The organism is Pseudoalteromonas sp. Hal040, from assembly GCF_037162425.1.
Taxonomy (GTDB): Bacteria; Pseudomonadota; Gammaproteobacteria; order Enterobacterales; family Alteromonadaceae; genus Pseudoalteromonas; species Pseudoalteromonas gelatinilytica.
The window spans coordinates 3,103,358-3,218,700 of the sequence record NZ_JARLUU010000001.1 but is presented as its reverse complement, the minus strand read 5'-3'; the positions used below and the strand labels follow the sequence as shown (position 1 = coordinate 3,218,700).

Sequence of the window (115,343 nt, the reverse complement as noted above, 5' to 3'; positions counted from 1 at the left end):
TCAGTAAAGTGGGTTCAAAAGGCTTACTTAAAAAGTCATCAGCCAATAAATCCAGCCCTTTTAAGCGACTGTGGGTGTCCGCTTTAGCAGAAAGTAATAATACCGGAATGTGGCTGGTGGCTGGGTTTGCTCGAAGGGCTGCTAACAGTTGATAACCATCCATATTCGGCATCATCACATCGCTGATAATGAGGTCAGGCAGGTCTGTCTGGCAAAGGTCGAGAGCTTGCTGACCATCAGTTGCACACATGCAGTTAAACTCAGTATTAAACAAACAAAGAAGTAGTTCAGCCATTTCCTGATTGTCTTCAACAATCAGCAGTGTTGGTTGTGAGGTATGAATTTGTATAGCGCTATTTGCTTGATTATCAGCACGTTCAATCATAGGTAATGACACAGTAAAGCAGCTACCTTCAGCAAACTTACTGCTTACGCTGATAGAGCCACCGTATTGTTCAATGAGCTGTTTTACTAAGCTTAGGCCGATACCACTACCTGGTTCAGATGATGCTATGCGGGTAAAGCGCTGAAAAACCGACTGCTGATGCTCACAGGCAATACCCACACCGGTATCCGTAATTTTAAACTGTAATGCTTGTTGCACTTCACTAAGGTGAATAGCGACTGTGCCACCTGCAGAGGTGTACTTAAGTGCATTGCTTATCAGGTTACTAAAAATCGAGTGAGCATGCTCAGGTGCAAGGTTTATCTTAAAGGCTTTAGAAGTGCTGTCAGTAAAGCTAAATTGCAGCTGTTTTTGCTCAAACAGAGGCCTAAAATCCGCGACCAAATCTGTTAAAAATGGCGTAATAGTATAAGGGCTGACAGTGTAAATTGCCGTGCTTGGGCGTTGACTCAATTGTAAAAGTTGATTGATTAGCTCAAGTAAGCGTTGGCAGTTTCGTTTGATACTCGCTAGTTGCGTTTGAGCTTTTGGATCGGCATTACTTCGCTGCAACTGACTGATTGGAGCAAGTATTAAGCTAAGTGGTGTTTTGAGTTCGTGGCTAATGTTATCTAAAAATTGATCTTTTAATTTGTTTAGCTCAATTTCGGTTTGCTTCTCTTGCTCTGCTAGTTTGCGCTTGTACAAGGCATTTAACACAAGCCAAGTCAGTGCTAAAGCAAACATGAAGTAAATACTGAAGGCTAATTTCGTTTGCCACCAAGGAGGCACAACAGTAAGCGCTAGTAGCTGTGTACTGTCACTCCATTGCCCATATTGATCTTTTGCTCTTAGCAATAACTGGTAGTGACCAGCAGGCAGCTGCGGATAGTTTATTTGCCTAAGGGATGCATCGGTATATAAAAATTGTTCATCAAAGCCTGCCAGCTTGTAGCCATATTGGTAATGTTTTGGAGTCGCGCCGTTTTTTAAGGCACTAAATTTAAAACCGATAACCCCAGCTGACTTGGCAAACGAGAATGTCTGAGTCGCACTTGCAAGCGTATTGGTTTGTTTATCAAAATGATTACTTTTAATCGCTCGGTTATTAAGTAATAACTCAGTTAACACTGGAGTAGGGGGCGTGAGCGTTAAGTTTAGTTGCTCGGGGTAAAAATGATTGTAGCCATTAATACCACCAAAAAATAATTCGCCATCGTCTGCTTGATAGCTCGCACCCAGTATAAATGATTGATGCTGAATACCGTCTTCTGGTAGAAACTGCTGCAATTGCTGCGTACTGGGGTTATAGCGAGTGAGTCCGCCATTGGTTGCTAACCAAAGCATGCCTTGTTTATCGGCAAGAATGTCAAATATATTGTCGTTAGCTAAACCTTGCTGTTCAGTAATCTGTTTCACTGTGAGGCTATGCGTGTTGACTTGATTTAAGCCTTGCATGGTGCCAACCCAAATATGATCGCCACTCAGCAACAAAGAGGTGACCATATTATGGCTAAGCCCAGCCTCGTCTGAGCCTTGCTCATCGACTAAAGTAAATTGCTCCGTATCGATATCCAGTTTATTGAGCCCAGCCCGAGTACCAATCCACAGTGCATGCTCTTCATTATCATAAGCCAAAGTAAATACTGTGTTGTTGGCAAGGCTATTTTGCGCGTCACTGTGCTTATAATGAGTCACTTTGGCAGAGGCTGGTTCAAAGCGGGTTAAGCCTTGGTTACTTCCAAGCCAAAGCGCACCTGTTTTATCGCTGGTAATTGCGTAAACACGGTCACTCGCTAGCTGGTGGCTTTGCATGGTAAAAACTGCAAATTCATCAAGACCATCTTGATACTTTATTAAGCCGCCTCCGTAGGTACCTATCCACAACTGCTGGTTAGCGTCTTCATGAAGGGCAAATATATTTTTATTTGGCAGTGCGTTTTTAAAGTGCTGGTAACCCGACGTCGTTTTGCGATTGAGTCCATCACGGGTACCAATCCACACCTCCCCATTGGCTCTTTTAATGATTGAACGAACAAAGTTATGACTTAACGAATTTGCTTGAGAGGTTTTTAATTGATGAGAGAACTGCTGTTGTTTAGGGTCATAGCGGTGCACACCATAGCCGTCAGTACCTAGCCAAATAATGCCTTGAGTGTCTTGATTAAGAGATAGAAGGTAGTCGCTACTCAAGCCGTTGGTGTCTTGCTTGTCGTGGCGGTAATGGCTGTGTTCGCCAAGTAAATCAGCCCCCGCAGGGAAAAAGTAGAGTCCTTGCCCATAGCTTGTAAGCCAGAGGTTTTGCTGTTGGTCAATAAGGCTGTCTGTTATCCAAGCACCATTAAACTGTTCGATTTGCTCACTACTTTGCGTAGCTAAATTTAATAGATAAAGACCTTGTTTAGCACCAATGATCAGCTTCTCATTATTTAGTAACTTGAGATGCCAGAGCGGTGCAGAGATCTGAGCATGCTGAGTAAATTGCTCAGTGATTGGGTCAAATGAAATAAGTCCTTTATCCGTGGCAAGCCAAATGAATTCTTTCGTAATGACAATGTCTCGCACCAGTGGCTGTGCTGATTTATAGTGAAAGTGTTTAAAGCGATTATTTGATACATCAAAACGCGTTAACTTACCGTTTTCGTGACCAAGCCACAGAACATCGTCTTTAGCTATCGCCATAGACCAAATTTTATCTTCACTTAGGCTGATGTCATGGCGTGTAGAGAACACCTCAAACTGGCCCGTTTTAGGGTTAAGTCTATTAAGCCCTTTGCTTGCAGTCGAAAACCACAACTGGTTTTTACTATCTTTAACACAGCCGGTGATCCAGTTCCCTGAAATGCTTTTATCATCGCTGTTAGCTTTGAAACGCTTAAACTCATAACCATCAAAGCGGTTTAAGCCTCCTTGTGTAGCAAACCATAAAAAACCTTGCTGGTCGGTGATACTGCACGTAATAGAATTTTGACTGAGCCCTTGCTGACTACTGAATGTACTCAGATGTAAAGAGCGAGCAGCAGTGCTTAGACTCAACAACAGAAAGAGACTATAAAAGACGAAGTAAATAGGGTTTTTTAACGACTGCACACTGATCCATGTGGGTTTTTTGTTCCTTTAATAGGGTTATAATAAACTGCTTTTTAATCAATGTTAATATTGATTTTTAAACGAACTGATGAGATTTTAACTAATGGGTATCTTTTACTCTTGTGTTAATGAATTGCGTAAGTATAATAGGCATCCACTTTGCAGGGGCGTAGTTCCAATTGGTAGAACAGCGGTCTCCAAAACCGACGGTTGGGAGTTCGAATCTCTCCGCCCCTGCCACTTTTTACACAATGTGTGTTAAGTCTGAAATTAAAAATCGGTTTAAACAAGTCAGTTTTTAAGTTTAGATTTTAATGGATTAACCCTGCCAGAGCGCAGGGTTGTTGTGTCTGTAGTTAAGGTAAAAATATTATGAGCACGAATGTAGAAACACCATCAAGTGCGATGGATTCAGTAAAGTGGATTGTAGCAATTGCGCTACTAGCAGGCGCAGTCGTTGGTAACCACATGTATGCAGACCAATCTGTATTATTACGTGCTATTGGTGTAGTGGTTGCTGTAGCAGCTGGTTTAGGCATTGCCTCACTAACTGAAAAAGGTCGTACTTTCCTTGCGTTTGCAAAAGAGTCTCGCATCGAAGTACGTAAAGTTGTGTGGCCAACTCGCCAAGAAACAACACATACGACATTAATTGTAATGGTTGCAACTGTGATTATGGCACTTATCCTTTGGGGATTAGATGGCATTTTATTCCGCGCAGTAGGCTTTTTAACTGGATTGGAGATCTAATCCCATGTCGGATGAGAAGAACGAAAAGAAACTACGTTGGTACGTAGTACAAGCTTTCTCTGGTTACGAGAAGCGTGTAGCACAAACTATTCTTGAGCACATCAAGATCGAAGGTTTGGAAGATAGTTTTGGTGAAGTATTAGTACCAACTGAAGAAGTGGTTGAGATGCGCGCTGGTCAAAAGCGTAAATCTGAGCGTAAATTCTTCCCAGGTTACGTACTAGTTCAAATGGACATGAACGATGCAAGCTGGCACTTAGTTAATAGCACTGCACGTGTTATGGGCTTCATTGGTGGTACGTCTGATCGTCCAGCGCCAATTAGCCAAAAAGAAGCTGACCGCATCTTAAATCGTCTTCAAGAGAATGCTGAAGCACCTAAGCCAGCTACATTATTTGAGCCAGGTGAAGTTGTTCGTGTTATCGATGGTCCATTTGCTGACTTCAGCGGTGTTGTTGAAGAAGTCGATTACGAGAAGAGCCGCGTGAAAGTGTCTGTTCTTATCTTCGGTCGTTCGACACCTGTTGAGCTTGAATTCGGTCAAGTTGAGCAAGACAAGTAAGTAAAAAATTAAAGCTGCCAAAATCGTTTAATATTTTGGCAATAAGCTTGAAAAAGGCCGCTGATTAACTTATAATCAGCGGCCTTTTTGTGTTAGGGCAAGTTGCTACTTGTTTTATCACTAAAAAGTGAGAACCAATTTTTAAACTGGGAAGCCGTTAGAGTACGCGTCCTCGCGCGCACAAGGCTATGACCCACCAAATGAGGTATTTATTATGGCTAAAAAAGTTGAAGCTATTATCAAGCTACAAGTTGCCGCTGGTATGGCTAACCCTAGTCCTCCAGTAGGTCCAGCACTAGGTCAACACGGTGTAAACATCATGGAATTCTGTAAAGCGTTCAACGCACGTACAGAATCTATCGAAAAAGGCGCTCCAGTTCCTGTAGTGATCTCTGTTTACGGTGACCGTTCTTTCACGTTCGAAATGAAAACTCCACCGGCTGCTTACTTACTTAAGAAAGCTGCAGGCATCAAATCAGGTTCTGGCCGTCCTAACACTGAAAAAGTGGGTACAGTTACACGTGCTCAACTTGAAGAAATCGTTGAGACAAAACGACCTGACCTTACAGCAGCTGATATGGAAGCTGCAGTTCGCACTATCGCAGGTTCTGCGCGTGCGATGGGCTTGAACGTAGAGGACTAAGATAATGGCAAAATTAACTAAACGTATGCGTACAATCCGCGAAAAAGTGGATGCGACTAAAGATTACGAAATCAACGAAGCAGTTGCTCTTTTAAAAGAGTTAGCGACAGCTAAATTCGTAGAAAGTGTTGACGTTGCTGTTAACCTTGGTATCGATGCTCGTAAATCTGACCAAAACGTTCGTGGTGCAACTGTACTACCTAACGGTACTGGTCGTGAAGTTCGTGTTGCTGTATTCACACAAGGCGCTAACGCAGATGCTGCGAAAGAAGCTGGTGCTGAATTAGTGGGCATGGAAGATCTTGCTGAACTAGTTAAGAAAGGCGAGATGAACTTTGACGTTGTTGTTGCATCTCCAGACGCTATGCGTGTTGTTGGTCAACTAGGTCAAATCTTAGGTCCACGTGGTCTAATGCCAAACCCTAAAACTGGTACTGTAACACCTAACGTTGCAGAAGCAGTTAAAAACGCGAAAGCAGGTCAAGTTCGTTACCGTAACGACAAGAACGGTATCATCCATACTACTATCGGTAAGGTTGATTTCACTGCTGAGCAACTTCAACAAAACCTTGAAGCTCTTATTGTTGCGCTTAAGAAGGCTAAACCTTCACAAGCTAAAGGTACTTTCGTGAAGAAAGTAACTATCTCTACAACAATGGGCGCAGGTGTTGCTGTTGACCAAAACTCTTTAAGCACTAACGTAGCTTAATTAAGAGTTTACATGGCGTGAAATTTGAACTATAATTTTGCGCCATTTTGTTGAGAAAGTTAATTTCAAAACAAGTAAAGAATTCGGGTTGAAGCTCATAATTTCGTAATGCCTTCGGGTAAAAACGATAAATTGGGCTTCCGTCCAAGACCGTAGGTGGTTTCGGCCTTAATAAGTTTTTTACCTACGTAGACGGTGTGAATCCCCAGATAGATTTTTCCTAATCTTCTGGCTCTCGCCGTAAAAAGCATCTCCATCATTGATGGGGAAGAGTAGAACCGGGAAGCCAATATCGGCAACCCATTAAACCAGGAGTAACACCCATGGCTTTAAATCTTCAAGGCAAAAAAGCAATTGTTGCTGAAGTCAACGAAGCAGCCACTGGTGCTCTTTCTGCAGTTGTTGCAGATTCTCGTGGTGTAACAGTTGGTGCTATCACTGCCCTTCGTAAAGAAGCTCGTGAAGCTGGTGTATGGATGAAAGTTGTTCGTAACACTCTAGCTAAACGTGCTGTTGAAGGTACAGATTTTGAGTGCCTATCTGATTCATTTGTTGGTCCAAGCTTAATCGCTTTCTCTTCAGAGCACCCAGGTGCTGCTGCGCGTATTTTTAAAGAATTCGCGAAGAAGAACGAGAAATTCGAAGTTAAGACGGCTGCATTTGAAGGTAACGTAGTAGACGCAGCTATGCTAGCAACTCTACCTACTTACGACGAAGCTGTTGCACGCTTAATGAGCGCTATGAAAGAAGCGTCTGCAGGTAAATTGTGTAAAACAATTGAAGCAGTACGTGTACAGAAAGAAGAGCAAGCTGCTTAATTTTAAGCTGTTTTTTTGTTCACTTTCGGTGTAATATTTTTTTGGACTAAAATTAGTCCGTAATAATTAGGAAATTTGTAATGTCTGTAACTAAAGACCAAATCCTTGATGCTATTGCTGAAATGTCAGTAATGGACGTTGTTGCTCTAGTTGAAGCAATGGAAGAAAAATTCGGCGTAACTGCAGCTGCTGCTGTTGTTGCTGGTCCAGCTGCTGAAGCTGCTGAAGAGAAGACTGAGTTCGACGTAATCCTTGCTGGCGCTGGCGCTAACAAGGTTGCAGCTATCAAAGCTGTACGTGGCGCAACTGGTCTTGGCCTTAAAGAAGCTAAAGCACTTGTTGAATCAGCTCCTGCACCTATCAAAGAAGGTGTATCTAAAGAAGAAGCTGAAGCACTTAAGAAAGAGCTTGAAGAAGCTGGTGCTCAAGTTGAGATCAAGTAATCTAGCTTACGCTAGGTTCGCTGCCTGAGAAATCAGGCAAGGGCTGGTGATTATTTAATCACCGGCCTTTTTGCGCTATAGAGCGATGCATTCCTGTAGCGCAAATAAAATCTAATTTTCTCTTTACTTTCAAGTTGTTATCGAAATCGGTATTGAAAGTGGCAGAGCAAAATAGAACAACAATTTAATGTTGTACATCTTGGCATAGATGCCAGTTAAGTCTGTTCTTACTAGAACAGGTCGGGTCAAAGATCAGCAAGCTGAGGAACCCCATGGCTTACTCTTATTCTGAAAAGAAACGTATCCGTAAGGATTTTGGTAAACGTCCACAAGTTTTGGATATACCTTTCTTACTGTCAACGCAGTTAGAATCGTTTAAAAAATTCTTAGTCCCTGACGCTGATGGCGATCACGGTTTGGAAGCTGCTTTCCGTTCTGTGTTTCCGATCAAAAGCTACTCGGGAAATTCTGAGCTTCAATACGTAAGTTATCGTATTGGTGAGCCAGTATTCGATGTAAAAGAATGTCAAATTCGCGGTGTGACTTATTCTGCTCCACTTCGCGTAAAATTGCGTCTTGTGGTGATGGATAAAGAAGCACCAGGCACAGTTAAAGACATTAAAGAGCAAGAAGTTTACATGGGCGAAATTCCGCTCATGACTGATACCGGTACCTTTGTAATCAATGGTACAGAGCGTGTTATCGTTTCTCAGCTACACCGTAGCCCTGGTGTATTCTTTGATAACGACCGCGGTAAAACTCACTCGTCAGGTAAAGTACTTTATAACGCGCGTGTAATTCCTTACCGTGGTTCATGGTTAGACTTCGAGTTTGATGCAAAAGATAACCTATATGTACGTATTGACCGTCGTCGTAAATTACCGGCGTCTATCATCTTACGTGCACTAGAGTTCTCTACAGAAGAAATCCTAGATATCTTCTTCGATACTACTGCGTTTGAAGTAGCTGACGGTAAAGTTCTTATGGAACTTGTACCTTCACGTTTACGTGGTGAAACTGCCGCTTTTGATATCAAGAGCGATGACGGTGAAGTCCTTGTTGAAGCGGGTCGTCGTATTACTGCGCGTCACATCAAGAACATCGAGAAAAAAGGTATTAACCAATTAGAAGTACCACATGAGTACATCATTGGTCGTGTTGTAGCTAGAAACTACGTTGACGAGTCAACGGGTGAGATCATCGCAAACGCGAATGATGAGCTATCACTTGAGCTAATGGCTGAATTGGTTAAAGCAGGTCACACTAAGATTGATACATTATATATCAACGAAGTGGACAGCGGCGCCTACATGTCAGATACATTACGTATCGACACAACAAGCAACCGTTTAGAAGCATTAGTAGAAATTTATCGCATGATGCGCCCAGGCGAGCCACCGACGAAAGACGCGGCTGAAGCCTTATTTGATAACTTGTTCTTCTCTGATGAGCGTTACGATTTATCAACAGTTGGTCGTATGAAGTTCAATAGCCGTGTAGGTTATGACTCAGATACAGGCCCAGGCACATTATCGAAAGAAGACATCGTAGCTGTTATGAAAGTGCTTATCGCTATTCGTAACGGTGTTGGCGATGTTGATGATATCGACCACTTAGGCAACCGTCGTATCCGTAGTGTTGGCGAAATGGCTGAGAACCAATTCCGCGTTGGTCTAGTACGTGTAGAACGTGCTGTACGTGAGCGTTTAAGCTTAGGTGACCTTGACGCTGTAATGCCACAAGATCTTATTAACGCTAAGCCTATTTCGGCAGCGGTTAAAGAGTTCTTCGGTTCATCTCAGTTATCACAGTTCATGGACCAAAATAACCCGCTTTCAGAAGTAACGCACAAGCGTCGTATTTCTGCATTAGGTCCGGGTGGTTTAACACGTGAACGCGCTGGCTTCGAGGTTCGAGATGTTCACGTAACTCACTATGGTCGTGTATGTCCAATCGAAACGCCTGAGGGTCCAAACATCGGTCTGATTAACTCATTGTCTACGTATGCACGTACTAACGACTATGGTTTCTTAGAAACACCTTACCGTAAAGTGGTAAATGGTGTAGTAACTGATGAAGTAGATTACCTATCAGCTATTGAAGAAGGTCAGTTCGTAATCGCACAGGCGAACACGAACCTAGACGAAAACAATGAGTTTGTTGATGAACTAATTCCATGTCGTCACAAAGGTGAATCAACCTTTATGGGCAAAATGGACCAACAATATATGGACGTATCACCACAGCAGGTGATCTCTGTAGCGGCAGCACTTATCCCGTTCTTAGAACACGATGATGCTAACCGTGCATTGATGGGTTCAAACATGCAACGTCAAGCAGTACCAACACTAATCGCGGATAAACCGCTTGTAGGTACAGGTATCGAGCTTACACTAGCAAAAGATTCTGGTGTAACTATCGTTGCTAAGCGTGGCGGTGAAGTAATGTATGCCGATGCGAGCCGCATCGTTGTTAATGTAAATGAAGAAGAGCGCATCCCAGGTGAGGCGGGCATCGATATTTACAACTTAACTAAATACACACGCTCAAACCAAAATACATGTATTAACCAAAAACCAACTTGTATGGTTGGTGAGCCGGTAACACGTGGTGACGTATTAGCAGATGGTCCTTCGACTGACCTTGGTGACTTAGCACTTGGTCAAAACCTTCGCGTGGCATTCATGCCATGGAACGGTTATAACTTCGAGGATTCAATCCTATTATCAGAGCGCGTAGTTCAAGAAGATCGTCTAACGACTATCCACATTCAAGAACTACAATGTATCGCACGTGATACTAAATTAGGTCCAGAAGAGATCACAGCAGATATCCCTAATGTGGGTGAATCTGCGCTAGGCAAGCTTGATGAATCAGGCGTTGTTTATATCGGTGCTGAAGTTAAAGGCGGCGATATCCTAGTAGGTAAAGTGACTCCGAAAGGCGAAACGCAATTAACACCTGAAGAAAAGCTACTACGTGCTATCTTCGGTGAGAAAGCGTCAGACGTTAAAGACAGCTCTTTACGTGTACCAAACTCTGTAACTGGTACTGTAATCGACGTACAAGTTTTCACCCGTGACGGTGTTGAAAAAGATAAGCGTGCGTTAGAAGTTGAAGACATGCAGCTTCGCGAAGCGAAGAAAGACTTCAACGAAGAGTTCCGTATCTTAGAAGCAGGCGTATTAGAGCGTGCTCGTAAGTTACTTGTTGACGCTGGTCTGAACGCTGACTCAGTTGCAGCATTAAATGCTGACAAGCTACTTACTCAAAGCCTTGCTGAAGAAGACAAGCAAGCTGAGCTTGAGCAACTAGCTGCTCAGTACGATGAGCTTAAAGCTGAATACGATAAGAAGTTTGAAAACAAACGTCGTAAGATCACTCAAGGTGATGACTTAGCACCAGGCGTACTTAAGATTGTTAAAGTATACCTAGCTGTTAAACGTCGTATCCAACCGGGTGATAAGATGGCGGGTCGTCACGGTAACAAAGGTGTTATCTCGACTATCGTACCAGTAGAAGATATGCCATACGATGACAAAGGTCGTACGGTAGACATCGTTCTGAACCCGCTAGGTGTACCATCACGTATGAACATCGGTCAGATCCTAGAAACTCATATGGGTCTTGCTGCACGTGGTGTGGGTGAGCGCTTAGAAGAAATGATGAAAGAGCAGCGTGAACTGCACGAAATCCGTAGCTTCGTTAAGAAAGTTTACGAATTAGGTGATTGTCGTCAGAAAGTCGATATCGACTCATTCTCTGATGATGAAGTTCGTCGCTTAGCTGAAAACTTGAAAGGTGGTTTACCGATCGCAACTCCTGCCTTTGATGGTGCTCGTGAAAGCGAAATCAAAGACTTACTAGAGCTTGGTGGTTATCCAAGAAGCGGTCAAGTTACACTTTATGATGGCCGTACTGGCGATCAGTTTGAACGTCAAGTAACTGTTGGTTACATGTACATGCTGAAACTTAACCACTTGGTTGATGACAAGATGCACGCACGTTCGACTGGTTCTTACAGCCTTGTTACTCAGCAGCCGCTGGGTGGTAAAGCTCAGTTCGGTGGCCAGCGTTTCGGTGAGATGGAGGTGTGGGCACTAGAAGCTTACGGTGCTGCATATACTCTACAAGAAATGCTAACAGTGAAATCGGATGACGTGAACGGTCGTACTAAGATGTATAAGAACATCGTAGATGGTAACCATAAGATGGAACCAGGTATGCCAGAATCGTTCAACGTATTGTTGAAAGAAATCCGCTCACTGGGTATCAACATCGAGTTGGAAGAAAATTAAGCCATTTAGGTGCGGCGTAAGCCGCACCTGTTAGGCCGAATAGAATGTAGGGGCGATTGGTTCGCCCTCAAGATTAACCTCCGACAGGAGAGCTAAGGTGAAAGACTTACTTAAGTTTCTGAAGCAACAAAATAAGACCGAAGAATTCGATGCAATTCGCATTGGTCTTGCTTCGCCAGATATGGTTCGTTCATGGTCATACGGTGAAGTAAAGAAACCTGAGACAATCAACTACCGTACTTTCAAGCCTGAGCGCGACGGCTTATTCTGTGCCCGTATCTTCGGCCCAGTGAAAGATTATGAGTGTTTATGTGGTAAATATAAGCGCCTTAAGCACCGTGGTGTTATTTGTGAAAAGTGTGGCGTTGAAGTAACGCTTACTAAAGTGCGTCGTGACCGTATGGGTCACATTGAGCTTGCTAGCCCAGTTGCGCACATTTGGTTCTTAAAATCATTACCGTCACGTATCGGCTTAATGCTAGACATGACACTTCGTGACATCGAGCGCGTACTTTACTTCGAATCATTCGTTGTAACTGAGCCTGGTATGACAACGCTTGAGCGTGGTCAGCTTTTAGGTGAAGAAGAGTACCTAGATGCACTAGAAGAGCACGGTGATGAGTTTGAAGCGAAGATGGGTGCGGAAGCAGTTTTAGACTTGCTTCGTGAACTTGATCTTGGCCAATTAATTGCTGAAATGCGTGAAGAGTTACCAACAATTAACTCTGAAACTAAGCGTAAGAAGATCACTAAACGTCTTAAATTAATGGAATCTTTCCACCAATCAGGTAACAACCCTGAGTGGATGATCATGACTGTACTTCCAGTACTTCCACCTGATCTACGTCCATTAGTACCGCTAGACGGTGGTCGTTTTGCGACTTCTGATCTGAATGACCTTTACCGTCGTGTTATTAACCGTAATAACCGTCTTAAGCGTCTATTAGATCTAGCAGCACCAGACATTATCGTACGCAACGAAAAACGTATGTTACAAGAAGCGGTAGATGCGCTACTTGATAACGGTCGTCGCGGTCGTGCGATCACAGGTTCTAACAAACGTCCTCTTAAATCGCTTGCTGATATGATCAAAGGTAAGCAAGGTCGTTTCCGTCAGAACTTACTTGGTAAACGTGTAGATTACTCAGGCCGTTCTGTAATCACAGTAGGTCCTACGCTTAAACTACACCAGTGTGGTCTTCCTAAGAAGATGGCACTTGAGCTATTTAAACCATTTATCTACGGCAAACTAGAGCGTCGCGGCATGGCTACGACTATCAAAGCTGCGAAGAAGATGGTTGAGCGTGAAGTAGCAGAAGTATGGGATGTATTAGACGAAGTAATTCGTGAACATCCAGTATTACTTAACCGTGCACCAACACTTCACCGTTTGGGTATCCAAGCGTTCGAGCCTGTGCTTATCGAGGGTAAAGCGATCCATTTACACCCATTAGTTTGTGCGGCGTACAACGCTGACTTCGATGGTGACCAAATGGCGGTACACGTACCGTTAACGCTTGAAGCACAGTTAGAAGCACGTGCTCTAATGATGTCTACTAACAACATCCTATCTCCAGCGAATGGTGAGCCAATCATCGTTCCTTCACAGGACGTTGTATTAGGTCTTTACTACATGACTCGTGATCGCATCAATGCGAAAGGCGAAGGTATTGTATTTAAAGATCCTAAAGAAGCTGAAAAAGCATACCGCGGCGGTAACGCTGAGTTACATGCACGCGTAAAAGTACGTATCAGCGAGACAATCAGCAATGAAGATGGTGAAACAGTTGAGCAAGTATCTATTGTTGAAACAACAGTAGGTCGTGCGATTCTTTCACTAATCTTACCTAAAGGCATGCCGTTTGAGTTAATCAACCAAGCCCTAGGTAAGAAACAAATTTCTGGCTTATTAAACGAGTGTTACCGTCGTCTAGGTCTTAAAGATACCGTTATCTTTGCTGACCAAGTAATGTACACCGGTTTCCACTACGCAATGAAGTCAGGTGTTTCAATCGGTATCGATGACCTAGTTATCCCACCGGTTAAAGCAGAAATCATTGAATCAGCGGAAGCTGAAGTAACTGAAATCAACCAACAATTCCAATCAGGTCTTGTAACGGCTGGTGAAAAGTACAACAAAGTTATCGATATCTGGTCACGTGTAAATGAAAACTTATCACGTGAGATGATGGCGAACTTATCAAAAGACACTGTAATCAACGCGAAAGGCGAAGAAGAAGAGCAATCTTCATTCAACTCAGTGTTTATGATGGCAGACTCAGGTGCACGTGGTAGCGCCGCTCAGATCCGTCAGTTAGCGGGTATGCGTGGTCTAATGGCACGTCCAGATGGTTCAATCATCGAGACACCAATCACGGCGAACTTCCGTGAAGGTCTAAACGTACTACAGTACTTCATCTCGACGCACGGTGCGCGTAAAGGTCTTGCCGATACAGCACTTAAAACAGCAAACTCGGGTTACTTAACGCGTCGTCTAGTAGACGTTGCACAAGACTTAGTAATCAATGAAGACGATTGTGGCACAGAAGATGGCTTAACAATGAAACCGCTTATCGAAGGTGGTGACGTTGTAGAAGCACTTCGCGAACGTGTTCTTGGTCGTGTTGTTGCTGAAGATGTATTAATCCCTGGTACAAACGAAGTACTTGTTGAGCGTAACATCATGCTTGACGAAAAACTGTGTGACCTTTTAGAAGAGCACTCAGTAGACGAAGTACGCGTTCGTTCAGTAATCACTTGTGATAATGACTTTGGTGTATGTGCTAAGTGTTACGGTCGTGACCTTGCGCGTGGCCACATCATCAACCCAGGTGAGTCAGTAGGTGTTATCGCGGCACAATCAATCGGTGAGCCGGGTACACAGCTTACGATGCGTACCTTCCACATCGGTGGTGCGGCATCTCGAGCGTCTGCTGAAAACAGTGTACAAGTTAAAACTAACGGTACATTGAAGTTACACAATGCGAAGTACGTATTAAACACAGACGGTAAGATTGTTATCACGTCTCGTTCAACAGAGATCACTATCATTGATAGCTTTGGTCGTGAGAAAGAGCGTTATAAAGTTCCTTACGGTGCGGTGTTAACTGTACAAGATAATGCAGAAGTTCAAGGTAACGATATCGTTGCAACTTGGGATCCGCATAGTCACCCAATCGTTCTTGAGCACAAGTCAAAAATCTCGTTCAGCGACATTGATGACTCAAATACCGAAGCACAAACAGACGAGTTAACTGGTTTAACACGTGTGGTTGTTAAAGACTTAGGTAAAGCGAATGCGAAAGAACCTAAACTAATCATCGAAAGCGATGAGCGTGGTCTGCAAGAAACACGTCTACCTTCATTCACAACGATTGAAGTAACAGATGGCGCAACTGCAAACCCAGGTGACGTACTTGCACGTATTCCGCAAGAAGGTTCGAAAACTCGTGATATCACGGGTGGTCTACCTCGCGTAGCTGACTTATTCGAAGCACGTAAGCCGAAAGATCCTGCAATCCTTGCAGAAATCACAGGTACTATCAGCTTCGGTAAAGAAACTAAAGGTAAGAAGCGTCTTGTAATCACTCCAGCTGAGGGTGACGCATACGAAGAGATGATCCCTAAATGGCGTCAACTTAACGTGTTCGAAGGTGAGCAAGTGTCTAAAGGTGAGGTTATCGCCGATGGTCCAGAATCACCACATGACATCTTACGCTTACGTGGTGTAACTCATGTAGCTAACTACATCGTAAACGAAGTGCAAGAGGTTTATCGCTTGCAAGGCGTTAAGATCAATGACAAGCACATTGAGACAATCATTCGTCAGATGCTACGTAAATGTATCATCCTTGACGGCGGTGACACTGAGTTCTTAGCCGGTGAACAAGTTGAAGTGGCACGCGTTAATATCGCGAACCGTGAACTTGAGAAACAAGGCAAGATCCCAGCGAAGTTTGAAATCCAATTAATGGGTATCACTAAAGCGTCACTTGCAACAGAATCTTTCATTTCTGCAGCATCGTTCCAGGAAACTACACGTGTCCTAACTGAAGCAGCTGTAAATGGTAAGAGCGATGAGCTTCGTGGTCTGAAAGAGAACGTAATCGTGGGTCGTCTGATCCCAGCTGGTACAGGCTTTGCGTATCACCAAGACCGTTTGAACCGTCGCAAGCAAGGTGAAATCGTTGAAGAGCAAACAGTAAGCGCTGAAGAGGCAACTCAAGCACTAACTGATGCACTTAACGCAGATATCTCTGGAAACCAATAATCTCAGCTTAATCAATAGATTAAGAAATCGTGAGGCAGTAATCTGCTGCCTTACGATGAGTTAAGGTTGACAGGTTAAACTTTGCTCATTAAAATTCCGCCACCCATTTGCCTGCACGTTTTGTAACGAGCATGTAAACAGGGCGGATTTTTTTATTTTTTCAGTAGTAATTTTAATTTCAGGAGCTATTTAAATGGCAACTATTAACCAGCTAGTGCGTAAGCCACGTCGTAGCAAGGTTACTAAAAGTAACTCAGCTGCACTTAAAGCGTGTCCGCAAAAGCGTGGTGTATGTACTCGTGTATATACAACTACACCTAAGAAACCAAACTCTGCATTACGTAAAGTAGCGCGTGTTCGTTTAACGAACGGTTTCGAAGTAACATCTTACATTGGTGGTGAAGGCCACAACCTACAAGAGCACAGTGTAATCCTAATCCGTGGTGGTCGTGTTAAAGACTTACCAGGTGTGCGTTTCCACACTGTACGTGGTGCACTTGACTGTGCAGGCGTTAGCGACCGTCGTCAAGCTCGTTCTAAATACGGTGCTAAACGCCCTAAGGGCTAATGGTTCTCCGTTAGTAAGGCCAAGCACTAAATTTTTAAATTAATTGTTTTGGGTGTTGACTCTAAAAGAGCAAACCTGAAGATACCGGAGATACAAAATGCCTAGAAGACGCGTAATAGGTCAACGTAAAATTCTTCCAGATCCTAAGTTCGGATCGGAACTTCTTGCTAAATTCGTTAACGTAGTAATGTTAGACGGCAAGAAATCTACTGCTGAAAAAATCGTTTATGGTGCGTTAGACGTGGCTGCTGAGAAATCAGGCAAGTCGCACCTTGAAATCTTTGAAGCTGCACTTGATAACGTTCGCCCACAGGTAGAGGTTAAATCTCGCCGTGTTGGTGGTTCAACGTACCAAGTACCAGTTGAAGTACGTCCAGTACGTCGCAACGCATTAGGTATGCGTTGGTTAGTTGACGCTGCACGTAAGCGTGGCGAAAAATCTATGGGCTTACGTTTAGCTCAAGAAATCGTTGACGCTGCTGACAACAAAGGCACTGCGGTTAAGAAACGTGAAGACGTTCACCGTATGGCTGAAGCGAATAAAGCATTCGCTCATTACCGTTGGTAATCTGCCCTTAACCTTTAAGAGGATCATATGGCACGTACAACTCCACTTGAGCGCTATCGCAATATCGGTATTTGCGCTCACGTAGATGCAGGTAAAACCACCACAACAGAACGTGTTCTGTTCTACACGGGTCTTTCTCATAAGATCGGTGAAGTTCATGATGGTGCTGCAACTATGGATTGGATGGAGCAGGAACAAGAGCGTGGTATCACAATCACTTCTGCTGCAACAACGTGTTTCTGGAAAGGGATGGACGCTCAATTTGACGACCACCGTATCAATATTATTGATACTCCAGGACACGTAGATTTCACTATCGAAGTAGAGCGTTCTTTACGCGTACTAGATGGTGCGGTAGTTGTTCTTTGTGCTTCATCTGGTGTACAGCCGCAAACTGAGACAGTTTGGCGTCAAGCGAACAAATACGAAGTTCCTCGCATGATCTTCGTAAACAAAATGGATCGCACTGGCGCTGACTTCTTAACTGTGGTTAGCCAGGTGAAATCTCGTCTTGGAGCAACTCCTGTTCCAATTCAGCTACCAATTGGTGCTGAAGACGACTTTAAAGGTGTTATTGACCTTATTAAGATGAAAGCCATTAACTGGAATGCCGAAGATCAAGGCATGACTTTCTCTTATGAGGCAATTCCGGCTGAGCTTCTGGAGCTTGCAGAAGAATGGCGTTCTCACATGGTTGAGAGCGCTGCTGAAGCATCAGAAGAGCTAATGGATAAATATCTAGAAGGTGAAGACCTGACTGAAGCTGAAATTAAAGCAGCTTTACGTCAGCGTACATTAGCAAACGAAATTGTTCCAATGACGTGTGGTAGTGCATTTAAGAATAAGGGTGTTCAAGCTGTGCTTGATGCTGTTATCGAATATATGCCTGCACCAACACAAGTGAAACAAATCCAAGGTATCGTTGAAGATGGTACTGAGGAAGAGCGTCCTGCTGATGACAACGCACCGTTTGCCGCGCTTGCTTTTAAGATTGCGACAGACCCGTTCGTTGGCACCTTGACCTTCTTCCGTGTTTACTCTGGTACTGTTAAACAGGGTGACGCGGTATACAACCCAGTTAAAAGTAAGCGTGAGCGACTTGGTCGTATCGTTCAGATGCATTCAAACTCACGTGAAGAGATCAAAGTAGTCTACGCAGGCGACATCGCGGCGGCTATTGGTCTTAAAGACGTAACAACAGGTGAGACACTGTGTGATCCGAACTCAATCATTACGCTTGAGCGTATGGAGTTCCCAGAGCCAGTTATCTCTGTTGCGGTTGAGCCTCGCACAATCGCTGACCAAGATAAGATGGGTATCGCGTTAGGTAAACTAGCGGCAGAAGATCCGTCTTTCAGAGTACAAACTGACGAAGAATCAGGCCAGACTATTATTTCTGGTATGGGTGAACTTCACCTTGATATCATTGTCGACCGTATGAAGCGTGAATTCAGTGTTGAATGTAACGTTGGTAAGCCGCAGGTAGCATACCGTGAAGCTATCCGTTCAGCTGTTGAAGTTGAAGGGAAGTTCGTACGTCAATCAGGTGGTCGTGGTCAATATGGTCACGTCTGGCTTAAACTTGAACCGATGGATATTTCGGAAAATGATGCGCCAATTTACGAGTTCGTTAACGAAGTTGTTGGTGGTGCGGTTCCGAAAGAATACATCCCTGCGGTAGATAAAGGCATCCAAGAGCAAATGGCTCAAGGTGTGCTGGCAGGCTACCCATTACTTGGCGTTAAAGCGACTCTATTTGATGGTTCATTCCATGATGTAGACTCGAATGAGATGGCATTTAAAATTGCAGGTTCAATGGCAATGAAGAAAGGTGCGCTTGAAGCAAACCCAGCTCTTCTTGAGCCAGTAATGAAGGTTGAAGTTATCACTCCTGAAGAAAACATGGGTGATGTAGTTGGTGACTTAAACCGTCGCCGCGGCATGATCGAAGGCATGGAAGAAGCATTCGGTGGTCTTAAGCAAATTAATGCGCAAGTACCACTTTCTGAAATGTTTGGTTATGCAACTGATCTGCGATCTGCAACACAAGGCCGTGCATCTTACTCTATGGAGTTTTTGAAGTATGCAGAAGCCGCTAAGAATGTTGCAGATGCAATAATTGCAGCTCGCGCTGTTATATGATTTAGCTTGTCTGGCCCAATAGTGGGTCAGGCGTTAATTTCTTTATAGGAATTTTTTAAGATGGCAAAAGAAAAGTTTGAACGCGTAAAACCGCACGTAAACGTTGGTACAATCGGCCACGTTGACCACGGTAAAACAACTCTAACAGCAGCAATCACAAACGTACTTGCGAAAGCATACGGTGGTCAAGCTAAAGACTTCGCATCAATCGATAACGCTCCAGAAGAGCGTGAGCGTGGTATCACAATCTCAACTTCACACGTTGAGTACGATACTCCAACTCGTCACTACGCACACGTAGACTGTCCAGGACACGCCGATTATGTTAAAAACATGATCACTGGTGCTGCTCAAATGGACGGCGCAATCCTAGTAGTTGCTGCGACTGACGGTCCTATGCCACAAACTCGTGAGCACATCCTACTTTCTCGTCAGGTTGGCGTACCTTACATCATCGTATTCATGAACAAATGTGACATGGTTGATGACGAAGAGCTACTTGAGCTAGTAGAAATGGAAGTTCGTGAACTTCTTTCTGAGTACGATTTCCCAGGTGACGACTTACCTCTAATCCAAGGTTCTGCTCTTAAAGCACTAGAAGGCGAAGAGCAATGGGAAGCGAAAATCATTGAACTAGCAGAAGCGCTAGATTCATACATCCCAGAGCCAGAGCGTGACATCGATAAGCCATTCATCATGCCTATCGAAGACGTATTCTCAATCCAAGGTCGTGGTACTGTAGTAACTGGCCGTGTTGAAGCTGGTATCATCAACGTGAATGACGAAGTTGAAATCGTAGGTATCAAAGAAACTACGAAGACAACTTGTACAGGTGTTGAGATGTTCCGTAAGCTTCTAGACGAAGGTCGTGCGGGTGAGAACATCGGTGCACTACTACGTGGTACTAAGCGTGAAGACGTTGAACGTGGTCAAGTACTTTGTAAGCCTGGTTCAATCAAGCCACACACTAAATTCACTTCAGAAGTATACGTACTTTCTAAAGATGAAGGTGGTCGTCACACTCCTTTCTTCAAAGGTTACCGTCCACAGTTCTACTTCCGTACAACTGACGTAACAGGTGACGTACAGTTACCAGAAGGCGTAGAAATGGTAATGCCTGGTGACAACATCAAGATGACTGTAGAGTTAATCTGCCCAATCGCGATGGACGAAGGTTTACGCTTCGCTATCCGTGAAGGTGGCCGTACAGTTGGTGCTGGTGTTGTTGCAACTATCGTTGAGTAATATCAACAGATAGAGCTTCACAGCTTATAAAAAGGTCGCTTAGGCGGCCTTTTTTAATGCCTGTAGAAAGCTGTCAGCTTTCAGACGTCAGATTAAATCGAGAGAGTCGTTTAGTGCGGAGTTTCACTCAGAAATAAAATACCGTAGGAGGCACTTTAGTGCCGAATTAGAACCATTCTTACAATTAGGCTTGAGCTAGACTCTTTTAACTTTAATCTCGCAAACTCGCAAACTCGCAAACTCGCAACTCACCCCTAGCACCTAACCCTATTATTTCCCCCTAAAACTAAATACTTACTTATATTTAAAGTCGTTTTTGTTTCATCATTTCGTCATGAAAAGTCACTTTTTTAGTAACAATGCGTTCTTAGTATTACTGCGCTAATTATCCAAGTGCAGTTTAGTTAGCACTCAAATTCTTAAAATAACGTACTAACGGAACGTAACGATGAAAATTAATAAAATTGCTACTGCAATTGGTTTAACGTTGGCATTGTCAGCGACGGCCAATGCAGGTGTGTTACCAGACAGTCAAAAACAAAATGATTGGTATAGTGCCGCTGAAGCTACATTAACAAAAAAAGAAGCGGCAGCTCAGGCTGAGCAAACGTTTAAAGCTAAAAATGTCATTCTATTTGTTGGCGATGGTATGGGTATCTCAACGCTCACTGCGTCACGTATCATGGCAGGTCAAATGGAAGGTAAGTCGGGCGAAGAAGGTTTACTAAGCTTTGAAGAATTCCCTTACTCTGCGCAAATCAAAACCTACAACGTTGATGCGCAAACACCTGACTCTGCAGGCACAATGACAGCAATTATTTCAGGCGTTAAAACCGATGTAGGTGTAATTGGTGTTAACGAAAACATCGAGCGTGGCAAGTGTGCAACCGTTGCTGGTAACGAGTTAATTACCGCTACAGAACTAGCAGAAATCAAAGGTCTAGCAACAGGTATTATCTCAACAGCGCGTATTACTCACGCAACACCAGCTGCGACCTATGCAAAATCAGCTGACCGTAACTGGGAAGACGTATCAGACATGCCAGCTGATGCTGTTCAAGCGGGTTGTGAAGACATTGCCTCACAACTTGTTCATTTCGAGAAGAACCTAGAAGCACGCTTTGTAGGTACTGACGTCGATGGTCTTGAAGTTGTGATGGGCGGTGGTCGTCGTCACTTCTTACCAAAAGACGCAACGTTCAACTCAGCTGATGCAGTCAGCGAAGTAGAAGGTGACCGTACGGATGAGCGTGACCTAACTGCGGAATGGCAAGAAATGTACCCTGATGGCAAGTACGTCATGGATCAAGCGGGTTTCGATACGCTTAATGCCGATACTAAACGTGTATTTGCACTGTTTAATGAATCACACATGCAATACGAAGCTGACCGCGCTAACGATGTAGCGGGTGAGCCGTCACTGTCTGAAATGACAGGTAAAGCAATTGATATCTTAAAGAGTAACGAAAAAGGCTTTTTCTTAACCGTTGAATCAGGCCGTATCGACCATGGTCACCATGCGGGTAATGCTTATAACGCGTTAAACGATACCGTTGAATTTGCCAAAGCAGTGCAAACAGCAGTAGAGAATACCAATCCTGAAGAAACACTTATTCTTGTTACTGCCGACCACAGCCACGTATTTACTATCGCGGGTTATCCGAAACGCGGTAATCCAATCTTAGGTCAAGTGGTTGCCATTGGTAGCGAAGAGCCAAGCCTTGCGGCAGATGGTATGCCTTACACCACCGTTGGCTATGCAAATGGCTTAGGTTTCCGTGATTTAGGCGATGAAACAGATGCAGAGGTGTCTTATAACGATGCTGCTGTTGCAGGTCGTGTTGATTTAACCGGTGTTGATACGACTGCACCTGGCTATCACCAAGAAACGACTGTGCCATTAAGTTCTGAGACTCATGCGGGCGAAGATATTTCGCTTCATGCAAAAGGTCCAGGTGCGCAACTAGCACAAGGCGTTGTGGAGCAAAACGTAATTTTCCACATCATTAACCAAGCTCTAGAACTAATTGAAGAATAATGGCGACGACGATGAAAAAACTAAATTTAATTTCTCTTGCTGTAGTAGTGGCATTAGCGGGTTGTTCGGATGACGATGACAACTCTCCAAAAACATTAACCGTAGAAAACACGTTAGCTGTAGGTTCTGAGCAGTGCGTAAACGGTGGTACAGAAACGCTAACAGGTGCAGATAGCAATGATAACGGTGAGCTAGACTCAGCAGAAGTAACGGATACAACCGTTGCATGTAATGCACCAGCAACGTCGTTAACAGCATCGCAATTAGCGCCGTTGACTGATAATGCGTGGTTCAAATCAGCACAAGTTAAAGTCGCTACTAGCGAAGAAAACATTGCAGCTGTTGTAAAAGAGTCAGGTAAAGCGAAAAACGTGATTCTGTTTGTTGGTGATGGCATGGGTATTTCGACTGTCACAGCTGCGCGTATTATGGCAGGTCAGCTAGAAGGTAAGTTGGGTGAAGAGCACCAACTTAGCTTTGAAACACTCCCATTCTCAGGGTTTGCTAAAACCTATAACGTTGATGCGCAAACACCTGATTCAGCGGGTACGATGACGGCAATGGCATCGGGTGTAAAAACGGATGCTGGCGTTATTGGTGTTGATGAAGATATCGAACGTGGTAACTGTGCAACGGTTGCAGGTAATGAACTAGTAACAGCCACTGAGCTTGCTGAGATTGCTGGTAAGTCGACAGGTATTATTTCGACAGCTCGAATCACACACGCAACGCCAGCTGCAACCTATGCCAAATCGGCTGACCGTAACTGGGAAGATGTATCTGATATGCCAGAGGCAGCAGTTACCGCTGGTTGTGAAGATATTGCATCGCAATTAGTTAACTTTGAAGCAAACCTTGAAGCTCGCTACGAAGGCCTTGATGTTGATGGTTTAGAAGTTGTGATGGGCGGCGGTCGTCGTCATTTCTTACCAAAAGATGCGGCTTATAACTCAGCTGATGCGATGAGCGCTGTAGAAGGTGACCGTACGGATGGTCGCGACCTAACAGCTGAGTGGAAAGCCAAATACCCTGCGGGTCAGTATGTAATGGACCAAGCTGGTTTTGATGCAATTAATGCAGATACGACTGAGCGTGTTTTTGGTTTATTCAATGAATCACACATGCAATACGAAGCAGACCGTGCAAACGATGTAGCGGGTGAGCCGTCACTGTCTGAAATGACTGCAAAAGCAATTGATGTACTAGATAACAACGCCAATGGTTTCTTCTTAACAGTTGAAGCAGGGCGTATTGACCACGGTCATCACGCTGGTAATGCTTACAATGCACTAAGCGATACAGTTGAGCTATCAAAAGCAGTACAAGTTGCTCTTGATAAAACTAGCATTGAAGACACGTTAATCATCGTTACAGCTGACCACAGCCACGTATTTACCATTGCAGGCTACCCAAAACGTGGTAACCCAATCTTAGGTAAAGTGGTACCTGTGGGTAGCGATGAACCATCTCTTGCCGCAGATAACATGCCATACACAACGGTTGGTTATACCAATGGTGGCGGTTTCCGCGATTTAGGTGATGAGACTGATGCAGAAGAAGGTTACAACTATGCGCCAGTAACTGGTCGTGTTGACTTAACCGATGTTGATACCACGGCACCTGGTTTCCACCAAGAAGCGCTCGTGCCATTAGGCTCTGAAACACACGCAGCAGAAGATGTGGGTGTGTATGCAGTAGGTCCAGGTGCACACTTAGTTACAGGCACTAATGAGCAAAGCCTTATTTTCCATGTTATGGATTATGCCGCTGATCTTGTTAAACAAGCCGATGCTAAATTAGCACAATAATGAGTGTTTGGGAGGCTTTGAGCCTCCCTTACTCAATCAGTTATACAGAAAACCAAGATAAAAAGAGAATCCCGTGAAAGCAGCCATCTTACTTGCCTCATTACTTAGCCCACTTGCTGTTGCAGGGCAATGCGATATGAACACCGGTTTTACGCAAGCAGACTATAAAGTCACCACAGACATAGTCGCTAATAAGCAGCATTCTGAAGACACCTTCACTCTATGGCGCACGCCTCATCAGGTGGCTAAGCAAAATCTACAGTTTATTGAGCTATGGCAGCAATTACGTAATCAACAAATTCGCCCAATTCGTTATTTCCAGCAAGCGCGGCGGTGGCATTGAATATCAACCATCGGAAGTGCAAGGTGAGCAAGATTGGAGTAGCAAATATCAGTTAGTAAGCGATAAGTTTTTAGCGTCAATGACTCACCAAAAAAGCACGGGTGAAGGCTGTGAACTAACAGAATATTACACACAGCAGCAAGGTGAAAGCAAAGTCGAGCTAAGCTGGCTTGCCAATCAAAAGTTACTTAAAGTAATTCGTATTTCAACACCCACTTATAGCCGTGAAATTGCTTTAACAACCAGCCATCACAACCAGCAAAAGGTGCAGGCAGAGTTTGCGAAATGGGATAACTACCAAACCACCGATTACGCAGATATCGGTGATAATGAAAGCGATCCATTTTTAGCTAAAATGATCAACTTAGGGTTTGTTGAGCATGGCGCGAGCGGTTTCTATGATGCGCAAGGTAATCAGCTCAAAGGTGAGCATGGGCATCATCACTAATTAGTACCAACCACAAAAAAGGCACCAAGGTGCCTTTTTTATTGTTTAATTACTTAGCTTAAACCTAAAATGCATAGTTCCAAGTTAGGTTGACGGTACGACCCGTGCCCGCAAAATAGCGTGTTGCAGCTGGGCGTGTTTGACCGTAGTAAGTGATGTAATACTTATCTAGCAGGTTATCGATACCTAGGCTAAATGCACCGTACTCAGCACTTTGATATTGCACCGATAAATCAACGGTTGTGTAGCCGTCAAACTCTTCACCAGTATTAAAGTCGCGGTCAAATACTTTGTTAGCTTGTACGCGGCTAGATAGATTCGCTGGCCACTGTTGCTGCCAGTAAAGGTTTAAACGTGTAGGTGAAATATTGCTGCCGCCTAAATCGCTTTCTACTTTATTGTCGCCATCACCATCATATTGGCCTTCTGTATCAGCGTAACTTGCACCAAATGTTGTGCTGTTAGTTAGGTAATATTGTGCATTTGCTTCAAAACCTGAGATCTCAGTACGCTCACGTTGCACGCTGTAAATACCATCAGCATCAGCTTGTAAACGTGAACCTAAGTCTGAGTCAGATTCAAAGTAGCTGGCTTTAATATTGAAGCTATCGTTGGCATATTCAAAACCCAATTCGCGGTTATCAGAAATAACCGGCTCTAGATTTAAGAAACTCTCAACAGATAAACCTGCTTGATTAATGCCACGCAGCACGCGACCAACATCAGCCATGCTAAATCCTTCGCTGTAGCTTGCATATAGACGAAGTTCATCAGTTACTTGATAGACAACACCTAAGTTCTCTAATAATTCATTAAAGCTTGGCTCACCGCCTTCTACAAAGCTGCTGTTGTATGAAGCTAGGGTGGTAAAATCATCCACTTTTAATTTGCCGTACTCGTAACGTACGCCTGCATTGAAGGTCCAATCCTCTAAGCCGTCATAACGTAGCTGAGCAAAAGGTGCAATGTTATTAAACTTGGTTTTTGGTACCCAATGGCGACCTGTTTGCGCAAGCTCTTGGTATGTTTCATCAGAAAGTAAATCAATACCTGTCGCAATATCAAACTGGCTGTTTAACAGGTTATCTTTATTGTAAGTAACGCGGCTACCAAACTTTTGTGATTTATTTTGAGACTGATCGAAAATATTCTCGCCATAGGCTGGATCTTGGAATGAAGCAAATGTGCCGCCGCCATACATAGCTGCAAAATCTTGCGTAAATAATTGAATAGCAAGGTTACCGCCAGCCACATTGCTGTGGTTATAATCTAGGGTAAAGGTTGTTACACGGTTACGTGGCGTGTCGCCTTCTACATCGCCTTTTTCAGCTGAGGTTGCAAGGCCTGTTGCTGGATCGCCATTTACAGCTACAAAGTCACCATTACCTTCAATTTTGTAGTGGTTCAGCATTGCTTGAATACTTTGCTCGTTATCAAGCTGATATTTAACTTTTAAAAATAAGTCTAGGCTGGTTGAATCTTGCGTGTCACCTTGTGTGCCATCTAAACCAACAAAGTCACCGTTACCATCGCGATACATACCCGTACTACGAGCCGATACACCACCAATAAAGCTAATATCATCTAGTTGTTGGCTGAATAAGTAGCTGGCTTTATAGCTTTGGCTGTCGCTGCCACCGTCTGTTGGAGTGCTAAACCCCGCGCTCATTTGGTGATTAAAATCGCCAGCTGATTTTGTGATGATATTAATAATACCGCCACTTGCGCCCATGCCTTGAATTGCATTTGCGCCACTGATCACTTCGATGCGTTCGATCATTGCAGGGTCAATCGTATTCCCATCACGAGAACCGTTACGAAGCGGGTTTGACTGAGGAACACCATCAATCATGTATAGCGGCTCACGGCCACGGAGTGTTTCACCTGCACTGGTCATTTTTTGACGACTTGGTGAAAAGCTCGGTAATAAATTACCTAAAATTTGCGATAGATCTTGAGTATGAGCAAGTTGCTCAGCAATGTCTTCACTAGTAATAACACTGATAGTTGCAGGTACAGTACTAACAGGTGCCGTACTACGAGTTGTAGAAACGGTAATACGTTCAATATCTTGGGCCTGATTTGCAAACGCGACGATAGGAGTAAGTAAAAAAGGAAGCGCAAATTTCATTGTCATAGTTAAATCGCTATACAATTGTTATTAAAAATTGTTCGCATTTATACGTGCATTTGTTGTGACAATCAATATAGTGCCATAACTGCAATTCTCTGTTTTAGCAGGGTTTAAACCTAAGTTATTGATTATGATTATTTAATTTTTCTAAACGTGAATTAAATAAATTTTAAAAATAATTGGCAAAAAAGCAGCTTGTTGATTACCGTTAATGAAGGAGGAACAGTCATGACAAAAATAAATACAAAACACCCTGCAGGTACTTTCTGCTGGGCCGAGTTATGCGCGAAAGACTGGCAAGCTGCAAAGCAGTTTTATACGCAACTTTTTGACTGGGGTTTTGATGACCAGCCGATAGGCGAAGATATGTATTACACCATGCTGAAAAAGCAAGGTGATGATATTGCCGCTATGTATCAACTGCCAGAAAGTATGAGCGAGATGCCAACCCATTGGTTATTGTACATTGCTGTTGATGATGTTGACCAAAGCACAGAGCTGGCAAAATCATTAGGTGCAACTGTATTGGCAGGGCCACATGATGTCATGACGGCAGGTCGCATGGTGATGCTTCAAGAACCAGGCGGTGCAACATTTGCCTTATGGCAAGCCGGTGAGCATATCGGGGCAAAACGAGTACAAGAGCTTAACCTGCCTTACTGGTTTGAGCTTGTGTCGAGAGACATGCAAACAAGTCGCGACTTTTATTGTCAGTTATTCGGATGGCAGTATGAGGTGAAACCAATGGAAGGCATGGACTACACCTTATTTACCATTGATGAGCAACCGATAGCAGGCATGCTTGAGATGACCAATGAATGGCCAGATGATATTCCACCCCACTGGATGCCGTACTTTGCAGTAGCAGATTGCGATCAGGCAGTCGCTAAAGCAACGCAGCTCAACGGTGTTATTTGTGTGTCAGCAACAGACATCCCTGATGTTGGGCGCTTTAGTGTTATTACCGATCCGCAAGGGGCCGTATTTTCTATTCTTAAATCAACCATTGATGAATTAACTTAAGCCCTTGGTTTTTGTCAATCTGTCCCAAAGTATATAGCTAAGCCTCTTCAAGATGCAGAAACTCGCACCTTGAGGTAGTTTGGGTATAGAAAAGCCTACTAAGGAGCAGATTGATGACTAAGCATGTGGTGGTTACGGGGGCCAATAAAGGTATTGGTCTTAATTTTTGTAAACAGTATTCAGCCCAAGGTTACCGTGTTACCGCAGTGGTTCGCACGCCAAGTGAGGAGCTTCAAGCACTCGATGTGAAAATTATTAGCGATATTGATGTGGCTGATGCCGATGATGTTGCAACACTTGCCAATTACTTACACGGCGACAAAATTGATATTTTGGTTAACAACGCCGGTATTTTTCATAATGAAACATTAGCTGATATGGACTTTGCTGCCATCGAAAAACAAATTAGCGTGAATAGTATCGCGCCTATTCGTATTACTCATGCATTACAGCAAAGCTTAGGTATTGATGCCAAAGTAGCGATGATCACATCACGTATGGGCTCAATTGCAGATAATGGCTCGGGTGGTTACATTGGTTATCGTATGTCAAAAGCGGCACTTAATGCCGCCAGTGTTAGTTTAGCCCATGAGCTAAAAGATAAAAAAATTGCCGTAGGGTTATTTCATCCGGGCTTCGTACAAACGCAAATGGTTAATTTTGCCGGCGACATTAGCCCTGAAACTGCTGCAGAGCGGCTCATCAAGCGGATTGACGAATTAAACCTTAGCAACACAGGTGGGTTTTGGCATTCAAACGGCGAAACGCTACCTTGGTAATTATTTATTCTGTTTTTTTATCGTCAGCTAGTTAGTAGTGATTAAGCTGCTAACGGCTGATAAGTTTCGCTAATTATTGAACTTATAGTTTGCTATACTCGTACCATTAAAAGTCATTTTGATGTAGAGAACAGCACATGGAATTAGAGCAAAATAGCGATTTAACCCTTCCTCTTTTTTATTTCGATGAAAACCTTCATAGCCGTGACATCGAGTCCCCAGATGTATTAATACATATAACCTTAAGCGAAGACTTACTCGCACAGCTTTGTCAAAATCCAGCTGTTGATAGCAGTGTTGCAATTGCCATTAATGAATATCGTCTTGAAGCGTTAAATGATGACTACCAAGTATTAATTGACGGTGAGCATGATGCGCAATTGACACTCGTTCGTGGACCTCTATTGAGCGCGATGCTTAGCTGCGACAACGACCAAACCTTTGTGTCGCCGCAAGTCGATATGATGCCAACCTTCGATTTAGGTGATGACGTTGAAGATATCGAGGAGGAAGGATGAGAAAACTCCTCACCACCGTATTTGGCCTTATTCTATTAAGTGGCTGTGCATATTTAGGTGCCGCTCATTACGATGAACTATTTGGTAAAGAACAGCCACAACAGCGCGTGGTGGCAGAATCAACACTTGAAGGTGCTGAGTTTTTAAGAGATGTAAAGCCCGTACTTGATAGTCGCTGTGTGGTTTGTCATGGCTGCTATGATGCACCATGTCAGCTTAAGTTATCTTCTGTGGAAGGTATCGACCGCGGCTTAAGTAAAGAGCGAGTTTATGACGGTACACGCTTATTAGCCCAAGAGCCAAGCCGTTTATTGTTCGATGCGACAAGTACCGCCCAGTGGCGTGATAAAGGCTTTACTCCAGTACTAAACGAGCGAGCACAAACCGAAGAAGCGAACCTTGCTGGTAGCGTGCTTTATAATGCCTTAGTACTTAAGCAAAGCAGCCCACTGCCTAAACAAGCTATTTTAGGCGATGAGTTTGATTTTTCACTCGATCGTGAACAAACATGCACCACAATGAATGAGTTTGACTCATTTGCTAAAGATAGCCCGCACAGTGGTATGCCTTATGGTTTACCGGGTATCTCGAGTGAAGAATTTCAGCATCTTGCTAAGTGGCTCCGAAAAGGCGGTTATTTAGCTCACATCGAGCCTCCTGAAAAGGGGTACTCAAACAAGTCGAACGTTGGGAAGCATTTTTAAATCAAGATGGTTTAAAGCATCAGTTGGCTGCTCGCTATATTTATGAGCACTGGTATTTAGCGCATATTTACTTCCCTGAGCATGGCGATAAACACAGCTACTTTAAGCTAGTACGCTCTTCAACGCCGCCGGGTGAAGAGATCAAACACATTAGCACCCGTCGCCCTTATGAAGACCCTAAGGTTGAGCGTGTTTACTATCGTTTAATGCATGATCGTTCGACTATTTTAGCGAAAACACATTTACCTTTAGCATTAAATGACGAAAAGCTTGCACGCTTACATTCGCAATTTATTGAAGCTGATTATCAAGTAGATAAACTGCCAAGCTATAAGCCAGAAGTGGCATCAAACCCATTTAAGGCCTTTGCGGCAATACCAGTAAACTCACGTTATCAATTTATGCTTGATGAAGCTGAGCTTATTATTATGGGCTTTATTAAAGGGCCTGTTTGTCGTGGTCAAATCGCGTTAAATGTAATTAACGACCAGTTCTGGGTGGGGTTTGCGAAGCCTGAAATGGCGGCGACACCTAAAGTCGGTGAAATGTTGTTACAACATGAAGATGCATTAGCATTACCGGCTGAAGAAGAAAGTAATGCTTTGCCGATTTCTAGCTGGGTGAAGTATTCAAAACGCCAAAACAAATATTTGTCTGCCAAAGTTGCACTGGCTAATAAGATGTTTGCTAACGGTCAGCACCTTACAACCGATTTACTTTGGCAAGGCGATGGTCATAACCAAAATGCAGCGCTGACGGTATTTCGCCATTTCGATAGCGCAACGGTAGTAAAAGGTTGGATAGGCCAGCAACCAAAGACCGCTTGGATTCTCGACTATGCGTTATTTGAACGTATTCATTACTTGCTGGTAGCGGGTTTTGATGTCTATGGCAACATTGGTCATCAGTTATTAACTCGTTTGTACATGGACTTTTTACGCTTAGAAGGTGAAGCAAACTACCTTGCATTATTACCAGAAGCTAAGCGCAAAGAAATTAAAGCCCAGTGGTATCGTAAATCGCCACCTAGCTTAACGAGCTTCTTTGAGGATGAATTGTCATTTAGTCAACCTACGGGTATTGAATACAAAACAATGGATCCGCAGTCTGAGTTGTTCAATATGCTAAAAGAGAAGCTTAAGCCAATTTTGAGCCCTCGTTACGACTATACGAAAGTACCTGAGCCGCTTGCGCGAATTAACGATCTTCCAGTTAAAGCTGTGAACTTGCTACCGCAAATTTCGTTTGTGTTAGTCAAAGATGGCGCTGATAAGCACAAGGCTTATACCCTGATCCACCATAATGCTCATTACAATATTTCGAGCTTATTGAATGAAGAAGGGCAGCGCGCTTATGACGAAGATACAGTGACGATTGTGCCTGGGTTTATAGGTGATTACCCAGAAGCAATTTGGTACTTGCACAATGATCAGCAGGTTGCAGCTTTTGCAGCTGGGCTGGCTAAAGCAACAGATGAAGCTGCTTACAGAGATCTGAAAAGTGAGTTTGCTATTCGCCGAACACATCCACAGTTTTGGCAATACAGCGATATTTTACACCGTGTAGCGAAAGAGTATCGCGGCGTCGAGTTTGGTTTATTTGACTATAACCGACTCGAAAATCGATAAATTTCTGTTAACTATCATGTTTAAAGCCCACTTCAAGTGGGCTTTCTTGTATTCTATGAACTACAATTATTTTTAAAAAATAATGAGTAAAGCATGTTGCAGCTAGTCACAGATATCCGAAAACGATATCGCTGGGGGTTATTGGCGATTGCCATATTGATCTCTGTATCAGCCATCTTGATACAGAGCCTTTTGTATATCCAAAAGGGTGATGCCAAGGTCATCAATATTGCCGGTAAGCAACGCATGCTGTCACAAAAAATTGCCTTGTATGGCAATGCACTCATTTATCATGAATCCGATCATTTCCAACAGCAACACCGAAGGCTACTGCAGCAAGCGGTTGAGCAATTTATTGCAGGGCACCAATTTCTAATTCAGCAAGATGAGCAAGGTCATTACATTCATTTAAATGAGGCGCTTGAGGCGCATTACTTCTCGCCGCCTACCGCATTAGATGAACACGTGAAGCGCTATGTGAGTAAAGCGCAGCAACTATTAAACAATTCCTATGATTTTGCCTATGTGGACCGCTCAACATTTGTTAGCAACCAGCTTGAAGCACTACTCACAAAACTAGACCAAGCGGTTAAGTTACTTGAACAAAAATCAGTTCAAAAAGTCACATTTTTGGCGGTGCTAGAGTTATTGTTTTGGTTGCTCGCCATGACGTTATTAGCAATTGAGCTATTTTTCATTTTTAAACCCATGGAGAAACTAGTCACTAAAAATATTGCTAAGTACAAAGAGCAAAAAGAGTTTGCTGAGCGTGTTAATAAAAATAAAGAGCGCTTTATTGCCCGTACCAGTCATGAATTTAGAACACCATTGCAAGGATTAACTGCATCAATCGAAGCGCTTGATATCAGCGACAGTCAGCAACTGACTAAACAGCAGGCGCTTTATTGTGTAAACAGGTTGGTGGCCATGCTAGACGAATTAATGGACTTACAGCAGCTAACCTCTGGAGAATGGCAGTTAAGTTTTACTAGCAGCAATTTGTTATCAACATTAAAGCAAGCTATCTCACCCTATGAATATGCCTGTAACGATAAAGGCATTACCTTGAGCTTGAACTTAGCTGAGTCACTCAATAAAGAGGTGAGTACTGACCATGCAAGGTTGACGCAAATCGTTGCTGAAATCATTAACAATGCCGTTAAATTTACTCCAAGCCAAGGCCGTATTGCCGTAACGGCTGCGTGCCAAGGTGAGCAGCACTTTGTAATGGAAATACAAGATAACGGGAAAGGCTTTGAAAAGCCGCCTACAGATTTACTTAGCTACGAAAATGACTCAGAGCAACATTTTCAAGGCTTAAAAACGGGGCTGCTTAGGGTTATGCACATTGTGAAAGCATTAAAAGGAGAAATCCAATTTCTCAATGCTGAGCCACAAGGCGTTAAAGTGTTAATTAATTTAGAACTAGAGAGCACGCCTAAATCAGCAATGCCAGCGCCGCTGCCGCAAGCATTACATTGTTTAATTGTGGAAGATAACCCGCTAAACGCCACCATTTTAGGGCGCATGGTTAGCCATTTAAATTACAGTTTTGATGTGGCTGAAAACGGCTTAATCGCCACAGATAAAGCCTCAGATAAGCACTACGATTTAATTTTTATGGATTTGAATATGCCCGTTATGGATGGTTTTAAAGCGATTGATATTATTCGTAATGAGCAGGGGCAACAGGTGCCAATTTTGGTGGTGACAGCCAATACATCGAATGATGATTTACAACGAGTATACGAGCTTGGAGCAAACTTGCACGTTTACAAACCGATCTCGCTGGATTCAGTGCAAAAAGCTCTCAGCATTTTATTTACTGAGAGCTCACAGGGATAACCAAAGTATTCAATTAGTTCGTTACTTTAATGTCGCCAACACCTACTTCTACTTCAATATTGTATTGACCATTACCACGGTAGCTTGAATGCGAGCTAACCACTTTACGGCTGGTATTACCGTCATTTTTTAAGCCGCGAATTTTAGTGTCGCCTACACCCGTATCAAGCTCAATACGTTTGTAGTCATTAAGCGCGCTATCAATTCTTACCGCGCCCACACCTAACTCAATATCAACCGAATTACTAGCGTCGTTAATTTCAATATCGCCAACACCTAACTCAACATCAATTGCCATCGATTTAGGCATTTTTACATGCCAGTTTTGTTGAATATCATCGTTATCTAGTTTTAAGCTAAGTGAGCTGGCACTTTGCGAGTGGCTTAATTCGATATCTGATAAGTCAACATCAGAGCTGAACCAGCTATTGTCATTTTTTGGTTCAATGCGAACTGTAACGACTACTTCGCTGCCGTCATAGCTTTCGACTTCTAAGCTGCCCACCGGAAAATCTATATCAAGTTGGCTTGCACCATTCACTGCAAAGTTATGATTTAGCTCACGTGAGTCTTTTGCCATTGCGTATGTTGTTGTAAGTGCTAAGCCTAATGCCGCTACACAAAGTAATTTTTTCATTGTCTGATTCCTGTTAATGACCTTTTATACCTTAGTCGCAGCTGTGTTTAAAAAAGGTTTAAACGATTTTTAATTTTTTCTCGAATGCGGTAACGTCAAGCTAACGGTAACTTAGAATGAGGATTCAAAGTGCAACAAGTGAAGTTGGTTAATGTTAGAGCCAGCCTAAAAGGGCAGGGTAATGATGTTTATTATTTAGATGATCTTAATATCAATGTATCGCTATTGCAGCAATGGGTTTTACTTGGTGCGAATGGCGCGGGTAAGTCAGCCGTTGCTGCTGCTATTGCAGGTTTTGCGAAAATAGAGCAAGGCCAGTATGAGAATAGCTTTGAGCGTATAGCATTGGTTTCGCCAGACAGTCAAAAGCAGCTCCTTGCGGCTGAGCTAACAAAAGATCAAGATGACATTATTGATGGCGTTACGCCTTCAAGTACGGTTTATGAGCTGATTATTGCAGGTCGAGACGAGCAACAGCTTGATAGTGATTTGCTACAGCAGTTAATAAGCCTATTTGATTTTAGTGACAAACTTAGCAAGGCATTTCGCGATTTATCGACCGGTGAAACCCGCAAATTGATGCTGATTAAAGCCATAATAGGTCGGCCAGATTTGCTTGTGCTTGATGAGCCTTTTGATGGCTTAGATGTCACGGCAATGGCAGGGCTTAATCAGCTACTCGCAGAGCTTAGCAAAACGACGACCCTTATTTTTGTGCTTAATCGCTTAACTGAGATCCCTGACTTTGTTGATCACTACGCCTACGTTAAAGAGGGTCATGTCACAGAGCAATTAGCAAAGCCTACAGCCGAGCAGCGCGATGATTTACTCAAGCTATTGCATCTCACGCATACTCAGTTACAAATACCTGAGGCAGATATTGACCATCAAGCGCCTCAGCTCACTGATTCTATGCTGGTAAGATTAAACAACGCATCGGTAAGTTATGGCGGCGAGGCTATTTTTGAAAAACTCAACTGGCAAATTAACCAAGGCGAACATTGGCAGTTAACAGGTAAAAATGGCTCAGGTAAAACCTGTTTGCTGAACCTTATCACTGGTGATAACCCGCAGTGTTACAACAACGATATCAAGGTGTTTGGCTACCAACGCGGAAGCGGTGAGAGTATTTGGCAAATTAAACAGCACATTGGTTATATCTCCAACGCGCTTCATATGGATTATCGAGTGAGTATCACCGCACTCAATACGGTTGTTTCGGGCTTTTATGACAGCATTGGTCTTTACCAAAAAGCCACTGATAAGCAACTTTCCATAGCCAAACAATGGTTAGCGTTATTAGGGTTAAGTGACAAACAAAGCAGCTCATTTAGCCAGTTATCTTTTGGTGATCAGCGTTTATTATTGATTGCTCGGGCTATGGTTAAACACCCTAACTTATTGATTCTTGATGAGCCTTGCTTAGGTCTTGATGAAGCGAATAGGCAACGCGTGTTATTGCTAATAGAAAAAATCTGCGCTGCAGGTACCAGCACCGTGGTGTATGTTAATCACCATGCGAGTGACAAAATAGCCGGTATCGACAACTATTTAGAGATGGCTGATTTCACAAAAAAAGCGCCTTAAGGCGCTTTTTAAACGTTTTAAATCATTTAGATACGGGTAACTGTAAAACCCTTGTCTGTTAATTGCTTCAGTAAGCCGTGTTGCTCAGGTAAGTGCAAAGCGCCCACTGCAATGAACAGCTTTTCTTTACCGATGCGAGTAGATAGTTGATTAACCCAGTCATTGTTACGGTCTATCAACATCACTTGCTCGCTTAGTTGACCATACTGTGTATCATCAAAGCTTTCGTTATAAAACTGTGTAAGTGTTTTCATGTCACCTGATTTCCAAGCCTTAATCAGACCAAAAAAGTAGGTGTCTACATCTGCAAGTTGGTCGAATGTTTCTTCGATCATTTTGTCATTCATAATTGCTAAGTGCTCAAACATTTCCATTTGGCGTTCAAGAGTTTCTAGCTCACCAATAGAAATTTTATGTTCTTGAGCATAAGCAAGTACTTGCTTGTCGATGCCGTATTGATCTGAAAAACCGACGTTTTGGAACTCCATTTGCATCATGGTGACCATCACCGCCCACGGTGCTAAGTTCTTAAACATCGCAATATCAATTGATTTATCGGCAAAGTACTTTTGCAGTTTTGCATAGTTTTCAGATGATAATTCTGATTGTAAGGTTTTGCCATTTTTCAGCATCATAAATGGTAATGAGCGACGCTGCATTTCCATCGGTGAAATGGCGCTGATATCCACCTCAACAATGACTTTATCTGAGTTATCGAGTGCTTTTGTTACCTTACTTGGTAAGCCTTTCATGCTGTCATCGCCAACATGCACGGTACCGAATAAATAAGAAGCAACACCGTTTTTCTCTACTTTCCATAACCCCGGCTCTGCAAGTGCATATTGGCTAAAACCAAGCAGTAGCACCATAAAAAATAGGGCATTAATACGCTGGATGAATTTCATAACTTTCCTTTTCATAACGTGGTTTTTTCAATACTAAACTAATTTTTTTAAAGAGGCGTTAAATTAAATCGGCTTTATGCAGAAAAATCACATCTAATTGCTAAAAATTAATCAATCATAGAATGGCAAATAACGAGGTATGAAATTTCAATATTTAGCAAATAGTGAAAAATAAATCCTATTAATACTAGTTTTTGGATATTTATTTCTTTAAAGTCGTTTTTTAGCCTGTTTTTTGAATTGATTTTTATGTTGACTTAACGCCCCCAGCGCGGTACTAATAGAAAAAGACAGCGGGATGGCTAGATTTCCGCTACAAATGAACAGAATTTGGTTACAGATAAATGCTTACAAACAAACTTTCTCTAATTCTAATTAACGTCGTGGTGATTATTATTACCGCGGGGGCTAGTTAGTGCTTAGAGGAAAGTGAAGCATTTAAAAAGCCCCCGCACTTAACAGTCCGGGGGCTTTTTCGTTTTAAGGTTTGAGTCGCAGCAAATACACAATGTCACTGAGGAATGAGGATTTACGATGACAGGCGCAGAGTTAACAATCGATTTATTAGCCAAACATGGCGTTAAGGATGTTTTTGGATACCCGGGCGGTGCCATCATGCCTATTTACGACGCCTTGTACGGTGCGCCAGTCAAACATTATTTGACGCGTCATGAACAAGGAGCAGGTTTTGCAGCTGTAGGGTTTGCCCGCAGTACAGGTAAGTTAGGTGTGTGTTTTGCAACATCAGGCCCTGGTGCGACCAACTTAATAACTGCTCTTGCTGATGCGATGATGGATTCAGTGCCATTACTTGCTATCACAGGGCAAGTACCTACCGCGCCGATAGGCTCCGACGCCTTTCAGGAAGTGGATGTGTTAGGTATGTCGTTATCATGTACTAAACACAGTTACATGGTTGAAAGAGCTGAAGATTTAGCCGAAATCCTACAAGAAGCCATCCACTTAGCGCAAAGCGGCCGCCCAGGTCCTGTGTTAGTTGATATCCCGAAAGACATTCAAATGGCGCAAGTGCCATTCCACCCTTGGTTAGCCGCCGAAGATCATTTACCAAAATTAGACCCAAACCAAGTTGCGATAGCCAATCAAATCTTAAGTGAGGCCCAGCGTCCTGTGGCGTATATCGGTGGTGGTGTACAAGCTGCTGATGCGCAAAACGAGCTTATGCAATTTTTAGAAAAAACACATATGCCAGCGGTATCAACGTTGAAAGCGCTAGGCAGTGTATTACCTGATTATGAATATGATTTGGGTATGCTAGGTATGCATGGCGGTAAAGCGGCTAACTTAGCTGTGCAACAATGTGATGTGCTTGTTTGTATCGGCGCACGTTTTGACGACCGTGTTACTGGCAACTTAAGTAAATTTGCTGCAAAAGCAAAAGTGATACACCTTGATATCGATGCCGCAGAAATTGGTAAACGTAAGCCTGCAAAAGCGTCTCTAGTCGCAGATTTAAAAACCTCATTACCGCAACTTGATTGCTTTGTTACACCAAATGAGTGGTTAACGCACATCGAAAGCATGATGAAAGAGCATGCGTGGCGTTATGACTATCCGGGCGAAAAAGTGTTTGCCCCTTACTTATTAAACCAGCTCAGCCAAAAAATGCCATCAACGGGTGTTGTTTGCTGTGATGTGGGTCAGCACCAAATGTGGGTGGCGCAGCACATGAAGTTTAGCCACCCAAGCAACCATTTAAGTAGTGGTGGTGCGGGTACCATGGGCTTTGGTTTACCAGCCGCTATCGGCGCCCAAGTTGCGCGCCGAACTGATTTTGTGATCACGGTGTCGGGTGATGGCTCAATCATGATGAACATTCAAGAACTGGCAACAATTCGCCGTAACAATCTGCCAGTTAAAATTCTAATCCTAGATAACCAGCGCTTGGGCATGGTACGTCAATGGCAGCAGCTATTTTTTGAAGGTCGTTATTCTGAAACAAACCTTTCAGATAATCCTGATTTTGTGCAGTTAGCAGCGGTGTTTGGCATTCCAGGTCAAACCATCACTAAAGCAGATGAAGTCGATGCTGCGGTTGATGCGTTAGTTAATAGTGAAGGTCCATACATTCTTCATGCCTGTATCGATGATAAAGAAAATGTATGGCCGCTTGTACCACCGGGTGCAGCTAATGATGAAATGATGACGGAGACAGTAAAATGAAACACACCCTAACGATTGCACTAAAGAATCAAAGTGTCGCTGTAGAGCGCTTTTTACGCGTTGCACGTCATCGCGGCTTTGACCTAACAACCATGAATTTAGAAATGGCTGATGAAACGTTTCACGTCACCATGACGGTAGACAGCGATAAGCCAATTTATCTACTAACATCACAGTTAAATAAATTGGTTGATGTGAAACACGTCAATGTTGAAAACCAATTTCAACAACAAGCAATCTAGTAAAAAATCAACAGGTAACTAGAGCAATCAGATTAATGCTTTAGTGAGAAATAAATTAGGAATGAGGAAGTCAGTGGCATGCCACTGCAACAACTGAGGTAATTATGGCTAAATTAAGAAGTGCAACAACAACAGAAGGTCGCAAACGTGCAGGGGCGCGTGCTTTGTGGCGTGCAACAGGGATGACAGATAAAGACTTTGGTAAGCCAATTATCGCTGTTGTTAACTCATATACTCAGTTTGTACCGGGTCATGTTCACCTTAACCAGCTTAGTGAGCTGATGGCTGAAACCATCACTGAAGCGGGTGGTGTACCAAAAGAATTTAATACTATTGCAATCGACGATGGTATCGCAATGGGCCACGGCGGCATGCTGTATTCACTACCATCGCGTGACTTAATTGCTGACTCAGTGGAATACATGGTTAATGCACACTGTGCCGATGCTATGATCTGTATTTCTAACTGCGACAAAATCACCCCAGGGATGATGCTAGCTGCACTGCGTTTAAATATTCCGGTTATTTTCGTATCAGGTGGTCCAATGGAAGCGGGTAAAACACGCCTTGCTGATATCGACATTAAACTTGATTTAGTGGATGCCATGGTGAAAGGCGCTGATACCACAGTAAGCGATGAAGACTCAGAAAAAGTAGAGCGCTCTGCGTGTCCTACGTGTGGTTCATGCTCAGGTATGTTCACTGCCAACTCAATGAACTGTTTATTAGAAGCGATTGGTTTAGCACTGCCGGGTAACGGTACCACACTTGCTACACATAAAGACCGTAAACAACTTTATGTTGAAGCAGGTGCGCGCATTGTTGATTTATGCCGTGAGTATTATCAAAAAGACAATGCAGCAGTGTTACCTCGTGCTATTGCTAATCGCACAGCCTTTATGAATGCAATGGTAGTTGATATTGCCATGGGTGGTTCATCAAATACGGTTTTACACTTATTAGCTGCAGCGCAAGAAGCGGGTGTTGATTTTGATATGTCGCACATTGATGAGCTTTCTCGCAAAACACCTTTCCTTTGTAAAGTGGCACCCGCAACCAATAAATATCACATTGAAGATGTGCACCGCGCTGGTGGCATGATGGCAATTATCCGTGAGTTAGGTAAGGCAGGCCTTGTTGATTTATCCGTTGATCACGTTGCAGGCCACAGTATGGCTGAAATGGTGGCTAAATGGGATGCCACCGATCCGAATAATGAAGTGGCGCAAAAATTCTATAAAGCAGGCCCAGCCGGTATCCGTACTACAAAAGCTATGAGCCAAGAATGCCGCTGGCCAGAACTTGATAATGACCGTGAAAACGGCTGTATCCGCAGTGTTGAAAATGCTTTTCGTCAAGATGGTGGCTTAGCGGTGCTATCGGGTAACTTAGCCCTTGATGGCTGTATTGTTAAAAGCGCCGGTGTAGTTGAAGAAATGCTGCACTTTGAAGGCCCAGCAGTTGTATACGAATCACAAGATGATTCAGTTGAAGGCATTCTTAACGGCGAAGTAAAAGCGGGTGACGTTGTTGTAATTCGTTACGAAGGACCAAAAGGCGGCCCAGGCATGCAAGAAATGCTGTATCCAACGAGTTACTTAAAATCAATGGGCTTAGGTGAAAAGTGTGCGCTTATCACCGATGGTCGTTTCTCGGGTGGTACATCGGGCTTATCAATTGGTCACGTTTCACCAGAAGCAGCAAGCGGTGGTGCAATCGCCTATGTTGAAAATGGCGATAAGATAGTGATTGATATTGCAACCCGTGAAATTACTTTAGCGCTGTCTGATGAAGAGCTTGAAGCACGTAAACAAAAGCAACTTGCACGTGGTAAAGATGCTTATAAACCACTGGACCGTGACCGTTATGTATCACCAGCACTGAAAGCGTATGCATTACTTGCAACCAGTGCAGATAAAGGGGCAGTGCGCGATTTAGCAAAACTTGAGGAGCTTAGTTAATTATGGTTTCTCAAGAGCTCGATTATTTTCGCGCTATCATCCAAGCGAACATGGAACCGCTTGCAAAAGTTACTGAGGTCAGCGAAATGGCTGATCTTAGTGCACGGCTAGGCAACCATGTGTGGCTAAAGCGTGAAGATCAACAACCGGTTTATTCATTTAAACTTCGTGGTGCTTTTCATAAACTGAGCAAGTTGCCAAAAGGTTCTGATGTGATCACAGCCTCTGCCGGTAACCATGCGCAAGGCGTGGCACTCAGTGCCTCATTTTTAGGGCATAAAGCAACGATTGTGATGCCAGTTACAACACCAGAAATTAAAGTGAATGCAGTACGTTCACTCGGTGGTGAAGTGGTATTACACGGCCATCATTTTGATGCGGCAAAAGCCCATGCTTTAGAGCTGACAGAGCAGCGTAACGGGGTGTTTGTGCCACCGTTTGATGATCCCGATGTCATTGTTGGCCAAGGTACCGTTGCCCGTGAATTAATGCAGCAATTGAACGACCTTGATGCTGTGTTTATTCCTGTTGGCGGTGGTGGCTTACTTGCAGGTATGGCGGTGTACATTAAGTCGTTACGTCCTGATATTAAAGTCATTGGTGTTGAAGCTGACGAGAGTGCTTGCTTAAAAGCCGCGCTTGAAGCAGGCAAGCCTGTTGAGCTTGACCGTGTTGGCAGCTTTGCTGATGGTGTAGCAGTAAAAATCATTGGTACTGAGACGTTTCGTTTAGCGCAAAAGTTTTGTGATGAAGTCGTTACTGTTACAGGCGATGAAATCTGCGCCGCAATGCAAGATATCTTTGTTTCGACTCGTGCCATAGCTGAACCTTCAGGGGCGCTATCAACTGCAGGGCTGAAAAAATGGTGCCAACAAAATGGTGTAAAAGGCTTAAACGTTGCTGCAATTTTATCGGGTGCAAACTTAAACTTTGACCGTTTACGTTATGTTGCTGAGCGAACGGCACTTGGTGAAAAGAACGAAGCACTCCTAGCTGTGACCATTAAAGAAGAGAAGGGTAGCTTTAAGCAGTTTTGTAACTCATTAGGTGGTAGAGCTATCACCGAGTTTAATTACCGTTATGCAGGCCCAGGCGAAGCACAAATTTTTGTTGGTATTGCCTTAAGACAAGGGCAGCAAGAGCTCGATGAGTTAAAAGCAGCACTGACAGAAAACGACTACACATTTTGCGATCTATCAGATAACGAGCTGGCTAAATTGCATATTCGTTATATGGTGGGTGGTAAAGCGCCTGCTCAACTTCATGAGCGTTTACTACGCTTTGAATTTCCTGAATACCCAGGTGCACTGGCACGATTCTTAGATACCCTTGGTAGTAATTGGAATATTACTTTATTCCATTACCGCAATCATGGTGGAGCAATTGGTAATGTGCTGGCGGCCTTTGCTATTGAACCGAGTGATTATGAGGTATTCAATGAGCATTTGAACCGTTTGGGATACAACGTTCAAGATGAAACGAACAACCCATGTTTCACCCAGTTCTTAACTAGCCAAGGTCAAGAACTTAGTGAAGTTAAAGCGGCAAATCAGTAGCTTAATATAATCAAGACTGCTCATTAGCAGTCTTGATTTTTCATCTATTTTTCCTATAGTTAATGCACGGTTTCAAGCAAGGATGATGCGTGCAAGGTATAAAATGCCTACTAGGGTTAATCTGTTTAATGCTCTCTATGAGCGCACAGTGTGCTGATAAAGTTAGCTTACAGTTAAAATGGACTCACCAGTTTCAATTTGCAGGCTATTATATGGCTGCAGAAAAAGGCTTTTATAAGGAGGCAGGCCTTGATGTCTCTATTATTCCTGCTGATCCAAACCACCCAGATACCTTCCCTAAAGTACTAAGCGGTAAAGCCGACTTTGCCATTACTCACTCAGGCATATTACAAAAGCGTCAGCAAGGCGCTCCGGTTGTCGCCCTTGGAGCCATACTGCAGTTTTCGCCTTACTGCTGGATGGTAAAAAATAACTCAGATATTTTTCAGCCAAAAGACTTTGCTGGTAAAAAGCTAAGTAAAATCGGTTCAATAGAAAATGCTGAGTTACTGGTGATGTTACAGCGTGCAGGATTGAGCCTAGAAAGCTTGATGGCGGCCAGCCATGAAGGCGGCGTTAAAGAGTGGCTTGCCGGTGATTTAGATGCGGTGCAAGTGTATGTCACCAATGAGCCTTACACGATGACATTACAAGGAGTCGGTCACCGACTCATTTGCCCACAAAAGTTTGGTTTGAATGTGTATGGGGATATCTTATATACCTCAGAGCAGTTTTTAGCGAAAAAGCCAGAGGTTGTTGAGCGCTTTTATCGTGCCAGCTTAAAAGGGTGGCGGTATGCCTTATTACACTTAGAAGAAAGCATCGATGTAACCAAGCAGCACTATGCCACCCATAAAAGCGTACAAGAGCTGGCCTACGAAGCCCATGTTTTGGCAAGCTACATTCAACCACCGGGCATTAATCTTGGCAATATGTCGATGGCAAAGTGGCGCTTGATTGCAGATTTATATGGCTTAGATCAGGATGAATTTGATCAGGCTTTTGATGGCTTTATGTATGATCAACAGCAAACAGAAGGGTTTGAGCTATCTTGGATGCTGATCCTAGCCATCATTCTAAGTATTGCATGTGTGCCATTGTACATTCGTTTGATCAGTAGTAACCGACGTTAAATAAGATAAATCTGTTATACTGCTTTTTATTTCTTGTCGCTAAGTAGTTATGACACTTGCCGAGCACTTTGCTGCCTTAGATGCACTGCTATTTTCAACCCGCCAATACTGGCAATGTACCGCATTTGATTTTGATGATCTTCCTTGGCCTGAATTAGCCAACTTATTATGGGCGCTTGATGACCAACAAGTGAGTGAGCTTGATGCCGATCAGCAGGCCTTATATCGTTATTTTGCTGATGAAATCGAACATATCGAAAAGCTGGCAGAATTGTGTGATTTGCCAGCGATAAGTGCTGCCCGTAATGAATTTCCGTTTTGGATAAGTAATGGCATTAAAGGCCGTAAGTTTGAGCAACTACAAGACTTTGTCGCGCCGATCAGTCAGCAGCCATTAAACCAGCCCGTTCTAGAATGGTGCGCAGGTAAAGGGCATTTAGGTCGCATGTTGGCATTTAATGGTGCACCACGTGTACATAGCATTGAGCTACAACAACACTTGTGCGACCAAGGCCAACACAGTGCTAAGCAACAGCAATTGGCGATGCAGTTTTCACAAGCTGATGTATTAACCGATGACACAGATGACTTTTTTGAAAGCCAGCAGCATGCCGTTGCTTTACATGCCTGTGGTCGCCTGCATCAAGCATTTATGCAGCAAGCAAGCAAAGCGAAAACCCAGCAAATCAGTTTTTCACCGTGCTGTTATCATTTATTCACAGATAACGCCTATCAAGCAATGAGCGAGCCTGCCAAGCAAAGCCAACTTGCACTTACTCATCGCGATTTAAAACTGGCGCTGCAAGAAACGGTAACAGCACCGAGCCGAGTTGATAAGGTAAGAAAAACAGAGGTTGAATGGCGTCTTGGATTTGATGCGTTACGTAAATCAATAACCGGTGAAATGCACTATGTGAGTGTGCCATCAGTGAACAAAGCGATCTTCTCTGATTCGTTTAGCTCATTTTGTTTGTGGGCAGCTGAGAAAAAATCTTTATTTTTACCAGAAGGTATTGATTACAATAAATTTTTAGAGATAGGTAAAAAGCGCAAAAGGGTTACTGAGCGAGTTGAACTCGTCCGACATGTGTTCAGAAGGGCAATTGAAGTTTGGCTCGTGCTCGATCGTGCTTTATATTTGCAACAACAAGGGTATCAAGTAACAGTTAGTACGTTTTGCGAAAAGCAGCTGACACCAAGGAATATCTTGATCCAAGCTAATTATTAAATACCGTAAAGAGGCGCAATGAGAAAGTTAAAAAATTTATTCGAGAATAATAAACGTTGGGCAGCGCGTACGAGTGAAAATGATCCTGAGTTTTTCAAAATTCTATCAATGCAGCAAAATCCAGAGTACCTGTGGATCGGTTGTTCTGACTCGCGTGTACCTGCAAACGAAATCGTAGACTTATTACCGGGTGAGCTATTTGTTCACCGTAACGTGGCAAATGTTGTTGTGCATACCGACCATAACTGTCTTTCGGTAATGCAATACGCTGTTGAAGTACTGAAAGTGAAGCACATCATGGTCGTTGGTCACTATGGCTGTGGTGGTGTTCAGGCAGTATTAAACGAAGCACGTTTTGGCTTAATTGATAACTGGCTACGCCACGTAGGTGATGTAAAAGAAAAACACATCGAACAACTCAATGCATTACCTGAGCAAGAGCGTTTAAATAGCTTAATTGAACTAAACGTTATCGAACAAGTACGTAACGTGTGCCGTACTAACATTGTGCAAGATGCTTGGGCGAAAGGCCAAGAGTTAACAATTCATGGTTGGGTGTATGGCTTAGCAAATGGTCACCTAAATGATCTAGAGTCGGTTGTGACCTGTGCAGAAGAAGCAAGTGATACTTATGGCACGGCAGTTAAGCGCGTATTTGAACGTGTGGCAGAAAAAAGCTAAAACTCAAAACTAGCTAGTTAGAAAAAGGAGAGCTAATTCGCTCTCCTTTTTTATTGTTCGTCTTGTTTGCTAGCAAGTTGCTGCTCGAGTAATGCAACTTTCTCTTCAAGCTCAGTGAGTTTTTCACGAGTACGAATAAGTACTTGGCTTTGAATATCAAACTCATCACGGCTTACAAAGTCCATCTCAGCAAGTTTGTTTTGAATAGCTTGCTTTGTTTTGCCTTCAACTGTTTCGGCAAGGTTTTTCACGCCTTGAGGCATGTTGTCAGTAATTTGCTTAGCGATTTCTTCAAGTTTTGCTGGGTTGATCATCTTCGTCCCTTGAGTCACGTAAAAAAACAATCTTACCTTATTGGCTAGGCGTAGTGTAGTGATTACGGTAAAATTGCCCGTCCTGTCTTTGGATAATTTCTTTAGGGGCTTATGAAACTCAACCCAAAACAAGATGAAGCGGTAAAGTATATCAGTGGACCGTGTCTGGTATTAGCTGGTGCGGGCTCTGGTAAAACGCGTGTTATTACTAATAAAATCGCTTACTTGGTGCAAAAGTGTGAGTATCAAGCGCGCAATATTGCGGCGGTAACCTTTACCAATAAAGCCGCAAAAGAAATGCGTGAGCGTGTTACGCAAACACTCGGCAAGCAAGAGTCGAAAGGCTTATGGGTTTCAACGTTTCACACCCTTGGGCTTGAGATCATCAAAAAAGAGTTAACGACACTAGGGTTTAAACCCGGTTTTTCGTTGTTTGATGATCAAGATACCAACCAGTTATTAGCCGAGCTGACCGAAGAAGAACTAAAAAAAGACAAAGACTTACTCAACCTACTAAAAATGCAAATAGGTAACTGGAAGAACGAATTGATTCTACCAGAGCGTGCCGTTCGTGAAGCCCGTGAGCCGCAAAAAGCCTTATTTGCTCAGTTGTATGCGCGTTATCAAAATCAACTACGTGCTTATAATGCCCTTGATTTTGATGATCTGATCATGATCCCTACTTTGTTACTAAGCCAAAACGCCACAGCGCGTGAGCGTTGGCAACAGCGTTTTCGTTACCTGCTGGTGGATGAGTATCAAGATACCAACACCAGTCAGTATCAGCTGGTTAAGCTATTAGTGGGTGAGCGAGCTCGTTTTACCGTGGTAGGTGATGACGACCAATCGATTTACTCTTGGCGCGGTGCTAAGCCACAAAACCTTGTGCTATTGAGTAAAGATTTTCCTAGCTTACGTTTAATTAAGCTTGAACAAAACTACCGAAGCGCAGGGCGAATTCTTAAAGCGGCAAATATTTTAATTGCCAACAACCCTCACGAGTTTGATAAAAAACTCTTCAGTGAGCTTGGCTATGGTGAGCCTATCAAAGTGATTGGCTGTCGTGATGAAGAGCATGAATCTGAGCGAGTGGTCGCAGAAATCATTTCTCATAAATTCATGAAGCGCACCAGCTATAAAGATTACGCGATTTTATACCGTGGTAACCATCAAGCCCGGGTGTTTGAAAAAGCACTTATGAGCAACCGTATTCCCTATAAAATCAGCGGCGGCATGTCGTTTTTCTCGCGTTCAGAAATTAAAGATATCATGGCGTATTTACGCCTATTGGTGAACCAAGATGACGACAATGCCTTTTTACGTATTGTAAATACGCCACGTCGTGAAATTGGTACGGTCACTTTGGAAAAGCTAGGTACACTTGCTAATGAAAAGCACATCAGCTTATTTGCAGCCTGTTTTGAACCTGAACTTGCACACCGCTTAAAAGGCCGTGGCTTTAATGCCTTAGCTGGATTTGCTCGCTGGGTGGTTGAGCTTTCTGATAATGCGGTACGCGGCGATACCCTTGAAGCTGTGAAAGAGTTAGTTAGGCAAATTAACTACGAAGCTTACCTATATGAGTCATCACCGAGTGCAAAAGCCGCTGAAATGCGCATGAAAAACGTGTCAGAGCTTTATCGTTGGATCACCGACATGCTAACAGGAGATGCAGACAATCCACCGCTGAACCTTGCTGAAGTGGTCAGTAAACTGACCCTGCGCGATATGCTTGAGCGTAACGAAGAAGAAGACGAATCTGACGCGGTACAATTACTAACGCTGCATGCGTCAAAAGGCTTGGAGTATCCGTATGTGTTTATGGTTGGCATGGAAGAAGGTCTATTACCGCACCAAGTAAGTATCGATGAAGATAACGTTGAAGAAGAACGTCGTCTTGCTTATGTAGGTATTACGCGTGCACAGCAAGAGCTGGTAATGACCTATGCTAAGTTACGTCGTCAATTTGGTGAAACGTCAGATACTGAGCTCAGTCGCTTTGTGCAAGAGTTACCACAAGATGATTTAGCCTTTGAAGCGAAAAAGCCCCCGTCTTCACAGGCTGAGCGCATGGAAAAAGGCCAAGCCCGTGTAGCTAATCTAAGAGCGATGCTTAAGAAGTAATTATTTGTGCGCTCGGTGCTTCGTGTTCGAAGGGCGCCAGCGCATGTTGCTTACCAATAAACAACGACAGTCCGTGCTTATCAAGTAACGTGCGGTAGTTAAAAATCGACGGGCCTTTCGCGATTACTTGGATATTTTGCAGCTTAGTAATCGCCAGTACACCTTGCAATTGTAGGTGATAGTTTTCTTGTTGTAGTACACGCTTACTGAACGTTGAACTTAATAACAAGTAATCGAATTGGAACTCAGTCAGTAAGTTTAATTCACAGCGATCTTTAGCAAATTCATTCAAACCAATCGAAAACCCTTGAGCGACCAGGTTTTTTAAATTTTCAATTTGTACTGCCGATGCATAACGAATTTCTTGTTCGTTGAATAATAAACACATTCTATTGGCATCATGGGCTTTTAATAGCTTACACAGTGCTTGAAAATTAATACGTTCAAGGACTAAACCAGAGCAAGGGAACAGTACTTTTTCTAGATTACTGTCACTTACTAAGCTGAATGCTTGTTTGAGTAAATTAAGTTCAACCTCAAAGTGCTGAACTCTATCGGTCGCAAACTTCTTAAGCACTTCAAAGCTGGTGCTACCAAGTACTGGGTGTTCACCAAATGCTTCTAGTAAAGACTCTGCGCGAGTTTGTTCATCCAAGGTAATGATTTCGGCACTTCTAAAGTGCATAGGCAAATCATCTAAGTGATGCATATTGTCAACATCATGTTGCACATTGCTGGCATTAAGCAGCGGGTGGAAACATTCAAAGCGGTTACGGCCTGCATTTTTCGCGTAATACATGGCTGCATCCGCATCACGTATAATTTCATCGGTGTGCTTGTAGCTTGGTTTTGAATAAGTAATACCAATACTGGCACCACTTTGAATGCACTGACCCTTCATACAGAAAGGTTTTCTCATAATTTCGATGATACGTTTGGCAACATCTTGGGCTTGCTGTTGCTCAGTCAGGTGAGTTAGCAACACCACAAATTCATCACCACCTAATCGCGCAAGCAAATCATGCTCACGAATACAATGCGAGAAAGACTCAGCAACACCAATTAAAAATTGATCGCCTGCTTGGTGACCAAGGTGATCGTTGATGTCTTTAAATTTATCGAGGTCAATAAATAACACTGCAAACTGCTGCTCTGGGTAGCGCTGGTAGTGCTGCAATGTTTTTTCGAGTTGAGTTAAGAATAAACTGCGATTCGGTAAACTGGTTAGTGAGTCATGGTGTGCATCGTGGTACAGCTGTTGTTCTATTTTTTTACGCTCTTCAATTTGCATTTGTAAATGCATATTGGCTTGGCGAAGTTCTTTGGTTTTTTCAGTGACTCGATGCTCAAGCTTTTGGTGGCTAAGCTTTAACTCTTGGTTGGCTAGGTGAGTTTGAATAACGTTCGCAATTTGATTCGATACAAAAGTGATTAGCTCACAATCATCCTGACTAAATTCATGCTTATTATTGTAAGCTTGGCAAACAATGAGACCGATAACACCTTGCGAGGTTTTAAGCGGCGCGCCTAACCAACTCGTGGCGGTACGCTCTGGTGGTACATTAACCGGCCTTTCTACTACGCCTAACTTGATAAGTTCTTTTGCTCTTTCACTGTCTATGACTTGGCACTTTTCAGTGCTGAGCACCAGTTCACTGTAACCTTTAGCGAAAGGCCGCGGCAGAGCATTATCATTAAATTCATCGACGCAGTAAGGAAAACTCAGCCAGTGCGATTGTTCATCATATAGGGCAATGTATAAGTTATCTGCATAGGTAATGGTTTTTATAATGTTATGGACATGCTGATATACATCGTCGAGGCTTTTACTTTGCGTTGCTAGCTCCGAGATTTTGAACAGGATTTGCTGGCGGTCGAGGGCATTTTTACGTTGTTGAATTTCGTCGTTTAAAGCTTGGTTGCTTTGTGTCAGAGCGCGGGTGCGAATTTTAACTTCAGACTCAAGCAGCTCACGTTTTTTAACTCGTTCAATCGCTGTTGCCAAATATAATGACATCGCTTCTAGCAATTCAATTTGCTGCTCTGAATAGCCTTGATTTTTGTCGTAACTTTGCGCGACCATGACGCCAATAATGACTTGCTCACGGTAAACGGGCACACCAACCCAATGCTCGGCAGGTGTACCAAACGCTTTAAATAAACCTTGTTCTAGTGCTTGCTCTGTTTGCTGTTTGGTAAAGTAGCTGGTTTTACCGTGCTTAAATACATAACCCGTAAGGCCTTCTTTAAAGTACTGCTCATATTTTAACGGTACTGAAAGGCCATCTTTTTCATCGGCAAAGTAAGATAACTCAAGGTTATCGTAAACCGGGTTATGTAACACAACGAAGAAGTTTCTGCTCGGAATGTAGTCTTGCAGAATGTTATGAATAGCAGGGTAGAGTAGGGTTAATTCGGCAACAGTGCTTGCTTGCTCTGATAATTGTAAAAGAGCATGTTGCAAGTGATGTGATTGCTTATACTTTTGTAAAAGCGATTTTAAGCGAGCATTTTTTCGCTCTAGCTTATCAATGTGTGTTGCTGAATCTTCCAATGATTTAGAACCAGATCTTATTATTGTTTAAATTTCGTCCTTTATAGTTCCACTTTTTTATTAGATCGTCAAGTAACAGGTGTTAACAAAATAGTAATTTATGATGGGGCTAATTTGGCTACAGCCTTAGCCTAGCGGTTAAAAACAGGCACAAAAAAAGGGCTTAATAAAATTAAGCCCTTAGTATTAGTTTTTAGACTGTTACTTGCTAGTCATGAAATCGATAGCAGCGCTGATTTCATCTTCAGAACAATCCATACACGTACCTTTAGGAGGCATCGCGTTGAAACCGTTAAGCGCGTGGTCTAAAAGTGTATCTTTACCTTTAGCGATACGAGGAGCCCAATCATCAGCTGATTTAGGTGCACCTAGTGCGCCAGTACCATGACATGCAAAACATGCTGCTTGGTAAACTTGTTCACCAGAACGAGGACCTGTAGGTTCAGCAGCGGCCGCAGCTTTATCACCTTCTAGATATACAGAACCAATTGGCGCTAGACGCTTTTTAATTGCGTCTTCAGTCAAAGAGTTGTCATATGCTTGTGCATATGCCGTTGTTGCTAGCAGTAATAATGCAGCTGATAGTTTTTTCATTTTGCCTTGCTCACTTCGATTTGAACGTGATCAATCACGATATCTGACGGAAATTAGAACGATTATAACGCTAAGCCACAATTTATAAAATGATCTAAAAGGCTTTTTCTTGAGAAAAACCGTCATTTTTTTGCGTTAGCGCAAGAAAAGCCTGCATTAGTAGCTGGCTTTTTGCCCGATGATTAAGCGAGTTCTAACACTTTGTTGACTAATTTTTCGATACCTGCGTCAGCATCTAAAATGCTTTGTGCCAACATATAAGCAGGGGTTGTGACGACTTTATGCTGCTGATCAACAACAACATCATTCACTGCACAGTTTTGATGTGCACCGCCTAGCTGCTCGATTGCTGCTGCTGTATCTGCGTCGTTACCAATGGTGGTTTTGACACCCTTGCCATAAATAAGTGGCAGCATGGCAGGGGCAATGCAAATATACCCAGCCGCTTTATTGGCATCGACAAAGGCTTTAGCAGTGGTAAGTACATCACTTTGAACTTGAGCATCTGCGCCTTTAACGGCAAAATCTGATAGGTTTTTCGCGGCCCCAAAGCCACCTGGTACGATCAAGGCGTCGAACTCATTCACATCGAGCTCTGTAAGGGCTTTAATTTCACCACGAGCAATACGCGCAGCTTCAACTAACACATTACGGTTAGGTGTCATTTCTTCACCGGTTAAGTGATTAATGGTGTGCATTTGTTCGATATCGGGTGCAAAGCATTCATAGCTCGCGCCAGCTTTTGCGATATGTAATAAGGTTAATACAGCTTCGTTGATTTCGGCGCCGTCATAAACACCGCAACCTGCTAAAATTACAGCAACTTTTTTCATTTTAGAACTCTCCTTAATGCGACTTGCTTTAGTTTAACAAGGATACGAGTCAGCCTACAAAATAAAAAATTTTCGCCGCTTAATAACTCGCAAAGCATGATGAATAGCTGTTTATGCCTTTTTCTAAATTACTAACGAAAAAAAGTATAAAGGATCGCTATGATCTTTGATCCATTATGCTAGAATACTCCTCCGGTTATGAAAAGGGATGTTAATTCGGTTTCGAATAAGCAAAAGGTTATCGCTGCTAAAACCGTTTTCCACATCGGACAAAAATAATAAAAAAAGAACGTCGTAATATCTTTTTTAAATCAAAACATGAACTTATGAAAATTTCCTAAATGTTTTTACATTTCGGGAGGTTTATCTGTGTTTGTTATCTACAAAGTTATCCACAGCTTGCTATTGAAGAAACAATTATTGGTTAATAATTCACAGTCGTTTTCTTTAAAGCCTTATGGCATGCTTACAAACAATTTAATGTTATTCAATTAGGATCCAATTTCACCATGGCTCAGATCCCTGAAAATCCACTTATTCTTGTAGATGGTTCTTCGTATTTATTCCGTGCATATCATTCGCCACCGCACCTTACTAATTCAAAAGGTGAAGCGACAGGCGCAATCTATGGCGTAGTAAATATGCTTAAGAGTTTGATCAAGCAATATGATCCGTCACACATGGTGGTGGTCTTTGATGCCAAAGGTAAAACCTTCAGAAATGACATGTACAGCGAATACAAAGCGAATCGTCCACCTATGCCGGATGACTTACGCACACAGATCGCACCACTGCATAGCATTATTAAAGCAATGGGTTTCCCGCTGATTAGTATTGAAGGTGTTGAAGCTGATGATGTTATTGGTACCTTTGCGCGTATTGCTTCAGAGCAGCAACGTCATGTACTGATCTCGACTGGTGATAAAGATATGGCGCAACTTGTTAATGAACATGTCACGCTGATCAACACCATGACAGATAGCATTTCAGATCCTGAAACCGTGGTTGAAAAATTTGGCGTTGGCCCTGAGCTGATCATTGATTACCTTGCTTTAATGGGTGACAAGGTCGATAACATCCCAGGTGTTGATGGTTGTGGTCCTAAAACTGCGGTGAAATGGCTACAAAAATATGGATCATTACAAGGTGTAATGGACCATGCTGGTGAGATCAAAGGTAAGATTGGTGAAAAACTTGCCGCGCCGCTGGATCATCTGCCACTTAGCTATGAATTAGCAACAATTAAGTGTGATGTTGAGGTTGAGTCAGATCTTGAAACCTTTAAGTTGCAAGAGCCTAACCGTGATGAACTGATTGCACTTTATGGGGAATGTGAGTTCCGTCGTTGGTTAGCTGAGCTACTTGATAATCCTAAAGATGCTGACACGCATTTAGATGTGCCAACAGAAGCAAATGAACTACCAAAAGTCGCTGATGCGCACTACGAAACGATATTAACTGAAGAGCAACTTGATACCTTAGTGGCGCAGTTAAACAACGCCGAACTGTTTGCTTTTGATACTGAAACAACCAGCCTTGATTATATGCAAGCACAATTGGTTGGTATGAGCTTTGCGGTTAAAGCCGGTGAAGCGGCTTATATTCCTGTTGCTCACGATTACCCGGATGCGCCAGAGCAATTAAGCTTAGAAACGGTAATGGCAAAAATTGGCCCAATTTTAGCGGACGAAAACAAAGCGAAAGTTGGGCAAAACCTTAAGTACGATAAAAGCGTATTAGCGAATGCTGGCTTTGAGTTAAAAGGTATTAAATACGACACTATGTTGGAGTCGTATGTCTTTAATAGTGTAGGCAGCCGCCATGATATGGACTCGTTGGCACTGAAATACCTTGGTCACAAAAATATCAGTTTTGAAGATATTGCTGGTAAAGGTAAGAAGCAGTTAACGTTTAATCAAATTGAGCTAGAAAAAGCAGCGCCTTATGCTGCTGAAGATGCAGATATAACACTTCGTCTTCACCAAGTGTTATGGCCAAAAATTGATGCTGATAGCCAGTTGAAGTCAGTATTCGAAGATATTGAGTTACCACTTGTCACAGTGCTTTCTGATATTGAGCGTACTGGTGTTGCAATTGATAGCAACATGTTGGCTGCTCACAGCCAACGTTTAGGCGAACGCTTGTTAGAGCTTGAGCAAGAAGCCTATGATATGGCTGGTGAAAAGTTTAACTTAGGTTCACCTAAGCAGCTGCAAGTTATTTTATTTGAAAAGCTTGAGCTGCCTGTTATCAAGAAAACACCTAAGGGTGCACCTTCGACGGCAGAAGAAGTATTGCAAGAACTTGCTCATGATTATCCATTACCAAAAGTGATTATTGAGCACCGTGGTTTATCTAAACTTAAATCAACCTACACAGATAAACTTCCGCTGATGGTCAATGAGCGCACGAAGCGAGTGCATACTTCTTATCATCAAGCAGTAACGGCAACGGGGCGTTTAAGTTCAACGGATCCTAACTTACAGAATATTCCAATTCGCTCAGAAGAGGGGCGCCGTATTCGTGAAGCCTTTATTGCTGCACCTGACCATAAAATTGTGGCTGCCGATTACAGCCAAATTGAATTACGTATCATGGCGCACTTATCACAAGATAAAGGCCTACTTACCGCGTTTGCGAATGGTTTAGATGTACACAGTGCTACGGCGGCAGAAGTCTTCGGGGTTAGCCTTGAAGAAGTTACCAGCGATATGCGTCGTAAAGCTAAAGCAGTTAACTTTGGATTAATTTATGGCATGTCAGCATTTGGTTTATCACGTCAGTTAGATGTACCACGCCATGAAGCACAGCATTATATTGATAAATACTTCGAGCGTTTCCCTGGCGTACTTGAGTACATGGAAACAACCCGTGAAAAAGCAGCTGATAAAGGTTATGTAGAAACGATTTTTGGTCGTCGCTTACATTTACCAGAAATCAATGCCCGTAACGGTGCTCGTCGTAAAGCCGCTGAGCGTGCTGCTATCAATGCGCCAATGCAAGGTACTGCTGCTGATATCATCAAAAAAGCGATGCTAAAAGTTCATCAGTGGGTGAATGCGCAAGCTGAAGGTTCAGTGAAGTTGCTTATGCAAGTGCACGATGAATTAGTGTTCGAAATTAAAGAAGAGTGTGTTGACGACTATAAAGCTGAAATTTGTAAGCTAATGTCTGAAGCGGCTACTCTTGATGTGCCTCTGATTGTTGAAGCCGACAGCGGTGACAACTGGCAACAGGCTCACTAATAGTCGCAATTAATGAGAGCTGTCAGCTATCAGCCGTCAGCTTTCAGATTGAAAGCTAGCGAGTTACAAGGGGAAAGAGTAAAGCTAGCGAGTTGCTTGACGCGCAAGCTAAGTCATTTAGGCTTGCTAACTTGCTAACTTGCTAACTTGCTAACTTGCTAACTTGCTAACTTGCTAACTTGCTAACTTGCTAACTAAAACCCCAACTCCTGCAACCGCTTTACGTGTTGACGATAAAGCTCAATAGGGTCAATTTCGCGAAAATTATGTAAGCCAATGAACTGATTAATCTCATCTAAGTGGTTCATGTCATAATCATCTTTAATTACGTGGCCTAAATGGCTGCTGCAGCGCGATACTAGGCCATCATCTTTGCCTAAAATAAGTAATGAACCGAGCAGCATGGGCAAGTCGGTGGGATCCAGTATATTACTAAGTGCAGCTGTACCACTCCACGAAAAATAGTACACGCCATTCTCGGCAACTAACTGACCTTGATCGCACTTATTTTCTGGTAAACCTTCAGGATATTTTTGGTTAAATACGTCAGCGCCCTGTGTACTTAAGCTACTTAAAGCACCGAGTGTATCTTGTGGTAATTGACTGTGGCCTGAGAGCAGTGAAATAACCCCACCAACCCCATCAAATATGAACCGCGCGGTATGCTCAGCTTGAGAGTTCGCAGGCAACTTTTGACTAATCAGATCAATAATGCCACTGCCATAGTTTGCACCGCCAATACTCGTTACTGAGGCAATCAGATCAGGTCTGACAGATGCAACGTAGCGCACTGTTTGCGCGCCTTGGCTGTGACCAATCAAGTTTACTTTATTGGCGCCTGTCAGTGCTAAAATTGCTTTTACGTGAGTGAGTAATTGTTCGCCCCGGACCTCAGAGCTATTAATAGCAGAGACCGCCGGCGTAAACACCAAGGTACCATCTTGGCTAAGGCTTTCAGCAATATTATAAAAATAATTGAGGCCGAGTAGGTTATCGAATCCCATTAACCCATGAACTAAAACTACCGGGTATTGTGTCGTTGTTTTTTTTGCATGACAGTAGGGAGTTATTAAAAAAAGTAAGGTAGCAAATAAAATTAAGGGGATTTTTTTCATACCTTTTACTCTTCTACTGCAATTTTTATCACTAACAAGCCTTAAAAAAGCCTGATTTTTGCGTGCTGTTGATTCACTTTACCCTAAATATTGGCTTGCTGTAATGTTAATTTTAGGTAAACAAGAAAAGATGGTTTTAGTGATTCGTTATTTGTTTATCAATTTGTGTTGTTTCTGCGGCTCGGCAATTTATTTTTAATCTGGTATTTGTTAAAGTCCGCGCCGTCCTCATCCTGTAGGACATCCTGTTGATGATGCATCTGAAAGGATGCAACGTATTGATAGCTTCTCCCCAGTTTGCTATACCGACTCACTCCTTGTTGAGTGAGTCGCTTTTTCTTTCTCTTATCATACAATTCATTGCACAAATTAACGCAAGTGATACCATCAAAGTGATTCTTATTTACTTTCGAAGGAATGCGTTATGTTTAAATCTATGGCAATTGCTGCCTTTTCATTATCGAGTATTTTAGTTGCCCCTTTAGCCAGCGCAAACTGGCAAGTTAATAATGAGCAAAGCAATGTGAGCTTTGTGTCTATCAAAAAGAATTCAGTTGCAGAAGCGCATCATTTCAAAAACGTGTCGGGTACACTTAACGAACAAGGTCAATTTAAGTTAATGATCGATCTGACATCGGTTGAAACCCTGATCCCTATCCGTAATGAGCGCATGACGAAATTGTTGTTCGAAACAGCTAAATTTCCTAATGCAGTGTTAACTGCGGATTTAAGCAAAGCGCTGTTAACGCTAAAACCTGGTCAACATGTGCTTAAAGGTTTGAAAGCTGAATTAGATTTTCACGGCAACAAGAAAGAGCTAACAATAGATGTGCTTGCCAATATGTCACCGAAAGGCGATGTGACTGTTTCATCGTTTACGTCGGTGATTATTAATGCAAGTGACTTCAAGGTAACAGAAGGTATTAGCGAACTACAAAAGCTTGCAGGTTTACCGTCAATTGCAACAGCCGTACCGGTTAGCTTTTCTTTGACGCTAGATAAAGAAAAGTAATGCAATCACTTGCCGAATTAGAAGCCGCACTTCAAGCGCCCGATAAACCTTTTGAACAATGGCAACCACAAAATTGTGGGCAATTACCAATAACGATTGATGCGCAAGGGTTGTGGTTTTATGCCGGCAGTGAAATAAAGCGCGAGGCAATGGTAAAACTCTTTGCCTCTGTGCTTTGCAAAGAAGCCGATAGTTATTTTTTAAAAACACCTGTTGAGAAAATGGCAATCACCGTCATTGATGTGCCTTTTATTATTGTTGATTGGCGCTTTGAAGAGACAGAGCAAGGCCGAGCACTTTGTTGTGTCGATAATTTACAGCGTGCATGGTTGGTATCAGCAAAGCAACCACTATTATTAAGAGAATTTGAGGGGGTTAGTGTGCCTTATCTTCAATTAGCGCATGGCTTGGCTGCGAGGGTATCGAGAAATGTTTATTATCAGTGGGCTGAAATAGCCTGCTCAGACGAGCAGGGCTACTATATAGAATCATTAGCCAAGCGTTATTACTTGGCCTAAGCGATTAAGCTTCTGGTTGTTCGTCGTCAGACTCAGGTGCTTCAACTTCAATAGGCCCTAAGAACCACTCATCAAGCTTTTTAGCAACTTCTGGTAAACCAGTGCCTTTTAGTGAAGAGAAGGCATGTACAGTAATATCACCCTCTAAGTTACTTAACTCACGGCGAACCTGTAAAACTTGTGCTTTACGCGCACCTTGTTTGAGCTTGTCGGCTTTAGTTAAAAGTGCAAGTACAGGTATTTCACTGCCCACAGCCCAATCGATTAAGTCACGGTCTAAATCTTTTAACGGATGACGAATATCCATTAAAACAACGATACCTTTTAAGCTTTGACGCTTTTGTAAGTATTCACCTAGCGATTTTTGCCATTTCTTTTTCATTTCGATAGGCACTTTCGCAAAACCATAACCCGGTAAGTCGATAAGGCGTTTATCGGCATCTAGCTCAAACGTATTGATCAACTGAGTACGACCTGGTGTTTTAGAAGTACGTGCTAATTTTTGATCTGTTAACGTATTAAGGGCACTTGATTTACCCGCATTAGAGCGACCAGCAAACGCGACTTCAATCCCCGTATCAGCAGGTAAGCGTGAGATATCAGGTGCGCTGGTAACAAAGGACGCAGTATTGTATTTGATACGAGATTTGAGCACAGGCTCTCCTAGTCTTTTATAAATAATAACGAACAGTGGCTAATTTCCACTTAAGGCACGTATTTTATACTATTAAAGCAGCATTCAAAAGCGTATTTAAGCGTGCTAAATTGGCTTTGAATTAGGAAAATTACTAGGTAGAAACTTAATCTAAGTCAAATCCCTATAAATTATGAGCTTAATGTGGGCAGAAAACGTGCCAGAGAATTTATTATCGTGTAGAATATAGAAATCACAACATCCATATTGTAGATGATACAGGGTCGGAAACAGAGAATTCACCATGAAAAAAATAGCACTATCTTTAACTATATTGCTTGGTACGTTGTCAGCAAGCAACGCAACAGCATTTGATGGCGATGTAAACGCAGGTAAAGAGAAATCGGCAACGTGTGCGGCTTGTCACGGCCCAGACGGTAATGCGCCGGTTAATATCTACCCTAAGCTTGCAGGCCAACACGCAGATTATATCTATAAACAATTAAAAGATTTGAAATTAGGTATGACATCTGGCGGCAAAGAAGGTCGTATGGATCCAGTAATGAGTGGTATGGCTATGCCGCTTAGCGATCAAGACATGAAAGACCTAGCAGCTTACTTCTCTTCTTTAAATATGTCTGAAGGTGCAACACCTAAAGATGTAGTAGAAGTTGGTCAGCAGCTTTATAAAGCCGGTGATGCAGAGCGTGGTATTCCAGCATGTGCTGCGTGTCACGGTCCACGTGGTAACGGTACATCACTTGCAAAATTCCCGAAAATTTCGTTCCAACATCCAGAATACATCAAGTCACAACTTGAAAAATTCCGTGATGGCACGCGTAATAACGACTTAAACGGTATGATGCAAGACATCGCTAAAAAATTAACAGACAAAGACATCGAAGTACTTTCAAAATACTTAGGTGGCTTACACTAAAGTCTGATTGCCAGTAGTCATACTGCGCAGTAATATGTGATTAGTGTGAAAAAAGCAGCGCAAGCTGCTTTTTTTGTATTTAATCCATGTCGAAATATCCCACACTCTTGTGAGACATTGACCATATCGAGCTGTAAGCTAAATCTTATTTTTATTTCACTTTTAATTGTAAGTCTTTGTTATTGGTTGATTTGATCTTGTTGCAATATCTTATCTGTAAGAAAAATTATATAAATTAGTTGTAACAAAATTATTAATGAGTAAATTAACCACTGTCGCTGAGACAGCAAAAACAACATGGACAATGTAATAAGGAAAGTGATTGCGGCAAGTCTTTAGGGGTTGACACTGGTTAGGTGTCCTAAAGGAAATAACAAAAAAGCGTCAGGATTGACCGAGAATAATAAAAGCTCATGGAAGTTTAATAATAAAAACAAAATGGAATGCTACACGGAAGGTTAAAACAATAACAAAATGGAAAAACAATAATAATAAAAATAATAAAGACTAAAAAGTCGAAGGGAGAAGTGTCCAGATAATTGGCGCTCAGATTAGTAGGCGGTAGAGATGTTTTCTCTACCGCCTTTTTATTTGTCCTGTTACAATAGCCACCGTTTGTACTAAAAGTATGAAAAGTGCGCAGTTCGTCAAGTTGACCAACCACATCCGCACATCGAATTCTTCTGGTTATGCCAGCATTACAATGCCACACAGGCGTTGTGCACAACCTCTTAAGTGAGATGATCAAGATATGAGTAGAAAGAAAAAGTCGCGTAAAATTCCATCGAATGGTCCTGTACGTCTAAGTAAAGAAAAGCTTAGAGAGATGCGCGCGTTAAAAGAGCAGCGAGTTAAAAAGACGAAAGGTGCTAAACCTGGGTCTCGAAATGCGCCTGATGCACAAAGTGCAGAAAACACTGCTGCGAACAATCAACCGAAAGATAAGCGTGTTGGTAGTAAAAAGCCGGTTTCTTTAGTTGCGCCTAAGGCTGAGCCAAAAGTTGAAATGAAACGCAACTTAAAGCCAATGGTTGAGCTGAAGAAAGTAACTGAGCCTGAGTTAACGCCAGAGCAAGAACTAGAAGCGCTAGAAAATGACGAGCGCCTTCTGAAACTGGTTGAACGTCATGAGCGTGGCGAGTTACTAACAGGTAAAGACGCTAAGTACTTTAATAGTCGTATTGCTCGTCACCAAGCTCTGTGCGAGCTATTAGGTATCGAAGATGATGAAGACGACTACGAAGATGACTTTGAAGATGATTTTTACGATGAAGGTGAATCAGACTTCGATAAGTACTTATCTGACGATTTAGCGAACGAATGGTTTGATGACGAAGATGAGGATGAGCGATGAGCACAACCTTGATTATTGCCATCGTTATTGGTGCGGCAATTATCGCAGGGCTTGCGTTTTATGCAGGACAACTTCTGTATAAACTAAAAGAGCAAAATAAGCTTATCGCCAAGAAGCAAGCTGAGCATGAGCAAAAGCTTGCGGCATCAAGAACAAAGCGTAATGCAAAGTTAGCCGATAGCATTCATTTAATTGCCCGTGCAATGAATGAAGAGCAATGTGAGTTCTCAGAGGGCAGCTTACGCATTTGGGTGCTGATCTCTCAATACAGCTTTGCAGAAGAGTTTGAGTTAAGTGAGCGCTACCCAGGCATATTTAAAATGTACGAAGTAGTTAAAGACATGCCAACGCATGATGCCCGTAAGAAATACTCTAAAAAAGAGATTTTTAAAATGGACACCACTCGCTGGCGTGCTGAAGAGCAACTTAGCGATGAGATAAAAGCAGATTGCGTACGTATCATTGAAGAGTTTAAAGCAGCCCCAGGCAGCGAAAACGTCGTATTCAATTAAACATACGTGCAGTGATTTAAGCAAAATAAAAAGCAGAGCCTAGGCTCTGCTTTTTGTTGGGTTAGATAACTCGTGAGAAACGAGTTTGCTTGATTTGTTGTTGTAGGTGCGCATCAAAGCACATACAAATAATACGAATAAATAAATTACCACGGGCTGTTACTGTGATTTTTTCTTGGCTCACAGACACCAAGCCATCAGCCAGTAGCGGGTCAAGTGCTTGTAGTGCCTCGCAGAAGTAGCTGGCAAAGTTGATATTAAACTGCTTTTCGATTGCAGGAATATCCAGCTCAAACTGACAGATCAATTGTTTGATCACTGCAGCACGTAACGTATCGTCATCAGTTAAAGCAACACCTTTACAGACTGCACTGCCAAAGCCTTCTTGCACGGCTTTGTAATAGTGTTTTAACTCTTTTTCGTTTTGTAAAATGGCATTGCCAATTTGTGAAATCGACGACACACCCAAACCTAATAAGTCACATTGAGCCATGCGTTGTATAACCTTGGAAATTACGATGTAATTGACCCGCGTTTTGTGCAATTGCTAGCTCATTGTCTTTACGGGCAAAGTGGTCCATACCGATAAACTGATAACCCGCCGCTAACATCTGCTCAAGGGTATTTTTGAACATAGTGAGCTTATCGCCAGCAGATGGTAAGTCAGCATCTTTAATTTTTCGTTGTGCTGCGAATCTATCTGGTAAGTGAGCATAGTTAAATACCGATACGCGATCAGGGTTTAACTCTATCAGCTGTGCAATCGTCTCTTTAAAGCTCTCAGGTGTTTGCAGTGGCAAACCGTAAATCATATCGGCATTAATAGATTTAAAGCCAAGTTCACGAGCCTCACTAATCAAGCCTTTTACAGATTGCACACTTTGCGGGCGATTAACCGCCAGTTGCACAGCATCATTGAAATCTTGAATACCAAACGAAACACGATTGAAGCCAAGCTTACGTAAATGAACTAGCATGCCATCAGCTAAAGAACGAGGGTCAATCTCAATACCGCGCTCGGCATCATCAGCAAAATTAAAATGCTGTTCAACCAATGCCATTAAGCGACTCATTTGCTCTGCCGATAAGAACGTTGGCGTACCACCCCCTAAATGCAGCTGCTCAACCTTATAATCGGCAAAAAGTGTTGCTTGCTCAGCAATTTCAAGCGCTAAATTATCTAGGTATAAATCGGCTTTAGATTGATGACGAGTGATCACCTTATTACAACCACAGTAATAACAAAGCTGACTGCAAAAAGGGATATGGATATACAAGGATAAAGAACGGCTTTTCGATGCCGCAATCGCGTTAATCATATCTTGTTGGTTATAACCTTCAGCTAAAGACAATGCTGTTGGGTAAGATGTATATCGAGGCCCAGAAATATTGTACTTGTTGATCAGAGATTGATCCCAGCTAGGTAAATTTATCACAGTCAGCACTCCGCAATTGATTGAGCGGCTATTTTAACGAGTTTAGTGATTTAGCTATTTGATCTAGAACAATGTCGGAGGCTAGAAACTAATCGGCATGCTTTAAGGTCGTTGTAAAAACAAAGAGTTTACTATTTGAGCAGTTGATTTAGTGATTGTTAAAATAAAGGGTTTTGCTAGTGACAAGGTTACAAAAACTTTTTATACTGCATCCCGCTTTAGTCAGTTAAACCTGCTAAACGCATCAAAAAATTTAGCTTTCGCTAATACAATGGCCCCTTAGCTCAGTTGGTTAGAGCACACGACTCATAATCGTTAGGTCCCCAGTTCAAGTCTGGGAGGGGCCACCATCCTTCTTGTATAAACCCTTACAAATCAACAAGTTACGCTAGTTTTTAACAGTTTTATTCCACTTTTGTTCCACCTTTGAGTTTAATTGTTCCACCTTTTAAATCAAGCTCAATTTGATACTCGGTATAATTCCTAAGTTAAATATGTGCGGTTTATGAGGTCGTGCTTGTAGCTTTACCGTGCAAGTTAAGCTTTATCAGACTGGCAGCTATGGTGAGCTGTTATTCATCTTTTAATACGAGCGCAAGGAAGGGGAAGTCGTTTCTGCCCCGAAACGAGTTAACGCAAAAGCTCATTAATAAGTTATTCACATGCTTTTTTCAATACATTAGTTAATGCCTAACGATTAATTGCGCTTCTTGTGATCCATTACCGCCTTACAAGTGGTAATGGATTAAAAGTAATAAGCCACTGATTCCCAAAGACAAGGAAGAGCGACTTGTATTGCCAGGAGGTCGGAATTAGCTTGGCAAAGGAAAAGTATTTTAAAAAGATTTATTACTGAGTATAAATATTAAGCATTAGTCTACTTCTGGTAGCTCATCTTTACCCATCCAGTCTAGTGGGGATGCTAACTCGACAAAGTCCTTATATTCATCCATATCTATAGACTCGAACTTATTTCTGATATAGAGAAACTTAACCCATAGAAGTGCAGGTACTCCTAACATTTGCGCATCTGTGTCATATTGATGTTTTTTGTACTCTTCAGTTAGAGTCTTGCAGAGTTTCTCTAAAGGTGTCTGCTCTTGAGTCGGACTCCTGCGACCTTCGCCTAGAAAGAATATTCCCGAGCGGTTTTTTCCAGCTGAACCAAAGTGAGAAGAGAAAATTTCTTGCAGATATTCAAGTAAGTAGAATCGATAAATGCCAGATGTATACGGGTTAGCTACAGCGTTCTGATGAGAATAGATCTTAAAATTGGGTGCATATTCCTGTGGATCGAAGTTCATTTCAATATGGCGCATATGAGAGCTTTCTGGTATGTAAGTTTCTAGGAAGTCATTTAAATAGATAGTCTTCTTACTATCCCCACTCTGCACCACTCTCTCAAACTTGCCACTTACTATCTCATCAAAAAGATTATGATCTTTCTCTTTGATACAAAGCAAAGCTGTCAACATCAATATATCAATCTTAGAGCCTCTAGGCATATTTGAGATTGTAGCTACTACTCTATCTGCGATTTGGATAGCAGTACGAGCAGAAACCTTAAAGGCATCAAGAATAACCGATATATTTCGTAGCGTTGCTTTTGCATCTTCATTAAAAGGGAGTACTTCAATTTTTAAGTCTCTTAAATAATCACCAGAAAGCTTGCTAGCATCGCTGTGCACTTCTAGAAAGTTCTCTAAATTCGGGGCCTTAAGGCTATAGCGACTATTAAAGAAGCGACCAAGGTAAATCTTAGCGTCAAATCCCTCGCCATAAACCGCCTTTACCGCATGTTGTAGTTGTTCAGTGTCAGTAGCAACCACAAAAACAACGCCATCAATATCAAATATATGCTTAATTGTTTCGAGCATTTCAACAGCATAACTAGGCCTACAACGGTCTAGTTCATCAATGAAAATGAAAGCTGGTAGTTCTTTGTTTTTAAGGCCAACAACTGCGGATACCCATTCGAACACACTTGTTTTTAGGCTTTCTATAGCTGCACTTTTAGCATCATGCTCATCGATTAAATACTTAACTGCTTCAGAAGCTGCAAAGCTCATATCAATAGGTTTGCCGTTTTCATCTGCTAAATCTTCGCCATCTTCCCCCCTGATACTACCGATATTTTCATTGTCATTATCGGCATTCATAACTACCACAGGATCAATACCGACATATCGCTTGAATAATCCTCGACCTATACCTGGTGCAGCCGCTTTCAATAGACCTATAAGCTTACGAGGAACTTTGAACTCAGTGGAATCTTTATCTTTTCCAGCTTGCTTTCTCAATTGCTCGATGATGGAAGAAATTACCGTCATTAAAGGATCATCAGAGTAGTCTTTCTTCCACGCATCTACGTAGACAACGGGGTAATGTTCTTTGATATCTTCAGACCAACGTTTAAGAAAGTATGTTTTACCTGCCCCCCACTCAGCATTTAGATTAAGTACATAATTTCGCTTTTGGTCACCAGCATCTCTTGCTTTATCAAAACCTTGAGATGCAAGAAGTTTTGTAAGGAATGTCGCGTATCTAACCCTTCCTAATTTATCTTCAGGAAAAAAATCATTCTCAATCTTTAGCCCTTGAGACCAATCCAACTCAACTTGCTTAACCATTTAATTCTCCGATAGTTATTACTAACAATTTTAGAGTTTACGACCATTTATCACAGATAAGCAAAAGGTTTTATATGAATGTTTGTGGTTACCAGAGACATTTTTCATCTCAAAATTCGAGGTTATTTTTTCTAATGCATATTAACTGAGTTAGAACCCCAACTCTAAATTGTTTATGTCCAAAGGCGTGTTATAAATATAACTCGCCTTTGCCCCAAAACGAGCTAAAGTAAATGCTCTAAGGGCGGCTATGAGCGTTCAAGAATAGTTATTAATGAATAGTGTCGAGTGAGCATAGAGTCTACAATGTAATTTAAATTGGAAAACGAATTTTCATTTTCAATCACTCGTTCTATTCAGTGAAAAAAGCAAACTTGTCTAGATTTTAATAACACTGGCAATTAGTTAACAAGTTTGTTAAAAATATACTAATAAGAAAAACGCGCAATTTGCTCGCTATAACATAACTCACCACACTGCAGAGTGTAAGGATGCACAAATGAACATAAATGCAACAGTTGCAGGTCAAATCATATTTATTAATTTCTTAATCATGCTGTATTTAACTTTGAAGTTTGCCAAAGGAAAATCTGATAACTTACCACTTGTAGGGCTTTATATTGTCCTGCTAAGTTTTCTTTTCGCTCCTGCTAGTTGGTTATATTGCTGGTATTGGTCAATAAAGAAGCCGAAATTAGAAGTCGAGTTATAACAAGCTAATAAATAAGGGCAAAAACATTTTCTGTTTTCGTTTCTCAACATTTTAGCAAACAATATTTTGCTAGTGTTTATGGAAAAAGGAACATTGCTAATGAAATTAATAGTATTTTTAGTTTTCGTATCATTTAACTTATCTGCAAACCAGATAGTTAGAGACTCAGACTTTGAACATAGTGAAACCATTTACTGGATTAATAAAGATACTAATAACGCTATAATTTACAGTCAATTTGAAGCTTTTCATATGCTCAAAGGTTTAATTAGTCAAACCCTTAAGAGCGAACCTTTTGGAGTTTATGCTTTAGAAGATATTTGTCACTTTGATCGACTTCTTTTTATTGATGGGCAAAAAAATCTATTATTTGAAATTGCAATTAATGATGATGAAATCATCTATAATGGGAGTGCTTATCCTGTTAAAGAAAAGAGTTTAGAGAAATTTAAATCTCATAACCTTAAGCGAATCGAAAATAATGAGAGTATGCTAGGCAGGTATATAAAGTTAAATGTTAATGACTACTCTGATAAATGTACGAACCTTTAAGGCTTTTTAAATATTCAGAGCAAGCTGCTGTGCAACCTTTAATTTTTATTTAATCTTAAGGTTGCTTTAGAGCAAAGAAAGTGACAGTTGTTCTAACTCAATTAAATACAAATTAGCTACCAATTAAGGGCAGTTTCACCAGAAGTGGGAATTCAAGTGCAACACGTTTTTGTCCAAAAATGAGTTCTATAAACGTATTATTGTACAGTTATGCTCAATGCTTAACCGTACATAAGTTCAGATTTATTTTGGTAATCACTTAGAACCTTCTAGAGGTTCTCGGCTGATCATGTTCTCTTTTCTAAGATGCCCTTTCTCTGCGGCTAGTTTATTACTCGCCGTATTTGCCTTTTTATAGCGCTTGACTGCGTGTAGAGATAAATGACCAAGAGCAGCTCCTAGTGTATATTCATCAAATTCAAGAAGGCGGCCTAGTAAAGTTTCTCTAAAATCGTGAAGCTGATATTGATACTGCTTTTCGCCATCACTATCCAGAGTATAAAAACCAAGTTCTTCGAGCATATCATGCCAATGAGCGTAAAAATCGGCCTTGTGACCCGTTTTAGACTGCTTTGATGGGAATATATAGTCTGCTTGTAGACCCCTAGCTTTAAATTGCTCCTTCCTTTTTGCGACTAAACTTACAACATCCTTAGGCAAGTGAATAGTAACCTCTTTACCCCCTTTCGGTTTTACTCTCACAAAGTTATGAGCAAAATCAAAATCAGTAAACCTTAACGACATAACTTGGCCGTATCTGAAGTGCCCGGAAGATTGGAGGTTCATAAAAAATACAAAGTCTGGATTTTCATGATCATCCAAATACTCAAACATCAGCTTCATATGCTCCCCTGGTATTTCGATATGCCGCTCTCTATTAATTTTACGAGCAATAACAAAAGGGCGGGTGTTTACAGCTGCAATTAGCTTCTCATCAAATGCAAAATTGAATGCAGCCTTTACTCTTGTAACAATCTTATCGTGGGTTCCATTTGTTGCTCTAAACGTTTCTAAGTAGGCATTGTATCGAGCAATAGTGAATGAGCAGAATTGCTCATCCATCAGGTTGATAACCTCTTTACGTTTACTTGGAAGTGTTACTTCTACATCTTTAGATAAGTGAAGACGAATTAAACTATTGATAACCTTAATCTCCCCAGATTCTTCACTGTGCTTATTAGGAATATTGAATTTTAGATGGTTCCGTATAACATCACCCACCGTTTTAAGCTGTTGGCTGTAAAGCTTGTATTCTTCTGTTTCTGGCCTTCTTTTTAATTGATTGAATACATATTCATAACGCTCAATATACTTCTCTAATACAGATGTTTGAATATCATCTATATTTGTCCATTCAAAAAGTACACAACGAACCGCCTTCGTCTTAACGATCAACTTGCGTCTAAATTCAGAGCCTTCCAGTTTCAGTCCTTTAAATCTAGTATTTTCAATTATCAAAGGGGTTCTCTTACTTCGTGCGGAAAATAGCTTATGCGTGTGTTCAAAATTGCAAACTTCAGCGATAGTCAAAGGCTTTTTTAGATCAGACTGGTCACCTTTGGTAGATTGAACTTGTGGCTGTGTGTTATCAAGAGTGGCTGATTGATTAGCACCTGGTTTATTCGATTCACTAACAAAGTCATGGTCTACATTATTATTAAATATATTATCGTCATAAAGTGTTCTTACATGGGCTTGCATTTCACTTGCTGTTGAAGTGTTGCTAGTAGATTCTCCCCACAATACTACTAGCTTATCAATAGGTGGGAATAACCACTCTCCTGAGCGAAGGCGAATAGCGTTGATAAGACCATCGTCAGCTAGGCCTTTTACATCGCTTTCTGAAATACCAAGTACACACGCTATATCTTGTAAATTGCTAGCAAATTGATTTGAGCGCACAGCAAAACTTACCATGCCATCAGGCATAGTGTTTTGCTTAGGGTCTGCGTTCAATTGTTGCATGCAAAGTTTTTTTAATTTGAGAATGTGAAAATTCTAAAATGAAAAAAATTTTCAAACTAAAAAAGATTATGCAAACTTTGTATTTACTAAATAATTTTCACTCAAACATGGTGTTTTTAAGTTTTTGATATTATAAGTGAAAAAGCCAGCATAGCTGGCTTTAGGTTATAACGAGTCAAAAAACGCGTTAACTGATTTATCAAACAAGTGATAAAAATATAAAAATTGTCCAGTGTGTTGAATATGTGACTGCACATCTCGTTTGAACTGCTTCAGTAAGTAGAAATTACAACTGAAAAACACGTTCGTAGCGGGGCGCATCTCTTCAGGTAACGCCCGCATAAAAGAATCGCTAACGACTATAAACTCCTGCTGGGCTACATAGTTTCTTACGTAATATATGTAGCCATCATTTTGTTCATATAAAGCAATATATTCCTCATCATTAGCAACTGCAGGGCGCTTCTGAAATAGTTCCACAACGTTTGAGTTAGTCATATTCATCTCCAAAAAGTTTGTCTTCGAAAATAAATACGAGCTACTTATGCAAAATTTGCATTGTCTGCCGCTTCTTATTTTTAAATTAATAAAGAAGGAAGCAACCAAAATGGAAAATGAGAAGTTCAATGCTGCTGTAGCAGCCGATTTTTTAGAGAAAGTTATTCAGTGTCTTTATCAAGAGTATGACGCTATTTATGACCTAAACTTTACAGAAGATAATTTTGATATTGAGAAGCTGTTATTTCACAGCTTTTCGAATAGCTACAAAATTAGTTTTAGCTATGAACAGTTACCTCTTCTAAGGTCACTATTATTACTACTTTGCAGCAACACTAACTTATTAATGAGTAATGACGTTTGTGATAGTGAAGGCTTTGTTGATGAACGTCAGTTGGAATTTGACTTCGATAACTCGCATTAATTCGCTTGCAGTGAACATGTTTATCTTTAAGTACAAACAGGAGATAAACATGGGTCAAACAAAACTTCAAATTGTCAGAAAGTACACAAGAGAGTCTAAGTCACCTTTCCAAGACGCATCGACGAGCCTTTGGCTTGCAAGTATCACTAACGAAGACAGGCTTGAGTTAGACTTTTCACAATACATATATGTCCATCGTGATGATGTTGGAAAAGTCGTCGGGGTCAGTGTTAGTAAATCAATTGCTAGAGAGCACAGTCTTGAAAGTCAGTATCTTGAAGGGAGCGGTATGTATCGCATACTCATCTTTTACATTGACCAAATAAAAGATTTCTGCGAGCTCTGGGCTGATGAATTTGAACAGTTCTTTCTACTGCCGCCTGATTTGTTTTTCGAATTAGCGCAGTGGCATTGGAACACAATCATTGAAAATGATGGTTAATTGAAGCGACTCGAAAGAGTCGCTTTTTCTTGAACATATTACTACCAGATAGTGTCATGCCCTTACTTGCAATGACACTATTCTTTGGCATTCACTTTTTTATTATCTAGATATACCCAAATAGCGCCGCCAATCATAATTGATAAGGGGACCAGAAAAGTTAAGTATTCAATCTGAAAGTTCATAGCACTTCTCCAATTCAATGTGAGGAAAAAATATAGCTCGATATCTTTGCTAGTAATTAACTATAACACATCGCAAACTGAGCATGATTTCACTATACGGCCTTAGAACAATAGCAATGTCATTTCTACTACCCTTCACATGCTAACTCAAGTAGAAAATAGCGACGCTAAGAATGTAACTAACCAAAAAATCACATCAATAAACTGGTAATAGACACACTTATTTTGCTTGTTCATTTCTTACTTAATAATGCGAGACATACAGAAAAAAGCAGGACGCTCAATCATCACTTAGCAAATGTCGTTACCACCGCACCCTGGCGGAGGACCTAGATTTGGCTTCTTTAGGAAGTCAGCTCGCATATATAAGCGGTTTGCGATAAGAGTTAATTGTAGGGAGAGTTAGCTGTGTGAGTTGCACGAATGCGTTGCAGCAAACTCAGATGAATGACAGAGCAATAAAAGAGAGAAGAAGCAGGCACCATGTGCCTGCTTTTCTCTTTAGATTTCTCATCGACCAAACTTATGTATATGCACAGTACATAAAACAGGAGAAACTGTGTGAAGACATTACGCTTAAAGTTCGTTCTAGATTTTGTTCGAGTTATCGTGAATGTAATTTATATATTTGTGGTTATTGCGGTTGGATTTTGGATCGTGGACTACTTTTCAATATACAAAGCTGCATTAGGTTACTCATTCTCGGGTATTGATGGATATGCACGACTTATTATCGCATTCATATTTGCAGAAATCTTAGGTTATGTAGAATCGAGCTTAAGAGAAAAATACTTGTAATACTCAGCGCCCAAAGGGCGCTTTTCGTATAAAGTTTGTTGCTGAGAAGCTGACTTTTTGGCTAAGTTATTTTTGGACAAAAAATTAATTATGGTCGATGCTCTAAAGAACCCTCTATTCATTACTTAATGTATTCTGACCGAACAAGTTCCCTCACTGAGGTGGAAGTCAATGATAGATAAATATGCAAAAGATAAGGTTTTCAAAAAACGTTTTTCTCTTTGTATTAATCGCGCTGTTCCAGCTCAATCATGATTTCTTGTTTAAATTCTTCAGCCATGTAACCTTCAAGAACGAGAGAATACTTCTAGTTAGGGTTGGCAAAGTCTTGTTTTAGTTATTCTTTGCAAAGCGAGAGGCGTCAGATATGTATTTAACAAAAATTAGCCCCAGCACCGCATATTTGTATTGTGAGGCATCATTGAATCATGGCTTTTGTCTGTGGCGGTCTAAAGCTTGCTTTCTCGCACTTAAAGGAATGGTTGTTCTTGTTCGCTCATTGCTGATTTCTTGGATTCGAAAAATTTATCTTATATAGCATCTAAGCAAATCTTCTCGAGTTCTACTTAAATGCTTTTGAGATATCATAGGGCTTCGGGTAAAACATACTGGGTTACCATTGTAATACGCGTGGTTATTATAAGATGGTTTACTTAAGATTTTAATGTTCCATAATGGTTCTAGTAATAGCTCTATATTTCATAGTGTTATTTTACTGTGAGAGCGTAGTGGATATGCTATTGTACTCTCGTAAGGCTTGAATTAGCTATGGCATATAAATTAAGGTATCTCAACCCATGGAAAACCTGCTAAATAAACTGTCATCATACAATTTATTCAACTATTTATTTCCGGGAATAGTATTCGTCGCTATTGTCGATTCTCTAACTGCTTACAGCTTTATCCAAGGAAATGTAGTATTTGGAATTTTTTTATACTATTTCATTGGACTTATCATCAGTCGTATCGGCTCCATCTGTATTGAACCGCTATTAAAGAAAGTTGGTTTTCTTAAGCTTTCAGAATATGAGGATTACATAGCAGCTTCTCAGAAAGATAAACTTATCACTGTGTTGTCAGAAGCCAATAATATGTATCGAACGCTTTGTGCGATGTTTTTGTGTATTTCTTTAATCAAACTTTACGAGTATATGTCTCCTAGTTATCCAATCTTAGTCAAATGGACTTCGGAGATCTTAATTTGTTTATTGTTTTTATTATTGGTCGTATCATATAAAAAACAAACTGATTACATAACTAAGCGAGTTAGTAAGGCAAGAACTGATGAGTAATTTACGTAAGGTTTACGTTGTTTATTTTCAATGAGTTATCAAGGTTAACTCAAACTCTTTTTTTCCATTGCTCAGAGCAACATAACTACTTTGGATATCACTATTACTTAAAATGAACAAAATAAAATAGTTGAGTTCATGGACTGAATCATTATATGTGCTTCGTATTGACTCTATGTCACTATGGGATGGTTCTGGTTTACTTTGTGGGTGCGAATGCCAGTCTCCTAAGTAGTGAAGTCCCTTTTTGGAAAACTTAATAATGGTCTCATTTGCACTATCTCTATGCCACCTAAATCCATTGGGGCTTCTCTTATCTTGAATTGATGGAGTAGAAATATCTTCAACGTTAACAGTAGAACCGTTGATCGAACCAAACAACATTCCTCCGGCTTCATTTTTGCCAAATGGTTGCTGGTATCTGAGAAACTTTTGGCAAGCGCTAGACCGAATCGTTAGAGTTATGCCAGCCCCCACAAAAACCATATCTTCAAGTTTAGAGTGTGACAATTTTAGCACCTTTTTCAAGTGTTCCATTAATAGACGTCCAACCTACATTCCATTTACCACCATTTAATTTGACATGAGAAAAGCTACTCACCCAAACTCGGTGAATATCATGTTCTATATTGACACTACCTTTCACAACATCGGTTACAAACTCTGCAATCATACTATGACCATAACTAAGTTCCATTCCGCCATAGGGTTGAAAATATCCGCCGCATGTCGGCAAGCGTTTTTGAGTTGAGGCGCTAAATTCCACAACAGGGGTTAGCAACTGTCCTGTATTGGAAAATAGCCTCCTAAACTTGAACTTTCCAGAATTATTCAGATAACAATGTGTAGCCACTGCATGAGGCTCCGTAAAGGCAAAAAGTACGGGACATTCAAGCTCTTCTTGTTCTAATAACTCCCCGAAATAAATATCTGACGCCCATTCCCCCGTGGAACTTATTATTAAGTCACATTGCTTGAGTTCACATATACTTCTTTCATCGTCAAACCAGTCTTGTTCCCCTGCATGTATAACTTGCACCCATGGGAACATACGTTTCAGTTCAATTTCACATGCTTTAGCTTTATTCATTCCAACGTGTGGATCACCTAACCAATGACGACCTACATTGGCAGCTTCAAGACTGTCACCATCAATTAAAACAAACTTTGAAAAACCCGCTCTAACAAGAATTGGTAGCACTCCAGAGCCAACAGAACCTAATCCAACTATGCCTATTTGATGAGTCGATATGTTTCTTAATTGTTCGTTTTCTCCTCGGCCTAAAACCCATTCAACATCATTACGTTCAACATTAATCCCATACAAATTCAAATGTTCGGCTCTTCGGAATAGTTGTTTAGGAAAAACTCGGTTAGCTCTAAAGCCGTTACCGAGTAGAGGATGACGAAATTCAGTTCTTCGGTTTCCTGTTGTAAATGCATTCGTTTCGGTACACATTCCAACGACTGTATTACCACTTTCCGATGGTATTTGAATTAGAAACATTGGATACTTTGTCGGCGCACAAAGCATTTCAGAGATTAGTGTATACACATCATCATTCTCTGAAGCTTGGGATTTTATTATTTCAATAATTTGGCTTAACTTTTTAGGGTATTCACTTGGAAGCCATGGAGCTTCAATATGTAACATGAAACTTTTTGAGATCATATGAGAACGAGGCTTTATCCCTACATTATTTAGCCACAATTTAAGTTCAGCAAGACTGTCCGCGAATACGGTGCCTTTTTTTCTGGTATAAGCAACATATACTTGCTTGGTTTCCTTCAGCCCTATTCGACATAGGCTATTCACCTTCACCGTAACAGGGTGAGCAAACTTCCAATAACTCAAAAAGCCTCTGTCAAAATCACTATCAAGTTGATGAGTCGTGACCTTCTCCAATAGAGCATGAGCATCGAGTATTAGTTGCTCTGTATAGCGAATGTCTGTCGGGTCATAGCCGACTTCATTGTCCCACACACATAGTTTTCCATTGTGTTCAACATGCGGGTAACTTAAAACTGGTAAATCAGGCTTTACATAGATTTTAGGAACTTCGTATGGAAAATTAACTGTTGGTAAAACGACGATAGAAAGTGAATGACCTTCAAATAAGATTGAAGTTTTAATAATCCATCCATAATCACCTTTATTAAAAGACAAACCTAACAGCTTTGCCCTTACACTTGTTAACCTGCGTGCACTAAAACGTTTCGATAGAAAAGTACCTAAATTATCTAAAGCCAATTTACACGCTCTATGCATAGGTGTTTTTGCCTTTTTTCTTAACTACTTCAGGGACTGTTGTCTTAGCAAAGTTAACAGGTGTACCTTCTAATATTGGTTTACCATTAGAAAACGTTACATAAAGAGATGTTTCGTTGCCGTCTTTATCCGTTTGGTCGGAAACCATAATAAAATCACCGTCTTGTTCATCCAATATATCCAGATATTCGCCTTCAGCTAAGCGAGATGGCGGCGTTTCTTCTCCGAAAGGTCTACTGCTAGATACAATAATAGCATTGTATAAAGCTTGGCCTAGAGCACTTTTTGCATCTTCATTGAATTGAGGATTTTTACAATCCGACTCACTATCTTCTGATAATGAGCGCCAAGAACAATGGTGTGGTGCCTGTAATAGATTATACTGAAGCCGATCTTTTGAATCGGCTTCGTCCATTTTTTTGTAAAGTAATTCCCAGCACTTTACACCAGCATCGCCACCATTAAGGAAATAGTTTGTGCAATTTTCATCATCTACTAACTGAAATTGGATAATAGCACTCGAATCATTTTTGCTGAGGTTCTCTTCGTCTTCTTCAATTTCCTGTTTGTCTGCTGGCCCTAAGAGAAATGCTTCTATCGAGTTATCATCTAAACTAGACTTGCTAGCAACAAACTCGCTATATAAGTCAGCAACAATCCCTCCCATTCCTTCGGTTTTATTATCTTCATCCTCAGTCAAAATAACTAATCGATCACCAAGCTCCCCGATATTCAGAGAATCCTTATATAATGAAGCTCTACGTTTAGCCTCAGTATTTATTGCGATAGCATCATCGGTCAGTGTGTTGTTCGCATTTTCTCCCTCTTTAGGGTTACGGCTTGCTCTTCGAAAAACTCTTGGTGAAGACCACATTTCATTAATAATGATCTTATCATCATTTTTTTCCAATCTTCTACGGTTCCGGTATGAAAAATTTCCCTGAAACCACGAGTATGATCCTGATCCGGGTGAGTGACGATGAAAACATCAATGAAAAGTTGATCATCTTCGTTTCGCCTAAGCCTACTTCTAAGCATTTCTTTAACATCAACAACTTCCTCTGATGGTTGTCGATAGTTGCAGTCAATTAAGATTCGCTTTTCATTTTTTGTAGTAATAAGGGTCATATCACCATTAGCTACTGGAAAAAACTCAATTGATGGATCACTCATACATCACTCTCCTAGGTCGAAAAAATGGAATATATTGACATTTAAAAATGTATCTTCTACTAGATATAGGTTAATTAGTGTTATTAAAAATGTAAGGTAAGAATTTTATTAAATTGAACCTAACTTTCTTAATATGCCACACAAAACCATGCAATCAATAGAAAAATAATTACTCGTTCTAATACTTTATTGGTGCTGATAAAAATTTATGATGAAGAAATATAGACGTATTAGGCTCTGGCTTTAATTAAAAGTAAAAAGGACGTTGTATTGAATTACAATAGATTTCAGCCATTAATAAGAGAGGTTTATCGAACTATTAGAGAATTAGGGATAATGTTTCCTGAATGACACTTTACAACTCATCTAGGATAATTGTTACTAAAATATCAATTGTGAGACTAAAACCTGATTATCAATGTTATGAGCTTTGCGATTAGTTTTACTTCCGTACATTCATAATTCTCTGTGTAATGATATTATTTCTATTAATTATAAAACCTATAAATGGATCAGTTATGAAAAAAGGAAAGGAATTCGAACTTGTAATTGCAGCAATCGAAAAAGGGCTGAGTCCTGATGCTATTGTTGAACATGATGTATTCCTCCCAGTTTTAACATCAAGTAATGGCAGAACAAGACAAATTGATGTTTCCATTAGACAAGGTAAGCCTCCTAGAGAAACACTTACAATTGTAGAAGTTCAAGATCGTAATTCTGCAGTAGATATTAATACATTCAACGGGTGGCTATGCAAAGTAGAAGAAGTTGGTGCGCAGCACTTAATGGTTGTATCTAGAAAGCCATTTCCAATTTCAATTAAAGAAAAAGCTGAGCAATCTGGTAATAAAGTATTTTTAATAAATATAAAGGAAACTATTCCTGACGAAATTCCTACTGATTTCATAAACTTTTTTATCGATTACCATAATTTTACTTTACTTGACGATTCCTCTCTTGGAGTAAAAGTTGGTAAAGGGATGATAGATAAACACTCACTAAAGCCTGAGGTAATTACTGCCGCTGATAGACGTTTCTGTATCGATGGAAAAAATTTGATTGATATAAATGCTCTTTTTAATCTCGCCTTGGGCTATGAAGAGCAATCAAGCCTTAAAGGGAAAATGTCTGCAAAGCTTTATTTTGGAAATATGGCTGAAAAAGATGTTCCGGAAGATAATTACATTATAATCAATACTGATCTACAGGTGAGAGTTTCAGGAAAACTTATACCATGTGCCATTTTACTTAACGCAAATTATCGATATGAGCATATAACAAAGAAAATGAAATTGTTAAGTTATGATCAAGGCGACCACGGAAATTTAGGTGCTTGGATCTTTGATGAAGAAATTAAAACAGATAAAGGTATATATACTTGTAGAATTCCAATAAGAAGAGATAACAATGGATCATTTTTTCTATTAGGTACTTTTGTTAATGGGCCTACTAACTGCAGAGCTGAGATTATCGCAGCCACTGATAGATTAGATTGAGTTATCTCAGCTAAATTCTATCTGTAGTTTGATCTTACTTTATCAGCTTTATATTTTGGGAAGTATAGACCAAAAAGATAAGTTACAGAGCTGTAATATTAACTCTATAACTTCGAATAAAACTTATTATTTATCAAGTTAATAAACTTGGTTCTGATAACTATTTTGTCTTTCAGTATCTCAGCTTCTCTCTCCGTCAGCATTGGCTGCTTTGTTTTCTTGTCATACCGTGTTGGCATTTCATTGAGTAGCTGCTTGTAGAAGCGCTGTGTGTCTTGTTGAATTTTTGTTGATGCTACGATGAGAAAGACTTTGTCATATAACTTCTGCTCACCAAAAAGTGCGCTTTTAAATTTTAGAATGCTTTGCTCATGTTGTTGTTTTCGCTTGAATGAGTGCTCTATTTCAATTGCAGCGACTTCGCTATTATTCAGTAATACTAGCGCATCAACGTTTTTTACATCATTTGCTGGGAACAGACGTTTAAACTCTAATTCAGTCAAATAGGCTTTCCATAGCGGGTTGGGAGTACCCTCTGAATTACTATTTTGAATACCGAGCGCGAGCACTAGGCTTAAAATGCTGTCATGCATAATGGAGTTTTGATTCACTTGGTGTATTGGCTCTGATGTTGAGCGAAAAGGGAAATCGATTTGTGTTAACTCACGTGCATATAGTGCGCCTGCATATGATAATACATAGACGCGACCATCTGCCGCACGAATTGTTTTAGCTGTTTGAAGTAATCCCATATCGACGAGTTTGTTTAAAAACTCTAACGTCTTTGCTCTACTTGTTTGCCATACTTCTGCACACACAATCGCTGATACAAATCCAAACCGCATTGCATGTTTTATTGTCCACTCTAGTTTTACCTGGCCTTGTTGTCGTCGGTTTTTATATTTTTTGTAATGCATATCGATGTCAAAGTAGGGCAGATATACATTACTGTTGGTAATACTGGAAGTATCTTTATCTATCGTCATTTTATCTCCATCGTGATTTGTTTACTTGGAGATATGAAGGTTTGGGTGATACGAATTTTGCTAACTTAGCGATGAATTATCGGTTTTTCATTAGGAGAAGCATTCGCTTCACTGCACCTAATGAAAATACTTATAGATAAACTAAATATGAAGTTTCACTTCATTAATCTTAAAGGTTTCACTTTGCGATTAAACGCTTACAACCCACGCTAGCTCTCATGTTGACATTCGTCAACGAGCTAGCTCCACGAAGCGTTCGCTTCTAGGGTTGACGCTTAGCGCATGTCCGGCTTGCGCCGCACTAACCCCCTTTTGCCATGCCAGGCTGCGCATTGATAAATCTTGTTGCTTCTAAAGCTGGCTGTCGTTCGTGTCCTCACTTTTAGGTTTACTGTTTCATTGCTTCGCTATTACACAGTAAATTTTTGCTCCACAAAAACAAAAGCGGGGTTAGTCCGCCACAGTCGGACATGCGCTGCTGCGCTCGAAAATTGGCTTCGCAATTATTCTTACTACGCGATTTATTGAGTTGTTTCACAACTGCTTTTTATTGCATTCAAAGCGGTTGCTTTGATGCGAGAAGACGCTTCGCTTTGTAATTAACACACAACACTTTCTGCATAATCTACTTTTATTAATCTTTGATAATGCGTGTACGATTATCTCGTTGACAAAAAACAGATACAGAATCTCGAATTGTAGCGGGACGAGTATCTTTGCTTTTATTAATAGGCAAGCTCTACAAAGAGCCAAGGAGAACAAATTATGAGGTAGATAAGATGGTTTGCCTGCACAGCATTAGCTGTGGTTGAACCGTAAACAGGCTGGTGTTTAGCGCTGCACGAGAAACAAAGCCATAGATAAAAGCAGTCAACACTTTTTATCTTTGAAAACTTTTTAGCCGATGAAAGTTTTTATAAAAATATGTTTGCAAATGAGTTTTAAATTCTTAAAGTCAAATAGCGCCAAAACGAAAATTAAGGTGCAATTATGACAGACTTACTAAGTTTAAAACTATTCGGCCATTGTTCTGTAGAGCCATTTATAGAAGAAGATATAGACACACAAATAATCCTAACAGATGTATGTGATGACATACTGACCAACCCTTTAAATCTCTCGGCGCAGATAGATATGGCTGCTGCAACTGCTTGCGTGCTTTCAGATGAAAGTGATTTTTCAGAGCCCCTCATAGAGCCTGTATCGCTAATTGATATAAATGACAACTTAGCTTTGTCAGAGTCAATATCGAGTACTGATGAATGCCATGTAAACCACACAGACCATAGCTTCATGTTATCGGATGAAGGCGGGATCATAATGTTTGATGACGACCATGGAGCGACGGACTGGGGATTTGATGATGCAGGTATCAGTGATAATACAGATTTTTAGGTTAAGCAAAACTTAGTTTATATAAGCAAAGAATTAAATATTAATGTCCTAGTAGTTAGTCCTACCAAAGCCCACATTAGTGGGCTTTTATAGTTTTCAAACTTAATTGATCTCAGAAGCAAAGCACATAAAATTAGTATAAAACAATCCAGTTATGTACATTGAACTTCTAAACCCTGTTTAAATATATCTACTACGCAGTAAAGCTATAAGTGATACCTTCAAAAGCTCCTTCTATCGCACTTCTTACCTGATCCATATTTGTATGGGCATAAATAAGAGTGTGTTTTAGCGATGTGTGACAAAGTGCTTTTGAAACAATGCTTATGTCAGCACCAGATTGTATCTGCCAAGTCGCAAAAGTACGTCTCAAGTCATGTGGTCTAGGTCGAATATTAGGATTTTCATGATACAGTCCTGCAAGGGTGATCGCTTCTTTCCAAATTTTATCGCCGCCTGTTATATAGCCATATTTGGATTTGTTACGAGCAGGAAAAACAAAATGTGCAGAGCCTCCCCTTGATTTTCTTGCTCTTAAGATCTCAAGCACGGCTTTGTGTAATGGGATTTCATATTGCTGACGAGTTTTTGTCAGTGTTGCTGGAATTAACCAAATTGCTGACGAGAGGTTTAGGTCTGCCCATTGCATTGATTTTACATTTGAAAGCCTAGCACCAGTAAATAGAGCTATTCGGTATATATCAGCGACATCTTGGTCAGAGACTTTACTTAATGCATTCAACAACCTTCCAGCCTCCTCATAACTAAGGTAGCGATTACGAGCAATGCTCTGCATTTTCTTCATGCGTTCAAAGGGGTTAACTGATATACCAAGTTGCTCTTCATAATCTATCACGTAGTTAAAAGCAGCTTTCAAAACACTAATAACTTTGTTATGAGCACTGTAACCTTTCGGCTCAATTTCTTTAAGAAATGAGCGGGCAAATTTTTTCGATATTTCAACTACAAAACAATCACCTATTTGTTTTTTAACGTGAGTGTTATATGCGACTTCTAATGCATGAGTACGGCCTGCTATTGTCTTACGGTAATCAAGCTCATTAGCCTTATAGAGTTCAAAGACATTATTTATAGTAATGTACTTGCTAGGCGTATATTGTTCTGCTATTTCAAATTCTCTATCGCTATGCCTTAATTCTCGCAGTGTTTTATCAGCTAACACTTTTGCCATAGGTACTGTGATTTGACCAACTTCACCTATTTTACGTTTAATATCTTTACCATTGCATTTCGCTCTAAAAAAGTAACTCTTTTTGCCGGATGGTCTTACTTGTAACTTTAAATGCTTATGATGTTTATCAGCGTAGATTTGAATGTATTTTTTAACTTGTAAGTTGCTAATAAATTGGTCTGTAAATGATCTTATTAATTCAGCCATGTTTCACCTTTGTTCCACTTAATTCAATTTTAATAAGGTGGAACAACGTGGCTAAAAGCCGTTAAAATACGGACTTTAGAAAGCCCTGGCTTAGCTTAAGTGTTTGAAAAGTTAAGTTTTATAGTCTGGGAGGGGCCACCATTTTCTTACTGTAAAAATCCAAAATTAAAGCTAACAGCTGTTTTTATAGCTGCGTTCCACCTCTTTTTAATCCTTAAAATTCAATGAAATAAAATTGTTTTTAATTTTTTAAAAATATTTTGTCAGGTTTTCTGTGTTTGTCTCGTCTATAGCTGCAAATGACACGAAGTTGTTCTATTTGGTGGTAGCAATAGGCAGTGTCTTGTGTATCTATTTTTTACGAAAAGGACAAACTCATGACGACTACAACATCAACTGTGAATACGCTAAAACTTGATTCAACGAATGCACCATTTAGTGATGCTGCTGTTTGGTTAAAAGAAGGGTGGGGGTTATTTAAAAAAGCACCGTTTAAACTTTTTTTACTTATGACGCTGTTCGCCATTTTGCCTGGTTTAGTGCAGCTATTGCCTGCACCTACAGGTTTAACCGTATCTAAATGGTTAGCGCCTATGTTAATGGCAACGGTGTGGCCTTTGTTGTTTAACCTGAATAATCAGCAAGGTTTTTCATTTAAGCATAATGCAACATGGGCGAAGTGGGGGCGAGTTGCCGTGTGGTCGGTTGTTGGTATTTTACTGGCGCTGGTGCAATTTGCAGTAGGGAGTACTTTGATTGGTAGTGAGCAGTTATCGGCATTATTGTCTGGTCAGTTTGTTGATGTTGAACGCTGGCGCGTTGGAGTCATGTTTGTATCAATTGTTCCTGTAAATATGTTGCTTATGTTTGTGGTTCCTCTATTACTTTTAAACAATGCTTCACTTAGTACCGCTGTTAAAGAGAGCATTACAACGGCACTAAAGGTGATTAAACCATTAAGCATGCTTTGTTTGATTAATATGCTTGTTACCTTTGCTGCCCCTTATAATCTTTTACCTATGTTGTTGGTAGGGCCGGTGTTAGCATGTACCTACTTTTGTGCCTATACTCGTTTGTTTAAATAATAATAAAAACATGGAAGTACAGTGAAAACTGATGTTCAAATAAACACATTGCTGAATGAATACGCGCCGCTGTTGGCGCGTGTTGCTGCAACCTACGAGATCAATCAAGCGCTGCAAGATGAGCTAATTCAAGAGATGTCGTTGGCTGTTTGGCGCGCTTTTGAAAGTAGTGACTCATCACTTGATGTTGCCTTTCGGGGCGATGCCAGCATAAAAACCTATATTGCCCGAATAGCTCATAATAAAGCGGTTGATCATGTGATAAAAGAGCAAAACCGCAAAGAGGTGGCAAGTTCTGAAAGTATTGATTACACCCAAGCCTTAAGTGCGCATAAATCACCAGACGACAGTTTAGATTTAATGGCTGCCCTTCGTAAATTAACGCTGAAATATAGGCAGGTGCTTGCTTTGCAGCTTGAAGGGTTTAATCAAAGTGAGATAGCTCAAACGCTGGGGCTGTCTGAAGATGCGGTTGCTAAACGTGCAAGTAGGGCAAGGCAACAACTTGCGAGCCTAATGGAGTAAATAAAGTGGATAAATTCGAAGCAGATGATCAATTAGCTAAGTGGCAGCAGGCATTCGTTCAGGCAACGCCGAAAGTGGATAGTGCAGCGTTAATAGCACAAACGCAAAAGTCGCGAACTAAGTTAAAACTAAAAGGGTTAATCGACTCATTTTTAGGTGTTGTGGTAACCGTATTTTGTATTTACGCCATGTTGTTTGAGGCAAAAAATACCTATGAAACCATTATGTTTGCGCTATTAGTGCCTATTCCTTTAGGTTTTGGGATTTGGTCATACCGTTTAAGACGAAAGCTTTGGCAGGCAGAAACACTAGACGTTAATGCAATGCTTAATTTTAAAGAAAGCCAGCTAAAGCACCAAGTTCATTACTGGCATGTGAGTTTTATTGGCTGCGTTGCTCTTTGGTGCGCTTTGCTGATCGTTGCCTTGTTTAATATGGTTATGTTTAAAACATACAGCCTATGGCTTATCCAGCTTGGTATTAATGGCATTATCGTGCTGGCTGTTTATATACGCTATAAAAAACTAAAAGCACAGATAGCTGTAGCGCTTGAGAGTATTCAAGCAATGCGCTGATGTGCGACTTGACGAGCTATTCCTAAAACTTATATAACTTACTATTCAAATAATAATAAAGGATATAGAGATGGAAGTTTTATACAGTATTTTGTTTTGGGGATCGCCTGTCGGCTTAGGGTTGTTCTTTTTCTTATCGTGCACGGGGGCAGGGATACTTTTCTGGGGTATTGCGCAGCTTAAGAAAGCCTCATCAAATTAAAAAGCCGATGTGTGAACACCGGCCTTATAATTTGTCTGACTATTTGTAACCGTTCGGGTTATTGCTTTGCCAGCGCCATGTATCTTGCATCATCTCATCGATACCACGCTCAGCTTGCCAGCCAAGCTCTTTTAACGCTTTTTCTGGAGCTGCGTAGCAAGCTGCAATATCGCCCGCTCGACGCGGCGAAATTTGGTATGGTACGGCTTGGCCGCTGGCTTTCTCAAAAGCGGTAACCATTTGCAGTACTGAATAACCATTACCTGTGCCAAGGTTAAATACGTGCGCACCTGTATCACTTGCAATTCGGGTAAGTGCTTTTAAATGACCTAATGCTAAATCGACGACATGGATATAGTCACGAACACCTGTACCGTCTACAGTATCGTAGTCATCACCAAATACACCTAGCTTTTCTAGCTTACCCACAGCGACTTGCGAAATATAAGGTAATAAGTTGTTAGGAATACCGTTTGGGTCTTCACCGATAAGGCCAGATTCATGAGCGCCGACAGGGTTAAAGTAACGTAAGATAACAAAGGCAAAGCGTTCATCTGATTTCGCGATATCTTGCAGCATCATTTCAACCATAAGCTTTGATGTGCCATACGGGTTAGTTGTGCCACCAACTGGGAAGTCTTCACGAATTGGTAAGCTTGCTGGGTCACCGTATACCGTTGCTGATGAGCTAAATACTAACTTAAATACGCCAGCATCACGCATAGCATCAACCAGAGTCAGTGTACCTTGTACGTTGTTTTGATAATACTCGATAGGTTTTACAACCGATTCACCAACGGCTTTTAAACCTGCGAAGTGAATAACACTATCAATAGTATGTTCACTGAAGATTTTGTCTAAGCAGGCTCTATCTAAAATATCACCTTGATAAAACGTGACGTCTTTACCCGTGATTTGTTTTACGCGAGCCAATGACTCATTTGATGAATTGCTTAAGTTATCGAGTACAACAACGTCAGTACCTTGTTGTAATAACTCTAATACGGTGTGAGAACCGATGTATCCGGCTCCGCCGGTGACTAAAATGGTCATATAATATCCATGAACTATACCTGGTTGAATTAGCCTTATTTCATCACATTTCGGCCTAAATTACATGAATAAATTGTGACTTATAGCGATAAAGCAAAAATATGAATCACTTGTTTTTGATTACATTTTGCACCATATTGGTTACACCTAAGTGTTTAGATATTAAGCTATAGTTAATTGTCAGCAGCTAAAATTTAATCATTAGCTATACCTGTTAAGTGGAGAAACAGATGAATACAGTAAAAAAAATTGCCTTAGCAATGATCATTGCACTACCTGCTTTTGCTCACGCAGGAGAGGCAAAAGTTAAATGGCATGACTTTAACGATTACCGCGATGTTGAACCAGGCAACAACTCACCGAAAGGTTCATTTCATAAAAATGTGGCGAAGAATTTTGAAAAACACTTTAACAAGCTTGCTGAAAAACTACCTGAAGGCTACACCTTCAATGTTGAAGTGACGGAGCTTGATCTAGCGGGTGATGTGCGTTTTGGTACGATGAATGAATTGCGCATCATCAAACCAATTTATTTTCCGCGTATCGACCTAAATTATTCGATTACCGATAAAGACGGTAAAGTGATAAGCGAAGCTAATGATGTAAAGCTTAAAGACATGGGCTTCATGGATCGCATGAAAATGGGTCGAGATGAAGCCTATTACTACGACAAGCGTTTAATCACCGATTGGTTTGAAGATGAGTTATTGCCGTCGTTAAATCTGGGTGAATGATAGCCGTCAGTTTTAAGTTGAGCTGCGTTGTTTGTGGGTCTTGTAAAAGACCTGCAACGTGGGAGGCGTTTTAACGCCGAAAACAATGCTTGGATAAGGCTGCTCCCACATGTAGGCGTGAAATTTATTTCGCGCGAAAATATTTGCACAAGAAAATATTTGCACAAAGAGAAGTGAATGAGAAAATAATGAGGGAACCAAAAGGCTCTTCCTCTTAAGCGCGGCTGTCTCTTATGTCTCTTTGTGAAATTAAAGCTCTTTGATGTAGGCATGACATTTATTTCACGAGATAGCCTCTATTAATAATAAATAGAGGCTTTTCTACGTTACTTAAACGTCGCTAACAGTTGTAGTAACTGTTGCAGTTTAATAACGGTTTTTTTCAGTTTTTCTTCGTCCATACCGTCGTTGCTTAAGCTTTCTACATCAGCAGCAACATCGAGAACGTAAGGTTTAAAACGTTTTGCTTCAAAATCAAAGCCAGCATCTTTTGCAAATAAGGCTGTGAATTTGCCATGGCCTTGCTGCTGTAAATCATCTAATTTTTTATCAGCATCAAGTGCCTGACGATAAACGATTTTTAGGTTAGCATTGAGTTGTTCAATAATTGAATCCATTTTTTTCCTAAAGCTTTAGACTGCAATGCCGATATAGTACGTGGATTGTCATAAAAAGTCAGGTAATGAACTATGAATATATCAGGATCAAGCTTACCAGCGATGAGTGGCGGTGGCGAAAGCGCAGAAGTTTACAGTGCATCGCTTGCTAAAAAACAGCAAAAGGCTGATGGTGCTGCGGCACTTGCACTTATCGAAGGCGCAGCAATGAATACCAGTGCTGCACAAACACCTGCTAAGTCGGTAACTGCGACACTAGGTAACAACGTAAACGTATACGTTTAGTTGTTAAACTAGATTGAGATCGATAGGCGTTTTACTTTTTTCGCCGCCGATCTCGCGCACCAACTTAGGAACCAAGAACCCCGGCAATGCTGCTAGCATAGCCGTCACGATTTCCCGTGCCTGACTCTCAGCTATATCAAAGTGGCTGGCACCTTCAACTTTATCAAGTAGATGTAAGTAGTAAGGTAAAATGTCTGCTTCGAATAGCGCTTCACTAAGTGCAACTTGTGACTCGACAGAATCGTTCACATCTTTTAGTAACACCGCTTGATTTAATAACGTCACTCCCGCAGTCTTTAATTTTTGCATAGCGGCTTTAAAGTCATCATCAATTTCGTTAGCGTGATTGATATGGTTTATAAACACCACTTTTAACGGTGACGCGGCAAAGCGCGCGCATAGCTCATCGGTAATTCTTGCTGGGATCACCACAGGTAAGCGGCTGTGTATACGTAGGCGTTTTATTTGCGGAAGCTGCTCTAACTCATCCATAAACCAACTAACAGCATCGTCTTTGGCCATCAATGGATCACCACCACTTAAAATGACTTCGTTGATGTTGCTGTCGGCTTTAATATAAGCCAGTGCGTCAATTAAGCTGCGTTTGTTTAATTGGTTTTCTTGATACGGAAAGTGGCGTCTAAAACAGTAGCGGCAATTTACCGCACAACCGGTTTTAAACATCACTAAAACCCGAGAGCGATACTTATGTAACAAACCAGGTTGGTTGTTATCTTGCTCTTTTAAGGGGTCTTTATCGTAACCGGTTTTTGCTAAAAACTCTTGGTGTCTTGGCATCACTTGTAGCAAAAGAGGGTCGTTTATGTCGCCATAACGCATTTTTTTGATAAAAGGCAGTGGCACGCGGACAGGAAAAAGACTGCGTGCTTTTAGGTCTTTTTCGTCTACTTTGCTTGATAATCCTAGCATTTCTAGCAAGCGTTCAGGGCAAGTGACAACATTTGCCAATTCTTTTTGCCAGTTTTTATGCAAATTTACTTCATTTCTTTGTATCATTGACACGTAGATTACTCGAAATTATTTAGACAGAGGAAACGATGGCGAATTATAGCACCAATGAGTTCAAGGGCGGCCTAAAAATTATGTTAGACGGCGAACCTTGCAGCATCTTAGAAAATGAAATGGTAAAACCTGGTAAAGGCCAAGCGTTTAACCGTGTTCGTATTCGTAAACTAATTTCAGGCAAAGTTCTTGAGAAAACGTTTAAATCAGGCGATAGCGTTGAAGGTGCAGACGTAATGGATACAGATTTAGCGTATCTTTACACTGACGGTGAGTTCTGGCATTTCATGAACAACGAAACATTTGAGCAAATCGCTGCTGACGAAAAAGCACTTGGCGACAATGCAAAATGGTTAGTTGAAAATGACGTATGTACAATCACGCTTTGGAACGGTAACCCAATCGCAGTTACTCCACCAAACTTCGTTGAACTAGAAATCACTGAAACAGATCCAGGTCTAAAAGGTGATACAGCGGGTACGGGTGGTAAACCAGCAACATTAAGCACTGGTGCTGTTGTTCGTGTTCCTCTGTTCGTACAAATCGGCGAAGTGATCAAAGTTGATACACGTAGCGGTGAATACGTGAGCCGTGTTAAGTAATAGGCTTATATAATAGCAATTCGCAATAATACTTAATCATTTTGAGGGATTAAATCTGTCGCTAGCTGCGTTAAAAATTTCTGATTTAGAACAACTAAATAAGAGGTTTTTGCTTTGCTATCAACAAGGTTTTATTGTCTCAAAATAGACCACTTAATTAAGCGAGTTGGTATGAAATTATTATAAAATCCCAGCTTCTGCTGGGATTTTTTTGGGAAACACTTTATGTCTAATGTCCTATGGCAACCAAGCGCCGATATTGAAACTTTACGAGAGCGTGCCGCCATCATTCGTCGTATTCGCGAGTTCTTTTATGCACGGGATGTAATGGAGGTTGAAACGCCGAGTCTTAGTGCTGCCAGTGTAACCGATGTGCATTTAGCGACTTTTAGTACCGAGTTTGTTGGCCCAGGTCATGCTGGTGGCTTGCCACTGTATTTGCAAACGTCACCTGAGTTTGCCATGAAGCGTTTACTTGCTGCAGGCTCTGGGGCTATTTTCCAGCTGTGCAAAGCCTTTCGTAATGAAGAGGCGGGTAGTCATCATAATCCTGAATTTACAATGCTTGAGTGGTACCGCCCAGGCTTTGATGAGTTTGCACTTATGGATGAAATGGATGAGCTTATGCAATTAGTGCTTGGCGTAGATAGCGCAGAGCGACTAACTTATCAGCAAGCCTTCATTAACGCCTTAGGTGTTGATCCTTTAACTGCTGATATCAGCACATTACAACAACTAGCAGCGGAGCAGGGCTTTGCCGATATTGCCGCGAATGAAACGCACCGCGATACCTTGTTGCAGCTATTATTTTGTATGAAGGTAGAACCAACGATTGGCCAAGAAAAGCCTTGTTTTGTTTATCATTTTCCTGCATCGCAAGCCGCTCTAGCCCAAATTTGCCAGCACGATGAGCGAGTAGCAGGGCGCTTTGAGTTATATTTTAAAAATATGGAACTGGCAAACGGCTTTAATGAACTGACCAATGGTAAAGAGCAAGCAGCTCGTTTTAGTGAAGATAATCAATATCGTGAAGCGAATGGATTAAAGCAAGTGCCAATGGATGAGCGTTTAATAGCGGCACTAGAACATGGCTTACCACAATGTGCGGGTGTCGCACTGGGTATTGATCGACTTATTATGCTGGCAACGAATAAGCAAAAGATTAAAGACGTACTCGCCTTTGATGTTGAAAGGGCTTAACTGATTTGGCTCTAGGCTCTAGGCTCTAGGTGTTTGGGTGCTAGGTAAAAAACCTAGCACCTAATTGCTTATAGCTCGTAAATAAATGTCACACCGGCAACCATAGGTTCGCCAAGTTGTGTGTATGTATGAGTGGTGTAACCGTCTAATGGGTCGTTACCAAACTCAAAACCACGCGTTGGTACATCTTCGTCAAATAAGTTACGTGCCCATGCATTAATGCTCCAATTATCACTTTCATAACCAAATGAAGCATTCACTAAGTTGCTGCTAGGTGCTTTTGAGTTATGGCTATCAGAGAAGTAGTAATCGTCTTTGCCTTCTATACCAATTGATGCGTAAAGTGCTGGCGTAAAGTTATAACGCGCTGTGAATGCATATTGGTATTTAGGAGCTTGTGCTTGATCTCGACCATCTTGATCTAGGCCTGATTGCGCAACAAAATCATTGATTTCTGTATGTAGATAACCTGCACTACCCGTTAGTAGCAAATTGTCAGTAGCTTGGAAGCTGCCTTCAATTTCTAAACCATAGTTTTCGCCAGAGCTGGCGTTATCGATATAACCTGTGAATTTTTGACCTTCAACTTGCCACGACTTTAACTGCATATCTTCGCGGTACATGTAGAAAGCGGCAAGACGTAACACAAACTTATCGTCCAAAGAGCTGCCTTTAACACCAAACTCACCGCTCCAAAGGTATTCAGGGGCAAATGATGTGTGATTAGCGAAGAAATCAGCATCTAGATTTAAGCCTTCGTCTTTTGCTTTTGCTAAAGCTTCAGAGTTAATACCGCCAGCCTTATAGCCACGAGAAATGCTGGTGTAGATCATAGTGCGATCAATCACTTGGTATTCAAGTGCAAGCTTACCGCCCACCATGACATCATCCGTTTCTTCAATAAAACCGTTATTGTCGATGTAGTCGCCTTGATACTGCTCAACACGCAGACCCGTAATTAAGGTTGTTTTTGGGCCAATAGCTGTTGCTAGTTGGCCATACGCTGCAATATTGCTGGTTTCATAATTTGAGGTAAATGGCTGTGCAAGCCAAGTGTATTGGCGCTCTAAATCAACTTCGCGGCCTTGATAGTAAATGCCAGCGACCCAATCACCTGATTTACCGCTAAATTGCAGCTCTGCAGCCTGATCTTGACGATCGCGAAAGTAAGCATCTGTTGAGCTATAGCCCCAATCATGTAAGCCAGCGGCACATAATTCAGGTTGGGCTTCATCATTACACACCCAGTCTTCGTCGTAGCTGTATAACAGCTCGCTGTCGATACCAGAAAGGTTTAGGCTGACATCAAATAAGTCAAAACCGGTATAAATATTTGCTAGGCCAACCGCAATACTTTCTTGGTTGTCTTGACCTGGTTCATCAGCAACACTGTAACGGCTGTTATCTAATGTGAAGGCGTCATAGCCGTTATTAATATCGATGTAATGTACATTCAGTTCAGTACGCAGATGCTCGGTTAATTGACTGTGTAATTTAAAGCGAGAAACGAGCTCATCTTGTTGTTGGGTATCTTCGCCTAAATAACGGTTTTCTACATAACCATCAGATTCACGTTGATAAATGCTAGCGCGTACTGCTGTGTCGTCGGTAATACCCGTACCTGCGGCAACACCAGCTTCGTAGCTGTTGTAGTTGCCCGCACCTAATTGTATTTTCACACTTGGGTCAAGGGTCGGTGCAGCAGATTCCATTTGAATCATGCCTGCTAAGGCATCAGCGCCAAAGCGAGTCCCTTGTGGGCCGCGATAAATTTCAACTTGGTCGATGTCAAATAACAGTGAACTGCCGCCTAAACCTGAGTAGTTAATGCCGTCGATCACTAAGCCAACCGAAGGATTAAGAGGGTCAACAAACTGTGAGCGTAAACCAACACCACGAATTTGCACGAAACGACCACGAGATGCCCCTGAGGTAAAGTTTACATTCGCTGCACTAGCAAGCATCTCATCTAAAAATTTTGCACCACGTTGATTGATTTCATGGTCTGAAAATAAGCTTGCGCTGGCACTAAGGGTTTGAATGCTTTCTCTTTTGAAATCACCGGTAACTTCAATCGTTTCAAGCTCGCCGTCTTCAGCGTAAGCAATCGAAGATGCTGCGAATAAAGGCAGGATAGCAGCAGATAATAATGATAAACGTCGTTTCATGCGGATTCTTAACTCCATTTTCGGGACTGCTATTCTAGCAACCTAGCTAGCCAAATGGCTATAAAATCAATTTTTATGGTATAAACGCAGGCAATTATACGTAAATTGATTAGGAATACGACTATGACCTTTAAAGTAGACTTTAAAGTGCGTGATTATGAGTGTGATTTACAAGGAATTGTAAATAACAGTGTTTATTTTAATTACTTAGAACATGCTCGCCATGAGTTTTTACATGCTCAAGGTATCGACTTTGCAAAGCTAGCAAGAGAAAAAGTAAACCTTGTCGTGCTGCGTAGCGAAATGGATTACAAGGCATCACTTGTGCCGGGCGATGAGTTTTACGTTGCCGTTGAGCCTGAGCGTATTAGCCGTTTAAAGTTTGCTTTTAGGCAAACGGTGTATCGCAAACATGACGATAAAGTGATGCTGCAAGCTTTGGTCATTGGCACCTCAGTTAACGAAAAAGGTCGTCCTTTTTTACCAGAAGAAGTCGATAACTTATTCAAATAGTCTGCATTGTTCCTTGATAAGCTAACTTAGAACAATTTTTTACAGATAAAACATGTTTTTTTAACGATCAATTGCGTTAAATGTTGTTATTATTACTACATTGAAATTTGAATCGTAAAAAAAATATGAAGTTAGTAGCCTTGCCCCTTCTTTTAGTATTATTTTGCATGGGCTGCTCATCGACAGGGACAGTCACTAGTGAGCAATTAAAATATACACAGTGGCAATTATCAAAAGTGAATGGTTTAGCTATTCCTGTATCCCAAACAGCCTCGTCGCGTTTTATCGAAGCGATGCAGGTTAACGGCTTTGCTGGCTGTAATAAATTTTTTGGTGAAGGTGCGCTCAGCGAAGATACGCTAACAGTAAATAAGTTAGGTATGACGCGTAAATCTTGTGGTGAACAAGTTGATGCGCTTGAGCAGCAATTACTGTCAACGCTAAAAGAAGGTGCGGCCATTACTTTAACTGCTGAGCAACTGACCTTGCAAGGCGAGCACCACTTTACATTCATTGCAAAAAACTAAAGTGGCTGAGCTTGCAGCAAATTTTTAACTGGCGTACACTCAGGGCGTTTTAAAAGAAACGAATTTATACTTGTCGGAGTGCCTTTAATAAGGCTGAGATCGCGAAAGCGGGATCCGTGAACCTGATCAGGCTAACACCTGCGTAGGGAACAAGCTGCCTCACTGGGCGCTTGTGCGCCAAATTTATGGGGCATAAGCGGCGCAGGCTGCACTAGTAAGCATTTCGCTTATTAACGATCCAATGGCGTTTGCCACTCTCTATTGCATTTGCAATATCTGACAAGACAACCCTTAAAGCAATGAGGTAAGTCATGTCAAACACAACAACTAAACCATCTCGCCGCGAAGTTCGTGCGGCAGCATCTGATTATATTTATAACTTAACGGGTCAACCGTTTCCTAATTCTCATAAAGTTTATGTAGAAGGTACACAAGACAATGTACGAGTAGGGATGCGTGAAATCACTCTCAGCGATACCTTTATCGGTGGCACTGAAGAGAACCCTGTATTTGAGCCTAACGCGCCAATTCGTGTTTACGATACATCAGGTCCATATACAGACCCAGATTTTCAACTTGATGTGCGCAAGGGTCTTGAAAAATACCGTGAAAAGTGGATTGAAAGTCGTGGCGACACTGAAGTTTTAGACTCAGTGACTTCGCAGTTTTCTCAGCAGCGAATGGCAGATGAAGGGTTAGATCATATCCGCTTTGAACACCTACCAAAGATCCGCCGTGCAAAAGCGGGTAAAAACGTGACTCAAATGCATTATGCGCGACAAGGTATTGTCACGCCTGAAATGGAATATGTCGCAATTCGTGAAAACATGGGACGCGCTAAAATTCGTGAAGAGACACTTGCAGCCCAGCATAAAGGCGAATCGTTTGGCGCTAGCATTCCTGATTTTATTACCCCTGAATTTGTGCGTGATGAAATTGCCCGTGGCCGCGCCGTGCTTCCTAACAACATCAACCATCCAGAAACTGAGCCGATGATCATCGGCCGAAACTTCTTAGTTAAAGTGAACGCGAATATTGGTAATTCGTCGGTGACTTCATCAATCGAAGAAGAAGTAGAAAAAATGGTGTGGTCGACTCGTTGGGGTGCTGACACGGTAATGGACTTATCAACGGGTAGGTATATTCACGAAACCCGCGAGTGGGTTGTACGTAACTCACCAGTACCAATTGGTACCGTACCAATCTATCAAGCGCTTGAAAAAGTAAACGGTGTGGCTGAAGACCTAACGTGGGAGATTTTCCGCGATACCTTGATTGAACAAGCAGAACAGGGTGTTGATTACTTTACCATTCACGCTGGGGTATTGCTGCGTTATGTGCCAATGACCGCAAAGCGTGTTACCGGTATTGTTTCTCGTGGAGGCTCAATCATGGCGAAATGGTGTTTAGCGCACCATAAAGAAAACTTCTTATATACGCACTTTGAAGAAATCTGTGAAATTTTAAAACAGTATGATGTGTGTTTTTCATTAGGTGATGGCCTGCGCCCGGGCTCTATCGCCGATGCTAATGACGAAGCCCAGTTCAGCGAATTACGTACTTTAGGTGAGCTGACAAAACTTGCTTGGAAACATGATGTGCAAGTGTTCATCGAAGGCCCAGGCCATGTACCAATGCATATGATCAAAGAGAACATGGAAGAGCAGCTAAAATACTGTGAAGAAGCACCGTTTTACACGCTTGGTCCATTAACCACGGATATTGCACCGGGGTACGATCATTTCACATCAGGTATTGGCGCTGCGCAAATTGCTTGGTACGGCTGCGCCATGCTTTGTTATGTAACCCCTAAAGAGCATTTAGGCTTACCAAACAAAGAAGACGTTAAAGAAGGTTTAATCACTTACAAGATTGCTGCTCATGCTGCCGATTTGGCAAAAGGCCACCCGGGTGCGCAAGAGCGCGACAACGCATTATCAAAAGCGCGTTTTGAGTTCCGTTGGCACGACCAATTTAACCTAGGTTTAGACCCAGAACGCGCCCGCGAATATCACGACGAAACATTGCCACAAGAATCAGGCAAGATTGCACATTTCTGCTCTATGTGTGGCCCTAAGTTCTGCTCGATGAAGATCACTCAAGAAGTACGTGATTACGCCAAAGATCTTGAAGCAAGAGGTATCGATCCAAATAACGTAGGTGATGCTATCGAAATCAAAATGGTCGATGTTGAAGCCGAAATGAAAGCGAAATCAGACGAGTTCAAAAAAACAGGCTCTGAGATTTACCACAAAGCCGTTTAATTGATGGAGCTAGGCACCAGCGAAAGGCTCTGGGTTTTGACCTAGGGCCTAGAGCTTAGTGCTTAGAAAGTTTATGTCTTTAAAGATAGCGATACTGGGTTTTGGTTTAACTGGCCGTTTAACTGCATTAGCACTTGCTAAAGAGCACCAGCTAAGTGTGTTTGAGCAAGATGATGAACATGCTAGCAACAGTGCCGGTAGCGTTGCTGCAGCGATGTTAGCCCCCTTGCAGAATCAGTCTTGTGTGAACAGGATTTAGCCCTACAAGGGCTTAATAGCATCATTCGTTGGCAGCAAATTTTAAGTGAGCTCGATGACGCTGTGTATTTTCAACAAACAGGCAGTTTAGTGGTTGCTCATCAGCAAGATAAGGGCGATTTACAAAGTTTTGTGAGCCGCTTAAAACCGCTTGAAAATTTTCAGGCTCAGACATTGGTTGGTACTCAAATCGCTGACCTTGAGCCAGAGCTAGCTGGGCGGTTCCATCAAGGTCTGTATTTACCTTGTGAAGGGCAACTCGATAACCAAGCATTTTATAGCGCTAGTTTTAAAAAACTTACCTTGCAAGGAGTGCAATTTAACTTTGACTGTAAAGTTGAATTGAACGCTCATCAAGTGAATGGCCAAAGCTTTGATTATGTATTTGATTGCCGCGGCTTAGGTGCAAAACAGACTGAACCTTTACTCCGCGGAGTAAGAGGGGAAGTAGCGCGTTTATATGCACCAGAGGTGAACCTAACCAGACCGATACGACTGATGCATCCGCGTTACCCAATTTATATTGCTCCTAAGCCAAACCATCAATTTGTGATTGGTGCGACCGAAATCGAATCGCAAGACCGAGGTAAAGTCACCGTGCGCTCGGCACTGGAGCTATTGTCTGCTGCTTATACGGTGCATAGCGGCTTTGCTGAAGGGCGTATCGAAAGTTTACAATCGGGGCTTCGTCCAGCGTTTGCAGACAACCGCCCAAAAGTCACTAAGCAAGGTCGAGTGATCAGTATTAATGGCTTGTACCGTCATGGCTATCTACTCGCGCCTCAGGTGGTTGATGACGCAGTGAGCTTAATTGCTTAAGGATAAAAATGAATATTTTAATTAATGGTCAGTCAGTTACAGTGAACGACAATACATCGCTGACTCAGGCGTTGAGCCAGTTTGGTGCAAGACCGCCATTTGCCGTTGCCGTTAATGGTGACTTTGTACCGCGCAGTCAATGCGATGCTAAAACCCTTAACGAAGGCGACAGCCTTGAGTTATTGTCGCCAATTCAAGGAGGCTAATATGGATAGTTTTTCGGTTTATGGTGAGCAGTTTACGAGTCGTTTACTGATTGGCTCAGCACTGTACCCTTCGCCGCGTGTTATGACAGAGTCGATAGTGGCCTCACAGGCTGAAATTGTCACCGTTTCATTGAGACGTCAGCAAAGCGCTGCTGCGGGTGATGATTTTTGGCAATTGATAAAAAACACCGGGTTAAAGGTGCTGCCAAATACGGCGGGTTGCCATAGCGTGAAAGAAGCAGTGACCTTGGCACAAATGTGCCGCGAAGTGTTTGCCACTGATTGGATCAAGTTAGAGTTGATTGGTGATGAATATAATTTACAGCCCGATCCAATCGCATTGCTTGAAGCCACTAAAATTTTATTGGCCGATGGCTTTAAAGTTTTACCTTATTGCACAGATGATTTAGTGCTGTGTCAGCGCCTCGCTGATTTAGGCTGCGAAGTACTAATGCCTTGGGGCGCACCGATTGGCACGGGTAAAGGCTTGCTGAATCCTTATAACTTAAAAATGATCCGTGAGCGCTTGCCAAACCATACGTTAATTGTTGATGCGGGCTTAGGTTTACCATCTCATGCCTGCCAAGCGCTTGAATTAGGGTATGATGCCGTATTATTAAATTCGGCAATTGCAGGTGCAGGTTGTCCAGTAACGATGAGTAAAGCGTTTAAAAGTGCTGTTGAAGCGGGGCGATATAGCTATTTGGCTAAAGCGATGCCAGAAAAAGACGTAGCAAGCCCATCAACGCCGACGCTCGGTATGCCATTTTGGCATCAAGAATAAAATGTGAGGAATAACATGAATCAGGTTGTATGGACCATAGCTGGCTCAGATTCGGGCGGCGGTGCAGGAATTCAAACCGATATCAAAGCAATGCAAAGTTTTAACGTACATGGCTGCACAGTTATTACTGCTTTAACGGCACAAAATAGTCTAGGTGTAGAAGCACTTAACCCGATATCAACAGAAGTGATTGAGTCGCAACTATTAGCCTTAGCCAGTGATATGCCTGCCAGTGTGATTAAAATTGGCATGCTTGCCAATGTGCAGCAAATACAGCTTATTAGTGAGCATTTAAAACATTACAAAGCAACTTGGGCAGAGCCGCCTTTGGTTGTTTATGATCCGGTTGCCATTGCCTCAAGTGGTGATTTATTAACAGAAGAAGATACTGTTAGTGCTATAAAAGAGTGTTTATTGCCATTAGTCGATGTTGTAACACCGAACACCCACGAAACGCAGTTATTAACTGGTGTTTACCTGATTGGCCCAAGCGCAGTGAAAGAAGCCGCCGAGAAGTTAACAGGCTATGGTGCAAAAGCGGTGATCATCAAAGGGGGTCATTGGGATTACCCAAGTGGCTACTGCATTGATTACTGCGTGCAAGGTGAGCAGGCATATTGGCTTGGCAACGAAAAAATTCAAACTCCGCATAGTCATGGCACAGGGTGTAGTATGGCTTCTGTGATTGCTGCGTGTTTAGCCAAACAGTATCCACTCAAAGATGCCTTTATTTTAGCGAAAGCCTATATCAACCAAGGATTAAAAGCAGCCGTTCGTTATGGTGAAGGGATTGGCCCAGTTGCGCACACTTGCTTTCCAACAAATCTAGCAGATTATCCACAAGTCATCGAGGCGGGAAGTTGGCTAGGTGATGAGCTCGACTTTGATTGCCCGGTTGATTTTACCATGGCAGCAGGTTTTGCCGAGTGCGACTCTAAACAGCTTGGGCTATATGCCGTTGTAGATACGGTTGATTGGTTAGAGAAGTGTTTAGCCGAAGGGGTTAAAACAGTTCAATTAAGAATGAAAAATGCAGACGATGCAGCACTTGATGAGTCGATTGCAAGTGCGGTTATGCTGGGGCAAAAGTACGATGCGCAGGTGTATATCAATGATTATTGGCAATTGGCGATTAAGCACGGCGCTTATGGTGTGCATTTAGGGCAAGAAGACTTACAAACCGCTAATTTAATTGCCATAAAAGAGGCAGGGTTACGCTTAGGTGTTTCGACTCATGGCTTTTATGAGATGCTGCGTGTACATAATTACAGACCAAGTTATATGGCGTTTGGTGCTATTTACCCAACCACCACTAAAGACATGACAGGGCAAATTCAGGGCTTAGAAAAGCTCGAAAAATTTGTGCCGTTAATGGCTGATTATCCAACGGTCGCGATTGGTGGAATTGATTTATCTCGTGCTGAGCAAGTTGCGAGCACAGGTGTTGGCAGTGTTGCCGTAGTGCGTGCGATTACCGAAGCTGAAGACTACCAAGCAGCCATTGCCAAGTTAAAACTGCTGGTCGAAGGTCAGTCTTAATATGAGCGCGTTAAGCGACAAAGAGCAAATTCGTTATAGCCGCCATTTACTATTAAAAGAGGTAGGGCTTGCGGGGCAGCAAAAGTTAAAGTCTGCACATATTGTGGTTGTCGGAGCGGGTGGGCTTGGCTCTCCAGCTCTTTTTTATTTAGCGGCAGCGGGTATCGGAACACTCACTTTGATTGACGACGATAAAGTTGAGCTTTCAAACCTACAGCGACAAATACTGTATAAAGTGAACCACATGGGGCAGGCAAAAACACAGGCGGCAGCCAAGGTGTTAAGCAGTTTAAATAATCAAATTACGGTTAAGCCCCTATGCCAAAAGCTTGATGAAAGTAACTGTGCTGAGTTACTTGAAGGTGCTGACATCATCCTTGATTGCAGTGATAACTTTGCTACCCGCTATTTGGTTAATCGCTATTGTTTAGCTAAATCTATCCCACTTGTATCAGCTGCTGCTATTGCAACACAGGGGCAGGTGATGAGTTTTGATTTTCGTGATAAACAGAGCCCTTGCTATGGCTGTATATTCCCACAAACTGATGAACAAACAGCGCTTAATTGTGACAATGCTGGGGTATTGAGCCCGTTACTGGGTGTTATGGGAAGCATGCAAAGTTTATTGGCTATCAATATATTGCTTGGCCATAAAACGGGCAGCGAGTTTATTCAATTTGATGGGCTAACATTAATGCAGCAGCGCTTTAATATTCAAAAAGATAGTGAATGCTCAGAGTGTAATCGTGGGGTGTAGGCGCGGTTTATAATGAATTTTAAGCAAACCACTATTGCTCAAGTGGTTTGCTTAATTGTGCTTAATTGAACTTATTAGTCGTTAATTTTCGCAAATGGTGTGCCCATGCGCGTCACTGTTTCTGGGTGTTGATCTGACAAGAACTCAGCTTGATTTGCACCCCAGGCTAAAATAACGGTAGAGCCTAACTTAAAGCGACCCATTTCTTCACCCTTCTTAAGGGTAATCGCGTTGTCACCTGTGGTTGGGTAATTCCAACTAAATACATCTTTACCTGCTGGTGGCGTTACTGTGCCTGCCCAAATAGTCTCGATGCTAGCAACAATTGTCGCACCGACAAGTACCATGGCTAACGGGCCAATTTCAGTTTCAAAGATAGCCACAACACGCTCGTTACGAGCAAATAGGTTAGGCACATTTTGCGCTGTTAACGGGTTTACCGAAAATAAATCACCCGGTACGTAGATCATTTTGCTCAGCGTGCCATCAACAGGCATGTGAATACGGTGATAATCTTTAGGCGCTAAATAAATCGTTGCAAACTTACCGCCTAAAAACGGCGCTGTGTCTTCTTCTTTGCCACCAAGGAGTGCTTGTAAGCTGTAGTCATGGCCTTTTGCTTGGATGATTTGACCGTCGACTACATCGCCTAATTGGCTAATTGCACCATCAACTGGGTGAGCGATAATGTCGCTTTCTTCAGCAAGTGGACGAATACCTTCTTTTAATGGGCGAGTGAAAAACTCATTAAAAGTTTTGTAATGAGCTGGATCTGGGTATTTAGCCTCACTCATATCAATTTTGTATTGTTTGATAAACAATTTAATCAAGGCCGTTGTTAAGCCACCCGCTTTTGCTGCTGCTAACTTGCCAACCATGCGCGAAATGAAATGTTTTGGCATGGCATATTGCATAGCAATTTTGAATTTATCTAAACTCACTTGTTATTTCCTAAATAGTTATACGCGAGGAGCGCGTGCACCAGCACGGCCGTCGGCCATAGTTTCTAAAATTCGGTGGTAACTGTCAAAGCGAAGTTCTGAAATTTCACCATCATCAACAGCTTGGCGAATTATACAGCCAGGATCGTTTAAATGCTTACAATCGCGAAAACGACAACCACCAATAAAATCACGGAACTCTTTAAAGCACCATGTAACGCGCTCAACCTCTAAATGCCATAAGCCAAACTCACGAATTCCCGGTGAGTCGATTAGGTTACCACCACTTGGTAAATGGTGTAATCGCGATACGGTTGTTGTGTGTTGACCAAGACCGCTGTTCTCAGAGACTTCTTGGGTTAGGATGTCTGCATCCGGCAGTACAGTGTTTACTAAGGTTGATTTACCCACACCACTTTGACCAACAAAAATGCTGTTTTTACCAACCAGTTTTTGTTTAAGCTCATCAATGCCTTGACCGGTTTTATTACTGACTAACAGTACTTGATAACCTAGCTCACGATAGATATCGAGAATTTCATCAATAAAAGCAAGGCCTTCATCGTCAATTAAATCTATTTTGTTAAGCACTAAAATAGGCTCAATACCCATGTCTTCACAGGCAACTAAATAGCGGTCGATAATGTTTGGTGTAAACTCAGGCAATACCGCAGAAACCATTAAAATTTGGTCGATATTGGCAGCGACGACTTTTACCCCGTCATAAAAATCAGGGCGCGTTAATTGTGAGCGACGTTCATGGGTTGCTTCAATAACGCCAGCTAAGTCGCCCTCGCTAACTTTTGCTCGGCGAAAAATAACTTCATCACCACACACAAGGCTCGATACGGTTCTACGTATATTACATCGCAGTACTTCGCCTGATTCAGTTTCGATATCGGCGTGTTGGCCAAATCGACTGATCACAACCGCATTTTCGGCAGGGCCTAAATTGTCATTTTGCCATTGCACAGTTGCCCCTTTCTCTTGCTTTTTGTCTGCATTAGAGAGGCGTTTTTGATGATTGGCCTTAATTCGACGCGATTGGCCTTTACTTAATTTCTTTTGTTTTGCCACTTTTGGCCTATAACTTGAGTAAATGTCGGGCTTTTTGAAAAAAAAGCTTTAGGTCGACTGATGATACTAATATGATATATCTAAATGCGTTGGATCTAAAGGAAAGCACCGCTAAGGTAACTATGTCTTTTCATAAATCAAATCTTATCTGGCTCGACCTGGAAATGACTGGCCTCGAACCAGCAACAGATAAAATACTCGAAATTGCAACTGTTGTCACCGACAGTGATTTAAACATCTTGGCTGAAGGCCCTGTTATTGCTATTCATCAAAGTGATGAATTGCTTGATGGCATGGACGAGTGGTGTACAACTCAGCACGGTCAATCTGGTTTAACAGCTCGCTGTAAAGCAAGCACTTTCACGGAACAAGATGCTATTGATCAAACATTGTCATTTCTAAAGCAATGGGTGCCAGCGGGTGTTTCACCTATGTGTGGTAATTCTATCGGCCAAGACCGCCGTTTTATGAATAAGTACATGCCTGAATTGGAAGACTACTTTCACTACCGTAACCTTGATGTGAGTACAGTTAAAGAACTTGCGCGTCGTTGGAAACCTGACGTATTAGCGCAAGTGAACAAAAAAGGTTCACATCTAGCCCTCGACGATATCAAAGATTCGATCATGGAATTAAAGGTTTACCAAGAAAAATTCTTTAATTTGTAAAAAACATTTGCAAACACATCGGATTATTGTAGAATCCTGCCCCGCTTAAGACGTTAACCCCCGCGGGGTTGGTATGTCTCTAAGTAATTGAATGCGGCACTAGCTCAGTTGCCAGAACGTTTCACCGCAACCTTCAGGTTGTGCGCCAGCGGACAAATTACTGACTACTTTAAAGCGGCACTAGCTCAGTTGCCAGAACGTTTCACCGCAACCTTCAGGTTGTGCGCCAACGGACAAATTACTGACTACTTTAAAGCGGCACTAGCTCAGTTGGTAGAGCGCAACCTTGCCAAGGTTGAGGTCACGAGTTCGAGCCTCGTGTGCCGCTCCAATTTCTCACCAAAAGAAATTGGCTTAAGTTTCAAGGGGAAAGTAACTAACTTGAAGCTTGTAACTTAAAACTAGTAACTTATTGTGCGGCACTAGCTCAGTTGCCAGAACGTTTTACCGCAACCTTCAGGTTGTGCGCCAACGGACAAATTACTGACTACTTTAAAGCGGCACTAGCTCAGTTGGTAGAGCGCAACCTTGCCAAGGTTGAGGTCACGAGTTCGAGCCTCGTGTGCCGCTCCAATTTCTCACCAAAAGAAATTGGCTTAAGTTTCGAGGGGAAAGTAACTAACTTGAAGCTTGTAACTTAAAACTAGTAACTTATTGTGCGGCACTAGCTCAGTTGGTAGAGCGCAACCTTGCCAAGGTTGAGGTCACGAGTTCGAGCCTCGTGTGCCGCTCCAATTTCTAACCAAAAGAAATTGGCTTAAGTTTCGAGGGGAAAGTAACTAACTTGAAGCTTGTAACTTAAAACTAGTAACTTATTGTGCGGCACTAGCTCAGTTGGTAGAGCGCAACCTTGCCAAGGTTGAGGTCACGAGTTCGAGCCTCGTGTGCCGCTCCAATCTCTAAATAAACCCCAAAACACTTTCTTAAATATAAAGCCAAGTTTTGCTTACAGCTGGTTTTAGATCTGGCCTTGAATCGTCGCGACAATACGTCTTGAACCACCATGATCTCGGTGTTCACCTAAATAGATACCCTGCCAAGTACCTAGCATTAAACGGCCTTGGTTAATTGGAATGGTGAGCTCAGCACCTAATATACTACTTTTTATGTGGGCTGGCATGTCGTCATCACCTTCATAATCATGGCGGTAATAACTCTGTCGCTCTGGGACAAAATGATTGAAGTGACTTTCCATATCCATTCTTACTGTAGGATCTGCATTTTCGTTAATAGTTAAGCTTGCAGAAGTATGTTGAATAAACAGGTGTAATAAGCCGACTCTGTATTGTGTTATTTCAGGAAGTTGACGAAGTAGCTCGTCATCAATGATGTGAAAGCCTCGTGAGCGAGGCTTTAATTGAATGGTTTTTTGCTGCCAGCTCATAGTTTATCAAAGCTAACTTCAATATTGGCGTTACCATCAGCAGACGTGAATGGAATTAACACCTTAGCACCTTCACATTTATGAGCGATTGTATGTCCTTTACCAGACACTACAACTGGCGTTGCCATATCAAACTCATAGCCTTTTTCGCCAAGTAGGTTTTTAGCGCCACCTGTTACCATGTTAGTAATTTCACCTACCATGTCGGTTACTTCTTCGTTCACCGCATCAGGACGTTCACCTAGCATTCTTTCCATAATGGTCAGAGCTAGATTTTCATCAAAGGTGATTGAAAGTGAACCTTTAGTTTGTGGGCCAACCATACCAATCAAACCTGATACATCGCCACGGGCTAGTTCGTCTTTCTTTAAACTAGGTTTGCCCGGCTTTAATTCTGTTTGAGCCATAGTGCTCAAGACATTTAATAATGATGATAAAAAAGGGTTGATGAACTCCACATTCATTATTTATTTTCCCTTAGGTTTCAAAATGCCGTTAATCATACTTTAAGTGTAGTGGTTGTTTCAAACACCGCACTTATTCTTTGCATTTTTCGCATTTACCGTGCGCTTCGATTGTTTGTCCTGAGACAATAAATCCACTTTCTGCCGCTAAGTTATTAAGTTCATGAGAAATTACTGTTGAATGTAATTCTTTTACATAACCACAGCTATCACAAATTAATAACTGTACAGGGTGAATGTGATCAAAATGATGGCACAACATAAATGAGTTGGTGCTTTCAATTTTATGAATAAAGCCAAGTTCCGATAAGAAATCGAGCGCTCGATAAATGGTTGCTGGTTTTGCGCCTGACTCAGTTAATTTGAGTTGTTCTAATAGGTCATAAGCACCCACACCACCTTGCGCGCTAGCTAATAGGCGGAATACTTTTTCACGGATAGGTGTGAAACGTGCACCACGATTATCGCATACTTGTTTTGCTTTACTGACGAGTGATTCTATATTCATCTTCTCTTATCCTTACGCTACCGTGATATACTAACATACTGTATTGTAGTTGCAGTGTTTTTATTCGCTAACACGTTTTCAGGGAGTTTTCTTAATGAGTGAATTGCTAGCTGCATTCATTTTCTTTTTTGCCGTCATTGATCCTATCGGGACCGTGCCTGTTTTTATTGCTGTTACACGCTGGGATGACGCCAAATTTAAGCGCAAAGTTGCATTAAAAGCGGTTGGCGTTTCGGCACTGGTGCTATTATTTTTTGTTGTTGCGGGCGAGTTACTTTTAAACGCGATCAATATTCCACTTTCGGCATTTCAGATTGCCGGAGGTATCGTTTTATTACTGTTTGCTTTGTCGATGATCTTCGGTGAAAGTAAACCAGAAACAGAGATCAAAAGTGTTCGAGATAGCACCGAAACCGCTATTTTCCCTTTGGCAATTCCTTCTATTGCCAGCCCAGGCGCCATGCTTGGTGCGGTATTAATGACCCGAAATACTGAATACACTTGGTATGAGCAGCTTATAACCTCATCAATTATGCTTTCTGTATTAGTCATCGTACTGGTTTTATTACTGCTTGCCACGCATGTTCATAAGTTAATTGGTGATAGTGGCGCGAGTATTATTAGTCGGGTGATGGGCTTAATTTTATCGTCAGTGGCGGTGACTAATATTTTAGGCGGTATCGCTCACTACTTTGGTTTGAGTGTTGTCGGCTAGTTTTAATTTAAAGTGCATTTTCAGTGATTTAAACTTTGAATAATTGCCTTCTTTTATCTAACTTTAAAGAAGGCAATATAAAATTTAAGGAACAAAGAATGCTAATCAAAAATGTAGTTATATCAGTATTTCTGATTTTTAGTTTGGGTGCTTGTACGGAGCCACCACCGGAAGATACCGGTAAACTTCGCGTGATTGAAGTCACAGACCATGAGTTTAAAATAAACGGTGAGAGTGCCGTAACATTAATTATTGGTCGAGGCCATGTTGCTGAATACAGTTTTTCAATTCGTAAAAGCGATCTTAAAAAGGGCACGTTATTACAATCAGTGTCTGACAGTAACCCTAATGTGAGAGCTGACGCGACATTCTTTAGTGAATATTATGTGCAATCCAAAGATCACGACACTCATGTATCGGTCGAAATTGTTGAAATTGACCCAGTAGAAGAAGTTGCCCGCATAGCAGTAGGTGCTAAATTAGTTAACTTAAAAGATAAGGATTTCAAAGAATTAGAAATAATTATTTTTGAACTCACAGGACAAAATCTAGAAAATTTATTGAATGAAGTGAAAATTTAGTCTTTTCACTTTTAGCGTATCAATTGCAGAAGTGAGTTTGCAGTACACTTCTTCACCTCTTTTCATCATTTGATCTTCGATTAAGCCATGCCGTGAGCGTGCTTCGGTGGTATAATAAGCCCAATTTTTCATTCCGACACATAGCTAACTTTTGATGTGTCAGCGCTATTGATTAGCGTTAATCGTATTAGGTAATTTAAGTTGCAAGTAAACGCATTGATCTTTAAAGGGGCCATGTTATGAGCACGACGACATTAAACCGCCGTTTTTCAGTGGCACCCATGTTAGATTGGACTGATCGTCACTGTCGAACCTTTCACCGTAAAATGACTAAGCATGCTGTGCTGTACACTGAGATGGTGACAACCGGCGCTATTTTATTTGGTAAAGGCGATTACCTACACTTTAATGAGCATGAAGGCCCTGTGGCATTGCAACTTGGTGGCTCAGATCCTGAAGCGTTAGCTAAGTGTGCAAAATTAGCAGCAGAGCGTGGCTATCATGAAGTAAATTTAAATGTCGGCTGTCCGTCTGATCGCGTGCAAAATGGCCGCTTTGGTGCTTGTTTAATGGCAGAACCTAAACTGGTTGCTGACTGCGTTGCTGCAATGAAGGCCGAAGTGACTATTCCTGTTACAGTTAAAACGCGCATTGGGATTGATGAGCAAGACTCGTATGAGTTTTTATGTGCTTTAATTGAAGCGAGTCATGATGTTGGTTGTGATGACTTTATAATCCATGCGCGTAAAGCGTGGTTAAATGGCTTAAGCCCGAAAGAAAATCGTGAGATCCCACCACTTGATTACCCGCGTGTTTATCAGTTGAAAAAAGATTATCCGCAACTGCACCTAAGCTTAAATGGTGGCGTGAAAACAATTGCTGATAGCGTGGCTCACCTTGATTATGTTGATGGCATTATGATTGGTCGTGAGGCGTATAGTAATCCGTTTATTTTGTCTGAGGTCGACGAAAACATTTATGGTGATGACGCCTTTACGCTGAGTCGCCATCAGGTTGTGCGCTCTATGTATGACTATATTGAAGATGAAATGAGTAAAGGCGCTAACTTTTGGCATATTGCTCGCCATATGTTGGGGATTTTCCAAGGCCAACCTGGCGCGCGTGGTTTTAGACGCCATCTTTCAGAAAAAGGTCATGGTAAAACGGCTGATTTATCTGTTATGGATAAAGCCTTGAGTTTTGTCCCAGAAGCCTAATCACAAAGCCTATTAAAAAAGCCACATTTTGTGGCTTTTTTTGATCCTAAAATTTGGTGAAAAAGTTAATTTTTTAGTCAAATTAGTTATTTCTCATTCAGCCATTAGTCAGTCAAAATTTTAATTCAATTCATTCAACTTATTGTATTTAATTAATAAATTTATTTTATTTGTTAGTTGGCACAAGAATTGGAATCTCCTAGCTGTATTAACCCAATAATCAACAGGAGAGTCACATGGGTGTATTAAATCGCGTAAATGACATTATTCAGGCAAACCTTTCTGCAGCACTAGATAAAGCTGAAGATCCTGAAAAGTTACTTAATCTACTCGTGCAAGAAATGCAGGATGCACTGACTGAATGCCGTGCAACCGCCGCGACATTTTTAACGCAAGAAAAGCAAATGAAGCGCGAAATTGCAGCCAAACAAGCAAAAGTAGCTGACTGGCAAGCGAAAGCAGAAAAAGCACTCAGTAAAGATCGTGATGATCTTGCCAAAGCTGCACTGATTGAAAAGCAGCGCATAACGACAGAAATCAAAGCTCAACAAGCTGAAATGGATAAAGTGGCAGAGTCACTTGCAAAATTGACTGAAGATTGTCAGCGTTTACAAAATAAGCTTGCAGATGCAAAAGCTAAACAGCTGACTTATATGCAAAAAGAGCGCGTTGTTACAGCACGCTTAAAAGTAAAAGAGCAGCTACATAGTAGCAAAGTTGCAGATGCATTAGCGCGTTTTGACTACTTAGAGCAGCGCGTTGAAAACATTGAATCACAAGTTGAAGCGTACGAGCTTACGCAAAGCGATGCAGTAAATTCAACAGCAGCACAAATTGCGGCTCTTGAGAAAAATGATGCAATCGATAAAGAGCTTGCTGATTTAAAAGCAACGATGAAGCAGTCGGCTTAGGAGGTAAATGATGAATACTTATCATACATCAACACGATGGTACCGAGATCTAAGTAACAAAAAGATCTCGGGTGTGTGTAGCGGATTGGCTGCGCGCTTGGGCTTCCCTGTATGGTCAACACGTTTAGTCATGATCATATTGCTTATTCAAATGCCACTGTTAATTGGCGTGGGTTATTTAGTGGCTCATTGCACTTTACCAGTGAAAGGTTACTAGGAGTCGATTATGAAAACGTTAGCTATCATCGTCTTGGCAATGCTTTTACTGTGTACTGATGCGGTTTCTTTTGTCTCGTTCGACTCATGGCAGTTACCTTTATCAATTGCTGATATGAGTTGGGCTGGACTTGAAGTCATCGGAGCAATAGTGGCAGTGATTGCTGTTGTGGCGGGTGTTGCGCTATTCACTATTGGGCTGCTTGGCGCAGGGGTTGTTGCTCTGATTGGTGTTGTGCTTGCGTTTTTATTCGGCTCAATAATGATTGCATGGCCACTATTACTAATCGCAGCATTGTGTTGGTTGATTGCTGATAACAAAAAATCGCCAGCTTAAGGTACTAATAAACTGCCTTAATACATAAAATATGCTAAATTTAGCGGGTAAGTTAATGTCTTAACAAGGATTAAAACATAATGAAACTGTGGCCCGCATTCTCTTTTCTTACCGCAAGTTTATTCTTTAGTACTTTTTTATCTGCCCATAGTGGTCATGACCATAGCGATGTTGCTGAAGTCACTGTAAGCAACGCGCAGGTACGTGAGTTTTTACCAGCCAGTAAAGCCAGCGTGGCTTATTTAACTATTACCAACCCAAGTGAGCAGGCAACAGTATTAACTAAAGCTGAGCTTGATGGTTTAGGACGCGTTGAAATTCATCAGCACACTCATGTAGATGGCATGATGAAAATGGAACAGGTTTTATCATTAAAGATTGATGGTCATAGCAGTGTTGAGTTTAAACCCGGTGGTTATCACTTGATGGTGTTTGAACCTGAAGATCAACTAAAAGCAGGGCAAGAACGAAAACTCACGCTATATTTTAATGATGGCAATCGAGTTTTTACTCAAGCCAAGGTTGTGTCTTTGCAAGAGATGTCTGAACAGGCATCACAAAAAAGTAAAGAGCACTCACATCACTAGGAGGTATCATGTCTGAGCATAAAGGAAAAATAGCCAGTGCATTACTTATTATACTAATTGTTTTTTACGCGATTGCTGTTTACTGGAGTAGTGAACCAGCTCGTATGGATGTTGTTGGCAAGGCAAAACAAGAAGCGCAAATGCGCGGCGAAAAATTTGTCACCGGCTACACAACAACAACGACGTTAATCAATGTAGCAAGTACATTATTAAATAAACCTGGCGGCTATTTATCTAACGATATGATGCCACCAAGTGTGTTGATGGATAACATGCCGGCGTGGGAATATGGCGCGCTAGAGATGACCCGTGACTTGGTGTTGTCGATGCGTAAAGATTTCAGCCGTTCACAGTCTCAATCAACTGAGCACGAAGCACTTAAAAAAGCACAGCCGCAATTTAATATTAGCTCGGTAGCATGGGCGTGGCCAAGTGCTGAAACTGAGTATCAAAAGGGTATTGATTTACTTATCGTATACCGTACTCAAATTGCTGATCAGAACGATCGTGATAGCCAGTTTTACGCCCGCGCAGATAACTTACGTGGCTGGCTAAAAGAAGCAGAAAAACGCCTTGGTAGTTTAAGTCAGCGTTTAAGCGCAAGTGTTGGTCAAGATCGTTTAAACACTGATTTAGCAGGTGATACTGCGGCTCATCAAGCAACTTATGCACCTTTGCAAAACCAAGTGAAAACATCTTGGTGGCAAATTGACGATGTGTTTTATGAATCGCGTGGTGCAACGTGGGCATTGCTGCACTTTTTACAAGCGGTTGAATATGATTTTGCCGATGTCTTAGAAAAGAAAAACGCCCGTGTTAGTCTGCAACAAATTATTCGTGAATTAGAGGCCACACAAGAAACTGTGTGGAGCCCAATGATCTTAAATGGCAGTGGTTTTGGCTTTGTAGCTAACCACTCATTGGTCATGGCGAATTATATTTCTCGAGCCAATGCGGCTCTAATTGAACTTAGCGAACTTTTAGCGCAAGGATAAAATGATGAAAAAGTACTGTTTAGCAGCTGCCCTTTCAATGGCCTGTTTAGCTCCAACAGCGCAAGCTGACACATTATTAGGCTTATACCTAGGTGTTGATGGCTGGCAATCAGATAACAGCGGTAGTTTTGCTCAAGACGGAAATCTACAAAGCTTTAAATTTGATGATGAAACGTTTACGAGCTACTACGCAGCACTTGAGCACCCAGTGCCGTTAGTACCAAACCTTAAACTAAAATACACTGAACTTGAGTTAAATGGTGACACCACTCTTGATGAAACGTTTAGCTTTGGTGGTTCAGATTATGTGGTAGGCACACAAGTAGGCACAGTAAGTGATTTATCACACATCGACTACATCCTATATTACGAAATCTTTGATAATGATTTGGTTTCTATTGATTTAGGTGTGAATGCTAAACAATTTGATGGTGAAATTGTTGTAACTGGTACATCGCAAGACGGTGGCCAAAATACCACTGAGCGCGTTGATTTTTCTGGTTTTGTACCGTTAGTGTATGGCCGTGCTGAAGTTGGCTTACCATTTACTGGTTTAAGCGTATTCTTTGAAGGTAGTTTACTGGCTATCGATGATAGCAAAATTCAAGATTACCAAGCAGGTATCGCATACGCTTTACTTGATAACTTAGCAATTGATATGGACATTAAAGCGGGCTACCGCTCAATGACCTTAGAGCTTGATGATATTGATGACATCTACACAGATTTAGATGCGTCAGGCCCATTTGCGGGTATTCAAATCCACTTCTAATCGAGTTTTTCGGTTTATATTTAGCTGGCAGCTTTATTTTAGAGTTTGCCAGCTAACTTCAAATTCATCTTCTAATGATGTTGAAAGTATTTGCTTATATGCCTTATTTATTGGTGATGCAATTAGCTTTCTTAATTCGTCACCCGTTTGTGTAAATTTATAATAACTGAGTACTAAGTCATTGCTTTTTGCTTTTAAAACCAAGCGTTGATTCATAAAGCTCAGTACCAGCTCTTGGCCTGCTTTTAAAACCGCTGATTCGATTTCTTTTCGGTACAGCAAGTTAATGTCCATCAGGGTAAGAATGTCAGGAAAGCTAACAGAGGTTTTCCCTAGGTTAAATGACACTTTATTGCCTTTTCTAAGTAAATCAAACAGCGATGGTTTCTTGTAAAAGCCGAGTAAAATTAAGTGGCTGTTATCTTTTTCATTAAAACCACACAGTGATGTGCAGCGCTGAAGGGCATCGGCTTCGCGCTGAGTCATGTGCTTAAGTGTTTGCAAGCTTTTAATTGAAAAGGTACCCGGTGACACGGTTTCACCGGCTAATATTTTCGCCCACAATTTTTGCATAGAAGAGTTTGCTGTGTCTTCGCACAAACTAATAAAACGCTCTATCCAATCAAAATCCGGTTGTTGTTGCCCTGTGACATCCGGGCAAAAAGCCATAGCCATCGCCATAATGGTTTCGATATTTTCTTGGCGTTTTATAAATTGAATTTCTTGGCGAGTGTGAGCTCGCTCTAAAAGAGTCGCTTGCGCTTTAATTTGATAGGCAAGCTGCTGCTGACCTTGTGGTGAATAGCTGTCATCGCCAGCATGGTTAATCCTGACCGATGAGGCTTTATGAATAGGGTAGCCGAGTTGGTTTTCTATGATATTGGCAAGATTAACTCTCGCTTGAGCCGCTTTCACTGTCATCGCTCACAATGGCCTTGTTTGTTGTTGCTAACTGCGCATGGGTTTTAATGTTATTGAGTGCCAACGTCACTGTGTTATTGAGAATATATTGGCTTAATAAAGCAAGGTAGCCACCAATGATAGGGGTATTTACCTCTCCTTGTAACGAACACTCGATAGTTACCTCATTACCAGCACCTGTAAAGCGGATTGTGCCCTGAGCAATATGTTCTTGGTTAAATAAAATATTAAACGAAAGCTGAGTGTTGTCGAGTTGCGTGATGGTCATCTCGCCTTCGCCAAAGCGACTTTGCCAAAATTGATGCGCACCCACACCTTGGCTAGGCTCTGCAATGGTAAATTTTATACTTGGATCAACTGCTTGCCAAGGTTGCCATTTTGGCCATTGGCTAAAGTCACCAACAAGGCTTGCAATTTCTGCACGACTAGCATTCACTTTAATTGATTTGTGAACGGTATACTGTGGTGAAAGCATCAGCCCTATCACAAGCGCAATTAGCGTACTGAAAAAAATCGCTTTTAGGGTAAAAATGAGTATTTTAATAACCACACCTCAGGCAATTGTTTTATAACTTTCATAACATTATACGTAACATAGACTATAATCTGTTTGATACTATATAAGCTATCACTAATGTATCATAATCAAATAAGTGATAGAATTTTGAGCGTCGCTGTAAAATGGAGTGGAACCATCGTTACAGTATTACGAGGATCACTCTAAGGAATTATTAATGGCATCAGAGAGTAACGACTTTTTGTTTAGTGACCAAGATGACGAACAGTTGGTGGATGAAACTGTCTCTGATTTTTGGGACGTATTAATTGTCGATGATGATCCAGAAATACATTCAGTGACTAAGCTTGCACTTTCAGGTGTTGAATTCTGGGATAAAGGGCTGCGATTCCACCATGCCTACTCCGGTGCAGAAGCGCTCGAATTACTTAAAAATGACCACTCGATTTCGGTAATTCTTCTTGATGTGGTTATGGAGTCTGATGATGCTGGCTTGCAAGTTGTTAAGCAGGTTAGAGAGTGCCTCAATAATCACAATGTGCGCATCATTTTACGTACCGGACAACCCGGTTATGCACCTGAAGAAAAAGTGATCCGTGAATACGATATCAACGACTACAAAACAAAAACAGAACTAACACGTAGTAAGCTTATTACCGCCCTTGTTACGGCTATTCGCTCTTATGAGCAAGTCTGTCAGCTCGAATTTCAAAGCCGCGCTTTAAATAATATTTTGTATGCATCAAAAGCCATCCTGGGTTTTACTGATATTAAAGCTTTTTCGATGGCGGTTATTAAACAGCTATCAATTATTTTAGATTGCGAACCGCAGGGGTTACTGTGTGGTTCAATCGAAGATGACAACCAAGTTTATGTATTAGGCGGCTGCGCTGAATACAACGAGTTTATTGGCCAAGGGGTTGAGCAACTTGATAATGGTCGTATCATCATGCAAGTGAATAATTGCCTAGCCCAAGGTGAGCATCAGCATACTGATGTAGACAATACCTATTTATTGAAAAGTAAAAATCGCCAAGCAGCGATTTACATAGAAACAGAGCACACGCCAAGTCCTACGCAACTACAATTTGCAGAAATATTTTTAACGAATGTGAGTGTTGGCCTTGATAATGTTAGGTTGTTCAACCGTTTACGTGATGCTGCATATAAAGATATTTTAACTGGCTTATCAAATCGCAATGACTTTATGAACAAAGTAGAGCGTTACTATCAGCCGGGTAAAAGCGACTTTGTATTTTTACTAATTGATGTTGCGCAATTCTCAGATATTAACAATGGCTTAGGCCAAGAAATTGGTAACTTATTACTTAATGCCATTGTTGATAGGCTGCAACAAGAATACCCAAAGGCAGAGCTGCTTTCGCGCATTGGTGCCGACGTATTCGGGTTGTTGTTACCTGCTCACGAATGTGACGTTGAGCTACTACGTGAGCATTTAAGTTTGCCGTTCAATGCTGGTGAACACATTTTACCAATCAACTTTAAAATTGGTTTATGTTACCAAGGTGATTTCCAACAAGCCGGGATCGAGACCTTAAAACTCGGTTATATTGCGTTAAACCAAGCTAAAAAACAATCTTCTGAAATGGTGGTGACATATACCCCAGATATGGAAGAGCAGATGGCATGGCGTTTGGGGATCATCAGGCAGCTTCGCCAAGATTTTGAGCAACGTAAATTAGAAGTGTGGTTTCAACCGCAACTTGATTTAAATACCCTCGAAATTATAGGTTGTGAAGCGCTGCTGCGTTGGCCCTCAGGAAATGGTCAGTATATTTCTCCGGCGATTTTCGTTCCTATGGCCGAAGATGCTGGTTTAATTGTTGAAATTGGTCAATGGGTGCTAGAGCAAGCATGTATGCAGCAAAAACGCCTAGAAGCGATGGGGTTTGCAATTAGCATTGCAGTAAACGTGTCTGTGCCACAATTTAAAGTTAAAGGCTATGCTCAGCAAGTAAAAGACACGCTTATTAAATACGATGTAGAACCGCAGTATATTGAACTTGAAGTAACCGAAAGCGTGGTTATGGATGAGCTCACGAATGTGATCACAACTTTAAAAGAACTTAAAGAGTTTGGTATCGAGATTGCAATTGATGACTTTGGTACCGGCTTCTCATCATTAAGTTACTTGCAAAAACTGCCATTAGACAGACTCAAAATTGATCGTGCCTTCATTAAAGACTTACCGGGTCAAGATTGTCAGGCGATTGCCGCATTAATTATTTCTCTTGGTGCAAGGTTAGGTTTAAAAACCATTGCTGAAGGAGTCGAAACCCAAGCGCAAGCAGATTATTTAGCTCAGCTTGGCTGTGATGAAGTACAGGGCTTTATGTACGCTAAGCCTATGCCAGAAAAAGAGTTAATTACCTACCTGCAAGCTAAGCAATAGCTAGTTATAGTAAGTGCATATGAATTAAACAGCGCCCTTCCATGTGAAGGGCGTTTTGTTTTCTATAATAATGCATAAGAGTGGGGTATAATTCGCCCCTTTTGTTAGCAGAGTACACTTTATGAGCGCATTAAAAGCCGAGCGAGGCCTGTTTTCTTATCCTAAGTATTGGGCTGAATGCTATGGCACGGCGCCATTTTTACCAACCACTCGTGCAGAAATGGACGCGTTAGGTTGGGATAGCTGTGACGTGATCATTGTTAGTGGTGATGCGTATGTTGACCACCCAAGTTTCGGTATGGCTGTGATTGGACGTATGCTTGAGTCGCAGGGTTTTCGTGTAGGTATTATTGCGCAGCCTGATTGGAACTCAAAAGATGCCTTTATGGCGTTAGGCAAGCCTAACTTATTCTTTGGTGTTACAGCGGGTAATATGGACTCGATGATCAACCGTTATACTGCTGAAAAGCGTATGCGTCATGATGATGCTTACACACCGGGTAATATAGGTGGTAAACGTCCAGACCGTGCGGTGGTTGTATATAGCCAACGCTGTCGTGAAGCTTATAAAGATGTGCCGCTGATTATTGGTGGAATTGAGGCGAGCTTACGCCGTATTGCTCATTATGATTATTGGCAAGAAAAAGTACGCCGTAGTGTGTTGTTTGATGCCAAAGCTGACATTTTAATTTACGGAAACGCTGAGCGCCCACTTGTTGAAGTCGCCCACCGAATTGCTGCGGGTGAGTCGGTTGAGACAATTCAAGATATTCGTGGTACCGCGGTTATTCGTAAAGAACCATTACCAGGTTGGCGTGGTAGTGACTCAACGGCAATTGATAAAATCGGTAAGATTGATCCAATCCCTAATCCGTACGGTGCAGATGATGTGGGTTGTAGTAAGTCTGAATTTAAACAAGCGGGAATCGACCTAAGTGCCGAGGCGGCTAAGCCAATCACTATTCAGCCTGCGCGCCCCAAGCCTTGGGAAAAGACCTACGTTAAGCTACCAGCGTATGAGCAAGTAAGCGTGAATAAACCGCTTTATGCCCATGCCTCGCGTATTTTGCACCAAGAAACAAACCCAGGTTGTGCTCGTGCGTTATTTCAAC

The 115,343-nt window shown here is 41.6% G+C and carries 99 protein-coding genes, 6 tRNA genes, 3 pseudogenes and 1 riboswitch (2 of these 109 running past the window's edge); of the genes and pseudogenes, 77 read left to right on the top strand and 31 right to left on the bottom strand.

The features are described 5' to 3' along the window. Positions 1-3,475: the 5' portion of a two-component regulator propeller domain-containing protein gene (locus P4S60_RS14930; RefSeq protein WP_337116459.1), read on the bottom strand. Its footprint begins 464 nt before the window's first position; only the first 3,475 of its 3,939 coding nucleotides appear in the window; it begins with the start codon at positions 3,473-3,475; its stop codon lies beyond the left edge, outside the window. A 163-nt stretch (positions 3,476-3,638) separates the two neighbouring features. Between P4S60_RS14930 and P4S60_RS14925 the strand changes: the two genes are divergently transcribed. The 17 genes from P4S60_RS14925 to P4S60_RS14845 all read left to right on the top strand — a co-directional run bounded on the left by P4S60_RS14925 (position 3,639) and on the right by P4S60_RS14845 (position 25,128). Continuing rightward, positions 3,639-3,715 (top strand) — tRNA-Trp (locus P4S60_RS14925). Positions 3,716-3,847: 132 nt separating this feature from the next. Beyond that, positions 3,848-4,225 carry a preprotein translocase subunit SecE gene (gene secE, locus P4S60_RS14920; RefSeq protein WP_063700739.1) on the top strand — a complete coding sequence of 126 codons (378 nt, stop codon included), beginning with the start codon at positions 3,848-3,850 and terminating at the stop codon, positions 4,223-4,225. Between the two features lie 4 nt (positions 4,226-4,229). Beyond that, positions 4,230-4,787, top strand: a complete 558-nt coding sequence (nusG, locus tag P4S60_RS14915; protein ID WP_337116458.1) for a transcription termination/antitermination protein NusG — start codon at positions 4,230-4,232, stop codon at positions 4,785-4,787. A gap of 214 nt (positions 4,788-5,001) precedes the next feature. Then, positions 5,002-5,430, top strand: a complete 429-nt coding sequence (gene rplK, locus P4S60_RS14910; RefSeq protein ID WP_063700735.1) for a 50S ribosomal protein L11 — start codon at positions 5,002-5,004, stop codon at positions 5,428-5,430. 4 nt (positions 5,431-5,434) lie between these two features. Then, positions 5,435-6,139, top strand: a complete 705-nt coding sequence (gene rplA / locus P4S60_RS14905) for a 50S ribosomal protein L1 (protein ID WP_337116456.1) — start codon at positions 5,435-5,437, stop codon at positions 6,137-6,139. Positions 6,140-6,462: 323 nt separating this feature from the next. Continuing rightward, complete coding sequence (gene rplJ, locus P4S60_RS14900) at positions 6,463-6,957, top strand: 50S ribosomal protein L10 (protein ID WP_063700728.1); 495 nt, start codon at positions 6,463-6,465, stop codon at positions 6,955-6,957. Positions 6,958-7,037: 80 nt separating this feature from the next. Beyond that, entirely contained in the window at positions 7,038-7,400 is a 363-nt protein-coding gene (gene rplL / locus P4S60_RS14895) for a 50S ribosomal protein L7/L12 (protein WP_063700727.1), read from the top strand. Between the two features lie 272 nt (positions 7,401-7,672). Next, complete coding sequence (gene rpoB / locus P4S60_RS14890) at positions 7,673-11,698, top strand: DNA-directed RNA polymerase subunit beta (RefSeq protein ID WP_188731649.1); 4,026 nt, start codon at positions 7,673-7,675, stop codon at positions 11,696-11,698. A 97-nt stretch (positions 11,699-11,795) separates the two neighbouring features. Continuing rightward, a complete protein-coding gene (rpoC, locus tag P4S60_RS14885; protein WP_337116455.1) occupies positions 11,796-15,968 on the top strand; it encodes a DNA-directed RNA polymerase subunit beta' in 4,173 nt (1,390 codons plus the stop codon). Positions 15,969-16,161: 193 nt separating this feature from the next. Continuing rightward, positions 16,162-16,536, top strand: coding sequence for a 30S ribosomal protein S12 (gene rpsL, locus P4S60_RS14880; protein ID WP_002958885.1), 375 nt, complete (start codon positions 16,162-16,164; stop codon positions 16,534-16,536). 97 nt (positions 16,537-16,633) lie between these two features. Beyond that, on the top strand, positions 16,634-17,104 hold the full coding sequence (gene rpsG, locus P4S60_RS14875; RefSeq protein ID WP_036971557.1) for a 30S ribosomal protein S7: 471 nt from the start codon (positions 16,634-16,636) through the stop codon (positions 17,102-17,104). 27 nt (positions 17,105-17,131) lie between these two features. Beyond that, positions 17,132-19,246: an elongation factor G gene (gene fusA, locus P4S60_RS14870; protein WP_063700721.1), complete on the top strand. Its 2,115-nt coding sequence runs from the start codon at positions 17,132-17,134 to the stop codon at positions 19,244-19,246. Between the two features lie 60 nt (positions 19,247-19,306). Next, the gene (gene tuf, locus P4S60_RS14865) at positions 19,307-20,491 is read left to right on the top strand and encodes an elongation factor Tu (protein ID WP_063702537.1); all 1,185 of its coding nucleotides are present in this window, start codon (positions 19,307-19,309) and stop codon (positions 20,489-20,491) included. Between the two features lie 448 nt (positions 20,492-20,939). Next, positions 20,940-22,529, top strand: a complete 1,590-nt coding sequence (locus P4S60_RS14860; RefSeq protein ID WP_337116454.1) for an alkaline phosphatase — start codon at positions 20,940-20,942, stop codon at positions 22,527-22,529. A gap of 11 nt (positions 22,530-22,540) precedes the next feature. Then, positions 22,541-24,337: an alkaline phosphatase gene (locus P4S60_RS14855; RefSeq protein WP_063702875.1), complete on the top strand. Its 1,797-nt coding sequence runs from the start codon at positions 22,541-22,543 to the stop codon at positions 24,335-24,337. A 73-nt stretch (positions 24,338-24,410) separates the two neighbouring features. Continuing rightward, the gene (locus P4S60_RS14850; protein WP_337116453.1) at positions 24,411-24,680 is read left to right on the top strand and encodes a hypothetical protein; all 270 of its coding nucleotides are present in this window, start codon (positions 24,411-24,413) and stop codon (positions 24,678-24,680) included. Between the two features lie 16 nt (positions 24,681-24,696). Then, on the top strand, positions 24,697-25,128 hold the full coding sequence (locus P4S60_RS14845) for a hypothetical protein (protein WP_337116452.1): 432 nt from the start codon (positions 24,697-24,699) through the stop codon (positions 25,126-25,128). Positions 25,129-25,192: 64 nt separating this feature from the next. Here P4S60_RS14845 and P4S60_RS14840 read toward each other — a convergent pair whose 3' ends face one another. Continuing rightward, positions 25,193-27,259: a TonB-dependent receptor gene (locus tag P4S60_RS14840; RefSeq protein ID WP_442961774.1), complete on the bottom strand. Its 2,067-nt coding sequence runs from the start codon at positions 27,257-27,259 to the stop codon at positions 25,193-25,195. A 231-nt stretch (positions 27,260-27,490) separates the two neighbouring features. Here P4S60_RS14840 and P4S60_RS14835 point away from each other — a divergent pair, with 231 nt between their 5' ends. From P4S60_RS14835 to P4S60_RS14815, 5 genes and pseudogenes are all read left to right on the top strand, one after another. After that, entirely contained in the window at positions 27,491-28,285 is a 795-nt protein-coding gene (locus P4S60_RS14835; protein ID WP_337116450.1) for a VOC family protein, read from the top strand. Between the two features lie 113 nt (positions 28,286-28,398). Next, positions 28,399-29,064, top strand: a complete 666-nt coding sequence (locus tag P4S60_RS14830; RefSeq protein WP_054561175.1) for an SDR family oxidoreductase — start codon at positions 28,399-28,401, stop codon at positions 29,062-29,064. A gap of 137 nt (positions 29,065-29,201) precedes the next feature. Next, positions 29,202-29,582, top strand: a complete 381-nt coding sequence (locus P4S60_RS14825; protein WP_105174440.1) for a hypothetical protein — start codon at positions 29,202-29,204, stop codon at positions 29,580-29,582. Continuing rightward, a pseudogene (locus P4S60_RS14820) lies at positions 29,579-31,914 on the top strand (fatty acid cis/trans isomerase). The gene P4S60_RS14825 and the pseudogene P4S60_RS14820 overlap by 4 nt, the downstream one beginning before the upstream one ends. A gap of 93 nt (positions 31,915-32,007) precedes the next feature. Further along, positions 32,008-33,759, top strand: coding sequence for a response regulator (locus P4S60_RS14815; RefSeq protein ID WP_337116449.1), 1,752 nt, complete (start codon positions 32,008-32,010; stop codon positions 33,757-33,759). Positions 33,760-33,772: 13 nt separating this feature from the next. Here the strand turns inward: P4S60_RS14815 and P4S60_RS14810 are convergent, their stop codons facing one another. Continuing rightward, on the bottom strand, positions 33,773-34,396 hold the full coding sequence (locus P4S60_RS14810; RefSeq protein ID WP_337116448.1) for a hypothetical protein: 624 nt from the start codon (positions 34,394-34,396) through the stop codon (positions 33,773-33,775). Positions 34,397-34,525: 129 nt separating this feature from the next. Here P4S60_RS14810 and modF point away from each other — a divergent pair, with 129 nt between their 5' ends. Beyond that, on the top strand, positions 34,526-35,983 hold the full coding sequence (gene modF, locus P4S60_RS14805; RefSeq protein WP_337116447.1) for a molybdate ABC transporter ATP-binding protein ModF: 1,458 nt from the start codon (positions 34,526-34,528) through the stop codon (positions 35,981-35,983). A gap of 26 nt (positions 35,984-36,009) precedes the next feature. Here the strand turns inward: modF and P4S60_RS14800 are convergent, their stop codons facing one another. Then, positions 36,010-36,888, bottom strand: coding sequence for a TraB/GumN family protein (locus tag P4S60_RS14800; RefSeq protein ID WP_337116446.1), 879 nt, complete (start codon positions 36,886-36,888; stop codon positions 36,010-36,012). A 534-nt stretch (positions 36,889-37,422) separates the two neighbouring features. Here P4S60_RS14800 and ilvG point away from each other — a divergent pair. The 7 genes from ilvG (at position 37,423) to can (ending at position 45,873) form a co-directional block, all read left to right on the top strand. Beyond that, positions 37,423-39,072: an acetolactate synthase 2 catalytic subunit gene (gene ilvG, locus P4S60_RS14795; RefSeq protein WP_337116445.1), complete on the top strand. Its 1,650-nt coding sequence runs from the start codon at positions 37,423-37,425 to the stop codon at positions 39,070-39,072. Beyond that, positions 39,069-39,314: an acetolactate synthase 2 small subunit gene (gene ilvM / locus P4S60_RS14790; protein ID WP_337116444.1), complete on the top strand. Its 246-nt coding sequence runs from the start codon at positions 39,069-39,071 to the stop codon at positions 39,312-39,314. The genes ilvG and ilvM overlap by 4 nt, the downstream gene beginning before the upstream one ends. 104 nt (positions 39,315-39,418) lie before the next feature. After that, positions 39,419-41,275, top strand: coding sequence for a dihydroxy-acid dehydratase (ilvD, locus tag P4S60_RS14785; protein ID WP_063702851.1), 1,857 nt, complete (start codon positions 39,419-39,421; stop codon positions 41,273-41,275). A 2-nt stretch (positions 41,276-41,277) separates the two neighbouring features. Then, positions 41,278-42,831: a threonine ammonia-lyase, biosynthetic gene (gene ilvA / locus P4S60_RS14780; RefSeq protein WP_337116443.1), complete on the top strand. Its 1,554-nt coding sequence runs from the start codon at positions 41,278-41,280 to the stop codon at positions 42,829-42,831. A gap of 137 nt (positions 42,832-42,968) precedes the next feature. Further along, positions 42,969-43,964 carry an ABC transporter substrate-binding protein gene (locus P4S60_RS14775; RefSeq protein ID WP_337116442.1) on the top strand — a complete coding sequence of 332 codons (996 nt, stop codon included), beginning with the start codon at positions 42,969-42,971 and terminating at the stop codon, positions 43,962-43,964. A 49-nt stretch (positions 43,965-44,013) separates the two neighbouring features. Continuing rightward, complete coding sequence (locus P4S60_RS14770) at positions 44,014-45,192, top strand: methyltransferase (RefSeq protein WP_337116441.1); 1,179 nt, start codon at positions 44,014-44,016, stop codon at positions 45,190-45,192. Positions 45,193-45,210: 18 nt separating this feature from the next. Then, complete coding sequence (gene can / locus P4S60_RS14765) at positions 45,211-45,873, top strand: carbonate dehydratase (protein ID WP_337116440.1); 663 nt, start codon at positions 45,211-45,213, stop codon at positions 45,871-45,873. 50 nt (positions 45,874-45,923) lie between these two features. On the opposite strand, the gene ubiK is transcribed toward can, so the two are convergent. Beyond that, complete coding sequence (gene ubiK / locus P4S60_RS14760; RefSeq protein ID WP_054561163.1) at positions 45,924-46,187, bottom strand: ubiquinone biosynthesis accessory factor UbiK; 264 nt, start codon at positions 46,185-46,187, stop codon at positions 45,924-45,926. Between the two features lie 111 nt (positions 46,188-46,298). On the opposite strand from ubiK, the gene rep reads away from it, so the two are divergent. Beyond that, positions 46,299-48,311: a DNA helicase Rep gene (gene rep / locus P4S60_RS14755; RefSeq protein ID WP_105174447.1), complete on the top strand. Its 2,013-nt coding sequence runs from the start codon at positions 46,299-46,301 to the stop codon at positions 48,309-48,311. Here the strand turns inward: rep and P4S60_RS14750 are convergent. The 3 genes from P4S60_RS14750 to elbB all read right to left on the bottom strand — a co-directional run bounded on the left by P4S60_RS14750 (position 48,301) and on the right by elbB (position 52,292). Beyond that, on the bottom strand, positions 48,301-50,865 hold the full coding sequence (locus P4S60_RS14750; protein ID WP_337116439.1) for a bifunctional diguanylate cyclase/phosphodiesterase: 2,565 nt from the start codon (positions 50,863-50,865) through the stop codon (positions 48,301-48,303). The two genes, rep and P4S60_RS14750, sit on opposite strands and share 11 nt — an antisense overlap. A gap of 201 nt (positions 50,866-51,066) precedes the next feature. Further along, on the bottom strand, positions 51,067-51,459 hold the full coding sequence (locus tag P4S60_RS14745; protein ID WP_130049878.1) for a c-type cytochrome: 393 nt from the start codon (positions 51,457-51,459) through the stop codon (positions 51,067-51,069). Positions 51,460-51,641: 182 nt separating this feature from the next. Then, entirely contained in the window at positions 51,642-52,292 is a 651-nt protein-coding gene (gene elbB, locus P4S60_RS14740) for an isoprenoid biosynthesis glyoxalase ElbB (protein ID WP_063702837.1), read from the bottom strand. Between the two features lie 509 nt (positions 52,293-52,801). Here elbB and polA point away from each other — a divergent pair. Further along, a complete protein-coding gene (gene polA, locus P4S60_RS14735) occupies positions 52,802-55,537 on the top strand; it encodes a DNA polymerase I (RefSeq protein WP_337116438.1) in 2,736 nt (911 codons plus the stop codon). A 194-nt stretch (positions 55,538-55,731) separates the two neighbouring features. On the opposite strand, the gene P4S60_RS14730 is transcribed toward polA, so the two are convergent. Continuing rightward, positions 55,732-56,652, bottom strand: a complete 921-nt coding sequence (locus tag P4S60_RS14730) for a lipase family alpha/beta hydrolase (protein ID WP_337116437.1) — start codon at positions 56,650-56,652, stop codon at positions 55,732-55,734. Between the two features lie 424 nt (positions 56,653-57,076). Here P4S60_RS14730 and P4S60_RS14725 point away from each other — a divergent pair, with 424 nt between their 5' ends. Both P4S60_RS14725 and P4S60_RS14720 read left to right on the top strand, forming a co-directional pair. Then, on the top strand, positions 57,077-57,664 hold the full coding sequence (locus tag P4S60_RS14725) for a YceI family protein (protein WP_337116436.1): 588 nt from the start codon (positions 57,077-57,079) through the stop codon (positions 57,662-57,664). Further along, complete coding sequence (locus tag P4S60_RS14720; RefSeq protein ID WP_337116435.1) at positions 57,664-58,182, top strand: DUF1285 domain-containing protein; 519 nt, start codon at positions 57,664-57,666, stop codon at positions 58,180-58,182. The genes P4S60_RS14725 and P4S60_RS14720 overlap by 1 nt, the downstream gene beginning before the upstream one ends. A 4-nt stretch (positions 58,183-58,186) precedes the next feature. Here the strand turns inward: P4S60_RS14720 and yihA are convergent, their stop codons facing one another. Next, a complete protein-coding gene (gene yihA / locus P4S60_RS14715; protein ID WP_063702828.1) occupies positions 58,187-58,837 on the bottom strand; it encodes a ribosome biogenesis GTP-binding protein YihA/YsxC in 651 nt (216 codons plus the stop codon). Positions 58,838-59,120: 283 nt separating this feature from the next. Here yihA and P4S60_RS14710 point away from each other — a divergent pair, with 283 nt between their 5' ends. From P4S60_RS14710 to P4S60_RS14700, 3 genes are all read left to right on the top strand, one after another. Further along, positions 59,121-59,753, top strand: coding sequence for a c-type cytochrome (locus tag P4S60_RS14710; protein WP_063702826.1), 633 nt, complete (start codon positions 59,121-59,123; stop codon positions 59,751-59,753). A gap of 751 nt (positions 59,754-60,504) precedes the next feature. Next, positions 60,505-61,107 (top strand): Der GTPase-activating protein YihI, encoded by a 603-nt coding sequence (yihI, locus tag P4S60_RS14705; protein WP_105174449.1) that lies wholly within the window; start codon positions 60,505-60,507, stop codon positions 61,105-61,107. Continuing rightward, positions 61,104-61,619 carry a DUF2489 domain-containing protein gene (locus P4S60_RS14700; RefSeq protein ID WP_063702822.1) on the top strand — a complete coding sequence of 172 codons (516 nt, stop codon included), beginning with the start codon at positions 61,104-61,106 and terminating at the stop codon, positions 61,617-61,619. Before yihI ends, P4S60_RS14700 begins: the two co-directional genes overlap by 4 nt. A gap of 61 nt (positions 61,620-61,680) precedes the next feature. On the opposite strand, the pseudogene hemN reads toward P4S60_RS14700, so the two are convergent. Beyond that, positions 61,681-63,055 (bottom strand): annotated as a pseudogene (hemN, locus tag P4S60_RS14695) (oxygen-independent coproporphyrinogen III oxidase). 273 nt (positions 63,056-63,328) lie between these two features. Here hemN and P4S60_RS14690 point away from each other — a divergent pair. Beyond that, positions 63,329-63,405 (top strand) — tRNA-Ile (locus tag P4S60_RS14690). A 522-nt stretch (positions 63,406-63,927) separates the two neighbouring features. Here P4S60_RS14690 and P4S60_RS14685 read toward each other — a convergent pair. Next, on the bottom strand, positions 63,928-65,685 hold the full coding sequence (locus tag P4S60_RS14685; protein ID WP_337116433.1) for a KAP family P-loop NTPase fold protein: 1,758 nt from the start codon (positions 65,683-65,685) through the stop codon (positions 63,928-63,930). Positions 65,686-66,184: 499 nt separating this feature from the next. Here P4S60_RS14685 and P4S60_RS14680 point away from each other — a divergent pair, with 499 nt between their 5' ends. Together P4S60_RS14680 and P4S60_RS14675 are read left to right on the top strand one after the other, a co-directional pair. Beyond that, on the top strand, positions 66,185-66,397 hold the full coding sequence (locus P4S60_RS14680; protein WP_337116432.1) for a hypothetical protein: 213 nt from the start codon (positions 66,185-66,187) through the stop codon (positions 66,395-66,397). A 99-nt stretch (positions 66,398-66,496) separates the two neighbouring features. Beyond that, positions 66,497-66,949, top strand: coding sequence for a hypothetical protein (locus P4S60_RS14675; protein WP_337116430.1), 453 nt, complete (start codon positions 66,497-66,499; stop codon positions 66,947-66,949). Between the two features lie 255 nt (positions 66,950-67,204). On the opposite strand, the gene P4S60_RS14670 is transcribed toward P4S60_RS14675, so the two are convergent. After that, complete coding sequence (locus tag P4S60_RS14670) at positions 67,205-68,914, bottom strand: tyrosine-type recombinase/integrase (protein WP_337116428.1); 1,710 nt, start codon at positions 68,912-68,914, stop codon at positions 67,205-67,207. Positions 68,915-69,079: 165 nt separating this feature from the next. After that, complete coding sequence (locus P4S60_RS14665) at positions 69,080-69,412, bottom strand: hypothetical protein (RefSeq protein WP_289098142.1); 333 nt, start codon at positions 69,410-69,412, stop codon at positions 69,080-69,082. Between the two features lie 109 nt (positions 69,413-69,521). Between P4S60_RS14665 and P4S60_RS14660 the strand changes: the two genes are divergently transcribed. The 4 genes from P4S60_RS14660 to P4S60_RS14645 all read left to right on the top strand — a co-directional run bounded on the left by P4S60_RS14660 (position 69,522) and on the right by P4S60_RS14645 (position 72,553). Then, on the top strand, positions 69,522-69,836 hold the full coding sequence (locus P4S60_RS14660; protein WP_337116427.1) for a hypothetical protein: 315 nt from the start codon (positions 69,522-69,524) through the stop codon (positions 69,834-69,836). A 49-nt stretch (positions 69,837-69,885) separates the two neighbouring features. Continuing rightward, positions 69,886-70,278 carry a hypothetical protein gene (locus P4S60_RS14655; RefSeq protein ID WP_337116426.1) on the top strand — a complete coding sequence of 131 codons (393 nt, stop codon included), beginning with the start codon at positions 69,886-69,888 and terminating at the stop codon, positions 70,276-70,278. Positions 70,279-71,120: 842 nt separating this feature from the next. Then, positions 71,121-71,261, top strand: a complete 141-nt coding sequence (locus tag P4S60_RS14650; RefSeq protein WP_337116425.1) for a hypothetical protein — start codon at positions 71,121-71,123, stop codon at positions 71,259-71,261. A 797-nt stretch (positions 71,262-72,058) separates the two neighbouring features. After that, the gene (locus P4S60_RS14645) at positions 72,059-72,553 is read left to right on the top strand and encodes a hypothetical protein (RefSeq protein ID WP_337116424.1); all 495 of its coding nucleotides are present in this window, start codon (positions 72,059-72,061) and stop codon (positions 72,551-72,553) included. Positions 72,554-72,580: 27 nt separating this feature from the next. Here P4S60_RS14645 and P4S60_RS14640 read toward each other — a convergent pair whose 3' ends face one another. Genes P4S60_RS14640 through P4S60_RS14625 form a run of 4 tightly spaced genes read right to left on the bottom strand, consistent with a single transcriptional unit; the run spans position 72,581 to position 75,995 of the window. Continuing rightward, on the bottom strand, positions 72,581-73,063 hold the full coding sequence (locus tag P4S60_RS14640; RefSeq protein ID WP_337116423.1) for a Mov34/MPN/PAD-1 family protein: 483 nt from the start codon (positions 73,061-73,063) through the stop codon (positions 72,581-72,583). Next, positions 73,050-74,804 (bottom strand): ThiF family adenylyltransferase, encoded by a 1,755-nt coding sequence (locus P4S60_RS14635; protein WP_337116422.1) that lies wholly within the window; start codon positions 74,802-74,804, stop codon positions 73,050-73,052. Before P4S60_RS14635 ends, P4S60_RS14640 begins: the two co-directional genes overlap by 14 nt. Positions 74,805-74,814: 10 nt before the next feature. Then, positions 74,815-75,732: a hypothetical protein gene (locus P4S60_RS14630; protein ID WP_337116421.1), complete on the bottom strand. Its 918-nt coding sequence runs from the start codon at positions 75,730-75,732 to the stop codon at positions 74,815-74,817. Then, positions 75,621-75,995: an MBL fold metallo-hydrolase gene (locus tag P4S60_RS14625; protein WP_337116420.1), complete on the bottom strand. Its 375-nt coding sequence runs from the start codon at positions 75,993-75,995 to the stop codon at positions 75,621-75,623. Before P4S60_RS14625 ends, P4S60_RS14630 begins: the two co-directional genes overlap by 112 nt. Before the next feature lie 518 nt (positions 75,996-76,513). Between P4S60_RS14625 and P4S60_RS14620 the strand changes: the two genes are divergently transcribed. Continuing rightward, positions 76,514-77,491, top strand: a complete 978-nt coding sequence (locus tag P4S60_RS14620) for a hypothetical protein (protein ID WP_337116419.1) — start codon at positions 76,514-76,516, stop codon at positions 77,489-77,491. Positions 77,492-77,595: 104 nt separating this feature from the next. Here P4S60_RS14620 and P4S60_RS14615 read toward each other — a convergent pair whose 3' ends face one another. Further along, on the bottom strand, positions 77,596-78,477 hold the full coding sequence (locus P4S60_RS14615; protein WP_337116418.1) for a hypothetical protein: 882 nt from the start codon (positions 78,475-78,477) through the stop codon (positions 77,596-77,598). A 990-nt stretch (positions 78,478-79,467) separates the two neighbouring features. On the opposite strand from P4S60_RS14615, the gene P4S60_RS14610 reads away from it, so the two are divergent. Further along, positions 79,468-79,872 carry a hypothetical protein gene (locus tag P4S60_RS14610; protein ID WP_337116417.1) on the top strand — a complete coding sequence of 135 codons (405 nt, stop codon included), beginning with the start codon at positions 79,468-79,470 and terminating at the stop codon, positions 79,870-79,872. Between the two features lie 193 nt (positions 79,873-80,065). On the opposite strand, the gene P4S60_RS14605 is transcribed toward P4S60_RS14610, so the two are convergent. Then, a complete protein-coding gene (locus P4S60_RS14605) occupies positions 80,066-81,271 on the bottom strand; it encodes a tyrosine-type recombinase/integrase (RefSeq protein WP_337116416.1) in 1,206 nt (401 codons plus the stop codon). A 377-nt stretch (positions 81,272-81,648) separates the two neighbouring features. On the opposite strand from P4S60_RS14605, the gene P4S60_RS14600 reads away from it, so the two are divergent. From P4S60_RS14600 to P4S60_RS14590, 3 genes are read left to right on the top strand one after another with little or no spacing between them, the layout of a single operon-like run. Then, positions 81,649-82,356 carry a hypothetical protein gene (locus P4S60_RS14600; protein ID WP_337116415.1) on the top strand — a complete coding sequence of 236 codons (708 nt, stop codon included), beginning with the start codon at positions 81,649-81,651 and terminating at the stop codon, positions 82,354-82,356. A 21-nt stretch (positions 82,357-82,377) separates the two neighbouring features. After that, on the top strand, positions 82,378-82,881 hold the full coding sequence (locus P4S60_RS14595) for an RNA polymerase sigma factor (protein WP_337116414.1): 504 nt from the start codon (positions 82,378-82,380) through the stop codon (positions 82,879-82,881). 5 nt (positions 82,882-82,886) lie between these two features. Continuing rightward, the gene (locus P4S60_RS14590) at positions 82,887-83,456 is read left to right on the top strand and encodes a hypothetical protein (RefSeq protein ID WP_337116413.1); all 570 of its coding nucleotides are present in this window, start codon (positions 82,887-82,889) and stop codon (positions 83,454-83,456) included. Between the two features lie 241 nt (positions 83,457-83,697). On the opposite strand, the gene galE is transcribed toward P4S60_RS14590, so the two are convergent. Further along, entirely contained in the window at positions 83,698-84,711 is a 1,014-nt protein-coding gene (gene galE / locus P4S60_RS14585) for a UDP-glucose 4-epimerase GalE (RefSeq protein ID WP_054561136.1), read from the bottom strand. A gap of 230 nt (positions 84,712-84,941) precedes the next feature. Here galE and P4S60_RS14580 point away from each other — a divergent pair, with 230 nt between their 5' ends. Continuing rightward, a complete protein-coding gene (locus P4S60_RS14580; RefSeq protein WP_063702775.1) occupies positions 84,942-85,445 on the top strand; it encodes a DUF3016 domain-containing protein in 504 nt (167 codons plus the stop codon). A gap of 326 nt (positions 85,446-85,771) precedes the next feature. On the opposite strand, the gene P4S60_RS14575 is transcribed toward P4S60_RS14580, so the two are convergent. Next, positions 85,772-86,062 carry a hypothetical protein gene (locus tag P4S60_RS14575; protein ID WP_054561134.1) on the bottom strand — a complete coding sequence of 97 codons (291 nt, stop codon included), beginning with the start codon at positions 86,060-86,062 and terminating at the stop codon, positions 85,772-85,774. Positions 86,063-86,134: 72 nt separating this feature from the next. On the opposite strand from P4S60_RS14575, the gene P4S60_RS14570 reads away from it, so the two are divergent. Continuing rightward, positions 86,135-86,347, top strand: coding sequence for a hypothetical protein (locus tag P4S60_RS14570; protein ID WP_054554124.1), 213 nt, complete (start codon positions 86,135-86,137; stop codon positions 86,345-86,347). 3 nt (positions 86,348-86,350) lie between these two features. Here P4S60_RS14570 and epmB read toward each other — a convergent pair whose 3' ends face one another. Beyond that, complete coding sequence (gene epmB / locus P4S60_RS14565; protein WP_337116412.1) at positions 86,351-87,364, bottom strand: EF-P beta-lysylation protein EpmB; 1,014 nt, start codon at positions 87,362-87,364, stop codon at positions 86,351-86,353. Between the two features lie 41 nt (positions 87,365-87,405). On the opposite strand from epmB, the gene efp reads away from it, so the two are divergent. Continuing rightward, a complete protein-coding gene (efp, locus tag P4S60_RS14560; protein ID WP_063702772.1) occupies positions 87,406-87,972 on the top strand; it encodes an elongation factor P in 567 nt (188 codons plus the stop codon). Between the two features lie 225 nt (positions 87,973-88,197). Further along, positions 88,198-89,172: an elongation factor P--(R)-beta-lysine ligase gene (gene epmA / locus P4S60_RS14555; protein WP_119853883.1), complete on the top strand. Its 975-nt coding sequence runs from the start codon at positions 88,198-88,200 to the stop codon at positions 89,170-89,172. Positions 89,173-89,240: 68 nt separating this feature from the next. Here the strand turns inward: epmA and P4S60_RS14550 are convergent, their stop codons facing one another. Continuing rightward, positions 89,241-91,340, bottom strand: coding sequence for a TonB-dependent receptor (locus P4S60_RS14550; protein ID WP_337116411.1), 2,100 nt, complete (start codon positions 91,338-91,340; stop codon positions 89,241-89,243). Positions 91,341-91,463: 123 nt separating this feature from the next. Here P4S60_RS14550 and P4S60_RS14545 point away from each other — a divergent pair, with 123 nt between their 5' ends. The 8 genes and pseudogenes from P4S60_RS14545 to P4S60_RS14510 all read left to right on the top strand — a co-directional run bounded on the left by P4S60_RS14545 (position 91,464) and on the right by P4S60_RS14510 (position 99,007). After that, entirely contained in the window at positions 91,464-91,853 is a 390-nt protein-coding gene (locus P4S60_RS14545; RefSeq protein WP_054561129.1) for an acyl-CoA thioesterase, read from the top strand. Between the two features lie 125 nt (positions 91,854-91,978). Continuing rightward, on the top strand, positions 91,979-92,380 hold the full coding sequence (locus tag P4S60_RS14540; RefSeq protein WP_337116410.1) for an META domain-containing protein: 402 nt from the start codon (positions 91,979-91,981) through the stop codon (positions 92,378-92,380). 64 nt (positions 92,381-92,444) lie between these two features. Next, a riboswitch (TPP riboswitch) is annotated at positions 92,445-92,546 on the top strand. Between the two features lie 145 nt (positions 92,547-92,691). Continuing rightward, on the top strand, positions 92,692-94,644 hold the full coding sequence (gene thiC / locus P4S60_RS14535; RefSeq protein ID WP_337116409.1) for a phosphomethylpyrimidine synthase ThiC: 1,953 nt from the start codon (positions 92,692-92,694) through the stop codon (positions 94,642-94,644). 73 nt (positions 94,645-94,717) lie between these two features. Next, a pseudogene (locus P4S60_RS14530) lies at positions 94,718-95,721 on the top strand (FAD-dependent oxidoreductase). A gap of 8 nt (positions 95,722-95,729) precedes the next feature. Beyond that, complete coding sequence (thiS, locus tag P4S60_RS14525; RefSeq protein ID WP_337116408.1) at positions 95,730-95,927, top strand: sulfur carrier protein ThiS; 198 nt, start codon at positions 95,730-95,732, stop codon at positions 95,925-95,927. 1 nt (position 95,928) lies between these two features. Continuing rightward, positions 95,929-96,711 carry a thiazole synthase gene (locus P4S60_RS14520; RefSeq protein WP_337116407.1) on the top strand — a complete coding sequence of 261 codons (783 nt, stop codon included), beginning with the start codon at positions 95,929-95,931 and terminating at the stop codon, positions 96,709-96,711. A gap of 15 nt (positions 96,712-96,726) precedes the next feature. Next, complete coding sequence (gene thiE, locus P4S60_RS14515; protein ID WP_337116406.1) at positions 96,727-98,250, top strand: thiamine phosphate synthase; 1,524 nt, start codon at positions 96,727-96,729, stop codon at positions 98,248-98,250. Between the two features lies 1 nt (position 98,251). After that, a complete protein-coding gene (locus tag P4S60_RS14510) occupies positions 98,252-99,007 on the top strand; it encodes a HesA/MoeB/ThiF family protein (RefSeq protein WP_337116405.1) in 756 nt (251 codons plus the stop codon). A gap of 74 nt (positions 99,008-99,081) precedes the next feature. On the opposite strand, the gene asd is transcribed toward P4S60_RS14510, so the two are convergent. Together asd and rsgA are read right to left on the bottom strand one after the other, a co-directional pair. Then, complete coding sequence (asd, locus tag P4S60_RS14505) at positions 99,082-99,948, bottom strand: archaetidylserine decarboxylase (protein WP_175083551.1); 867 nt, start codon at positions 99,946-99,948, stop codon at positions 99,082-99,084. Positions 99,949-99,966: 18 nt separating this feature from the next. Continuing rightward, complete coding sequence (gene rsgA, locus P4S60_RS14500) at positions 99,967-101,025, bottom strand: small ribosomal subunit biogenesis GTPase RsgA (RefSeq protein WP_063702756.1); 1,059 nt, start codon at positions 101,023-101,025, stop codon at positions 99,967-99,969. A 122-nt stretch (positions 101,026-101,147) separates the two neighbouring features. Here rsgA and orn point away from each other — a divergent pair, with 122 nt between their 5' ends. The 5 genes from orn to P4S60_RS14475 all read left to right on the top strand — a co-directional run bounded on the left by orn (position 101,148) and on the right by P4S60_RS14475 (position 102,588). After that, positions 101,148-101,693, top strand: coding sequence for an oligoribonuclease (orn, locus tag P4S60_RS14495; RefSeq protein WP_337116403.1), 546 nt, complete (start codon positions 101,148-101,150; stop codon positions 101,691-101,693). A 255-nt stretch (positions 101,694-101,948) separates the two neighbouring features. Beyond that, positions 101,949-102,024, top strand: a tRNA-Gly gene (locus tag P4S60_RS14490). Between the two features lie 166 nt (positions 102,025-102,190). Then, a tRNA-Gly gene (locus P4S60_RS14485) sits at positions 102,191-102,266 on the top strand. Positions 102,267-102,351: 85 nt separating this feature from the next. Further along, positions 102,352-102,427: transfer RNA gene (locus P4S60_RS14480), tRNA-Gly, on the top strand. 85 nt (positions 102,428-102,512) lie between these two features. Then, positions 102,513-102,588: transfer RNA gene (locus P4S60_RS14475), tRNA-Gly, on the top strand. A gap of 63 nt (positions 102,589-102,651) precedes the next feature. Here the strand turns inward: P4S60_RS14475 and P4S60_RS14470 are convergent. From P4S60_RS14470 to P4S60_RS14460, 3 genes are all read right to left on the bottom strand, one after another. Further along, positions 102,652-103,077, bottom strand: coding sequence for a secondary thiamine-phosphate synthase enzyme YjbQ (locus P4S60_RS14470; protein ID WP_337116402.1), 426 nt, complete (start codon positions 103,075-103,077; stop codon positions 102,652-102,654). After that, entirely contained in the window at positions 103,074-103,541 is a 468-nt protein-coding gene (locus P4S60_RS14465) for a chemotaxis protein CheX (protein ID WP_175083479.1), read from the bottom strand. Before P4S60_RS14465 ends, P4S60_RS14470 begins: the two co-directional genes overlap by 4 nt. Before the next feature lie 73 nt (positions 103,542-103,614). Further along, entirely contained in the window at positions 103,615-104,049 is a 435-nt protein-coding gene (locus P4S60_RS14460; protein WP_054554141.1) for a transcriptional repressor, read from the bottom strand. 94 nt (positions 104,050-104,143) lie between these two features. On the opposite strand from P4S60_RS14460, the gene P4S60_RS14455 reads away from it, so the two are divergent. The 9 genes from P4S60_RS14455 (at position 104,144) to P4S60_RS14415 (ending at position 110,380) form a co-directional block, all read left to right on the top strand. Next, on the top strand, positions 104,144-104,764 hold the full coding sequence (locus P4S60_RS14455) for a MarC family protein (protein WP_055020798.1): 621 nt from the start codon (positions 104,144-104,146) through the stop codon (positions 104,762-104,764). Between the two features lie 98 nt (positions 104,765-104,862). Next, complete coding sequence (locus P4S60_RS14450) at positions 104,863-105,345, top strand: hypothetical protein (RefSeq protein WP_063702743.1); 483 nt, start codon at positions 104,863-104,865, stop codon at positions 105,343-105,345. Positions 105,346-105,584: 239 nt separating this feature from the next. Continuing rightward, positions 105,585-106,562 (top strand): tRNA dihydrouridine(20/20a) synthase DusA, encoded by a 978-nt coding sequence (dusA, locus tag P4S60_RS14445; RefSeq protein ID WP_082874018.1) that lies wholly within the window; start codon positions 105,585-105,587, stop codon positions 106,560-106,562. A gap of 236 nt (positions 106,563-106,798) precedes the next feature. Further along, positions 106,799-107,473, top strand: a complete 675-nt coding sequence (locus tag P4S60_RS14440) for a PspA/IM30 family protein (protein WP_337116400.1) — start codon at positions 106,799-106,801, stop codon at positions 107,471-107,473. A gap of 10 nt (positions 107,474-107,483) precedes the next feature. After that, the gene (locus P4S60_RS14435; RefSeq protein ID WP_054554145.1) at positions 107,484-107,690 is read left to right on the top strand and encodes a PspC domain-containing protein; all 207 of its coding nucleotides are present in this window, start codon (positions 107,484-107,486) and stop codon (positions 107,688-107,690) included. A gap of 9 nt (positions 107,691-107,699) precedes the next feature. After that, entirely contained in the window at positions 107,700-108,026 is a 327-nt protein-coding gene (locus P4S60_RS14430) for a hypothetical protein (RefSeq protein WP_063702739.1), read from the top strand. 80 nt (positions 108,027-108,106) lie between these two features. Beyond that, positions 108,107-108,613 (top strand): copper chaperone PCu(A)C, encoded by a 507-nt coding sequence (locus tag P4S60_RS14425; protein ID WP_337116399.1) that lies wholly within the window; start codon positions 108,107-108,109, stop codon positions 108,611-108,613. A gap of 8 nt (positions 108,614-108,621) precedes the next feature. After that, positions 108,622-109,608 carry a DUF2333 family protein gene (locus tag P4S60_RS14420; protein WP_337116398.1) on the top strand — a complete coding sequence of 329 codons (987 nt, stop codon included), beginning with the start codon at positions 108,622-108,624 and terminating at the stop codon, positions 109,606-109,608. A 4-nt stretch (positions 109,609-109,612) separates the two neighbouring features. Next, positions 109,613-110,380, top strand: a complete 768-nt coding sequence (locus P4S60_RS14415) for a TIGR04219 family outer membrane beta-barrel protein (RefSeq protein WP_063702733.1) — start codon at positions 109,613-109,615, stop codon at positions 110,378-110,380. Positions 110,381-110,413: 33 nt separating this feature from the next. On the opposite strand, the gene P4S60_RS14410 is transcribed toward P4S60_RS14415, so the two are convergent. Then, positions 110,414-111,301: a TIGR03899 family protein gene (locus tag P4S60_RS14410; RefSeq protein ID WP_337116397.1), complete on the bottom strand. Its 888-nt coding sequence runs from the start codon at positions 111,299-111,301 to the stop codon at positions 110,414-110,416. Beyond that, on the bottom strand, positions 111,270-111,776 hold the full coding sequence (locus tag P4S60_RS14405; protein WP_082874024.1) for an SRPBCC family protein: 507 nt from the start codon (positions 111,774-111,776) through the stop codon (positions 111,270-111,272). Before P4S60_RS14405 ends, P4S60_RS14410 begins: the two co-directional genes overlap by 32 nt. 259 nt (positions 111,777-112,035) lie before the next feature. Here P4S60_RS14405 and P4S60_RS14400 point away from each other — a divergent pair, with 259 nt between their 5' ends. Then, entirely contained in the window at positions 112,036-114,231 is a 2,196-nt protein-coding gene (locus tag P4S60_RS14400) for a bifunctional diguanylate cyclase/phosphodiesterase (protein WP_337116396.1), read from the top strand. 121 nt (positions 114,232-114,352) lie between these two features. Next, a protein-coding gene (locus P4S60_RS14395; protein ID WP_337116395.1) for a YgiQ family radical SAM protein crosses the window boundary here: on the top strand, positions 114,353-115,343 show its 5' end (the start). Its footprint extends 1,187 nt past the window's final position; only the first 991 of its 2,178 coding nucleotides appear in the window; the start codon lies at positions 114,353-114,355; its stop codon lies beyond the right edge, outside the window.

Bases quoted from the DNA above. Each gene is read 5' to 3' on its own strand.
- P4S60_RS14610 (WP_337116417.1), top strand. From the start codon at position 79,468: ATGACAGACTTACTAAGTTTAAAACTATTCGGCCATTGTTCTGTAGAG.
- P4S60_RS14775 (WP_337116442.1), top strand. From the start codon at position 42,969: ATGAGCGCACAGTGTGCTGATAAAGTTAGCTTACAGTTAAAATGGACT.
- P4S60_RS14520 (WP_337116407.1), top strand. From the start codon at position 95,929: ATGGATAGTTTTTCGGTTTATGGTGAGCAGTTTACGAGTCGTTTACTG.
- P4S60_RS14815 (WP_337116449.1), top strand. From the start codon at position 32,008: ATGTTGCAGCTAGTCACAGATATCCGAAAACGATATCGCTGGGGGTTA.
- P4S60_RS14430 (WP_063702739.1), top strand. From the start codon at position 107,700: ATGAAAACGTTAGCTATCATCGTCTTGGCAATGCTTTTACTGTGTACT.
- polA (WP_337116438.1), top strand. From the start codon at position 52,802: ATGGCTCAGATCCCTGAAAATCCACTTATTCTTGTAGATGGTTCTTCG.
- P4S60_RS14725 (WP_337116436.1), top strand. From the start codon at position 57,077: ATGTTTAAATCTATGGCAATTGCTGCCTTTTCATTATCGAGTATTTTA.
- P4S60_RS14855 (WP_063702875.1), top strand. From the start codon at position 22,541: ATGAAAAAACTAAATTTAATTTCTCTTGCTGTAGTAGTGGCATTAGCG.
- ilvM (WP_337116444.1), top strand. From the start codon at position 39,069: ATGAAACACACCCTAACGATTGCACTAAAGAATCAAAGTGTCGCTGTA.
- P4S60_RS14460 (WP_054554141.1), bottom strand. From the start codon at position 104,049: ATGAATATAGAATCACTCGTCAGTAAAGCAAAACAAGTATGCGATAAT.
- P4S60_RS14825 (WP_105174440.1), top strand. From the start codon at position 29,202: ATGGAATTAGAGCAAAATAGCGATTTAACCCTTCCTCTTTTTTATTTC.
- ilvG (WP_337116445.1), top strand. From the start codon at position 37,423: ATGACAGGCGCAGAGTTAACAATCGATTTATTAGCCAAACATGGCGTT.
- rpsG (WP_036971557.1), top strand. From the start codon at position 16,634: ATGCCTAGAAGACGCGTAATAGGTCAACGTAAAATTCTTCCAGATCCT.
- rplA (WP_337116456.1), top strand. From the start codon at position 5,435: ATGGCAAAATTAACTAAACGTATGCGTACAATCCGCGAAAAAGTGGAT.
- P4S60_RS14600 (WP_337116415.1), top strand. From the start codon at position 81,649: ATGACGACTACAACATCAACTGTGAATACGCTAAAACTTGATTCAACG.
- P4S60_RS14645 (WP_337116424.1), top strand. From the start codon at position 72,059: ATGGAAAACCTGCTAAATAAACTGTCATCATACAATTTATTCAACTAT.
- P4S60_RS14810 (WP_337116448.1), bottom strand. From the start codon at position 34,396: ATGAAAAAATTACTTTGTGTAGCGGCATTAGGCTTAGCACTTACAACA.
- nusG (WP_337116458.1), top strand. From the start codon at position 4,230: ATGTCGGATGAGAAGAACGAAAAGAAACTACGTTGGTACGTAGTACAA.
- P4S60_RS14665 (WP_289098142.1), bottom strand. From the start codon at position 69,412: ATGACTAACTCAAACGTTGTGGAACTATTTCAGAAGCGCCCTGCAGTT.
- rplL (WP_063700727.1), top strand. From the start codon at position 7,038: ATGTCTGTAACTAAAGACCAAATCCTTGATGCTATTGCTGAAATGTCA.
- ubiK (WP_054561163.1), bottom strand. From the start codon at position 46,187: ATGATCAACCCAGCAAAACTTGAAGAAATCGCTAAGCAAATTACTGAC.
- P4S60_RS14730 (WP_337116437.1), bottom strand. From the start codon at position 56,652: ATGAAAAAAATCCCCTTAATTTTATTTGCTACCTTACTTTTTTTAATA.
- yihI (WP_105174449.1), top strand. From the start codon at position 60,505: ATGAGTAGAAAGAAAAAGTCGCGTAAAATTCCATCGAATGGTCCTGTA.
- P4S60_RS14835 (WP_337116450.1), top strand. From the start codon at position 27,491: ATGACAAAAATAAATACAAAACACCCTGCAGGTACTTTCTGCTGGGCC.
- rplJ (WP_063700728.1), top strand. From the start codon at position 6,463: ATGGCTTTAAATCTTCAAGGCAAAAAAGCAATTGTTGCTGAAGTCAAC.
- P4S60_RS14570 (WP_054554124.1), top strand. From the start codon at position 86,135: ATGAATATATCAGGATCAAGCTTACCAGCGATGAGTGGCGGTGGCGAA.
- rep (WP_105174447.1), top strand. From the start codon at position 46,299: ATGAAACTCAACCCAAAACAAGATGAAGCGGTAAAGTATATCAGTGGA.
- P4S60_RS14580 (WP_063702775.1), top strand. From the start codon at position 84,942: ATGAATACAGTAAAAAAAATTGCCTTAGCAATGATCATTGCACTACCT.
- P4S60_RS14575 (WP_054561134.1), bottom strand. From the start codon at position 86,062: ATGGATTCAATTATTGAACAACTCAATGCTAACCTAAAAATCGTTTAT.
- epmA (WP_119853883.1), top strand. From the start codon at position 88,198: ATGTCTAATGTCCTATGGCAACCAAGCGCCGATATTGAAACTTTACGA.
- thiS (WP_337116408.1), top strand. From the start codon at position 95,730: ATGAATATTTTAATTAATGGTCAGTCAGTTACAGTGAACGACAATACA.
- fusA (WP_063700721.1), top strand. From the start codon at position 17,132: ATGGCACGTACAACTCCACTTGAGCGCTATCGCAATATCGGTATTTGC.
- ilvA (WP_337116443.1), top strand. From the start codon at position 41,278: ATGGTTTCTCAAGAGCTCGATTATTTTCGCGCTATCATCCAAGCGAAC.
- P4S60_RS14745 (WP_130049878.1), bottom strand. From the start codon at position 51,459: ATGAAAAAACTATCAGCTGCATTATTACTGCTAGCAACAACGGCATAT.
- P4S60_RS14605 (WP_337116416.1), bottom strand. From the start codon at position 81,271: ATGGCTGAATTAATAAGATCATTTACAGACCAATTTATTAGCAACTTA.
- P4S60_RS14860 (WP_337116454.1), top strand. From the start codon at position 20,940: ATGAAAATTAATAAAATTGCTACTGCAATTGGTTTAACGTTGGCATTG.
- P4S60_RS14420 (WP_337116398.1), top strand. From the start codon at position 108,622: ATGTCTGAGCATAAAGGAAAAATAGCCAGTGCATTACTTATTATACTA.
- efp (WP_063702772.1), top strand. From the start codon at position 87,406: ATGGCGAATTATAGCACCAATGAGTTCAAGGGCGGCCTAAAAATTATG.
- dusA (WP_082874018.1), top strand. From the start codon at position 105,585: ATGAGCACGACGACATTAAACCGCCGTTTTTCAGTGGCACCCATGTTA.
- P4S60_RS14540 (WP_337116410.1), top strand. From the start codon at position 91,979: ATGAAGTTAGTAGCCTTGCCCCTTCTTTTAGTATTATTTTGCATGGGC.
- P4S60_RS14670 (WP_337116428.1), bottom strand. From the start codon at position 68,914: ATGCAACAATTGAACGCAGACCCTAAGCAAAACACTATGCCTGATGGC.
- rplK (WP_063700735.1), top strand. From the start codon at position 5,002: ATGGCTAAAAAAGTTGAAGCTATTATCAAGCTACAAGTTGCCGCTGGT.
- P4S60_RS14830 (WP_054561175.1), top strand. From the start codon at position 28,399: ATGACTAAGCATGTGGTGGTTACGGGGGCCAATAAAGGTATTGGTCTT.
- P4S60_RS14425 (WP_337116399.1), top strand. From the start codon at position 108,107: ATGAAACTGTGGCCCGCATTCTCTTTTCTTACCGCAAGTTTATTCTTT.
- P4S60_RS14435 (WP_054554145.1), top strand. From the start codon at position 107,484: ATGAATACTTATCATACATCAACACGATGGTACCGAGATCTAAGTAAC.
- P4S60_RS14415 (WP_063702733.1), top strand. From the start codon at position 109,613: ATGAAAAAGTACTGTTTAGCAGCTGCCCTTTCAATGGCCTGTTTAGCT.
- epmB (WP_337116412.1), bottom strand. From the start codon at position 87,364: ATGATACAAAGAAATGAAGTAAATTTGCATAAAAACTGGCAAAAAGAA.
- P4S60_RS14840 (WP_442961774.1), bottom strand. From the start codon at position 27,259: ATGAAATTTGCGCTTCCTTTTTTACTTACTCCTATCGTCGCGTTTGCA.
- P4S60_RS14405 (WP_082874024.1), bottom strand. From the start codon at position 111,776: ATGCTTTCACCACAGTATACCGTTCACAAATCAATTAAAGTGAATGCT.
- rpoB (WP_188731649.1), top strand. From the start codon at position 7,673: ATGGCTTACTCTTATTCTGAAAAGAAACGTATCCGTAAGGATTTTGGT.
- P4S60_RS14720 (WP_337116435.1), top strand. From the start codon at position 57,664: ATGCAATCACTTGCCGAATTAGAAGCCGCACTTCAAGCGCCCGATAAA.
- galE (WP_054561136.1), bottom strand. From the start codon at position 84,711: ATGACCATTTTAGTCACCGGCGGAGCCGGATACATCGGTTCTCACACC.
- P4S60_RS14465 (WP_175083479.1), bottom strand. From the start codon at position 103,541: ATGAATGTGGAGTTCATCAACCCTTTTTTATCATCATTATTAAATGTC.
- P4S60_RS14675 (WP_337116430.1), top strand. From the start codon at position 66,497: ATGAAATTAATAGTATTTTTAGTTTTCGTATCATTTAACTTATCTGCA.
- P4S60_RS14655 (WP_337116426.1), top strand. From the start codon at position 69,886: ATGGGTCAAACAAAACTTCAAATTGTCAGAAAGTACACAAGAGAGTCT.
- P4S60_RS14545 (WP_054561129.1), top strand. From the start codon at position 91,464: ATGACCTTTAAAGTAGACTTTAAAGTGCGTGATTATGAGTGTGATTTA.
- can (WP_337116440.1), top strand. From the start codon at position 45,211: ATGAGAAAGTTAAAAAATTTATTCGAGAATAATAAACGTTGGGCAGCG.
- rpsL (WP_002958885.1), top strand. From the start codon at position 16,162: ATGGCAACTATTAACCAGCTAGTGCGTAAGCCACGTCGTAGCAAGGTT.
- P4S60_RS14470 (WP_337116402.1), bottom strand. From the start codon at position 103,077: ATGAGCTGGCAGCAAAAAACCATTCAATTAAAGCCTCGCTCACGAGGC.
- ilvD (WP_063702851.1), top strand. From the start codon at position 39,419: ATGGCTAAATTAAGAAGTGCAACAACAACAGAAGGTCGCAAACGTGCA.
- secE (WP_063700739.1), top strand. From the start codon at position 3,848: ATGAGCACGAATGTAGAAACACCATCAAGTGCGATGGATTCAGTAAAG.
- P4S60_RS14770 (WP_337116441.1), top strand. From the start codon at position 44,014: ATGACACTTGCCGAGCACTTTGCTGCCTTAGATGCACTGCTATTTTCA.
- thiE (WP_337116406.1), top strand. From the start codon at position 96,727: ATGAATCAGGTTGTATGGACCATAGCTGGCTCAGATTCGGGCGGCGGT.
- orn (WP_337116403.1), top strand. From the start codon at position 101,148: ATGTCTTTTCATAAATCAAATCTTATCTGGCTCGACCTGGAAATGACT.
- P4S60_RS14450 (WP_063702743.1), top strand. From the start codon at position 104,863: ATGCTAATCAAAAATGTAGTTATATCAGTATTTCTGATTTTTAGTTTG.
- tuf (WP_063702537.1), top strand. From the start codon at position 19,307: ATGGCAAAAGAAAAGTTTGAACGCGTAAAACCGCACGTAAACGTTGGT.
- P4S60_RS14620 (WP_337116419.1), top strand. From the start codon at position 76,514: ATGAAAAAAGGAAAGGAATTCGAACTTGTAATTGCAGCAATCGAAAAA.
- P4S60_RS14455 (WP_055020798.1), top strand. From the start codon at position 104,144: ATGAGTGAATTGCTAGCTGCATTCATTTTCTTTTTTGCCGTCATTGAT.
- P4S60_RS14700 (WP_063702822.1), top strand. From the start codon at position 61,104: ATGAGCACAACCTTGATTATTGCCATCGTTATTGGTGCGGCAATTATC.
- P4S60_RS14680 (WP_337116432.1), top strand. From the start codon at position 66,185: ATGAACATAAATGCAACAGTTGCAGGTCAAATCATATTTATTAATTTC.
- P4S60_RS14685 (WP_337116433.1), bottom strand. From the start codon at position 65,685: ATGGTTAAGCAAGTTGAGTTGGATTGGTCTCAAGGGCTAAAGATTGAG.
- P4S60_RS14400 (WP_337116396.1), top strand. From the start codon at position 112,036: ATGGCATCAGAGAGTAACGACTTTTTGTTTAGTGACCAAGATGACGAA.
- P4S60_RS14615 (WP_337116418.1), bottom strand. From the start codon at position 78,477: ATGACGATAGATAAAGATACTTCCAGTATTACCAACAGTAATGTATAT.
- P4S60_RS14625 (WP_337116420.1), bottom strand. From the start codon at position 75,995: ATGAGTGATCCATCAATTGAGTTTTTTCCAGTAGCTAATGGTGATATG.
- P4S60_RS14550 (WP_337116411.1), bottom strand. From the start codon at position 91,340: ATGAAACGACGTTTATCATTATTATCTGCTGCTATCCTGCCTTTATTC.
- P4S60_RS14800 (WP_337116446.1), bottom strand. From the start codon at position 36,888: ATGAAATTCATCCAGCGTATTAATGCCCTATTTTTTATGGTGCTACTG.
- P4S60_RS14660 (WP_337116427.1), top strand. From the start codon at position 69,522: ATGGAAAATGAGAAGTTCAATGCTGCTGTAGCAGCCGATTTTTTAGAG.
- thiC (WP_337116409.1), top strand. From the start codon at position 92,692: ATGTCAAACACAACAACTAAACCATCTCGCCGCGAAGTTCGTGCGGCA.
- P4S60_RS14510 (WP_337116405.1), top strand. From the start codon at position 98,252: ATGAGCGCGTTAAGCGACAAAGAGCAAATTCGTTATAGCCGCCATTTA.
- P4S60_RS14710 (WP_063702826.1), top strand. From the start codon at position 59,121: ATGAAAAAAATAGCACTATCTTTAACTATATTGCTTGGTACGTTGTCA.
- elbB (WP_063702837.1), bottom strand. From the start codon at position 52,292: ATGAAAAAAGTTGCTGTAATTTTAGCAGGTTGCGGTGTTTATGACGGC.
- P4S60_RS14440 (WP_337116400.1), top strand. From the start codon at position 106,799: ATGGGTGTATTAAATCGCGTAAATGACATTATTCAGGCAAACCTTTCT.
- P4S60_RS14410 (WP_337116397.1), bottom strand. From the start codon at position 111,301: ATGACAGTGAAAGCGGCTCAAGCGAGAGTTAATCTTGCCAATATCATA.